This is a genomic window from Chryseobacterium sp. CBo1, from assembly GCF_001693475.1.
GTDB lineage: Bacteria > Bacteroidota > Bacteroidia > Flavobacteriales > Weeksellaceae > Chryseobacterium > Chryseobacterium formosense.
In genome coordinates this window covers 1-109,465 of sequence record NZ_MAUH01000011.1, presented here as the reverse complement: position 1 = coordinate 109,465, position 109,465 = coordinate 1, and the positions used below count along the sequence as shown (strand labels likewise).

The following is a 109,465-nucleotide window of genomic DNA, read 5'->3' as shown; positions in this document are numbered from 1 at the left end:
GATGTCTTTTACGAATTTTTCGGAACTTTTCTTTTTAGGTGTTTCCATAATTAAATGTAATTCTTTTTTTGAAAACACTCCTTAACTTTTATACTATATAATGTCTACTTTTTGCTGACGATTTACATTACGGTCGAACGACCGTAATATTTTAATGTCAAAATATTTCTTTTGTTATATGATTGACATAAACGAGAAAATCTGTTCGTATATAACTAAAAATTGGTTGATTCCTTGGCTTAAAGAAAATAAGTCACAGAACTCGTTTGCTAAAAATCACGATATTGAAGAAAGTACTGTACGGAAAATCAAAAGTGATAGTACGTATAGAATTCCTGTTGAAACACTTTATAGAATTTGTAAAGCAAGAAAACTTACTCTTGAACAATTTTTTAACCTCATTAATGAGTAATATACCGACGACAATTTGTGTTTTTTAATTTGGAAAAGATGTATTATTATTCTACCTGATTAATTTCCTATTTTAGATACTATGTATTGAATCGCTTGCTTCTTATTGAAAAACTAAAGAAGAAACTTCAAGGACGGAAGCGAAATTATAATTGAAGTTTTTCTATTTTTTTGGTGGTAAAGCGAATTTTAGACAAGATCTTTTTTTATAGAAAAATAAATAATGAAGAATTGTCACTTTTCGATAAAAAAGATATTTTTTAAATATCTTTGAGTACTTATTTGATAATATGAATACACTGAATTCAATTAATAATACATATAAAAGCTATCAGGATATTATTTCATTTTATGAAGACAATAAAAATGAAATTTTTGATGATATTCATCTAAACATAACATTTTTTTTTGCTGCAAATATGAGTGCCACATTAGGTGCAGTTTTGGATCTATTTATTGAAAACCTTAATGATATTCATTTTGATTATATTACTCCCCAAATAGAAGAAATCTTAAGTAAAAATGATTTTCTTACATATTTTGGCAAGGAAAGAATCTATGATAGTAATCATACCACTATTAAGTATCAAAAGCTAAAACCTTCTGATGGTAAGTATTTTAAAAAATATGTAATAGAGGAACTAATAGGTAGAACCGAACTTCCAACTATGTCTGATGCTTTGAAAGAAAAAATAGTTGAAGCTATTTATGAAATATTTGTCAATGCTCAAATTCATAGTGATACAAAATTTATTTATACTTGTGGACAGTTTTTTCCTAAGAAAAACAGAATTGAATTTACGATTGTAGACACTGGTATAGGTTTTAAAGAAAAGATAAACCAAAGATTTAACTCCAACCTTGAAGCATATCAGGCAATAGAGTGGGCGGTAAGGGATAAGAATACTACTAAAGAAGGTATTACAGGAGGAATTGGACTTGCAGTTTTAAAAGAGTTTATTGAAAAAAATAAAGGGAAAATGCAAATTGTCAGTGGGGACGGATTTTATCAGTTTGATAGTTTGGGTATTAAAACAAAAGTATTTGAAGGCTCATTTCCGGGGACAATTGTAAATTTGCAATTCTGTACAGATGATTTTAGTAATTATTCTTTGGTGGAAGAGATAGATATAAACGATATATTTTAAAAAATGGAAAGTACAACAGTTAGTATAGTTAATACAATTGGTGACGTCTATGGTGTGGAAGCGGAAGATGGTCAAAAAGTTTTTAATCTTATCAAGAAAGCGTTTGATAACAAGTATAAGGTTATTTTGTCTTTCTTGAATGTTGAAATGCTTACTACTGCTTTTCTTAATACTGCAGTCGGACAGTTGTATAAAGATTATCCCGAAGATGTTATCAAAAAATATTTATCGGTAAGTGATATTTCCGATTCAGGAAAAGTATCTCTCAAACGTGTGGTGGATACAGCTAAAATATATTACAAAGACCCTGGTGCTTTGCAAAGAAGCATTAATGACATATTAGAAGACTAATAATTATGGCTAATTATAAATTACAAGATGTCACACTTCTCCAAGGACGGAAAATCTTTATTGATGCCAATGTACTGATTTATCTTTTTTGGCCGACAGGTTCGCATCATTTTGAGCAAAATTATGCAAGAGTTTTCAGAACTTTATTAAGACAAGGAAACGTACTGTATATAGATTTTCTGGTTATTTCAGAGGTTATCAATAGGGTATTGAGAATTGAGCATTCAAAATTAAATTCCGGATTAAGCTTTAAAACTTTCCGGGATAGTCAGGATGGCAAAGATGCTTTGGATGATATACATACGATAATAAAAGGCAATATCCTTAATCGTTTCAATATCGAAGGAAAGATTTTTAGTAACCAAGAGATTGAGTACTTGATGGTAATAAACGATTTGGATTTTGTTGATAAGGCTACGGTATCTTTATGCTCAGAAAAGTCTATGGTTCTTCTCACTAATGACAGAGATTTCAAAAACTCAGGTTTGGATATTCTTACTGGTAATCCTCATATTTTCAATTAATTATTTCTACCAAAAAATATTCTTATAAAAATCCCTTTATGGGATTTTTTAGCTTGTAATTGGATTAAAAATGTTGCGAATTGAGTAATTTTATGGAGACTTTTTGCTATTTGAAAGTTTTTTACGGTTTTCCATAAATTAATATGATAAAATATTTTTAAATTTCCAAACTATGAAAATTCAATTTTTACAAGCGTTTAATGGTGATTCTATATGGATTTCCTTCACAGATGCTGGAGGTAATAAAAACATTCTGATAGACGGAGGTACATCTACAACTTATTCTTATACGGATAAAAATAAAAAACATAAGGACGGTGCATTAAAACTTTTGATAGAATCCTTAAAAGAAAAAAAAGAAATTCTGGATTTGGTGATTCTTACACATATTGATGATGACCATATTGATGGTTTTTTAAAATGGTTTGGTAAGGACAAAGATGCCATTCAACATATAAAAGAAGTTTGGTTCAATTCCGGTAGAGCAATTAAAAAATATCTCAATGATGTTAAATCTGAAGTTGATTCTTTAAAATTCAAAGAAACTACAGTGCTGACTAGTGTAAAACAGGGTGTTGATTTTGAAAATTATATCAGAGATAGAGGTGTTTGGAATGAAAGAGTAACTGCTCAAAAGGATATACTCAACTGGAATGATATTTCCTTTCAAATTTTGTCTCCAGGTAAAGAAAAGCTTGGTAAACTACTTAAGGAATGGCATAAAAAGAAACCTGAATCCTTGCTGGATACTTCCAAAAAAACTGACTATTCAAAAACATTGAAGCAACTAATAGAAGAAGATAGTTTTGAAGAAGATGATGACCCTTATAATGGGAGTTCGATAGCATTTATCCTAAAAAGAGATGAGGAAAATTTTCTGCTTTTAGGAGATTCTCATCCATCGGAAGTTCTGATAGAGTTGGATTGTTTAGGATATGACGAAAACAATAAGCTATCAGTAGATATGATAAAACTATCACATCACGGTAGTAAAAAAAATAATCCAATTGAAATCTTCAAAATAGTTGATGCCGATAAATATATAATAAGCACAAATGGAGATACTCACAACCATCCGGATAAAGCTACTATTGCGAGAATCGTAGCTGTAAATCCTGAAGCTAAAATATACTTTAATTATCCCAATCTTATTTCAAAAATAATCTTGGGACAAGATAGAATTGATTTTCCAAATGTTAAATATTTAGGTACAGATTCATTTTAGTTATGAGAGATAGTTTACAGTTTTTCACGGTAAAAGTAGCCGATGGAAGTGGTTGTCTGTTTCAGCCAATCGACACCGAATATAGTTATGTTTTGACAGCTAAACATGTTGTTGATGGTCATAATAATATTGAAATTGTAAGGCAATACATTAATGAAAATGGGCAAGTAGAAAACGAAAGTTTAGAAATTATTGGAAATCCTTTTTTACATATTGACCCTAACAAAGATGCATCCATTATAAAAGTTAAAAAAGTAGATAATATTGACGGCCTTTTAAGAGCGGATTTAGATTTAATAGAAAAAGAAAATTGGTATTTATGCGGACATCCCGAAACTCGTGTAATTGGGAACTTCTCGTATAGAAAAAATAGACTTAAGATTGAAAATCCTGTTGAACTTTACATTGAAGCTGAAATTGAGAAAGCGGTCACACATTCAGAAATTGTAGGACAGTCTGGTGGTGGAATTATCAAATCTGAGAATTCTTGTTTTCTTCTCGCAGGAATACAGAAGAAAATGGCGGTTGAAGATGATGTAGAGTCTATTTCCAGAATTCATTTTTCTCCCTTATCATTTTTTGATGAGATTGTAGAAGAAAATAAGGATGTATTATCTCCTCTTTTTCCTCCATATATAGGAGCATTTGGAACTCTCATTAAGGAAATTTTTCCTTTTCCGAATTTATTACTGAAGCAAGAGTTAATAAGAAATACATTGATTACTATTTCAGAGAATATCTGCAATGGAATAACACCGGAAGAAATAATTACTAAGTATGGAAGTAGATTTTTAATAGAAGGCACATCTTCTCACATTCTATATCATAAATCTTTGTGGAAATCCTTATTAGAATTTTTTACTATTCTTACATTATATGAAGAACCAATTGACTACAATGATTTGTCAAGTGTTCATAAAAAACGGAAAATGTTCATAGCAGATACTGATAATTGGACAAAAAAATTGGAAGAGATTTATAAATCAGATTTATCCGAAATAGAGAAAGGAGGAGCAATTGTAGTTTGTGCGACTAATGAATCACAAACAAATAAACTTGAAATATCATCGGCAGAACTTGCTATTATAGATATCTCTGTACCCATTGATAAGATGAATATCAGTAATACTGTAGAAAATCCTTTCAATGATTTGAGGCTTGTTAACATTTTTAAATTTCAAGATTGTATAATCAATAGTGGCGTTCAATTAGCAAGCATTACAGGAGTAAATTCTAAAACAAAGATTAAAGAATTAACAGATGGAATCATTTGATAAAATAGACTATAACCAAGATATTATAGCTCAGATTAAAAATAATTTTGATGTTCAAGAGGCTATTGTTAGAAATTTGACATTTGGAAGTAATATTCCAGTTATCTTGGTTCAATTCAAAAGCTTGGAGAATTTAGAAAAGCATTGGAAAGAGTTGAATAGTCTGGTAACTGCTGAATACCTTATTAAATTGGATAACGATTTTTCCAAATGGAATTCTTATATCTTTTTTGTTACAGAAGATATTCCGAAACCTCTAAAATATGAGATTGAAAATAATAAATTCAGCACGAGGAAAATTGTCATTGAAATGGAAACTCCGCTAATTAATGAGGATGTAATCAACAATATTATTTCAGAACACATTGTAAATGATGATATTCAGTTTGAAGTAGAATCCATAGATGTTGGTGAATTTTTTAAGAACGATTTGGTAGGTAATATTTTTGATGATTTCATAAAAGATAATCCCAAAAAAGCTGATGACAATACTTTGATAGAACTATTAACCAAAATTGAAACAGGATTAGACAATGAAAATTAAAAAAGTAGAGATTCAGGCTTTCAGAGCTTATGATAAAGCAGAGAACAGCACATTTGATTTTGGAATCAGCGGAGACAAATATGCTGATTTTGTATCATTGTATGCGCCCAATGGGTTTGGTAAAACATCCTTTTATGATGCTGTAGAATATAGCTATACAAATAATATAGATAGATTACTGAAAAATAAAAATAAGGATGTCGCAAAATCTGAAAAGAACATCAACAAAAGTGAAAAGCAATATATACTAAGAAATCGTCTTTCTGATGCAAATTTAGAAAGTTATGTTAAACTTACGACCACCTCTAATGTTTTTAATAAAAAAATACCCGCTCCAAGAAAGAATGCTGCTGATTATAAATTTGACGAAAATGAAACCGAACGTGGATATTTTAGAGAGGTCATTCTTTCTCAAGATTGGATAAGTAGCTTTCTCAGAGAAGACAGACCGGATGAGAGATTTACAAAATTCATAGACTTTTTTGGAGATAAGGTTTTAGATAATTATCGCAAGTCTTTGGATGAATTAATAACAAAAAATGAAAAACTTCTAAAATCTCTGCAGAATGATTTAAAAGGAATTTTACCTAAACTAAAATATGATTCAGATATTGAGATATTGTCCAAAATCAATGAAAAAATAAATCTATTAAATGAGTTGGGCAATCACTTCAGAATTGTGGATACTTATACCTCCGGTAAAGATATCTTAGAGTTGTCCAACACGATTTCTGAAAGGAAAAATGATTTAAACCATAATATCAGTAGGTTAAGAGAAGTATTTACTGAGCTTGAACTTCTTATTTCCGGGAATGAAAGAATTGTAAGTTTCAGGGTTTTTAGAGACTATATAAAAGAGCAAACGAATCTTACAGAAAGATTGTCGTCTTTAGCTATAATCAGAACAAAATTTATAAACCTTAAACAGAAGAAAGACCAGATAGAATCTATACAGAATAAGAATAAGGAACTTGATTCTGAAAAAAATCAAAAAGATGGTATAGTAAAAATCTTTCCGGATTATACAAAAATTATTATCCAGATACAGCAAAAGGAAAAAGAGATTTCAGATTTAAAAATAGCAAAAGAAAGTTCTTCGAAGGAAATATCAGAAACTGAGTCTACTTTGAATGAAAATACAGCAAAAACAGATAATTTTCAGAACCTATTGAATGAGGTTGAGAAAAAAATCGAGCAACTACCTGAAATAGTAAAAATTATAGAGAGTAGCCAGAATAATATCACCAAAGTCAATGATGATATAGAACAAAATAATGAAAAATTAGAAAAAGAGAAAAATAAGCTTAAAAGTATTTCCAATAGAATTGAAGAGCTAAAAAAAGCTATTTTAGAAATTAGTAACAAAAATTATCCGTCACAATTTGAAAATACATTTGAGAAATATAAACTTTATATCGAAAAGATATTAAATTCTGAAAAATCATTAGAGGAAAAAGGCAAACAGTTACAGTCTCTAAACTTTCAAATAGAAGATCAAAAAAGTTTTCAGAAAGATTTGGAATTATTTGTTTCAAAAGGATTATCTATCATCCATGAACAGAAAACAAGTTCGTGCCCGTTATGTAACCAAGACTATAAAACATATAACGATTTGGCCAATGCTGTGTCAAGTAATAAGCTTTTATCACAAAGGATGTCTGAACTTTTAAATGAAAAAAATGAAATTGAAAAATCTCATCAGGAACTGCTAGAAGAGCTGTCAAAAAATGTACAGGAGCTTGTTGTAATAATAGGCAAAGATATTTCAACAGATGAATTGGCTGAAAAGGATTCCCGAGAAAACATTTTGAATATTAATAAAACTCTTACTGAACTTCAGAATAAATTACTAAATGAAACGAGAATTTTGTCTTCTCAAAGATTATTATTGCAAAATAAATCGAAAGAAGAATATGAAACTTGGGCAAAAGAAATCATCAATTCTTATAGAGCTGAATTGGAAAAGTTAAAATCAATAATTCAGGCATTAAACGATAAACTTTTAAAAGGCAGAGAGCAACAGCAAATAATCAATAAGAAATTAGAAGCAGAAGAATCAGGGCTTCAAGTATTGGAAAACTCAGATATTTTAAAAGAAATAAGTGATTTTTTCTTGAAAAATTATCCGAATCAGAAAATAGATTCCAAGCAGTTGGTTACCGATTTGGAAAATATTAATGCTGATATTCAAAAGAACCTCAATAGCATAAAAGATTTATCAGATACAATAAAGATATTAGAGACTGAACTTCAGGAATTCAAAGAGGAAAACGTTACAAACGAAATGACTCAAATCAATGGAACCTTAATTCGGATTTCTGCCAGTATTGATATTTATAAACTGAATGCCGGAAAATATATTAATTATGATATTGATAAAATGGATGAAGATGTTTTTAATGACTCCATTGCGAAATCCAAAGAGGAAAACGAGAAAAAGATATCTGATTATAATGAGGAAATAAAACAATTAGAACTTTTATCAGAACTGAAGGATAATGTTCTTCCTTATTTGGAATTCGAAGAAAATAAGAAAATTGAGAACAATATCAAAAGTAATATTGAAAAAAAGAAAAAGGTTACTAAATTATTAAAGGGAGAAATAGAAAAAGTAAATTCCCATATCGAAAAGCAGATAAAATCTTTCTTCTATGAAGACCTTATCAATGATTTGTATAAAAGAATTGACCCTCATCCCGAATACACAAAAGTGAAATTTATTCCAGATTTTAAAGATGCCAAACCAAAGCTAAACGTATGTGTCTATGGAAAGAATAATTCTGACGATTTTATTATTCCTAATTTATACTTTAGTCAGGCTCAGCTCAATATTTTAAGTCTTTGTATTTTTCTAGCAAAAGCTCTTAATGCAAAAGATGATGACGGCAATTCTATAGACTGTATATTTGTAGACGACCCAATTCAGTCAATGGACAGTATAAATATTCTGTCTACGATTGATTTACTACGAAGTATTGTTGTTAACCACGAAAAGCAGATAATACTTTCTACTCACGACGAAAATTTTCATAATCTATTAAAGAAGAAAATACCATCTGCCTTGTTCAAATCAAAGTTTATGGAATTAGAAACTTTTGGAAAGGTCAGACCATCTTCAGTGGGATGATATATTCGTTAATTTGATTATTTTGTATAGAGCAGTATTGTAAGATATTAAAGTATATAATTATAGCACCTAAAGTAGCACCTTGAAATAAAAAACCCTGTAAATCAATAATTTACAGGGTTTTAAGTGGAGTTGGAGGGATTCGAACCCTCGTCCAAACAAGCAACACATAAGCTTTCTACATGCTTATTCTACTATTGATTTTCGACTGGAGGCAGAGAGCAGACGCCCAACTTCCAGCTTATCTTCTGAGGTTTTCGAGCTTTAGCCGAAGTGTCTAAAACCTTATTTCCGCATTCCTATATCCCATGATCAAACGCCGCAGAACAGAGCGATTGTGGAATATCTTGCTTCCCTACTGAAATCTTCGGGAAAACGCTTGATCTACTATACTTCGATATTAAGCTGCAAGAGCGAACTCTTCGTTGCCAGTTAAAATTTTGTAGCAAGGGATTATAGAGATCGCGCTACGGTTCTCTGCATGCTTACTTACCCATTGGTCTTGCTGTCGAAACCAGTCAACCCCATGAATAATGGTACAAAGATAGAGTTTTTTGTTTAAATTAAATTAATATTCTTGTCATATTCTGTGAAATATTGAAATTTAAATGCTGATAATTTTGTGGTTTAATAAAAAACGTTTACTTTTGCAATCCAAAATGAGATGTAATATATGTTAATAATTCCAGTAAAAGACGGAGAGTCTATCGACAGAGCATTAAAAAAATATAAAAGAAAATTTGACAAAACTGGTACAGTTCGTCAGCTAAGAGCTAGACAACAGTTTATCAAACCTTCTGTAACTCTTAGACAAGCTAGATTAAAAGCGGCTTATAAGCAAAGAGGATTAAGCAAGGAAGAGCAAGCTTAAGAAATTTTCTTAGACACATACTAAAATCACTTCTTGAATAGTTATATTTAAGAAGTGATTTTTTGTTTTATATTTACAGTATGGTAGACAAGTTTTTAGATTATTTACAATTCGAAAAGAGGTATTCGCCCCATACAATTACCAGTTATTGCCGGGATTTGGAAGATTTTCATTCATTCTATATAAAAACGGAGGGTTCTGAAGATTTGTTTAAAGCCAATAAAAAAGTAATCCGCAATTTTGTTGTTGAGCTTAGTGAGAACGGGATTTCTAAACGTACCGTCAACCGGAAGCTTTCTACACTCCGTAGTTTCTATTTGTTTCTTTTAAAACTTGGCGAAATTAAAGTTTCTCCTGTCGAAAGTATTTCTTCTTTAAAATTTTATCCGGAAAAGCAGATTCCTATCTCTCAGGATGAAATGGAAGTTTTACAGACCAAAATTTTTGATGAGGTGGAAGATGTTTTAGAAAAGTCTATTGTAGAAACTTTGTACCAAACCGGAATCCGAAAATCTGAACTTTGTGGCTTAATATTTGAAAGTGTAAACTTAGAAGGAAACGAGCTCAAGATTTTAGGGAAAGGAAATAAAGAAAGGTATATTCCGATCTCCGAAACTTTAAGCAATCTGCTTAAAGACTATCTTAAAGTACGTGTACCACAGGATGAATTTAAAAAGTATTTTTTTGTCAATAAAAAGGGAAAAAAACTCACAGAAAAATTTGTCTATGTAGTAGTTAATAAGTACCTTAGTCTTGTAACTTCTAAACAAAAAAGAAGTCCTCATATTTTAAGACACAGCTTCGCGACGCATGTTTTAGACAATGGGGCAGAGATATCAAAAGTTAAAAAAATATTGGGTCATTCAAGTCTTGCAAGCACACAGGTGTACACTAATGCCAATATAGAACAGTTGAAAAAAGTGTTTAATCAAGCTCATCCAAGAGCAATTAAAAAAGAAGAATTATGAAGATTTCAGTACAAGCAATCGGCTTAACTCCACACGAACCACTAGAGTCACATGTTGACAAAAAAGTAAGCAAACTAGACACGTTTTATGACAAAATTCAGGAATGCAAAGTGTTCTTGAAAGTTGAAAATAATTCAGACAAATCAAATAAAACCACCGAATTGATTTTGGTCGTGCCGGGAGATGATATCGTAGTAAAAAAAACAACCGCAAGTTTTGAAGAAAGTTTAGATCAATGTGTTGATACTGCTAAGAAACTGTTAATCAAGAAAAAAGAATTGGCTTAATAAAAAAAGCAAAAAAACTTCTCAAAAAGTTTTAGAATTCAAAAAATCCGTTCTATATTTGCACACGCAAAAAAGGAACAGTGATCTTTTGAATTCTTTTTGTTTAAATGCTTCCATAGCTCAGTTGGCCAGAGCACGTGATTTGTAATCTCGGGGTCGTGGGTTCGAATCCCTCTGGAAGCTCAATTTAATATAAAATATCTGGGGAGATTCCAGAGTGGCTAAATGGGACTGACTGTAACTCAGTTGCTTCGGCTTCGTAGGTTCGAATCCTGCTCTCCCCACATTTTATATTAAAAAAAGTCTTGCGAGTTTAAAAGAATTTTTTTAGATTTGCAGACCGTTACCAATGATTTTGGAAACAAAATTGCGGAAGTAGCTCAGTTGGTAGAGCGTCAGCCTTCCAAGCTGAATGTCGCGAGTTCGACCCTCGTCTTCCGCTCAAATTTCACACCTTCAAGGCGTGATTTTTTTTACTACTGATGTAGCAAAGAGTAGATTTTCTCTTACAGCTCTCAGTTGAAATGTTTAAATTGCTTCCATAGCTCAGTTGGCCAGAGCACGTGATTTGTAATCTCGGGGTCGTGGGTTCGAATCCCTCTGGAAGCTCAATTTAATATAAAATATCTGGGGAGATTCCAGAGTGGCTAAATGGGACTGACTGTAACTCAGTTGCTTCGGCTTCGTAGGTTCGAATCCTGCTCTCCCCACATTTTATATTAGAAAAAGTTGCATAAATAAAGGATTTTTCCTAAGTTTGCACAACGTTACCAATAGTTTTGGAAACAAAATTGCGGAAGTAGCTCAGTTGGTAGAGCGTCAGCCTTCCAAGCTGAATGTCGCGAGTTCGACCCTCGTCTTCCGCTCAACAGAAATCATGCTTTTTAGTGTGATTTTCTTGTTTAAGCCGACTTAGCTCAGCGGTAGAGTGCTTCCTTGGTAAGGAAGAGGTCACGGGTTCAAGTCCCGTAGTTGGCTCATAATTTTATACAAACTTACTGATTACAGTAAGTTTTTTTATTTCTACTAATTCTCCAAAATGCTTTCTTAAAGCTGGATTTACATTAATATAAATCGTGTTTTTGTTCAAACATTTTCGGACATTTACTCTTAAATATTAACCTAAACCTAAGCCTTTCAAAGTTTAATATTATTTTAATCAATCATAATATCGGCTTCAAATTACTTTAATGATAAGTCTTTAGAAATTCTTATGATTAAACGTGCCCACTTCTTCAAAATAATTCCGGCGAAGAATTTTGAAATTTTCATTAAATTCGTAATAAATAATTTCCCAAATGAATATTCTTTTATTGGAAGATGATTTAATTCTTTCTGCCGAACTGAGTAAATTTTTAGAATCAAATAATTTCAATTGTGACAAGATTTATGATGGTGAAACTTTTCTTCGCCAAATTAAAAACAGTTCTTATGATTTGTATCTTTTAGATATTAATGTTCCGAAGATTAATGGGCTTGATGTTTGCCAAACCATCCGTTCGTTTGATAAAAATACACCGATTATTATCATTTCGGCTTATGGCGATATTTCCGATAAGAAAGATGCATTCACAAGATTGGCAGATGATTATTTGGTGAAACCTTTCCAGTTCGAAGAATTGTTATTGAGAATGAATTCTCTTTTAAGAAGAAAAGCACCTTCTGAAAGCGTGGATCTGGATATTATCAGAATTGATGATTTAATTATCAATAAAACTGAACAGAAAGTTTTCCGTGCAGGAAACGAAATTGCTTTAACACTGAAAGAATTCCAGCTTTTGGTTTATTTGGCAGAAGCGCAGGGAAGAACGGTTTCTAAGCAACAGATTACCGAAAATGTTTGGGAACATAATTTTAATACCAATACCAATACAGTTGAGGTTTATATTAATTTCCTGAGAAAAAAGATCGATAAAGAATATAAAGTGAAGCTGATTCATACAAGATCAGGTTTCGGATATTATCTAAATCCTTTATAGATGTCTTTAAAAAGAAAGATTGCGCTTACTTTGAGTGTGTCGTTTTCCTTGCTGTTTGGTATTGTTCTCATCATCATTTATATTTCGTTTGATGATTTCCGGCGTGAAGAATTCAAAGACCGGTTTATAAGACGGTTAGGATTTACGACCAATTTTATTTCAAAATCTAAAAATTTTGAGGAAGAAGCACCTATTTTTTTCAATGAAAACTCAGATAATTTTCTTCTCAATGAAACCATTTTAATATTTAATGGTCAAAAAGAACTTATTTACAGCACCTTAAAAGACCAAAAAGTAACCTGGGACAAAAATTTATTGTCAGAATTAGACAAAAAAAAAGATGTTTATAAAGAAGAAGCAATTCCGGAAGTATATGCTTCATTGAAAAATATTAACGGTGACAATTATTATATCCTTACAAGCGCCTATGATACCAACGGAAGATCGAAACTCGCCTATCTGAAATATCTTTTAATTACTGCTTTTATTACCTGTACTTTATTGATTGGATTTTTCTCCTATTATTTTATGGGTAAATTTCTACGGCCTTTAGAAGATCTGAATAAAGAAATTTCTGAGGTTACGGCTCATAAACTCACGACACAAATTCCGGTGGAGCAGTCGAATGATGAAATCAGTATTTTAGCCAATTCGTTCAATACGATGATTTCAAGGTTAAATGACGTTTTCCAGTCACAAAAAGATTTTACGGCAAGTGCGTCACATGAAATCAGAACACCGATTACAAGGATGGCTTTTCAGCTTGAAAATTTAATTAAACTCGAGCAGCACTCTCCCGATACGCTTTCGGCATTACAACAGATGTTGAAAGATGTTTATCAGTTATCTGATCTTACAAATTCACTTCTGCTTCTCACAAAATTCGACAAAGAAAATATTCAGACTATTTACGAAGAAGTACGAATCGATGAAGTGATTTTTGAGTCTTTCGACAGGGTACAGAAAAGTTACCCTAATTTAAAAATGGATTTTGGCATTTCCGAAGAAACCCAGGAAAACGCTTTTCTTACAATCAATGGAGTTCAGTCGCTTTTAGATATTGTCTTTATTAATTTACTTAAAAATGCAGCAGTTTATTCAGACAATGCCGATGCAAAAATTTTAATCACAGAGACTGAAAAAAATCTTTTGGTTGACATTCTTTCAGAAGGTAAAACGATTTCCGAAGAAGAGCAACCCAAACTTTTCGAAGCTTTTATGCGTGGAAATAACTCTCAGAATATTTCCGGTTCCGGTTTAGGCTTGAGAATCGTCAAAAGAATCTTAGAATATCACGGTGCAGAAATTTCTTACGCTTCACTTTCAAAAAATTTAAATAAATTCAGCATTACTTTTGATAAGTGAATTTAATTTAATTTCTCGCAGATTACGCTGATTTTGCACATATTTAAAATCAGCGTAATCTCCAAAATCAGTGAGAGTTTTTCATCAGTATTATTTTGTTTTCAATTGACAAATCAAGAATTTAATTTTATTTTAAGCCCCATTTAAGTTCGTTTTAATCGAGCAAACGCACTTTTGTCATCAAAATTTGAGAGAATGAACAAAATTGCAGGACTGTTCGTTGTAATTTCTTCGGTAATTTCAGCGCAGCAGCAAATGTCGCTTTTGGAGTGCGAAAACGCCTTTCAGCAAAACAATCTTCAGCTTCTTGCCGAGCAATACAGCATCAATATGGCAGATGCAGATATTTTGCAGGCTAAAATCTGGGAGCTTCCGCAGATGAGCGGATATATCAACGGTTATAATCCCGAAGATAAAAGATTTCTGGATGCAGGAAGAGCAAAAGGTTTGGAAGTTACCCAACTTATTTACATGGGCGGTAAAAAGAAAAATGAAATCGCCTTTGCTAAATCAAATAAAGAACTGGCACAACTTCAGTTTTCGCAGCTTTTGGTTGAATTGAGAACGCAGCTTCACACCAATTACTACAATCTTTACTACGAAAAACTCAAGCTTGAAAATGTCAACAAACAATTGGGTTATATGAATGACCTTTTAAAGGCATATAAAGTACAGTCTGCAAAAGGAAATGTTTCATTGAAGGATGAAGTGAGACTTCAGAGTATTGTAATCCAACTGAATAATGATAAGGTTGAAATTAATAAGAATCTCTTGGAGTTTAAACAGGCTTTGAAAGTTTTGACAGGAATTTCAGAAGGAGTAGAACCTCAGATTTCAGAGGAAGAAGCGAAAGACATTTTGGCTGCGCAACCTTTCGGTGATGAAACCGAATTGAAAAGAAAAGCGCTTGAAAACAATGCCGATTATTTATTCATTCTAAAACTGATTGAAAATTCCAAATTATATTCGCAATGGCAAAAATCGTTGAATGTTCCCGATTTGAATGTGGGAATGGAATATGATCAGGCTTCAGGAACTTTTAATAATGAAATCAATTTAAAAGTGGGAATCCCGATTCCTTTGTGGAAAAACAATAGAGGAAATGTCGAGAAAGCCAATCATGCAATTAAGCAAAATCAGAAAAATGCAGAATTCCAGAAATTTGATTTGGAAACCAAAGTAGAATCGGCTTTTCAAATCTGGAAATCGCAATACGAACAATTAGCCGAAATAAAAGCGACCGATCTAAGCAATCTCGATTTGGTCTACAACGGAATGCTTAAAAACTTCAGAAACGGAAATATCAGTTTAATCGAATTTACCGATTTCATGGAAAGTTACCGTCAGACAGCACTTCAGATCTATGATATGAAAAACGAACTGATGCAGTCTGCCGAACGGCTTAATCAGTTGGTACAAACTAAAATCTTCTATTAAAGTAAAAAATGTTGCGGTCTTTGCTAAGTGAAACGCCTTTTCGAACTTAAAAACAGCATGTTATTTAAAAAATCTTTGTCCCGAAATTTCGGGATTAAAAAAATTCTAAAATGAAAAAAATAATTATACCCTTATTTTCAGCTTTCCTTTTATGGTCTTGTTCAAAGCCTGAAATTGCAAAAACTCCCGAACCAAAAGGTTTTGAATTGAGCAATACGATGCTTGAATCGATTTCCACGGCAAAAGTTGAAAACAGATTAATAGAAGATTCTTACAGCTTTTACGGCAAAATAGCTGCAGATGCCAATTCATACATTGACGTTTTCCCTTTGGTTGGCGGAAATGTGATGAGTGTAAATGTAGAGCTCGGAGATTACGTAAAAAAAGGACAGGTTTTAGCCACCATCCGCAGCACCGAATTGGCGGAAATTCAAAAAGATGTAAGTGATGCTAAAACAGATTTGCTGGTTGCCAAAAACAATCTTCGTGTTGCCAGAGAAATGTATGAAGGAAAACTGAACACAGAAAGAGATGTTCTCGAAGCAAAAAGTCAGCTCCAGAAAGCAGAAGACCAGCTCCAGAGAGCAAGTGCAGTAAGCACGGTTTATAATGTGAAAAATGGAAATATTTACAGTGTTTTGGCACCAATCAGCGGATATATTGTGCATAAAGACATTAATAAAGATATGCAGCTAAGAAGTGACCGAAGCGAAAATATTTTCGATGTCGCCAATACGACCAACGTTTGGGCAATTATGAATATCAACGAATCTGATATCAATAAAATAAGCCTTGGAATGCCTGCTCAGGTTTCCACATTGTCTTATCCGGATAAAGTTTTTGATGGTAAAATCGATAAGATATTTAAAATTATCGATCCTCAAACCAACGCAATGCAGGCAAGAGTAGTTTTGGATAATGCAAACGGATTGTTGATTCCGGACAGTAAAGCAACGATAAAAGTCTCAAAATCTGAGGGTAAATCTGCTCTGTCGATTCCTTCAAAAGCTGTGATTTTTGATGACAACAGAAGTTATGTGGTGGTTTTTAAATCGAGAACAGATGTGAAAATTAAAGAAATTCAGGTTTTAAAACAGCTTGGAGACGTGACTTACCTTTCGGAAGGTCTTAAAGAAGGAGAGAATGTGATTACCAATAACCAATTATTAATCTACCGTTCTCTGAACAACTAAATTTTTTCCAAACCATTAAGAGGATTGAGGTGAAATAGAAGTTTTGCTAATTGTTTTCTGGTTATTATCCTGTCGATATTGACTTCAAAAACAGAGAGCTTCAGACTCTTAATGGTTTTAGTTTCTTTAGATAAAATTAAACACTTAGATATTAACTATCTATAGTCTAACATCTGATTTCTATCATGAACAAATTCATAAAAAATATAATCTCATTTTCATTGAAAAACAAAGCTTTTACCTTTATTTGGGTGGCTGTTTTAGCAGTGGCGGGATTTATCAGCTTTAAAAATATGCCGATTGAGGCATTTCCCGATGTTACCAATACCCAAATCGTTATCATTACTCAGTGGGACGGAAGAAGTGCTGAAGAAGTAGAACGTTTTGTAACCACACCGATTGAATTGGCAATGAGCCCGGTTCAGAAAAAAACAAGTGTTAGAAGCACCACAATGTTTGGTCTTTCCATTGTCAAAATTCTTTTTGATGACGGCGTAGATGATATGTTTGCCCGAAATATGGTGAATAACCAGCTTCGAAACGTAAGTCTTCCCGAAGGAATTGATCCCGAAGTTCAGCCACCTTACGGACCAACCGGAGAAATTTTCAGATACACTTTAGAAAGCAAGAAAAAAGATTCGCGTGAACTTTTAACAATACAAAACTGGGTGATCGACAGAGCGCTTCGTGGAGTTCCCGGAGTTGCAGATATCAATGTTTTCGGAGGTCAGGATAAGGTTTTTGAGTTGAGTATTGATCCGAGAGCTTTAGATAAATATAATTTGACTCCGCTTCAGGTTTATGAAGCCGTGACGAAAAGCAACTTAAATGTCGGTGGAGATGTTATCGAAAAAAACGGACAAGCCTATGTCGTTCGGGGAATTGGTTTGGTACAGTCGACTGATGATATTGCCAATATTACCATTCACAATGACAATGGAAATCCGGTTTTAGTAAAAAATGTTGCTGAGGTTCACGAAAGTTCAAGACCGAGAGTGGGGCAGGCTGGATTAAACAATCAGGATGATACGGTGGAAGGAATTGTTGTGATGCGAAAAGGCGAAAATCCGCGTGAGGTTTTGGTGGGTGTAAAAGCTAAAATTGCAGAGCTTAACGAAAAAATTCTTCCCAAAGATGTCAAAATGGTCACTTTCTACGACCGTGATAACTTAATGGATTTTACGACAGAAACGGTAATGCACAATTTACTGGAAGGAATTATTCTAGTTACGGTTATTGTTTTAATATTCATGGCAGACTGGCGAACGACACTTACGGTTTCCATTATTATTCCGTTGTCGCTACTTTTTGCTTTTTTATGTCTAAAACTTTGCGGGATGAGTGCCAATTTGCTGTCACTCGGAGCAGTCGATTTCGGAATTATCATTGACGGAGCCGTCGTCATGGTCGAAGGGATTTTTGTAATGCTCGATCATAAAGCCAAGAAATATGGCGATGAAAGATTCAATAAAATGGCAAAAGCGGGCTGGATTAAACAAACAGGTACAGGTTTAGGAAAAGCGATTTTCTTTTCTAAATTAATCATCATTACTTCTCTGATTCCCATTTTTGCATTCCAAAAAGTAGAAGGAAAGATGTTTTCACCATTAGCATTTACTTTAGGCTTTGCCTTGTTAGGAGCTTTGATTTTCACATTAACTTTAGTTCCAGTCTTAACGCATTTGCTTTTAAATAAAAATGTAAGAGAAAAAAACAATCCGTTTGTGAATTTCTGGGACAGAATTGTTTTAAAAGGATTCAGATTTACTTTTAAAAATAAGAAGATAAGCTTAATTGTTTCTGTTTCAATTGTTGTCGTTACTTTATTCTCAGGGAAATTTTTAGGAACAGAATTTTTACCACAACTTAATGAAGGTTCACTCTGGATTACCGCCGAAATGCCAATGAGTTCTTCTTTAAAAGAATCTTTAAAAACTGCAGATATTTTAAAGAAAGATATTATGAGCGTTCCCGAAGTAACCGATGTTTTGGCGCAAACCGGACGAAGCAACGACGGAACCGACCCGAACGGATTCGGATTTGTGCAGTTCGCCGTCAATCTTAAAGCTAAAGATGAGTGGACCCGAAAAATAACTTACGAACAATTAACCGAAGAAATTGATAAAAAACTGAGCAAATATCAGGGAATTACGTTCAATTATTCTCAACCGATTTCTGATAACGTTGCCGAAGCTGTAGCGGGTTTTAAGGCTGAAAATGGTATTAAAATCTATGGCGACAATCTTCAGACTTTGGATGAATTGGCAGAAAAAGTTTTAAAATCAATCAAAGATGTAGACGGAGTTCGTGATGCCGGAATTATCAAAAATATTGGTCAGCCGGAAGTAAATGTGGTTTGGGACAGAAATAAAATGGCGGCTTACGGTGTAATGCCGGAAGATGCACAAACCGTTCTGGAAATGGCATTCGGAGGAAAAACGGCTTCCGAAATGTACGATGGCGAAAGAAAATTCCCGATTCGTCTTCGTTATTCTCATGAATTCAGAAAAGATGAGAATGATATGGCTTCACTGATGATTCCTACACAGGATGGAACAATGATTCCGTTGAAAGAAGTTGCTACTATTGAAAAAAATAACGGCGCTGCGTTTATTTACCGAGATGATATTAAACGTTACATCGGAATTAAATTTTCGATTCGTGACCGTGACTTGGGCGGAACGATTTCGGATGCGCAAAAAGAAGTAGCAAAAATTGATATTCCCGAAGGCTATAAAGTGGGGTGGACTGGTCAGTTTGAAAACCAGCAAAGAGCAACCGCAAGATTGACGGAAATTGTACCCATCAGTATTTTAGGAATATTCTTCCTGTTGTTTATTCTTTTTGGAAACATGAAAGATTCATTCTTGGTATTGGCAAACGTCCCTTTTGCGCTGATTGGCGGAATTATCGCACTGCATGTAACCAACATGAATTTCGGAATTTCTGCCGGAGTCGGAATGATTGCTTTGCTCGGAATCTGTATTCAGAATGGAGTAATTCTCATCACAGAGTTTCATCAAAACATAAAAGATGGGTTCAAACTGGATGAAGCTGTTCTTAACGGAGTAAAATCCAGGACAAGACCTGTAATTATGACGGCTTTGATGGCATCCATCGGACTTTTACCTGCTGCTCTATCTACAGGAATTGGTTCTGAATCTCAAAAACCTTTAGCAATCGTTATCATTGGAGGATTAATCACAGCGACGGTTTTAACCTTATTAATTTTCCCAATCATCTTCTGGATTTTCAATCGAACAAAGAAGACCGAAGAAATTATTTAAAATTCTCTTTCATTTATCATTATATAGTTGAAGCCCGGAATAGAAAATCTATTCCGGGCTTCTTTATATATGAAAATCAAGTCTGTTTTTAGAATCCTAAACCGACTGTAAATCCTTTTACAAGATTAGGATAAGTTCCTAATGAAGCAGCAGCTCCTGTAGTTGTATTTACGGTGTACAGTTTTGTTTCTGTACCTACAGTTGCCATCAGATATGCTTTTTGGCTTGTACTACCAATATCAAATCCGTTTGCCTGTGAAATATTGATTCCTAATGAACCTCTTTCTACCAAAATACCTCCGTTTGGCGGGTTTTGCAAGTAGAGTTTATCCGTATTGTGGTCGATTACAAAAAGTTCAGTCGCCGTTGTCCCTGCGAAGTTATTGGTATACGCTGCAGCACTTACCGCAACTGGAGTAGGGCTAAGATTAGTATCGGTCCCAGTAATTCCTCCCGTAACAGGATCTAGTCTTAAATTCTGTCCGGTGTTGCTCACCACTCTGATTTTATCCACAACCGGATTAAAGTCAAAACCAAATTCAGTTCCTGAAAGCAAAGTAGGAAGTTGAGTTCCTACAACCGTAGCTGCACCTGTCCCTAAATTGATTGTATAAATTCTGCTTGAGCTTCCCAGAGCATACAACTGTCCGTTTAATGGTCTGAAATCGATACCCAAAATATTTTCTCCGGTTTGAAGCCCGGTTATTGTCTTGGTTACAGGCTGTGGATTTTCAGGATTGAAAATTTGCAAGGCATTTGCATCGTTTACAGCATAAGCAACCGGATTTGTTGGAATGGCTAAATCTAAAATTTTTTGTGAAAGATTTCCAATGTTTGTTGCTTTTCCGTTTGATAAATCAACTTTATAAAGACTGTTTTGGCTTCCTGTTGTTGCTGCCATTAATGCAACAGAGTTATCAGGATTGATGTCGAATGCAGCTTGTCCTGTAAAGGTTATTCCTAAACTTCCGACTTCAACTAAAGTTCCGTTATTTGGAGGATCTTGTTTAAATAATTTCCCTGAAGTTGCATCAAGATCATATAAAATAGTTGAACTGGCTCCGGAAACACTGTTGGTATAGGCAATTCCTGTAATGGATGAGGAGGTTGCAATTCCTGTATCTGTAGCAGCCAGAGCACCGGTTTCAGGATGTAAACGAAGGTTTTGCCCGGTATTGGTTACCAATCTGATACGATCTACTGTTGGATTAAAATCGATTGACGCAATCGTTCCCGAAATTGCCGGTGTAAAAGAGGTTGTACTTACAGGTCTTGTATTTCCCGTTGAGGTATTGATAATATAAAATTTGCTTGCATTCGAAACTGCATAAAGCTCACCTGTAGCAGGTCTGAAGTCTATGCTTAATAATTTTTCCCCGGAAGGTACTCCCATGATTGTTTTTGTGGAAGAAAAAGAAGCCGAATTTTTGGAATTGAAAGCGACCAATTGATTATTGTCGGTCAAGCCGTAGACCATCATGTCGGGCGCAGGAATAACTTCTGGTGGCATTTCCATAGAGTCGTCGTCACAAGATAATACCGAGACGAATGCTAATGCAGCTAAACAGATGTAAGATAGTTTTTTCATAATAATTTATTTAATAGGATTTTATTAATCTATCTACGAGAAAAAATTATCTCCGGATTTTCACCAACACTTTTTTTTAATTCATTTTTTTGTTTAAATTTGCATCTCTGTTTACAGAAAATAATACGGTTTGTGACTTTCTGGGTTTGAAGATGAAACTTTTTTTCATAAAAAGATTTTGGTATATAAAAATTCATTATATTTGCACACCGAAAATTTGAATAAAACAATAAATAAATAATTTAAATCATGGCAAAGGAAACGTTTAATCGTAACAAACCACACTTGAACATTGGTACTATTGGTCACGTTGACCATGGTAAAACTACTCTTACAGCTGCTATTTCTGCTGTATTAGCTAGCAAAGGTCTTGCTGAGAAAAAAGACTTCTCTGCGATTGACTCTGCTCCAGAAGAAAAAGAAAGAGGTATTACTATCAATACTGCTCACATCGAATACGAAACTGAAAAAAGACACTATGCTCACGTTGACTGTCCAGGTCACGCGGATTACGTAAAGAACATGGTAACTGGTGCTGCTCAGATGGATGGAGCTATCGTTGTATGTGCTGCTACTGACGGACCTATGCCTCAGACTAGAGAGCACATTCTACTTTGCCGTCAGGTAAACGTACCTAGAATCGTTGTTTTCATGAACAAAGTTGACATGGTAGACGATGCTGAGTTATTAGAGCTTGTTGAAATGGAATTGAGAGACTTATTGTCTACTTACGATTTCGACGGTGATAACTCTCCAGTAATTCAAGGTTCTGCACTTGGTGCACTTACAGCTGCTACTTCTAGCCCGGTAAACACTGACGATCAGTGGTTTAAGAGTGTTGAAGCGTTAATGGATGCTGTTGATACTTGGATCGAAGAGCCAGTAAGAGATACTGAAAAGCCATTCTTGATGCCAATCGAAGACGTGTTCTCTATTACAGGTAGAGGTACTGTAGCAACTGGTAGAATCGAGGCTGGTATCATCAATACAGGTGATCCTGTTGATATCGTTGGTATGGGTGATGAAAAATTAACTTCTACAATTACAGGGGTTGAGATGTTCAGAAAAATCCTAGACAGAGGTGAAGCTGGTGATAACGTAGGTCTATTGTTGAGAGGTATTGAAAAAACTGACATCAAGAGAGGTATGGTAATCGCTAAGAAAGATTCTGTGAAGCCACACAAAAAATTCAAAGCATCTGTTTATATTCTTTCTAAAGAAGAAGGTGGACGTCACACTCCATTCCACAACAAGTACCGTCCTCAGTTCTACGTAAGAACTACTGACGTTACAGGTGAAATCTTCTTACCAGAAGGTGTAGAAATGGTAATGCCTGGTGATAACTTAGAGATCACTGTAGAATTGTTACAGCCAATCGCTCTTAACGTAGGTCTTAGATTTGCGATCAGAGAAGGTGGTAGAACAGTTGGTTCAGGTCAGGTTACTGAAATCTTAGACTAATCATCTTAATATAATTAAAGTTCCGTAAGGAAGCTTACGGAACTTTTTTAATCTACGGGCATCGTCCAATGGTAGGATACCGGTCTCCAAAACCGTTGATCAGGGTTCGAATCCTTGTGCCCGTGCAAATAAAAATTATGAGTTCATTTGTTGATTTTTTAAAAGGTTCTTATAACGAATTCAGACATAAAGTTGAATGGCCAAAATGGTCAGATCTACAGTCTTCTACAATTGTAGTAACTGTTGCAACTGTTATTTTAGCGTTATTCACTTTTGGTGTTGATGAATTGTTTTCTAAAGCAATCAGCAATATCTTAGGAATATTGATTAACAGCTTCAATTAACAAAAAGTAATTTCCCGTAATGAGCGAATTAAAATGGTATGTGCTGAAAGCAATCAGCGGACAGGAAAATAAAGTGAAAAACTATATTGAGACGGAAATCAAACGTTTAGGGTTTGAGCAGTACGTTACTCAGGTAGTTATTCCTATGGAAAAGGTGATTCAGCTTAGGAACGGAAAAAAAGTTCCGAAAGAAAGACCATACTATCCTGGTTACCTTATGGTAGAAGCTGATTTAATGGGAGAGATTCCTCACGTTATTAAAAACATTCCCGGGGTAATTTCTTTCTTAAGTTTAACTAAAGGCGGAGATCCTGTTCCAATGAGAAAATCAGAAGTGAACAGAATGTTAGGTAGAATGGATGAGCTTTCAGAATTTGCTACCGATGCAGAAATCCCGTTTATTGTTGGTGAAAACGTAAAAGTGATCGACGGTCCTTTCAACGGATTCAACGGAACTGTTGAGAAAATTCTTGAAGATAAAAAGAAAATCGAAGTTTCAGTTTTGATCTTCGGAAGAAAAACTCCAATGGAATTGAGCTACATGCAGGTAGAAAAAGTTTAAGATATTATTCTAAAATATATGAAGGTTACTTTTAATAGGTAACCTTTTTTTGTTCATAATAATAGATCGTATGATTCCATTTGCGAAAAAGAACAGCTTTTTTTTATTGTATTGCTTTTTTTTAACTGCAATCTTTTTATATGTCATCTTAAAATTATACGGAAAGGCAACGTTGCCTGTTCATGAATGGACGATGTCTGACTGGCTCGTCAACTACGAAGACGGTGGTTTCAAACGTAGAGGAATTAGTGGAACTGTTTTTTTTGCAATGCAGGATCTTTTCGGGATATCTTTGCCGATTCAGGTTTTTTTTATTCAGGTTGTTTTCTATGCTCTCGTTTTTTTTGCCTATTTTAAGCTCTTAATTTCAAAAAAAATTGACTGGAATATTTTAATACTACTGTGTTCGCCTCTTTGTTTTATGTACTTTCCAATCAATTTATCATATTCAGGAAAGAGAGAAATAATTTTATTCGCACTTGTCGCATATTTTGCATTAGGTAAAATGACTGTCTTTAAAGAAAGAATATTTTTAGTTTTATTTTCTATAAGTCTGTTTTTTCATGAAATGTTTTATTTCTTCTTGCCATTTTTCATATTCATCCATATTCTCAAAACCGGAAAAAACAAATATGCCTTTTGGCTGCTTTTTTTTGCAGTGTCCACAATTACCGTAGGAAGTATATATTTATTGGGTGCAGATATTAATTGTGGTAAAAGTTTAGAAATTATTAAAAATAGAGGAGTTGTTTTTGGCGAGAATAATATTTTCTTTTTTAAATATTGGAATAGCATAGAAATTATAAAAAATGAAATTAGCTCTTACCTGTTATTCATTTTAGAACTCATCATTGAGATCTCAATGTTTCTATATTATGCATATACCTTTTACAGAAATAAATTTTATACACTTCTTAAATTTGTTTTAATAAGTTTAATCTGGGCAAGTCCTCTATATGTTTTAGGAATTGATTGGTATCGATGGGATCATATTTATTCTATGCTTTTATTTATTATCGTAGTATGTATGTTGCAGAATAATGAAAACAATAAAATTTCATTTAATCAAAATCCGTTTTTAAAGAGGTTTCTTATTTTTAATATTTTGTTTTTCATCTTTTTTTTCATTCATATACAATATGATGGGCGAGGATTTTCATTGCAAAATGTAAAAGAATATTATTTCTCTCGATTCTTCTGATCTTAGATATAATATGTAATTTATACAGTATTCTTTTCTTAGTGTCAAAAATGATCTTATTGAAAATTTTAATTATCTGGTTAAAACTCAAATAATTAATTTGCTATTTAAAAAATATTTCATAATTTTGCAGTCCGAAAAGTAGGCTTATCTAATGTGAGAATGGATAACCTGCTGAATAATAATGCTTCCAAACTCATTAATTATTCAAATTTAAAAAATAAAAAATGGCTAAAAAAGTCTTTAAAATGGTAAAACTTCAGGTGAAAGGTGGCGCTGCTAACCCTTCTCCACCGGTAGGTCCAGCTTTGGGTTCTGCAGGTGTGAACATCATGGAGTTTTGTAAGCAATTTAACGGGAGAACCCAAGATAAGCCAGGACAAGTTTTACCTGTAGTAATTACAGTGTACGAAGACAAATCTTTTGAATTCGTAATCAAAACTCCTCCTGCAGCAATCCAGTTGATGGATGCGGCTAAAATCAAAGGTGGTTCCGGAGAACCAAACAGAAACAAAGTAGGTGCTGTATCTTGGGCTCAGGTTCAGAAGATCGCTGAAGACAAAATGACTGACCTTAACTGCTTTACAATGGATTCTGCTGTTTCTATGGTTGCAGGTACTGCAAGATCTATGGGATTAAGAGTAACAGGAACTAAACCAACTTTTAACGCTTAATACTATTAGAAATGGCAAAATTGACTAAAAAGCAAAAGGAAGCTGCTAGCAAAGTAGAAAAAGGAAGAATCTATAACCTTGAAGAAGGTTCAGCTCTTGTAAAAGAAGTGAACACTGCAAAGTTTGATGCTTCTGTAGATATCGCTGTAAGATTGGGTGTAGATCCAAGAAAAGCAAACCAAATGGTAAGAGGTGTTGTATCTCTTCCTCACGGAACTGGTAAAGATGTTAAAGTTTTGGCTTTAGTAACTCCGGATAAAGAAGCTGAAGCTAAAGAAGCTGGTGCTGATTATGTAGGTCTTGATGAATATTTACAAAAAATCAAAGAAGGTTGGACAGATGTTGACGTGATCGTTACAATGCCGGCTGTGATGGGTAAATTAGGACCATTGGGTAGAGTATTAGGACCAAGAGGTTTAATGCCAAACCCTAAATCAGGTACTGTAACTATGGAAATTGGTAAAGCAGTAACTGAAGTAAAAGCTGGTAAAATTGACTTCAAAGTAGACAAATACGGTATTATCCACGCTGGTATTGGTAAAGTATCTTTCGATGCTGCTAAGATCAAGGAAAATGCTCAGGAATTGATCTCTACTTTGATCAAAATGAAGCCAACTGCTGCTAAAGGAACTTACGTAAAGTCGATCTATTTATCTTCTACAATGAGTCCTGGTATTGCAATCGATACTAAATCTGTTAACTAATATTAAATCCTTAAGACAATGACAAAAGACCAAAAAGTTGTAGCGATACAAGAGATCAAAGACTTGCTTCAGGATGCTAAAGTAGTATATGTTGCAGATCTTGAAGGATTGAATGCTGGTAAAGCTTCAGACTTCAGAAGACAAGCTTTCAAGCAGAATATCAAAGTAAAAGTTGTAAAAAATACACTTTTACAAAAAGCAATGGAGCAGATTGACGGAGTAGATTTCTCTGAAATGTTCCAGACTTTCAAAGGTAACTCTGCATTAATGATTGCTGAAACAGCAAACGCTCCTGCAAAACTTATCAAAGATTTCAGAAAGAAAGATGAAAAGCCAGCTTTAAAATCGGCTTTCGTACAAGAAACTTTCTATGTTGGTGACAACAACCTTGATGCTTTAGTAAGCATTAAGTCTAGAGAAGAAATGATCGGTGAAATCATCGGATTACTTCAGTCTCCAATCCAAAGAGTTGTTTCTGCTCTTCAAAACAAATCTGAAGCATCAGAAGCTAGCGCTGAAGAAGCTGCACCTGCAGTAGAAGAAGCTCCGGTTGCTGAAACTCCAGAAACTCCGGCTGCTGAAGGAGAAGCTCCAGCTGCTGAATAATAGACTCTCAAAAAATTAAATAAAACAATCAACAAAAACATTACAACAATGTCAGATTTAAAAAATTTAGCTGAAACGCTAGTAAACTTAACAGTAAAAGACGTAAACGAATTAGCAACTATCCTTAAGGATGAGTACGGTATCGAGCCTGCTGCTGCTGCAGTAGTAATGGCTGGTCCTGGTGCTGGTGAAGCTGCTGAAGAAAAGACTGAATTCGACGTAATTCTTAAGTCTGCAGGTGCTTCTAAATTAGCTATCGTTAAATTGGTAAAAGATTTAACTGGTGCTGGTCTTAAAGAAGCTAAAGATATCGTAGACGGTGCTCCTGCTCCATTGAAGCAAGGTATCTCTAAAGACGAAGCTGAAGCTCTTAAGAAGCAATTAGAAGAAGCTGGTGCTGAAGTAGAATTGAAATAATTTTTCAATTTTTAAATATAAGAAGCAACTACATTTTGTAGTTGCTTTTTTTATGTAACATATAGTATTTCTTATCATAGATCAATGTGTAATCGATTACATTGTTGTATATTTGCATTCGAAAAATTCTTTTCACATTCCCTACTAATAATCTACAGAAAAATTATAACCTTTTAGTATTCTAAAGGGATGTATATTTTTGTGTTCATTTTAAAAATTACGTACAGGTAGGGATTGGAATTTGTTTTTTGAAACTCTGAACAACAAAAACACTTTAACTCTATGAAAGAGAAAACATTCAAAATGACTTTAAGAAGTATTACCCTATTTCTTTTTTGTCTTTTAAGTAAAAACCATCATGCACAAACAGTATTTTTTGAAGACTTTGGTGTAAGCCATACTCCAAATTCAACAAATGATTATGGAAGAAAAAAATCAGACTATGTTCCGACAGGAAATTTCAGCTACGGAACTTCTAAAGCCAACACAACTAATTTTGAACCCAGCAATATAGATAATTCTTATTATGCTGTTGTAGCTCCTGAATTTATCTACTCCGGAGTAATTCCGGGATTTTATTTCTGGACTTTAGCAGATCCTTCTACATCTCCATTTGAAGGGGCAAATCGATATGCAGAAGATCATACTCTGGGAGACAGTCATGTTGCAGTTCTGGCGATCAATGCACAAACTCCAAACACTGCTTTTTATGAAAGGAATTTTAGCTTTACGGCAGATTCATATTATGAAGTTTCTTTTTGGATATATGTCGTAAATCCTACAACACAGGTGAAATTATCAATGAAGGATCCTGTTTCAGGAGTTGAACTTGGTGGAGTTTCTACCGGAGCAATTGCTTCTCAGTCTGCTAATTGGCAAGAGTTTAAGCTTAATTTCAAAACTCCGGCGACACGTTGTGAGAATACTGTTGCTAAATTATCCTTACAAAATATTTTCCAGGGAGGCACAGGAAATGATTATTACATAGATGATATTGCTGTCAAAAAATTATCCGTGCAACCGATTACATCGGATTTCACATTTACTTGTCCGATAAATTCAGTTGTTGCTGACACAGATGGTGATGGCATTGCTGATGATTTAGATATGGATTCTGATAATGACGGGATATTAGATATCAATGAGTGTCCTGATCTTGTTGTTAATAAAGATTTTAATTCTACTAATGGGACTACCGTGACTTTCGATGCGCCCGCTGCAGATCTCGGGTTTGTATTTGATGTTTATACGCTCGATAATTCTTTTAATCTGAATATTAATGGAGTTAATTTAGCTTTGAATGAAATAGAATTTCAGCCCGATCAGACAGATAACATCAGATTCAAAGATGGTTCTCATTACGGAAGCGGGGGTATTCCACAGATTTACCAGATGACCGGAAATGCTTCTAATCCTCTGGTCAGAATAATTATTCATAAAAACGGAAGTGTCGAAATGTACGGAAGTAAGTCTACAAACGGACATTTATATCCTTTACAACTTTACAATGGAAATCATTTTAATACAATCAATTGGCATAGAACGGGTAGTAATACTGTTGTTTTAAAGCAACATGTTGTCAGTGTAACTTACATTACAGGAAACGGAAGAGGAGTTAAGAATGGTTTTTGTGATCCTGATGGTGACGGTATTTCCAATCAGTTTGATACAGACAATGATGGTGATGGATGTCCTGATGCCATCGAAGGGTCAGAACTTGTAAAATATGACCAGGTACATCCGCTAAATCTATTAGCTGATAATCCTGACTATAAATACAGAGGACAGATAAAGGTTTTAGCAGATGGTGTTACGAAAGGGAATCCGGGTCAGGTTATAAGTAAATCACCACTTGCCAACGGAGTTCCGGAATTGGTGAATCCAGCAGCAGATAATACTTCAGGAAATAACGGTATTGCAGATAATACGGATGAAATACCTACTTCAGAAGCAGGTCAAGGGATTGGATCAAGTCAGAATTTTACCGTAAACGCATGTATATGTTATAATCCTGCAAATACTTCGGGAACTCCTGTCCTAAAAACTCAGCATGGCATTACATCTTTAAACAGAGCAGATTCTACTTCAGAAAAGTGGCCAGGAGTAAGAAAAGGTGCATGGACAGCCTTAGAATCTAAAACTAAAGGATTCGTGCCTAACAGATTAACTGCAGCTCAAATCAGTTTGATTCCTGAAAGTGACCTGAGAGAGGGAATGATGGTATACAATATTACAGATGATTGCCTTCAGGTTAATACAACCGGAACAGCATCCGGTTGGAAATGCTTCACTACACAAACATGTACAACAATTAATTAATTTTAAAATGAAAAATTTAGCTATAATTATTTTCTCAGTATTCTCCATGACTGTTTTTTCGCAAGTTGCAATAGGAAAGTCATCAGTTTCAAGTAATGCGGTTTCTCTTGAGTTTGGAGATCAGCATCGTGGTCTTCTTCTACCTTGGGTAGACAAAACAGATGATGTTATAGGAGCGGTAAACGGAACCATGGTTTACACTCTTAATGATAAAAAAGTAAAAGTAAAATATGCAAGTGGGTGGAAGGATCTTTCAGTAAATACGGAAGGAACAACGATTGATCCTGTAACATTTGTGGATGGAACTGCAATTCAGAATACGACTGATGAAAATTCTACTGCAAAAGTCTCTATCGGTACGCCTTCATCTACACCTGGAATTCTGGTTTTGGAAGATACCGATAAAGCAATGATATTGCCAAAAGTTGCAGACCCTAATCGTAATATTGTGAATCCTTCACCCGGAATGATGGTGTACGATACTACAAAAAAACTTCTGGCTGTATTTAATGGAAGTGTTTGGTCGTACTGGCGTTCATAAATTCTTTAATATTCTAATAGCAGACCGGATGTGATAAATCCGGCTGCTTGTTTTATTTCAATAATATATTCAATCAACGGAATTGTTATTGACAGAAAGTAATTAAGACGAATTGTAATTTCTAAAAATTGTGAATTATATATGAATTTTTTTAATCTTTTTGTGTAATATTTTAATTATTATTTATGATTAACCTATTATTAATGAAAATTATTTATGATTGAACGCATAATATGCATATATTTGTAATCATTATTTGACTGTCTATTAAAATCAAATCAAATCAAATTGAGAAAACTATTTAAATCAAGAACATTTGCGGGTTATGCTGCTATATTACCAATCGTATTTTGTCTGTTTTGTTCGTTACTGAATGCTCAGTCTAAAGATTCTGCAAAAGTGAGTCCGAAGGCAAGTATTAGTCTGAAAGATGGTGCAACTCTTTTTTCTGCTGATGAATCTTTCAACCGTCAGATTTCAGGGAAAAAAATTATTCGCGATAAAGCGACTGTTGCTTATCAGAAAAATAAAGAAGAAGGCAAAAATTTAGAAATGACCACTCCAAAAACAGGGAGTTGTCATGTTACAAAAGATTCAGCGAAAGAAAAGAAAAAAGAAGAGCCTGCAAAAAAAGATAAAAAGAAAATATCTTATTTTTTCCTAAACAATAAATTTACGATGAATTACTGTTAATATTGTTTTGAAATTTAGTTGTGGCACAAACTTTGAAAGCTGTGTTCAACCATTAAATCATTTATTATATATCTTTCAGATTATAAAATTCCCCAACATATGTTGAGGAATTTTATTTTAAGATTATGTAAGATTATCGTTTTGTATATAATTTTAATTAAAACCTTATTTTAGGCATAGAAATTGTTTGCAAAATACACAACATACCTAAACCAAATCATCACTATATTAATTTTAAAATCCCCATAGTTTTATGATAAACTGGGGATTTTCTCTTTTGATCTTATATGATTTCATTGTTCTTTTTCAATTTTTCTGTTTTATTTCGAATAGAAATTTCATTATAGGCAAGTATTGATTAAAATCGTTGTGCTTTTGATTAATTATAAAACCATACAAAGTGAAATATATTTATCGCACATAAACAATTATGTCCTATTTTCAGGCAATTAAACTTAAATTTAATATTGATTTTCATTTTATAATCAAATATTATTGTTATTTTTGCAATTCCCTAACTGAACGTGATTGAAAAGAGATTTACTAAATCTGAATTTTGAATTTAAAAATTCAAGCTTTCGAAAAAGCCTGATATTTCTTTGTATTTGCAGCTTTTTGGTATTTATTTCTTTTAATCAGACTTTGCGTGCTCAAGTTGAGAATGGGAATAGCCATGATGCAACAATCGTTTTGAGTCAGGGAGCAGTGGTTTATAGTGCAGATGCGGAATTCAACAAGCAAATAAGCTCAGGCAAAATCACTTTAGACAATGGATCTGTTTCGTATGATGCTCAGAAAGATGTTTTAGTTGCTGGGGTTAAGCAATCGAAGAACTTTGATAATAAAGCTAAAATTGCGGAAAGTAAGAACCAAAAGGAGGAGCTAAAAAAAATTCGTAAAAAGATTCAGGATTTTGAAACTCGCCAAAAAAGTTTTCCAGTTAAACAACTTCAGGTATTTCCTTCTCAACAGGATATTATTTCTCTTTCAGGTGTAAATCTTGAATATTTATCGCCGGGTCAGCAACATCATGATCTGAATAAATTTTTTATCTCAGATAAGCTTTATCAAGACAAAGTTGCATTCAATCAGGAGCAAAGACAAAAAATTACAAATTACAGCGAGCAGGCTGTTAATTTCTTTTATGCAAATGCCTTTTCTGTAAGGCCTCCGCCTGTATTCTTTACAGTTTATTATATTTAGAGCTTCTAAAAGTTCATCAATCAAGTAATGGTAATTCTTTACAGCTATAAAGATCAAGTTTTTATAGTTGAGGATTTCTATTGCTCTTACGCAACAATATTAAAAACAATAATTATTCAAATGAAAAAATGTTACTCAAATTTGATAGTGAGTAAGCTGCAATTATTTGCATTGCTTTTTACTGCAGGTTTCGTTTTGGCACAACAAAGTGTTGAACAAGAAAAAGAAACGAAAGAAGATGTTGTAATTTCTTACAACACACCATTTTCCTATTCGCTTAATCCGAATGTAAGCTGGGAACTTAAAAACTCAACTGGAGATCTGATCAATCAAGGTAAAGGCGATTTTGTAAATAAAGCGTTTACTGTTCCCGGAAACTATGTTTTGTCTATCCAACAAAAACACGCACACAATGAAGAGTCGTGTGATCATGACCAATATCCTTCAAAATTAAACATTAAGGTAAGTAATACTAAAATGGATTTTGACTGGTCTACACTGAAATTTTCAAAAAATATTGCAGATGGACAGTCGTCAAAAGGAATAACTGTAACTGTAGATGTGCTTTATTCTTCTGCTGAAAATGAAAACGCAGTTTACGAGCATGGTTTTAAAACTGCAGGTGTAGGTACTTCTATTGTAGGAACGTTGAAGGACAAAAAAACAATTTTAAAACCGGGAGTCAATAAACTTGCTTTTTTGCTTGATGGGGTAGCAGAAAAAGGAAATTATATAATGCTGGACTTTAAAGATGTTAACGGACAAGTACAGTCATATACTTTAACTCAAAAAATTAAATAAAAATGATGAAAAATATATATGTCTTAACGGTATTTTCGCTTTTTATAACCGGGATTTTGTCCGGCGTAAAAGCGCAATATTGCGTCTCGGGTTGTAATTCAAATACGTTTGTGTACAGTACCGATCCTAATACTTTAGAATATGATAACCTGATAAGCACTTTTCACTCTTCTTTGGCAAAAGAAAAAGATGGGACCTTTAAAGTGTGGGGTGAAGGTACATCTGCTAGCGGCGGAAATTTATTTTCTCCAACCGTAATAGGTGCGGCTGCCAATTTTGTGTATACTGGAACTCCGCTAAAAGTAGCAGGAGGTAGTAATTCTACTACTGTAAAGCAGTTTGCTCTACTTACTACTGATGGCTTATATGTTTGGGGAAGTAATGGTACGGTTGGACAATCGTCTAATGGAGCCTTAATAGCTCCTGCCATAAAGGCTGATTCTAATTTTGGTAAGATTTCTGTCAATGGTAAAGCAGATGGTTTACCTGCAGGAGTTGTACCTAGCGATGTTAAGATGATGTTTGGTTCATACCGTACTTTGGCTATTGTAACTTGTACTGGTGCTGCTTGGGTTTTATCTTTTAATGGAAATAAGAATGGTGACGGTACGGCAGAAAATGCTACAAATAATGTGATATGGCATCGTGTTAAAACAGCCGATACAGGAAATCCTGATTTGGCTAATGTTGTAGTGATGAGAGGAACTCCTAATGCTTTATTTGCTTTAACCTCAACAGGGAAGCTTTATACTTGGGGAACGGGTACTTATGTGAATGGTAGTGCTGCTGCAAACAGAACTTTTGCAACTGAAGTTACGGTTCCTTCTGGAGTTACTCCTAAAATGATAGGAATGACTCAGAGTGGTACTGCTCAGACTTATTATCTTTTAGGAACTAATAATAAATTGTACGGAATGGGTGGTAATAACCAAAAACAGCTAGGAGACGGAAGTACAACGACAAGAACAACCTGGGTTCAGCCACAAAAAATTACAGATCAAGCGGGGCAAGGAACTGGTGTTTTAGAGAATATAGTTTGGTTTTCTGCAAATGAGCATGACAATTCTAGTGCTGCTGCTATAAATGTTTTAACAACTAATAATAAGCTGTGGGCGTGGGGATCTAATTCTGGAAATATGATTGGAGGAACATCGGGTACTGGAGCTTATGATCCCATCTATATGCCCGGACAAACGACTGCTGCTAACGGTTTAAATTTAACTGATGAAGTTGTTGCTGTTGAAACCGGAGGTCATACAACTGTTAATGTGAAAAAATGTTCTCAGTACTTTGGTTATGTAGGACATAAAACTAATGGAAGTATGGGGGACGGGTCAACAACTCCTCCTGCTGATCCAAATCCAAATACGTACAGTTATTCTACTGCTATTTTGATAGTTTGTGGTGCAGATGCAGGTCCGAGAATTCAGAATTTAAATATCTGTCAGGGTACAACGGCTAACTTAAATAATGCTGTTCAGGAAGCGAACCCTAGTGAAGTAGAATGGCATGCTACAAATGATGTAACCAGTCCTGTTATTACCAATGTTACAGCGGTTGGCCCGGGAACTTATTATGGCTTTTTCACGGTAGCCTCAGGAAAGTGTAGAGTTGTAGGATCTGTAATTACTGTTGCTTACTATGATGCCGCAGGTGCTTATGCCAACAATTGTACATGTACGAAAGATGGGTCTACAATAACCGGTGGTGCGCCAACAAAATTTGGAATTACGACGCTAAATAAATTGTCGATATGGCCGGAAGCTGTACCGAACGGTTTCGTCGCTTTGGAATCAAAAGATAAAGGGTTTGTTATTACTCGTGTTGCAAATTCAGGAGTAATTACTGAACCTAAAAAAGGAATGCTGATATATGATATAGCGGATCAGTGTGTGAAATTATACAACGGATCATTCTGGAGATGTCTGAAAAAAAGCTGTAATGATTATTAATTTAAACTTAAAAAAATGAAACTAAATAATATACTTGTAGGTTTTTTAATTTTTGGTGGATGTCTTTTCAATGCACAAATTGCTATTGGTAAACAGTCGGTTAACGGAGTTAATACGATTTTAGATTTTACCGGAGCAACTGCTACGGAAGCTTCCACAGATCCTGCAACAACCAATGAAAATGGGATCATTCTTCCTGCAGTAACTGCTTCACCTTCATATGCCGTAACTGCGCCAACGACAAACAATCCTAACAATGGGACATTTGTTTTTGATCGTGCATTAAGAATGGTCAGAATGTTTACAAACGGGGCTTGGGTAAATTTATCTGATGCTGCTGGGAATGATATTCCTGCTGATCTTAATAACCCGAGTACAGGTTTGAATGGAGGTGTGATCATCGGTTCAAGTACGACGGCTGCTTCCGGGGTACTGGTTTTAGAATCTGCTGATAAAGCAATGGTTTTGCCACACGTAAGAAATCCTCATACAACAGTGAAAAGTCCTTATCCGGGGATGATGTGCTATGATACACAAAGCAACTCACTTGCAGTGTATGATGGTGTAAAATGGAACTACTGGAAATAATTCCTGAGTATTGCTTTGATCCTGACTGGATTTTAAAGCAGATTTAAAAATAAATTCATAACCACTTCAAAATGAAGTGGTTTTTTATTGCATATAAAATTAAAATTATGTAAATTTGCATTCTCTTTTGGCGCTAAAATTAAACATAATACAGTAATCTATTGAAAATCAACTCTTTCATAAATTTGAAAGGGTGTTTCTTGTTTTTGTTGTATTATCGTCTTTTTAACTCCATTAGATAAAAATAAAAATATTTTGCACTACACTGTGAAAAGATATACCAGTGTTGCAGTTAGATATCGAAAGACAAAAGAAACAAGGTAAAAGAAACATACATAACGGCGCCAAAGTTATATATTCCTTTAATCTTTTTACTTTTTTCTTGGCTCTTGATTATCTGATATTTTTGAATAAAAACAAAATATTTTTTAACCCTTTCTTAAAAGTTTTATGAGTAAAACAACATCAACAACTAGGGGAGTGGAGAGAATTAATTTCTCTTCGGCTAAAGGAAAAATCATTACTCCGGATTTCTTGGATATCCAGTTGGAGTCATTTAAAGATTTTTTCCAGTTAGATACACTTCCTGAAGACAGAAAGAAAGAAGGTTTGCACAAAACCTTCCAGGAAAACTTTCCAATTACCGATTCTAGAAACCAGTTTGTACTTGAGTTTTTAGATTATTTGGTAGATTCTCCACGTTATTCGATCGACGAGTGTGTGGAAAGAGGTTTAACGTATTCAGTTCCTCTAAAAGCGAGACTTAAATTGTATTGTACGGATCCTGAACATGAAGATTTTCAGACGGTTGTACAGGATGTTTATTTAGGTCCGGTTCCTTATATGACTCCTTCTGGTTCATTCATTATCAATGGAGCAGAGCGTGTTATCGTAACTCAGTTACACAGATCTCCGGGTGTATTCTTCGGACAGACTTACCACGCCAACGGAACTAAACTTTATTATTCAAGAATTATTCCTTTCAAAGGATCTTGGATGGAATTTACAACCGATATCAACAGCGTAATGTACGCGTATATCGACCGTAAGAAAAAATTACCATTAACAACTCTATTAAGAGCAATCGGTTTTGAATCTGATAAGGATATCCTTCAGATCTTCGATCTTGCTGAAGAAGTGAAAGTTTCTAAAGCTGCCCTTAAAAAAGTAGAAGGAAGAGTATTGGCTGCGAGAGTATTGAACACTTGGTTCGAAGATTTCGTAGACGAAGATACCGGTGAAGTAGTTTCTATCGAAAGAAACGAAATCATCTTAGATAGAGAAACAGTTCTTGAAAAAGAACATTTGGATCTAATTCTTGATGCTGGTGTGAAATCTATCCTGATTCACAAAGAAAACAGCAACGAGTTCTCTATCATTCAGAATACATTACAGAAAGACCCTACAAACTCTGAAAAAGAAGCTGTAGAATATATCTATCGTCAGTTAAGAAATGCAGATCCACCCGATGAGGAAACTGCAAGAGGAATCATTGAAAAATTATTCTTCTCTGAGCAAAGATATTCATTAGGTGAAGTTGGACGTTACAGACTAAACAAAAAGTTAAATCTTAAGATTCCTACAACTACCGAAGTTCTTACAAAAGAAGATATTATTGCTATCGTAAGACATTTGATTGAGTTGGTAAACTCAAAAACAGATGTTGATGATATCGATCACTTATCAAACAGAAGAATTAAAACTGTTGGTGAGCAATTGGCAGGACAGTTCGGTGTAGGTCTTTCAAGAATTGCAAGAACAATTAAGGAAAGAATGAACGTTAGAGATAACGAAATCTTTACTCCGCTTGATCTTGTTAATGCTAAAACGTTAACATCAGTAATCAACTCGTTCTTCGGTACCAACCAGCTTTCTCAGTTCATGGACCAAACCAACCCGCTATCAGAAATCACGCACAAGCGTAGACTTTCTGCACTAGGACCTGGTGGTTTATCAAGAGAAAGAGCAGGTTTCGAGGTTCGTGACGTTCACCATACGCACTACGGAAGAATTTGTCCGATTGAAACTCCGGAAGGACCAAATATCGGTTTGATTTCATCTTTAGGAATTTATGCTAAAATCAATACTTTAGGTTTCATCGAAACTCCTTACAGACAAGTAAATGAAGGTAAAGTTGATTTAAATGCTGATCCGATTTACTTAAATGCAGAAGACGAAGAAGATAAAGTAATTGCTCAGGCAAACGTTGAATTGAGCGATAGCGGTGACTTCGAAACAGACAGAATTATTGCAAGACTTGATGGTGATTATCCTGTAGTAGAGCCTACTCAGGTAAACCTTATTGATGTTGCTCCGAATCAGATTTCCGGTATTTCAGCTTCGTTGATTCCTTTCTTGGAACATGATGATGCGAACCGTGCGTTGATGGGATCAAACATGATGCGTCAGGCTGTACCATTGTTGAAGCCACAGGCTCCGATTGTAGGTACTGGTCTGGAACAGCAGGTTGCAAAAGATTCTAGAATTTTGATCAATGCTGAAGGTACAGGTATTGTAGAATATGTAGATGCTGATAAAATTGTTATCAAATATGAAAGAAGCGAAGACGAAGATTTAGTATCATTCGAATCTGCTACGAAAACATATAACCTTACTAAGTTCAGAAAAACCAATCAAAGTACAACCATTACCCTAAGACCAAACGTAAGAGTAGGGGATACAGTGGAAAAAGGACAGGTGCTTTGCGACGGTTATGCTACAGAAAACGGAGAATTGGCTCTTGGTAGAAACTTAGTGGTTGCGTTCATGCCTTGGAAAGGTTATAACTTCGAGGATGCGATCGTAATCAACGAAAAAGTTGTACGTGAAGACTGGTTTACTTCAATCCACGTAGATGAATATTCTCTAGAAGTTCGTGATACCAAATTGGGTATGGAAGAACTGACGGCAGATATTCCGAACGTTTCTGAAGAAGCTACGAAAGATCTTGACGAGAACGGTATGATCAGAATCGGTGCTGAAGTGAAGCCAGGAGATATTATGATTGGTAAAATCACTCCAAAAGGTGAATCTGACCCGACTCCTGAAGAAAAACTTCTTAGAGCAATCTTTGGTGACAAAGCTGGTGATGTAAAAGACGCTTCATTGAAAGCCGATTCTTCATTAAGAGGTGTTGTGATCAACAAAAAATTGTTCTCTAGAAACATTAAAGACAAAAAGAAAAGAACTGAAGAAAAACTTAAACTTGAAGAAATTGAAAACACTTATAAGGCTAAGTTTGACGAGTTGAGAAATAGTTTAATTGAAAAATTAAATACTTTGGTTAGCGGTAAAACTTCTCAGGGAGTTACCAACGACTTAGATGAAGAAATCATCGGTAAGGGTATGAAATTTACTCATAAATTATTGACTTCAGTTGAAGACTATGTAAACGTAAGCGGTGCAGATTGGACTGTTGACAATGATAAGAATGAATTGATCAAACAATTGATTCACAACTATAAAATCAAATTCAACGATATTCAAGGAGTTAAAAACCGTGAGAAATTTGCAATTTCAATCGGAGATGAGCTTCCTGCTGGTATCATGAAGTTGGCTAAAGTGTATATCGCTAAAAAACGTAAACTTAATGTAGGAGATAAAATGGCAGGTCGTCACGGTAACAAAGGTATCGTTTCGAGAATCGTTCGTGAAGAAGATATGCCATTCCTTGAAGACGGAACACCGGTAGATATCGTATTGAATCCACTTGGGGTACCTTCGCGTATGAACATCGGTCAGATCTATGAAACTGTTCTTGGATGGGCAGGTAGAAAATTAGGATTGAAGTTCGCTACGCCAATCTTTGACGGAGCAAGTCTTGATCAGATTACAGAGTACACTGAGAAAGCAGGTCTTCCTAAATTCGGTCACACTCACCTTTATGATGGTGGTACCGGAGAAAGATTTACACAGGCTGCAACAGTTGGTATCATTTATATGCTGAAACTTGGTCACATGGTTGATGACAAAATGCACGCACGTTCTATCGGTCCTTACTCATTGATTACTCAGCAGCCATTAGGAGGTAAAGCTCAGTTTGGAGGTCAGAGATTCGGAGAGATGGAGGTTTGGGCTCTTGAAGCATTCGGAGCATCGAATATCCTTAGAGAAATCCTGACTGTGAAGTCAGATGACGTGATTGGTAGAGCAAAAACTTATGAAGCGATTGCGAAAGGTGAAGCAATGCCTGAACCAGGTATTCCTGAATCTTTCAACGTATTACTTCACGAGTTACAAGGTCTTGGATTAGACGTAAGATTGGAAGAATAATTAATTTGAAATTCGAAATTTGATATTGAAATTGATGCGCAGAGCGTATAGCTGATTTTAAATATTTAAATTTTACAAATTCAGATTTATAAATAAGGAGAGGCATTGAGTAATAGAGTAAATCTCAAAATCTCAAACCTCAAATCTCAAATTAATTTAAAAATTATGTCATCAAATAAAAATAAAACAAGTCGTTTTAATAAAATAACCATCGGTTTAGCTTCTCCGGAGTCTATTTTACAGGACTCAAGAGGGGAGGTTCTTAAGCCGGAAACTATTAACTACAGAACGCACAAACCTGAAAGAGACGGTTTGTTCTGTGAAAAGATCTTCGGTCCTATTAAGGATTACGAATGTGCTTGTGGTAAATACAAGAGAATTCGTTACAAGGGGATCGTTTGTGACCGTTGTGGTGTAGAGGTTACGGAGAAAAAAGTACGTAGAGAGAGAATTGGGCATATCAATTTGGTTGTTCCTATTGCTCACATCTGGTATTTCCGTTCTTTACCAAACAAAATCGGTTACCTTTTAGGAATTCCTTCTAAGAAATTAGATATGATCATCTACTACGAAAGATATGTAGTGATTCAGCAGGGTATTGCTAAAAAATTAGACGGTTCTGATTTCGAAAACATGGAATTCTTAACAGAAGAAGAGTATCTTGATATCATGGAAACTCTTCCTGTAGAAAACCAATATCTTGACGATTCTGATCCAAACAAATTCATCGCTAAAATGGGTGCTGAAGCTGTTGAGGAATTATTAAAAAGAATCGATCTTGATGCATTGTCTTTCGACTTGAGACACAAAGCGCATAATGAAGGTTCAAAACAAAGAAGAACTGAAGCTCTGAAAAGATTGAACGTAGTAGAAGCATTAAGAGGTGCGAATACAAGAATGATCAACAGACCGGAGTGGATGATTATGCGTGTACTTCCAGTTATCCCGCCAGAATTAAGACCATTAGTTCCATTGGATGGTGGACGTTTCGCTACTTCCGATTTGAATGACCTTTACAGAAGAGTTATTATCAGAAACAACCGTTTGAAGAGATTATTGGAGATCAAAGCTCCGGAAGTAATCTTGAGAAACGAAAAGCGTATGCTTCAGGAATCAGTAGATTCGTTATTCGATAATACAAGAAAATCTTCTGCAGTAAAATCTGAATCAAACAGACCATTGAAATCACTTTCAGATTCATTGAAAGGTAAGCAGGGTCGTTTCCGTCAGAACTTATTGGGGAAAAGGGTAGATTACTCTGCGCGTTCGGTAATTGTTGTAGGTCCAAACTTGCAGCTTCACGAATGTGGTATTCCTAAAGATATGGCAGCTGAACTTTACAAACCGTTTATCATCAGAAAACTGATTGAAAGAGGAATTGTAAAAACAGTAAAATCTGCAAAGAGAATTATTGATAGAAAAGAACCTGTAGTTTATGATATCCTAGAAAACGTGATGAAAGGTCACCCTGTTCTATTGAACAGAGCACCTACACTTCACAGACTGGGTATTCAGGCTTTCCAACCTAAGATGATCGAAGGTAAGGCAATACAGCTGCACCCGTTGGTAACAACAGCATTCAACGCCGATTTCGACGGTGACCAGATGGCGGTACATTTACCATTAGGTCCTGAAGCAATCCTTGAAGCTCAGTTATTGATGTTGGGTTCTCAGAACATCTTGAACCCTGCAAACGGTTCTCCAATTACGGTACCTTCTCAGGACATGGTTCTTGGTCTTTATTTCATGACCAAAGAATTGTCTTCTACAGAAGATATGAAAGTAAAAGGGGAAGGTCTTGCATTCTATTCTCCTGAAGAAGCGGAAATCGCTTATGCTGAAGGCAGAGTATCATTAAATGCTAAAGTAAGATGTAGACTTCCTGTAAAAGAAGACGGTGAAATCGTTACAAGATTAATCGAAACTTCTGTTGGTAGAATTTTGTTCAACCAGATTGTACCTAAGCAGTCAGGATATATTAATGAGCTTTTAACTAAGAAATCATTAAGAAACGTTATCGGTAAGATCCTTGCTGATACAGATTTCCCTACAACGGTGAAGTTCTTGGATGCAATGAAAGACTTAGGGTATTCAAATGCATTCAAAGGAGGTCTTTCTTTCTCATTAGGTGACATTGTAGTTCCTGTTGAGAAAAAGCAGATGATTGCTTCATCTATTGAAACGGTAGACGAAATTAGAGCTAACTATAACATGGGTCTAATTACCGATACAGAACGTTATAACCAGGTAATCGACGTTTGGACAAACACCAACGCCGGATTAACTGAAATGATCATGAGCAGAATGAAAGTTGACCAAGGTGGATTCAATTCTGTGTATATGATGCTTGATTCCGGAGCGAGGGGTTCTAAGGAACAGATCCGTCAGTTATCAGGGATGAGAGGTTTGATGGCAAAACCGCAGAAAGCTGGTTCTACCGGTGCGGAGATCATCGAAAACCCGATCCTTGCAAACTTTAAGGAAGGTCTTTCCATCTTAGAATACTTTATCTCTACTCACGGTGCTCGTAAAGGTCTTGCGGATACCGCTCTTAAGACTGCCGATGCGGGTTACTTAACGAGAAGATTGGTAGACGTTGCACAGGATGTTATCGTTACAGAAGACGACTGTGGAACTTTAAGAGGTACAGAAGTTACTGCCCTTAAGAAAAATGATGAGATCGTTGAAAAAATCTCTGAAAGAATCTTAGGTAGAGTTTCTTTACATAATATCTACGATCCTGAAAGTGATGAATTAATCGCTGAAGCTGATCAGGTAATTACTGAACAATTAGCGAAGAGAATTGAAGAAGCAGGATTAGAAGCTGTTGAAGTACGTTCACCACTTACTTGTGAAACTAAAAAAGGTATCTGTGCTAAATGTTACGGTAGAAACTTAGCGACAGGTAAAATGATTCACATGGGTGAAGCAGTAGGTGTAATTGCAGCACAGTCAATTGGGGAACCGGGAACTCAGCTTACGTTGAGAACCTTCCACCAAGGGGGTACTGCAGGTAACGTTTCAGAAAACCCATCTATTGTTGCGAGAAGAGACGGTATCGTTGAAATGGATGAAGTAAGAACTATTACTTCTGAAGATGAAAACGGTAATACAGCTGAGGTTGTAGTTTCTCGTTCAACAGAATTCAGATTGGTTGCTGATAACGAAGCAAGAACTCCATTGATGGTTGCCAACGTTCCTTACGGTTCAATATTATCTGTAAAACCAGGTGATAAAGTGAAGAAAGGAGATACAATCTGTAGATGGGATGCTTATAACGCGGTAATCATTGCTGAAACTTCTGGTAAAGTAGAATACGAAGATATTATCCAAGGGGTTTCATTCCAGTTGGAAATTGACGAAGCTACAGGTTTCGAAGAAAAAGTAATCTCTGAATCTAGAAATAAGAAAGCGGTACCTACCCTGAAAGTAGTAGATTCTAAAGGTGTTGAACAAAAAGGTTACAACTTACCTGTAGGAGCCCACTTAATGGTTAATGACGGTGAAAAAATTAAGGCTGGTAAAGTCTTGATCAAAATCCCAAGAAAATCTGCAAAAGCAGGGGATATCACCGGAGGTCTTCCGAGAGTTACCGAATTATTCGAAGCAAGAAACCCTTCAAACCCGGCGGTTGTTACAGAAATCGATGGGGTAGTTTCTTACGGAAAAATCAAGAGAGGTAACAGAGAACTTATCGTTGAGGCTAAAACTGGTGAGAGAAAAATTTATTTAGTTAAATTATCAAACCAGATCTTGGTACAGGAGAATGACTTCGTAAGAGCTGGTTCGCCACTTTCTGACGGATCAATCACTCCGGAAGATATCTTGAGAATTAAAGGCCCAACTGCCGTTCAGGAATATTTAGTAAATGAAATTCAGGAAGTTTACCGTTTGCAAGGGGTAAAAATCGATGACAAACACTTCGAAATCATCGTAAGACAGATGATGACTAAGGTATCGATCGTTGATGGAGGTGATACTCAGTTCCTTGAAGGTGCTCTTGAACATAAATATGATTTCCTAGAAGAAAACAACAGAGTATTCGGTCTTAAAGTAGTTACTGAAGCTGGTGATTCGAAAGAATTCAAGCCAGGTCAGATGATCACTGCAAGAGAATTAAGAGACGAAAATTCTAAATTAAAGCGTGAAGATCAGGCTTTAGTTGAAGTAAGAGAAGCTTTACCTGCTACAGCAACACCTGTATTGCAAGGTATTACGAGAGCAGCTCTTCAGACCAAGTCGTTCATGTCTGCAGCATCGTTCCAGGAAACTACAAAAGTTCTGAACGAAGCAGCAGTTGCAGGTAAAATTGATGCATTGAATGGTCTTAAAGAAAATGTAATTGTAGGACACAGAATTCCTGCAGGTACAGGTCTTAAAGAGTATCAGAATGTAATCGTAGGTTCTAAGAAAGAATTCGAAGACTTAAACTAATATGAGTTTCGTGTTTCGGGATGCACATTTTGTATCCCGAATCACGCATCTCGAAGTAAAATAAATAAAAAATAATGTTCAGGCTTCAAAGTTTTTTTTATTTTTGAAACTTGAACTTTTTAAAACATTAAATAAGAAAAATGGACAATCAAAATCAAAACAACGATCCTAACAACATCAACATCCAACTTAACGAAATGGTAGCTTCTGGAGTTTACTGTAACCTAGCTTTGGTAAACCATTCTCCATCTGAGTTTGTTGTAGATTTCATCCAGTTAATGCCGGGTGTACAGCAAGCTAACGTAAGATCAAGAGTAATCTTGGCTCCGCTTCACGCTAAAAGAGTTTTAGAAGCTCTTAAGCAAAATGTTGCTAACTATGAGCAGCAGTTCGGAGAAATCAAAGAAGTTGAGCCTTTCGTATTAGGTGGGAACAACGTTAACGCATAAGATTTTCTTAAACATACAAAGGATGCCTCAGCGAAAGCTGGGGCATTTTCTTTTTTTAGTTTTTATTTAATAATATTATTATCAATCAATCATCCTATAAATGTAATTTTTTTAAAATAAAATGTAATACAGATTATTCAATTCTATATCTTTGTTTTTGGATATGATTCAACGATATGATAAGTAATCAGTTTATTTCAAATAAATTTGGTTTTCTTGGTGAAGATTTTTCAATTGAGCTTAAAAAACACGCAGTTTTAACGGATATTAAAGCGAAAACAGAAATCATCAGGGAAGGACAGAAAAATAAATTTGTCCCTTTTTTAATAAAGGGTTCCATAAGAGTCTTCTCTCTCAATGACGGAAGAGAGCTTATATATTATTACATCAGACCGAATGACAGCTGTCTGATGACATTCTCTTCTATTTTTTCTGATTATACAAGCAGAATCTACGCAGTGGCAGAAGAAGATTCTGAAGTTATTCTGATTCCTGTTTCTGTGGTACATGAATGGTTGATAAAATTTCCGCAGATCAACAGACTTTTTTATGGAGAATACGAAAAGCGTTTCGTTGATGTCATGAATATGGTGAACGATGCTGTTTTTCATAAGCTTGATAAAAGGGTATTGAACTATATTAGACAGCAAATTTCTGCTACCGGCAACAATCCGATTAAGCTTACTCACAGAGAAATTGCTAACCATTTGGGAACTTCAAGAGAGGTGGTGAGCCGAGTTTTGAAAAAAGTTGAAAATGAAGGAGAAATTTTTCAGACAAAAGAAGGGATAAAATTACCTGTAAATGAAAATGTTAGATTAAGCTAATAAATATTATTTAATACTTTTAACATCCCGATTGATAAAAACAATTCACTCGGTGACTTTTATCACCAAGTTTTAGAACGATAAGTCTATAAGTTTGTCATACGAATATTTAAAAAATTTGTGTATGACAAAAACTCTCCTTTTTTTGTCAGTATTTGCCTCAGGTTTTGCCTTTGCACAGGAAGACCTTTTGAAAGATATTGACACCATTCAAACAAAAAACACCGAAATTTCACCGCCCGCTTTTAAAGCACTTCAGATTGTCACGGGACAGTCTACAAAGCTTTCTGCCAAAAACGAATGGTACGTTGTAATAGCGCACCGTTTTGGGGATGTAAGCAAAGGATTCAAAGATTTCTTCGGATTAGATGATGCTTCTACCAAGTTGGGAGTAATTTATGGGATTACAGACGGCCTTTCTTTAAGTCTTTCCCGGGAAACCAATCTCAAAACTTTTGAAGGTGCTGCAAAGTATAAAATAGTAAAGCAAAGTGAAAACTTTCCTGTTGATGTTGTAGGATATAATGTCATGGCGATAAATACAGATCTCAGTACAGACAATTATCCGCACCTGAAGTTCGGGGATCGTCTTTCGTATCTTACTCAGGCTTTAATTTCGAGACGGTTTAATGAAAACTTTTCTCTGCAGTTAACGCCTTCTTATGTTCACAAAAATCTTTACGAACCCATGATTGAGGATAAAGATCAGTTCTTGGCAGGTTTGGGTGGCCGTTATAAGATTTCGAAAAGAATATCGATTAATGCAGAATATTTTGTGAATTTCGACAATCACAGTTTTTATAAAAATCCTCTGTCAATCGGGATGGATATAGAAACCGGGGGACACGTGTTCCAGCTTTTATTTACAAATTCCCAGCTGAATTCAGATATTGGTTATCTCACCAACGCTTCCGGAAAATGGGAGAAAGGGCAGATTTTCTTTGGGTTTAATCTTTATAGAGTTTTTTAATTATGAAAAAATTAATGTACATCATTTCATCGGCAACAGTATTCATTGCCTGTGAAAGCAGAACCTATGAAGAGATTTCAGACAAAACTCCGGTTGCGGAAGTGGTAACTTATAATAAAGATGTAAAGCCGATTATCGAAGCCAATTGTATCAGTTGTCATTCACCGGGAGGTCCGGCTTCTTTTCAGCCTTGGACAAGTTATAATCAGGTGAAAAATAATATTGATAAAATTATCGACAGAATAAACCGACCAACCGGAGATCCTCAGAAAATGCCTCAAGGCGGAAGTTTATCTCCATCACAAATATCAATCTTCACAAAATGGAAAGTCGATGGGCTCTCTGAAAATTAAAAGAATTAATATGAAAAATCTGATATTATTAATCGCCGCATTAGGTTTTGCAAATATTGTTTCGGCTCAGAAATATTCTACGAAAACAGGTAAAGTAACTTTTGAAGCTTCCGTACCTTTATTTGAAGATGTTTTTGCACAGGATGATAACAATGTTGCCATTATTAATGCAGACAATGGAGAATTTGCTTCTGTTTCTACAGTAAAGAATTTCCATTTTAAAGTGAAATTAATGGAAGAGCATTTTAACGAAAGCTATGCTGAAACTGCAAAATATCCGAAGACAACTTTCAAAGGGAAGATTGTCAATTTTGATAAAACCAAATTGACGGCATCTCCTCAGAAATATACGGTTCAGGGAACATTAAACTTTCATGGGGTAGATAAAGCAATGACTTCTACGGCTTCAATGTATACTAAAGATGGCAAAATTTATATGCAGGGAACATTCGTAGCAAGACCTGCAGATTTCAAAGTGACCATTCCTAAAATGGTTATGAAAAAAGTAGCTGAGAATGTAAATGTTGAGTATAATTATGTAATGTCGAAATCATGAAAAAAATATTATTTATTTTAAGTTTTATGCTGAGTTTTACCATGTTGACAGCTCAGGAAAAAACAAAATCTATTTTTGATGTTGCAAGAAACGGAACGGTGGCTGAAGTGAAAGATCTGATGAAGCAAAATCCGGATATTATCAATCAGACCAATGAAAACGGTTTTTCACCTTTGATTTTAGCTTGTTATAAAGGCAATGTTGAGGTGGGCGAATTCTTAATTGATCATGTAAAAGATGTGAATTATAAAAGTCAGGAAGGAACTGCTTTGGCAGGTCTCTCTGTGAAATATAATAAGAATCTGACGGAACGATTATTAGAGAAAAATGCCGATCCGAATATTGCAGATTCTACAGGATCTACACCACTATTCTGGGCGGTAAAATTTGGCAATAAAGAATTAGTGGAATTGCTGCTGAAATACAAAGCCGACAAATCTGTAAAAGATTTACAGGGAATGACACCTTTTGAATATGCACTACAAACAAACAATAAAGAAATCATCAATTTATTAAAAAATTAAAATGAAAAAAATTCTACTTACATTATCAATGGCTCTTGCAATTTCGTTGGGAGCTCAGTCTTTTTCCTCAGGAACAGTAAGCTTAGGTTCTACAGGAATGAGTGTGAAATTGGATACATCCTCTACTTTGGTAACGATTACCTTAACAGGTCCTGATACAACATTTTTAGGAATTGGTTTCGGAACGACGGGAATGGGTGCAGGATCAGACGGATTTGTTTATAATACAAATTCTACTACATCTGCCGGTTTAGATTATACATTTGGTGGCATCGGATCAATCTCTCCGGATCCGGTACAAAACTGGACGATGACTTCCAATACAACTTCTGCTGGTACAAGAACGGTTGTTGCGACAAGATCTCTTTCAGGAGGTACAGGCGACTTTGCTATTGCAAATGCAGCCGGAGTTATCAATATTTTTTATGCAAAAGGACCGGATTTGAATCTACAATATCACGGATCAAACAGAGGATATGCAACTTTAAATATGGCAGGGGTTTTAGGAACTAATGATTTGGCTTCAGAAAGCAAAAAAGTTTCTTTATATCCGAATCCTGCAAAAGAAGCTGTTTATTTCAAAAATTCCGATAAAATTAAATCGGTTGATATTTACGAATCTACCGGCAGAAAAGTAAGAACGGTTAAGGTTGACGGAGCAGATATTAATGTTTCAGATTTGCAATCAGGAAACTATTATCTCGAAATCACCTTGAAAGACGGTAGTTTATCTTATGAAAAACTTATCAAAGAATAATTTTTAGAAAGATTAATTTTATAATCCTGAGAACCTTGAGTTTTCAGGATTTTTAATTTTAAATATGAGTGAAAATATTTGAATAAATTTACAATCTGAAATTGCTGTTTTTATTCAGTTTAAAAAAAAGAATTGAGTAAAATGATCTTATTATGATAATTGACCACAAACAATACGACCTGTTCGGAAAACCTTTGGTACATAAGTTGGTTTTAAAATCACCTTTCAAATTTGATTTCCCGATCACAGACAATGCCTGCTTTCTGTATATGTTGGAAGGCGAAATGCAATACCGATTAGACGACGAAAAAATAAATCTTCCAGGCAAACATTCGTTGTTTCAGAATTGTATTAACTCTGATAAACAGATCAGTAATGATAGTACTGATCACAGCAATGAGATTGTAATTATCAATTTTCATCCTGATATACTCAAAAAGATTTACAACAGGGAACTTCCTTTGCTGCTTAAATCTCAAAAGAATATAATTTCTAATCAGTCTTTAGAACAAATTAACAATGATTTTTTAATTCAAAAATATATTGAAGGATTATTGTTTTACTTCGAAAACCCTTCTTTGGTAAATGAAGATATTTTGGTTCTGAAACTAAAGGAAATTATATTATTGCTCTCCCAGACACAAAATGTTAAGGCTATTCAGATTATTTTGTCGCAGCTTTTTTCTCCAACTACTTATACATTTAGACAAATTATCGAGGCTCATTTGTTTTCGTCAATTACCATTGAAGAACTTGCCAAGTATAACAATCTGAGTGTTTCTTCATTCAAAAGAGAATTTGCAAAACTGTACAATGATACTCCCGCCAATTATATAAAAACCAAAAAGCTTGAAAAAGCTGCCGAACTGCTCTCGGTTTCTCATGAACGTATTTCTGATATTGCTTTTGAATGCGGCTTTAATGATCTTGCCAACTTTACAAGAAGTTTCACCGAAAAGTATACGATCTCACCAACAAAATTTCGTTTGAACCAAAATGATAAATAATTGAGCTGATCTGCAAAAGTTTTTTTCTGAATCTGTTACAATTTTGTACTGTCAATAAAGACATTCAATTTTAAAACAAACATTCAAAAAAAAAATAAAAATGGGATTATCAGTTTTAGGAATTTTTCATACCATCATTGGCGTTGTTGCCATTGTATCAGCTTTAATATCATTCGTCAGATTCGGGAAAGTTAATTTAAATCACATTACAGGCAAATTATATTTTTATTTTACCATCATCACGTCAGTTACAGCTTTGGGAATTTCCAAACATGGCGGTTTCAATGTGGGTCACGCTCTTTCGTTAGTCATTTTAATTCTTATTTGCATTGCATTTTATCTTCATAGCAAAAAAGAAAGAAATAATAAAGCCCGTTATTTCGAAAACTTTCTGATGTCTTTCAGTTTTCTTTTGTCGATGCTTCCCACGGTAAATGAAACCCTTACAAGAGTTCCGGTAGGTCATCCTTTGGCTAAAGATATTAATGACCCTTTGATCGGGAAGACATTATTAGTAATTTTTATACTTTTTATCGCGGGTTCTGTTTATCAGATCGTTAAACAAATAAAAATCAATAAAACAGAAACGGAATCATTACATTTGGACGAGCTTTAAGCATCATATTTAAAATTATTTTAATCTTTTAAACTTTTGTGTGAAAACTGCACACAGTACCTTTGCAGAAAATTTTATCATGAAGCAAGGATTGCAATTTCTGCTGCTGATTTTATCATTAAATATTTTTGCTCAGAATAGTCATGTAGATACAGCTCAGGTGGTGGTTTCTGAGCGTTACAACAGTGTAGAGGCGCGGAATAAACCTTATGTGATTATGATTTCGACAGATGGTTTTCGGTATGATTATGCTAAAAAATATAATGCGAAAAATCTTCTGAAGTTGTCTAAAGATGGAGTTCAGGCGAAAGCAATGATTCCCAGTTATCCGAGTATTACGTTTCCGAATCACTGGACTTTAATTACCGGATTGTATCCTTCTCATCATGGTTTGGTCGATAATTTTTTCTACGATTATAAAAGAAATGAAGCATATGCAATGAGCAATCGCAAAAATGCAGAAGACGGCAGTTGGTACGGCGGAATCCCGTTATGGAGTCTTGCTGAAAAACAAAATATGATTAGCGCTTCTCTCCAGTGGGTGGGTTCCGCAAGTAATGCCGGAGGAATCAGACCGACTTATTACTATCCTTATCATGAAAAATTTACGCCTTCAGAAAAAGTGAGCAAAGTAATCAACTGGCTGAAACTTCCAGAAGATAAAAGACCACATTTCATTTCATTATATTTCCCAGAAGTTGACCGAGCCGGTCATCACTTCGGTCCTGAAGCTGGTGAAACGGAGGTTGCCGTTCAATTAATAGACAATGCGATCGGTGAATTGGTTCAGAAGGTAAAAGATTTAGGCTTAAAAAATGTAAATTTTATCTTCGTATCAGACCATGGAATGATAAAAGTCGATGGCGGAAATCCTCTTGAGATTCCTGAAATTCTTTTAGATAAAAACCGGTTCGATTTTTATAATTCCCAGACTTTATTGAGAGTGTATGTGAAAAATACTGATGAGGTAAAAAAGGTTTACAAAGAATTGAAAGCTTCCAAAACAGATGATTACGAAGTTTATTTAGATAAAAAGTTGCCGAAATATCTTCACTTTGCAACGAAAGATGATAAATACAACAGGATCGGACAGATTTTACTAATCCCGAAAGCTCCGAAAATATTTCTGGAAAAAGGAAAGAAAACATCTGTAGGAAAACATGGCTACAACCCAAGAATGGTTCCTGAAATGAAAACAACATTTTTGGCATGGGGATCGGAATTCAAAAATAATCTTGTGATTGACGAATTTGAAAATATTAATATTTATCCTTTAGTTGCTGAAATTTTAGGCTTAAAAATCACAGAGCCTGTTGATGGAAAATTAAAAATTTTAAAAGAAACGTTAAAGAAATAATTTAAAGAGTCACAAAGTGACGACTTACTGAAGGATAGGATAAAATTCTATCAACAAAATTGATATTGCAGTAAACAGTTTCGGCGAGCCAAAGGCTCGCCGAAAATTTTAAATTAAGCAAAACATATTAAGCATTAAATTTTTCCGCAAATTCTTTCGCAAAATCCTCCAACTTTACCTTACCATTCACGACAGAACCGTGCTCAATAAAATCTTTCTGCACAACACCCTTTCTTATTCCCAATCCCATTTCGGTATATAATTCTGCCATTTCCTTTGGTACTCCAGCCTGAAGCATTCCGTTTAAAGAGTCTTCATCTTTAAATTCTACCCATAGAAGCTGAGGTTTTCCAATCGCATTGCCAAAGGCTTTTGCAAAATCAGAAGCAGTGCGAACATCACTTACTATATATCTCACCTTTTTTCCTTCAGAATGCTTAACCAGTTCTTCAGCTGCAGCTTTTGCGATATCAATCGGATGAACTACTGGAATTGTGGCCGTTTCAGGAAAATTACTTCCGATAATTCCAGCATTTTTAATTAATGGAATATCATTAAAGAAATTGATGTAAAAATATCCTGCTCTCAAAAATGTTACAGAGCTATTTTCTAGTTCGTTATAAAATTTCTCGATGAAATGAAGCCCTCTGATAGGTCCGTTTTCAATAGGTGATTCTACACCGATGCTGCTCAGCATGACGATTCTTTTAACGCCGGTTTGTTTAATGGCCTCAGCGTAATTTTTTCCTGCATTAATAGTGTTTTCGACAATATTTGTTCCGCCCATGTTGGGAGGTGTCATTAGAAATACGGCATCTGCACCTTCAAAAGTTTTAACTAAAAAATCTAAGTCTGTGATAGAACCAATGGCAGCTTTTGCCCCTAAGTTTTCAATTTCATTTTTTTTAGAGTTGTTACTGCTGATTACAGTAATATCATGACCTTCTGCAATTAATTGTTGAGCAAGAGGTTTTGCTACGTTTCCTACTGAACCTGTGATTATAATTTTCATGTGTAAATATTTTTTATTTCCGAGAACAAAGGTATATTTGTACTTACTTTTATACAAGTACTTACCCTAAAGTATGTATTATGACAGCAATTAAAGAAAGCTCTACGATTCAGCAGAACAAAAAATATGCGCTCGACCTTTGTCCTGTAACTTATGTTATGGAGAAAATCGGTGGATACTGGAAGCCTATTATTTTGTACCATCTTTCGACGAACGATAAAAGATACAGTGAATTGAAACGTGCAATTCCTGCAATTACAGAAAAAATGCTTATTCAGCATCTGAAGCAATTAGAAAATGATGGCTTGGTGATCAGAACTGCAAAACCTGTTGTTCCGCCTCATGTTACCTACAATTTAAGCGAATCCGGAAAAGGGTTAATTCCTGTTATTCATGCAATGGCAGAATGGGCATTTAAAGAAATGGAGGGAAATTTTAAGTAACTGTTTTCAATTAAACACAGAATAAAAAAGGCTCTCCAAAAAATGAAGAGTCTTTCTTATAATTAAATTTGAGATTACAAAGATTTCATATCAATTACAAAACGATATCTCACATCGCTTTTCAGCATTCTTTCATACGCATCGTTGATGTCCTGCATTTTAATCATTTCAATTTCCGAAACAATATTATGTTCACCACAGAAATCAAGCATTTCCTGAGTTTCGGCAATCCCGCCAATCACTGATCCTGCAACCGATTTTCTTCCCATAATCATGGGTGGAGTAAATAAAGAATCTTCCATTTTACCGATAAATCCTACCAAAACGTGAGTTCCGTTGATATTTAAAGTCGAAATGTAAGGATTTACATCATGATCGTAAGGAACTGTGTCGATAATCAGATCGAACTTACCTTTTACAGAGTCCATTTGCGAATGATCTGTAGAAATAACAACATGATCTGCTCCCAATTTTTTAGCATCTTCAGTTTTACCGGGAGTTCTTGAGAATAAAGTTACTTCAGCACCCAAACCTTTTGCAAGTTTGATTGCCATATGTCCCAATCCACCTAAACCAACAACTGCCACTTTGGAACCTGGCCCAACTTTCCAGTGTCTTAAAGGTGACCAGGTCGTAATTCCTGCACAAAGAAGAGGTGCAACTGCTGCCAAGTCTAGATTTGCCGGAATTTTTAAAACGTGACCTGCATCTACAACCACCTTCTGAGAATAGCCACCAAAAGTATGACCACCTAAATGTTTATCCTGTCCGTTATAAGTTCCTGTAAATCCGTTTAGGCAATATTGCTCAAGATCCTGCTTACAGCTGTCACAAGTTCCGCAAGAATCGACAATACATCCGACTCCCGCAAGATCACCAACTTTGAATTTTGAAACTTCGCTTCCTATTTTTGTAATTTTTCCGATAATTTCGTGTCCCGGAACTGCAGGATATTTGGTTCCGCCCCAATCATTTCTTGCCGTATGAAGATCAGAGTGGCAAACTCCGCAATACAGGATTTCGATTTCAACATCGTTTGATGTTACTTCTCTTCTGTCAATATTCATTTCTGCTAAATCGGCAGTTGTAGATTCTGCTCCGAAAGCTTTTACTGTGAATGTGTCCATATTTTTTAATTTAGTTTGATATTATAATATTTCCATTTTTCAAAAATAGTTATCTGTAATCAGTCATCATTTGAAAAGTTCGTGTTCTTTGCTGAGTGAAATCGAGGATTCGACGAAGTCAAACGGCTTCGCGAACGAAAAATATTTTCAAACATTGAAAAAAACTTGCGTTCTTTGCCTTAATAGCAAATGTTATAACTAAAGAACAGATCATCAATTTTCTGATACAAAAGTCGATAGTTTAAATGTAAAAATACTTATATAAATTACAGAATCATTTACCAATTTTACTTACACCGAAGAATTGTAGATAGGAAATCGGTAATTTTGAATTAAAATTAAAAAATTTACTTCATGAAAAATCAGGAAGTTGAAATATTCAACAGCGTTTCGGAATACAATAAAATGCTGAAGCACGAAACATTGCACCCGATGGTAAGTGTGGTAGATTTTTCTAAATCTGATCCTATTTGTCAGCATATAAGACAGTTCGGTTTTTATACTGTTTTTCTGAAAGATGTAATGTGTGGCGATATGCAGTACGGAAAGCACAGCTATGATTATCAGGAAGGAACTTTGGTTTTCATTGCTCCAGGACAGACTTACGGAATTTATAATGCAGATACTTACATTCAGCCTGCAGGTTTTGCTCTGATCTTTCATCCAGATTTATTGAAAGGAACTAATTTGGGCAAAAACATCAGAAACTACAATTTCTTTTCTTACGATGTTCATGAAGCATTGCACCTCTCAGAAAAAGAAAGAGAAATTATTCTGGAATGTTTTAAAAATATAAAGCTTGAGCTCGAACAGGCTATTGATAAACATAGTAAATCATTAATTGTTAACAATATTGAGTTATTTCTGAATTACTGCATGCGTTTCTACGACCGTCAGTTTATCACAAGAGATCACATTAATCAGAATTTTATAGGAAAGTTTGAAAAATCACTGGATGATTATCTGAAATCTGACAAACCTAAAAGCCTGGGCTTTCCGATGGTCAATTATTTTGCGGAACAGCTTAATCTGTCTGCGAATTATTTTGGTGATCTGATCAAAAAAGAGCTTGGAATTTCTGCTCAGGAATATATTCATAACAAGCTTATCGATGTGGCAAAAGATCAGATTTTTGATGCATCAAAATCCATCAGTGAAATTTCTTATGATCTGGGTTTTAAATATCCACAGCATTTTACAAGATTATTCAAAAGTAAAGTAGGGGTTTCGCCAAGTGAATTTAAATCATTGAATTAATTTTAAATACAAAAACAAAATTTGTAAATTGTATTCATAAATCATCTTCAAGCTTATGCTTCAAGCCAATGACTGCAAATCAAAATAATAATACCCATATTTTTCATACCGCTTTCGGGAAAATTTTAGCAGTAAAAGAAAACGGAATTTTAAAAGCTAAAAACATTCGTTATGCCTATTCTGAAAGATTCAAAAAACCGATTGCTGTTAAGCCATCAGATTCGGAAATCATCTTTCCTGAAAAAACGCCGGTTTGTCCCCAAAATATAAGTCCGCTCTTAGAAAAGATGATTGGAAAAACCAATTTGGATAATTTTGAAATTGATGAGTCTCCACAATATATTTCAATTTTCAGGCCTCAAAATTTTAATGAAAACCAGAAACTTTCTGTTATTGTCTGGATTCATGGTGGTTCATATGAAATTGGCTGTGGCGATCTTTCTACGGCCGATCCCACAGATTGGGTAAAAGAACAGAATATTATTATAGTTACAGTCTCTTATCGTTTAGGGATTTTCGGTTTTTTGGGCGGAACTGAAGAAAGACCAGCTAATTTAGGTTTGTTTGATCTGATTGAAGCTTTAAAGTGGATTAAAAATAATATTTCTGCTTTCGCTGGAGACTCAGAGAATATTACACTTTTTGGGCAGTCTTCGGGTGGTGATGCCATTGCCCATCTCATGATTTCGGATGATACACAGGGATTATTCAAAAGAGTTATTATTCACAGCGCGCCTTTAGGTTTAAGAAAAAACCGCCAGAAAATGGCTGCTGAATTTTTGAATAGTACCAAAATGTATAATGGAAAATCGGATATTTTAGAAATCATAGAAACTTACAAGAATTTTGTTCCGTCGTTTTTTAAATATGGCTTAAAAGCTGCAATGCCTTTCGGAACTCAATATGGTTTCCCTCCTTTATGCAATGAAAATGAAGTTGAAGAAAAATGGAGAGAAAACGCAGGAAATGTTGATGTACTGATAGGTCTAAATGATGAAGAAACTTCTTTTTACCTGAAAGCATCCGAAACTTTAAATAAATATATTCCGAAAAAAATTCTCAACAAAGCCATTCGAGCAACAACTGAAATAATCTACGGAAAACCGGCAAAAGATTTCGCTGAAAATTATGCTGAAGCAGGGGGAAATGTTTACTTATTCAGAATTCATCCTCGTCTTAAAGCAATGAATCATTTTTTAGGAGCTCATGCTATAGATCTACCTTTTATTTTTGGTAATGAATCTGCCTGGAAAAATGCCGGAATTTTAAAAAATATTCCATGGAAATATATTGAAGAAAATGGCAAAAAGCTAAGAAAAATTTGGACAGAATTCGCAATAAATGGAAGCATTTCCGATGTATCTGAAAGACCTGAAATTCTCGAAGTTTCTAAAGTCTAATTCTCTATGAAGAAAATAAAAATCGGCTCAATCTCCTAAATCTGCGAGAGAAACATTAATCAATTTTATTTGATTATTTGTCATTACGTAGGAATCTCGATTGTTATTGTAAAGCTATGCTTAGATTCCACGCTCCACTGAGTTTCGCTCTGAAAGACAAACTTTGTGGATACTTTTTAAACAGTCTCTTTGTCATTTCGACGAAGGAGAAATCTATAATTTAAAATCGAAAAGAGATTCTTCACTCCGCTTCACTCCTTCAGAATGACAAACTAAACGCAAAGATTGTCTCAATCTAAACCTCAACCTTACCCTCAAAACTATTTAGAACCATTCAAAATATGACGAAAGTCATAAAAATTTTGCCACTTCCCAAATTCTTTTTAAATTTACACCTAACAAATGTTAGTTAGTTATGGGTGTGGATTTTTCAGTTGAATACTTACAGCTCGACCAATTGAGAAAACTCCAGTCGGAAAGATTGGTGAATTTGGTCAGTTATCTTGAGGAGAAGTCGGATTTTTATAAAGGAAAATTTGATGAATTAGAAATATCAACTGGGGAAATAAGGACAATTGAAGATATTTCAAAGCTACCGATCACATACAAACAGGATTTAAGAGACAATTATCCGTTCGGATTATTCACGGTTCCAAAAAATGAACTACAGAGAATTCATTGTTCAAGCGGAACAACGGGAAAACCAACGGTTGTAGGATATACAAAAGAAGATGTTGATCTATTCAGCGAAGTTGTTGCAAGATCTTTGAATGCGGCCGGAGCAAAACCGGGAATGCAGTTGCATAACGCGTACGGTTACGGAATTTTCACAGGCGGACTTGGACTTCATTATGGAGCTGAAAAATTAGGAATGAGCGTTCTTCCGATTTCGGGAGGAATGACTTCAAGACAGGTTGACCTGATTATGGATTTTAAACCGGAAGTTATTTGTTGTTCGCCTTCTTATGCTTTAACAATCGCTGATGAATTTGCTAAAAGAGGAATCTCGGCAGACGAAATCAGTTTAAAATATGCCGTTTTAGGTTCTGAACCTTGGACGGAGATTATCAGACATCATATTGAAGAAAAATTGGGCGTTCATGCTACCAATATTTATGGTTTAAGTGAAATTATCGGTCCCGGAGTTTCGATGGAGGATTTTGAGGAAAAAGGTGGTTCTTACATTTGGGAAGATCATTTTTATCCTGAAATTTTAGATCCGGTTACAAAACAGCCGGTTCCTTTCGGGGAAGAAGGCGTTTTGGTGATTACGACTTTAACGAAAAAAGCAATGCCGCTTTTACGTTATTGGACCAACGATATCACAAGTCTTTACTATGAACAAAACTCAAAAAGAACAATGGTTAAAATGAAACCAATTCTTGGAAGAGCCGATGATATGCTGATTGTAAGAGGTGTCAATGTTTATCCAAGCCAGATTGAAGAAGCATTTTCTCATGTGGAAGGTGTGGTACCGAATTATTATTTAACCCCGATTGAGAAAGAACAAATGTGTGTTGCCCTTGATATTGATCTGGAAATTGATGATGAATTTGTGAAAGCCAAACAAATTGAAATTAATACCGATGATTATGCTATTTTTGTCGGAAACTTTGGAAAAAGTATAGAAAACGAAATAAAAAAACGAGTAGGAATCACCACGAAAGTGAAAATTCATGCTCAGGACAGTTTGCCTAAGTGCGAAGGTGGAAAAATTAATAGAATACTAAAAACAAAATGAATTCATTTTATAAATTAAAAACGGTAAGAGTTCAGAAAGATACCAACGATGCTGTGAATGTAGCCGTTGAAATTCCTGAGGAGCTGAAGGATAAATTCAGGTTCAAGCAGGGACAGTATCTTAACTTCCGAATGATGATCGACGGAAACGAAGAGAGACGTTCTTATTCTATCTGCAATGCTCCGAGTGAAAAAAGCAACACGCTGGAAGTATTGGTTAAGCTTTTAGAAAACGGAAAAGTTTCAGGTTATTTCAATGAGCATCTTCACATGGACGAAATCCTTGAAGTGATGCCTCCAATGGGCGGTTTCAATACGTCTTATCATCCGACAAACGTGAAAACTTACGTTGGTTTGGCTGCAGGAAGCGGAATTTCTCCCGTTTTATCAAATATTAAAGAAAGTCTTTATCAGGAACCTAATTCTAATGCCTATTTATTCTACAGCAACAGAAGCATGAATCATGTGATGAAAAAGGCTGAGATTGATAAATTGGTTGAAACTTTTAACGGAAGACTGAAAGTTGTTTATTTAGTAAGCCGTGAGCAGCATGAAGATCCGATTTTCGAAGGAAGAATTTCTCCTGAAAAATTAAATCAGCTGTTTGAAAGATATACAGATATTGATGTTAAAGAATCTACATTCTTTATTTGTGGACCTGCAGAGATGATAAAAGGGATCGCAGATTATTTAAAGAAAGAGAAAAAAGTACCTGCCATTCAGGTTTTATTTGAATATTTCACTGCTCCTGACGAAGAAAATTCTGAAGAAATGAGCGATGAATTCAAGGCAATTGCTAATTTGGAAAGTATGGTAACGGTAATCATTGATGATGATGAATATTCGTTCCACTTGAATTCAAAAAAAGAGAGTATCTTAGATAAAGCATTGAAAGACAATCTTCCTGTACCTTTTGCGTGCAAAGGAGGAGTTTGTTGTACGTGTAAAGCCGAAGTTTTAGAAGGTGAAGTTTTCATGGAGAAAAACTACGCGCTTACCGAAGACGAAGTAGCCAGAGGTTACGTTCTGACGTGTCAATGTCATCCGACAACGAATGTGGTGATGCTTAATTATGATGTATAATTAAATTAATGTAACAATATATCAATTTACCAGTGTAATAATCATTGGTACATTGTTAGACTGATACATTGCTAAATTGGAAAAATTATGGATTTAGAAAAATTTGTACAATACGTACACGACGAAAATAAAGTGGAACCAAAAGATGTAATGCCAGATGATTACAGAAAATTACTGGTTCGTCAGATTTCACAGCACGCCCATTCTGAGATTGTCGGAATGTTGCCGGAAGCCAACTGGATTTCCAGAGCTCCTTCTTTGAGAAGAAAAATGGCTCTTTTGGCTAAAGTTCAGGATGAAGCAGGTCACGGTTTATACTTGTATTCTGCGACTGAAACCTTAGGAAACGGAACTATCAGAGCGGATAGAGATGCGACTTACGATGACATGTTGGAAGGAAAAGCAAAATATTCAAGTATTTTCAATTATCCGACGTTAAGTTGGGCAGATATCGGAGCGATCGGTTGGTTGGTTGACGGAGCTGCGATTATGAACCAGGTAATGTTGATGGGAAATTCTTATGGTCCTTATTCAAGAGCGATGGTGAAAATCTGTAAAGAAGAATCTTTCCACCAAAGACAGGGCTATGAGATTTTAATGGCGCTTTGCCGTGGTACAAAACAGCAGAAAGAAATGGCTCAAGCTTCGCTAAACCGTTTTTGGTGGCCTGCTTTAATGATGTTTGGCCCCAATGACGACAGTTCGCCAAACTCTAAAATCTCTATGAATTACAGAGTAAAAAGAGAAAGTAACGACAGTCTTCGTCAGAGATTTATTGATGTTACGGTTTCTCAGGCTGAATTTTTAGGATTAACCATTCCAGATAAAGATTTAAAATGGAATGAGGAAAGACAGCATTACGATTTCGGAGAACTTCCTTGGGATGAATTCATGGAAATCTTAAAAGGAAACGGACCTTGCAACAAGAAAAGATTACAGACAAAAGTAAAAGCACAACAGGAAAACCTTTGGGTAAAAGAAGCGGCGATTGCTTTTGCGGAGAAACAACAAAAAGAAGTAATATAATATTTAATTTAAACCATTAAGATTTTGTTTAGGAGTTTAGTTTAATTAAGATAAATCATTCTGATTTTAGATCTAAAAGCGAAGCTAAACTTAATATTCTTAACAACTTAATTGTCCTTAATGGTTCAAAAATTAAAGTTTAAAAAATAATTCAAAATCTAAAATTTAGAATTTAAAAATTAAAATTTGACTATGGCAAATTTAGATATGTGGGAAGTGTTTATTCAGACTAAACCGGGATTATCTCACAAACACGTTGGAATTGTACAGGCACCAACAGCAGAAATGGCTTTGCAGAACGCAAGAGACGTTTATACTAGAAGAAAAGAAGGAACTTCTGTTTGGGTGGTTCCAAGTAAATATATCGTGACTTCGGAAGGAATTGATAAAGAAGCATTCTTCGATCCGGCTGATGACAAATTGTACCGTCACCCGACCTTCTACGATATTCCAAACGATGTAAAAAATATGTAAAACAGCTCTTGGCTGTTAGTTTCTCGCAATTTGCAAAAAAGCTAAACGCCAAAAGCCAAAAGCTAAAGTAATGAACCCATTATATAATTATTTATTAAAACTAGCGGACGATAGTTTCATCATGGGACAGCGTTTGTCTGCGTGGTGCGGAGAAGGCCCTTATTTAGAGGAGGATATTGCATTGACAAACATCGCGTTGGATGAACTTGGTCAGGCGAATAACTTTTACGTTTACGCTTCAAGAGTGATTGATAACGGTAAAAGCGAAGATGATTTAGCATTTTTAAGATATGAACACGAATACGTAAACGCACATTGGGTTGAGCTTCCGAATGAAGATTATGCGCAGACGATTCTTAAAGTGTATGTTTTCGCCGTATACCAGAAATTAATGTACGAAGCATTATCCAATTCTGCTAATGAAGAACTTTCTGCTCTTGCTCAAAAATCTTTGAAAGAAGTAAGGTATCACTATACTCACGCTTCTTCTTGGATGAAAATCTTTGCTCAAGGAACAGAAGAAAGTAAATCTCGTCTGGTAAAAGCAATTGAAAATATCTGGGAATATTCAAAAGGATTATTCGCAATAGTGGAAGGAGAAGATGATTTAATTGCTTTAAACATCGCTCCAAATGTTGACGCTCTTTATGAAGATTTTCTTTCTATTACACAAAAAGATTTTGAAGATTTCGGTTTAGAATATCCTGCGAATCCTTTCATGCAACCAAAATCAAGAACAGGATATCACACAGAATATTTCGGATTTATGCTTTGTGAATTACAGTATATGCAGAGAGCATATCCGGGTTGTACTTGGTAATTTTTTTGGATTTTGCTTAGTGAAACGCCTTTGCGAACTTAAAAACAGTTAGTAGTCAAAAAAATCTTAGTGCACTTTGCGTTAAAAAAAATCAGATTAAAAAAGATTGAAAAATCCTTTAGAAATATTAGAATTAGTTCCCGACCCGGAAATTCCGGTAATCAATATCGTGGAATTAGGCATTGTAAGAGAAGCAAAAGTTACCAGCGAGAATTCTTGTGAAGTAACGATTACGCCGACTTATTCTGCCTGTCCCGCTATGTTTACTATTGAGGAAGACATCATGAAAATCATGAAAGAAAACGGTTGGGATGCGAAAGTAGTCACCAAAATGTTTCCGATTTGGACAACAGACTGGCTGACGGATGAAGCGAGAGAAAAACTTCGTGTTTACGGAATTTCACCTCCCGAAAAAGGAGCCGACGAACATCACATCGGGAAACCGAAAAAATGTCCGCGTTGTGGTTCTATGAATTCAAAACAGATCAGCAGATTCGGGTCTACATTATGTAAGGCTTCTTATCAGTGTTTAGACTGTTTAGAGCCTTTTGACTATTTTAAGTGCCATTAAAAAATTTGAAAATGTGCTAATTTGAAAATGAGTAAATTAGTAGTGAAATCAGAATTTTCAAATTGACTATTTTTTCAAATTAAAAAATTAATACTATGTACACACAACTCGATATTGAATCGCATTTTGACGGAAAGCTGAAAATTGCTTATCTGAATCAGCCGGACACAATGAACGCGCTTACCAAGCCATCTTTATCAGATTTAAAAGACTTTGTTAAAGAATGCAGTGAAGATCCTACTATAAGATGCGTGGCAATTTCTGGAAGAGGAAGAGCCTTTTGTTCCGGTCAGAATTTAGATGATGCTTTCGTTCAGGGTAACGATCATCATGACGATGACATTATCAGAAGAATTGTAACCGATTATTACAATCCTTTGGTGCTTGAAATTACCCGTTGCAAAAAACCTGTTGTTGCATTGGTAAATGGTCCTGCAGTGGGAGCGGGTGCGATGTTGGCATTGATTTGTGACTTTGTTTTGGCTTCAAATAAAGCATATTTCGCTCAGGCATTTTCAAATATCGGATTAATTCCGGATACAGGAGGAACCTATTTCTTGCCTAAATTATTGGGAAGACAATTGGCGAATTATTTAGCATTTACAGGAAAAAAATTATCTGCTGAAGAATCAAAATCATACGGCTTAGTTGCTGAGGTTTTCTCTGAAGAAGAATTTAATTCTAAATCAATGGAAATTTTAGAAAAGACATCAAATATGCCAACTGTTGGTTTAAAATTAACCAAAAAAGCATTCGCCGCTTCATACAACAATACACTGAAAGAGCAATTGGAATTGGAAGGAGACCTACAGCAGGAAGCTGCTGAAACGGAAGATTTCAAAGAAGGGGTAAGTGCCTTTTTAGGAAAAAGAAAACCTGATTATAAAGGAAAATAATATTATAGAATTTAGAAATTAGAGGTTAGAAATTAGTTTACAAAATCTAACTTCTAACTTCTGGCTTCTAACATCTATAAATAATGAAAAACGTAGGAATTATCGGTGCCGGAACTATGGGAATCGGCATCGCACAAGTAGCCGCAACGAACGGATGCAAAGTTTGGGTCTATGATGCCAATGCAAAACAAGTAGAAACGGCAACCGTAGGTTTGGAAAAAACATTAACCAGATTGGTTGACAAACAGAAGATTTCGTCAGAGAAAATGGTCGAAATTTTATCTAATATTTCCATCGCTACAGAATTGAAGGACTTCAAAGATTGCGAATTGGTCATCGAAGCCATCATCGAAAATAAAGAAATCAAAACCAAAGTTTTCACAGAATTAGAGAAATACGTTTCAGAAAGCTGTGTCATTGGTTCCAATACGTCATCTATTTCCATTACCTCTCTCGGTGCGGAATTACAAAAACCGGAGCGATTCATTGGAATTCATTTCTTCAATCCGGCTCTTCTGATGCCTTTGGTTGAGGTTATTCCATCTCTATTAACAGAAAAATTTTTAGCGGAAAAAATCTACAACCTCATGAAAGATTGGGGTAAAACACCTGTAATTGCCAAAGATATTCCCGGATTTATCGTGAACAGAATTGCCCGTCCTTACTACGGTGAAGGGTTAAGAATCGTTGAAGAAAACATAGCAACTCTAGAACAGGTTGACGATGCCATGAAAACAATCGGAAACTTCAAAATGGGTCCTTTTGAATTGATGGATTTAATTGGTGTTGACGTTAATTTCTCTGTAACAACAACAGTTTACAAAGATTATTTCTACGACACAAAATACAAACCCTCTCTTCTACAACAAAGAATGTCCGAAGCAAAACTTCACGGTAGAAAAACAGGAAAAGGTTTCTACGATTATTCAGAAAATGCTCAAAATCCTGTTGCAGAAAAAGAAGATACGCTTTATCAACAAATATTTTTAAGAATTATTTCAATGCTGATTAACGAAGCCGTTGAAGCAAAAAGATTAGGCGTTGCCAACGATGAAGATCTTGAATTAGCAATGCAGAAAGGAGTAAACTATCCAAAAGGATTATTGGCTTGGGGAAAAGAAATCGGATATGCAAAAATCTCCGAAACACTACAGAATCTTTACGAAGAATATCAGGAAGAAAGATACAGACAAAGCCCGTTGCTGCGTAAACTGAATTAGACAATTTGAAAGTATGCTAATTTGAAAATTAATCACAGCAGTTTTTTCATTTTCAAATTCTCAAATTGATTTAATTCTCAAATTAATATTATGGATATACACGAATTCAGAGCTGAGCTAGAAACAAGGCTCATCATTGAAAAAGAATACATCATTGAGGAAATTTCTTCGATGGATGATGATCAGGAAAGACTTGAGTTATTAGGAAAATTTAATGATAAATATAAAGAGCTGGTAAAACGATTAGCGAATGAAAATGGTATTGATCTACATGCTCCTTATCAATCTGAACATCCGTCAAATTCCGAAAATCTTTCAAACGAGCAGATAATTCTTGGTAAAACCATGAGCATTTATGACAAATTGGTTGATGAATTATATGAAGAAATAACAAGTATATAGTAAAAATGAATCCAAGACAGCTTGCAGAATATATGTTTGATCAGGATTATTTTTCCCAATGGATGAATATCAAAATGATCGAAGTCAAAGAAAATTATTGTTTACTGGAAATGCCCATCAAAAAAGAGATGATCAATGGGCTTAAAACGGTTCACGGAGGCGTTACGTTTGCTTTTGCAGATTCTGCATTGGCATTTTCGTCCAACAACACCGGAGATGCGGCTGTTGCGTTGAACTGTATCATCAATTTTACCAAAGCCGGAAAAGAAGGTGACACTTTCAGAGCTGAAAGTATCTTGGTCAATGATACTAGAAAAACCGCTGTTTACGACATTAAAATTACCAATCAAAATGAAGAATTGGTCGCAAAATTTGTGGGAACAGTTTATAAGATTGGAAAAAAAGTAACGGATTTGTAAAACACTAACCAGATAATAAATTATACAAAATGAGGAAAATATTTTTACTCCTTTTCATGCTTTCAACATTTCTGATCAATGCTCAGCAGAAAGTAAATGAAACTTTGAAAAAAGAACTTGATGAGATTATGACTGTTGATCAAGGTTACAGAATGCTTTTTGACTCCGAAATAACTCAGGAAAAGAAAGAGAAGTTACTGAAAGATCTGAATATCGATAAAGAAGAGTTTGAAAAGAAAAGCTGGCAATTGGTTGCAGAACACGATAGCCTGAACATGCAGAAAATTGAAAATATTATTGCTCAATATGGTTATCCGGGGAAAACGCTTGTAGGAGAACCAACGAATCAGGCAGCATGGTATGTGATCCAACATTCAACTAAAATTGGAAAATATTTGCCTCTTATTAAAGAAGCTGGAAAAAAGAAAGAAATTCCTTTTACATGGGTTGCGATGATGGAAGATCGATATCTGATGAATGAAAATAAAGAACAGATCTATGGAACACAAGGGAAAGGGGAAATGACAAAAGATAAAGATGGGAAACAAATCTTTATCAATTTTGTATGGCCTGTTAAAGATCTTAAAAATGTGAATAAGAGAAGAAAAGAAGCCGGATTTGATTCTACTATTGAAGAGAATGCTCAAAGGATGTTCGGAAAGGATTTCAAATTCGAACCTTACACTTTACAACAGGCTTTAGAATTACGAAATAGAAAATAAATCAATAGAAGTGAATGTGGTAATTTCAAGTTATCCCACTATTATATTTTTAAAGTGAAATTATGAACAACGTATACATCATAGATTACATCAGAACTCCCATTTCAAAACTAAGTGGAGGATTGTCAGAAGTCAGAGCCGATGATTTGGCGGCAATTGTTTTAAAAGAAATTGTTGCAAGAAACCCTGAAGTTCCTGTTGAGGAAATTGAAGATGTTATTTTCGGATGCGCTAACCAAGCGGGTGAAGATAACAGAAACGTAGCGAGAATGGGACTTTTATTGGCTGGACTTCCTTATAAAATCGGAGGTGAAACGGTAAATAGATTATGTGCTTCTGGAATGTCGGCGGTGGCAAATGCTTTCCGTTCAATCGCTTCAGGAGAAGGTGAAATTTACATTGCAGGTGGGGTAGAACACATGACACGTTCACCTTATGTCATGTCAAAACCAAGCACAGCTTTCGGAAGAGATAGCCAGATGTTTGATACGACTTTCGGATGGAGATTTGTTAATCCCAAAATGAAAGAAATGTACGGCGTCGATACCATGGGTGACACCGCTGAAAACTTAGCAGAAATGCACAATATCAGCCGTGAAGATCAGGATAAATTTGCGCTGTGGTCTCAACAAAAAGCGACTAAAGCTCAGCAAAGTGGAAGATTGGCAGAAGAAATTGTAAAAGTTGAAATCCCACAAAAGAAAGGTGAACCAAAAATTTTCGATACAGACGAATTTATCAAACCTACTTCTTCAATGGAAGGATTAGGAAAACTTCGTCCGGCTTTCAGAAAAGAAGGCGGAACAGTTACCGCTGGAAATGCTTCGGGAATGAACGATGGTGCTGCAGCTTTAATTTTAGCAAGCGAAAAAGCTGTCAAAAAATATGGTTTAAAACCTAAAGCTAAGATCTTAGGATCATCCGTTGCCGGTGTTGAACCAAGAATCATGGGGATCGGACCTGTTGAAGCGACTCAAAAACTATTGAAAAGACTGAATCTTTCATTAGAAAATATGGATGTTATCGAATTGAACGAAGCGTTTGCAGCTCAATCTTTAGCCGTAACAAGAAGTTTAGGTTTACAAGATGACGATTCAAGAGTAAACCCAAACGGAGGAGCGATTGCGATTGGTCACCCACTTGGAGTTTCCGGAGCAAGAATTATTGGTTCTGCAGCCATAGAACTTCAAAAACAAAATAAAAAATATGCTTTGTGTACGCTTTGTATCGGCGTCGGACAAGGTTATGCAATGGTCATTGAAAAAGTTTAAATCAATTTGAAAAATGAGCTAATTTGATCATTTGAAAGTATTCTCATCATTCAAAATAGCTTGTTGTATTAACGTTTAGCCTTTGCTGAGTATAAACTGAAGGTTTACGAACATAGTTCTGCCTTTGCGAACGAAAAATATGCATGAAAATTTTCAAAAAACTTTGCTGACTTTGCGTTAAAAATAATTTCCAAATTAGCTCATTCTCAAATTTCAAATTAAAATTATGAATATTTACTCATATCACGGAATTCGTCCCATCATCAAATCATCCGCCTATGTTCATCCCCAAGCGGTGATTATCGGAAATGTAGAAATTGGTGAAGAAGTATATATCGGTCCAAACGCGGTGATTCGTGGCGACTGGGGTAAAATTATCATCAAAGACGGTGCAAATGTTCAGGAAAACTGTACACTTCACGTTTTTCCGGGGATTGAAACTATTTTGGAAGAATCTGCGCACATCGGTCACGGTGCGATTATTCATTCCGGACATATCGGAAAAAATTGTCTGGTTGGAATGAATGCTGTAGTGATGGACAAAGCCGTAATCGGTGATGAATGTATCATCGGCGCATTGGCTTTTGTTCCTGCAAATTTCAGATGTGAAGCACGAAAATTAATTGTGGGAAGTCCTGCAAAAATCATCCGCGATGTTTCTAATGAAATGATCAAATGGAAAACGGAAGGAACAAAGCTCTATCAGGAGTTGGCAAGAGAAGGAAAAGAAGCGATTTTACCCTGCGAACCGTTTACAGAATATGTTCAGCAGATTCCTACGAAAGTTGTTGATTACGGCATTTGGGACGATGTGAAATAACCCAACCCTACAAAATTTAATATGATTAAAAAAATTCTCGCTTTCTGTAGTATTTTGCTTGCATTTCAAAGTATGCTTTTAGCACAAAACGGAAATGTAAAACCATTAACTATTGGAGAAATCAGAACCATAAAATCTAAGATTTTAAATGAAGAAAGAAGGTTAAACATTTATCTTCCGCAAAATTTCGATAAAACAAAAACCTATCCGATTATTTATCTTTTGGATGGAAGCATGAATGAAGATTTTATTCACGTAACAGGATTGGTTCAGTTTTTTAATCAAATGTATTCCATGCCGGAAACGATTGTAGTAGGAATTGCGAATATTGACAGAAAAAGAGATTTCACGTTTCATACCGATTTAAAAGATTTACAAAAAGATTATCCTACAACAGGACATTCTGATAAGTTCATCAATTTCCTGGAAAAAGAATTAAAACCTTATATCGAAAGTCAGTTTAAAACTACCGATACATATTTATTCGGGCAATCGCTGGGTGGACTTTTAGCAACAGAAATTCTGTTGAAAGAGTCTGAAATGTTCGATAACTATTTTATCATCAGCCCGAGTTTGTGGTGGGATGATGAAAGTCTTTTAAAACAGGCTAATCAATTATTAACTAAAATACCGGATACTAAGAAATTTATTTATGTTTCTGTAGGAAAAGGTGAGCATCCGGTGATGATAAAAGATGCAGAAAATTTATTCGATATTCTAAAAAAATCAAATAAGAAAAACTGGACGGTAGAATACAAAATGATGGAAACTGACAATCACGCAACTATTCTTCACAGAAGCCTGTATGAAGGGTTGGTGAAATTGTTTCCTTATCAAGAACCGAAAAATTAAAAATATAACAATCTAAAAATGTATCAGTGTAACAATTTTTGCAATTTGTCATTCTGAACGAAGTGAAGAATCTCATTGTTAAACTATTACATTACTACATTGTTAAATTTTAAAATATAAAAACTATATGGAAAAATTAAAAAACTATATTCACGGAGAATGGGTAGAAGGTACCGGAAACGGAATTCCTTTGTACAATGCCGTGACTGGAGAGCAGGTTGCTGTTTCGGATACCGAAGGACTGAATTTTGAACAGGCTCTTGATTTCGGAAGAACAGTAGGCTACAAAAATCTTTCTTCAATGACATTCTATGATCGTGGGGAAATGTTGAAAAAAGTAGCACTTTACCTTTTAGAAAGAAAGAAAAAATATTACGAATTATCATATAAAACAGGTGCGACTCACGCAGATTCTTGGGTAGATATCGAAGGAGGTTTTGGTACGTTTTTTACGTATTCAGGACTGGCAAAGAGAATGCTTCCGAATACTCCGTTTTGGGTAGATGGGGAAACTCAGAAAATTTCTGCGAACGGAACTTTCTTAGGAACTCACATTTTAACACCGAGTGAAGGTGTTTCTGTGCAAATCAATGCATATAATTTTCCTGTTTGGGGAATGTTGGAAAAACTATCTACTTCATTGTTGGCAGGCGTTCCAAGTATTGTGAAACCGTCTCCTTATGGTTCTTATTTGACGAACGCGGTTTTCCAGGATATGATTGAAAGCGGCGTTCTTCCTGAAGGTGCGCTTCAATTGGTTTGTGGTGAACCGGGAAATATTCTGGATTATGTTAAAGACGGAGATTCTGTTTTGTTCACGGGTTCTGCAACGACGGGTAGAAAATTGAAATCTTTGCCTTCTGTTGCTGGAAATGCTGTTCGTTTCAATATGGAAGCAGACTCTTTGAACTGTTCAATTCTTGGATTAGACGCAAAGCCTGGAACTCCTGAATTTGATTTATTCATCAAAGAAGTTCGTAACGAAATGACAACGAAAGCCGGACAAAAATGTACCGCGATCAGAAGAATTATCGTTCCTGAAAACTTAATTGGTGATGTTCAGAATGCTTTGTCTAAAGCTTTAGATCAAACCAAAATCGGAAGTCCTTTAAGCAGAGAAACTAGAATGGGATCTTTAGTTGGAAAACAACAGTACGACGAAGTTGTAAGAAAAATAAATATTTTAAAAACTGAAAATGAGCTTGTTTATGACGGACAGCACGAATTAGTAGATGCCAACTATGAAAATGGTGCATTTATGAGTCCGAAATTGTTCTTAAATGATTCTCCTTTCACGAAAAATATCTCTCATGATGTCGAAGCTTTCGGTCCGGTTTCTACTTTAATGCCTTACAAAGATGCAGAAGAAGCTGCAGCGTTGGCAAAAAGAGGAAAAGGAAGTTTGGTAGGTTCTATTGTTTCTCACGATGAGAAATTCGTTGCAGAAACTTCCTGGAAAATGGCTTCTCAACACGGAAGAATTTTCGTTTTAAACAGAGACAACGCGAAAGAAAGTACAGGTCACGGTTCGCCACTTCCGACTTTGATGCACGGAGGTCCTGGTAGAGCAGGAGGCGGCGAGGAAATGGGTGGATTGAATGGTCTTCATTTCTTCCTTCAAAAAACGGCGATTCAAGGTTCTCCGGATACTTTGACAGCAATTACTAAAATTTATCAGCAAGGCGCTGAGAAAAAATATTCAGACAAACATCCTTTCCAGAAATATTTTGAAGATGTTGAGGTTGGAGATTCTCTGGAAACAGCTGGAAGAACGGTTACAGATGCAGATATCGTTAATTTCTCGAATGTTTCGTGGGATCATTTCTATGCACATACAGACGCAACGAGTTTGACCGGAACCATTTTCGATAAAACCGTTGCTCACGGATATTTCATCCTTTCTGCAGCGGCTGGATTGTTTGTTTCTGGTAAAAAAGGACCGGTTATTGCCAATTATGGGTTGGAAAACTGTTCATTCTTCAAACCTGTTTATGCAGGAGATACGATCACGGTTTATTTAACGGCAAAAGAAAAAATCAATCGTGGAGTAAAAGGAAGAAATATTCCTTCTGGAGTTGTAAAATGGTTGGTTGAAGTAATCAATCAAAGAGATGAGGTGGTTTGCGTGGCGACAATTTTAACGTTGGTGGCTAAACACTCTCCGTTTATCGATTTTAAAGTTCAGAATATTCAGAAAAAATTGAATGGTTTAACTGAAAATACCAAACCTGTTTTTGGAGATTTTACGCCGCAATTGATGGTTGAGCATTTGGAAGAAGTTCTCAGAAACGGTTTCGGTAATTTGAAGCCGGAAGATTTTGATGAAATTCCTGCTGAGAAATTAGAAAAACTTCAGGATTGGCTATATACCGATCAAAAGATTCGTCCGGGAGCACAATATCCTTTGTGGAAAGAAGGCGAAGTTCCTCAGAATAAAAATAAAAATCTGGATGCGGCTAAAACTCAGTTAATAGAAACACTGAAAGAATTTATAGTTTATTTCAAAGAAAATCCTTTTGCGGAACATTACAATCCAAGATTCGGACATTTGAATAAAGAGATGATGGAGCTTTTCCAGAGAAAGCATTTTACGCATCATTTTGAGCAGTTTGGATTGATTTAATTCAGAATAAAATATATATTTACAATCCCTTTTGGTTTTTACTGAAAGGGATTTTTTGCTGCGAATAAAGATTTACCCCATTTTTAGTTTAAATGATTACATTTATCCCATGAAAACCTTCGCCGATCAAGTGGTTGAATTCAATCGGAATTTACACTATTCCGGAAAGCTTCCCAAAGATTTTCAGGTATTAAATCCTTATCTTGATAATCCTGAAACTATGGAAGTCATGCAAAAGTTTTATCATAAATATTACAAAGATTCCAGTCAAAGAAAATTTATTGTTGGAATCAATCCGAGTCGTCACGGAGCAGGAGTTACCGGCGTTCCTTTTACTGATACAAAACGATTAGAAAGTGTTTGCGGAATAAAAATGGAATCAGCTTATACTCATGAAATTTCTTCCGTTTTTATGTATGATATGATCGCAGAATATGGAGGAGTAGAGGAATTCTACAAAGATATTTATATCAATTCACCTTTTCCTTTGGCGATTGTTAGGAAATCAAAAGGAAGCTGGATTAATGCCAATTATTACGATGATAAGACACTTTTCAATGATGTGAAAGATTTTATGATTGATTCTTTGAAAAAACACATCAGCTTAAATCTTGATACTTCAGAAGTGTTTATTTTAGGGAAGAAAAACGCAGATTTCATTTCAAAATTGAATGAGGAAGCTCATCTTTTCGACAAAATGACGGTTTTGGAACATCCCAGATATATTCAGCAGTATAAATCTAAAGAAAAAGATTTGTTTATTGATAAGTATATTTTAGTGTTGAAAAATAAATGAAACCTAAATAAATTTGTTTTAGAGTCAGATAATGCTAAAACTGTTTTGTTATAGGGCGTTTCGTAGAAACGCAATCTGTGTAGAAAAATAGTTAAATCTAATAGCGCGTTCCGTAGGAACGCTATCCAAAAAACACAATGATGCCAAACACATATACCCAAATTTACATTCAATTGGTTTTTGCTACAAAAGGCAGAGAAAACAAGATAACGAGTTTAATTCGTGATGAAATAGAAAAATATATTTGCGGAATTTTTAATAACAAAGGACAAAAAGTTTTAGCGATTTATGCCAATCCTGACCATATTCACATATTTTTTAGTTATAAAAATTTACAGATTACTATCTCAGATTTGGTGAAGATTGTAAAGATAGAGTCGACAAATTTTATTAATGAAAAGAAATTGACCTTAAATCATTTTGCATGGCAACAAGGTTATGGAGCATTTTCTTACGGAAAAAGTCAAAAAGAAAAGGTTGTTCATTATATTTTGAATCAGGAAACTCATCATAAAAAGAAAAGTTTTAAACAAGAATATATCGAATTTTTGAATGCATTTGAAATCGAATTTAAAGACGAATATTTATTTGAATTTTATGATTGAAAAAAGATAGCGTTCCTACGGAACGCAAATTGCACCGGTCATTAACAATTCTACACAGATAGGATTCCTCCGGAATCCGCGAAAAAGTTTAATCTAAAAAATATAAAATAGTTATGCCCTGGAATCCCGAAGTTTACAATCAGTTTAAAAATATTCGTTATCAGCCATTTTTTGATTTAGCAGAAAATATTTCATCAGATGGCTTAAAAAAAGCAATTGACATCGGTTGCGGAACAGGCGAACAAACCCATATTCTGTCAGAAAAATTTAAAGATGCTCATTTTTTAGGAATTGATTCTTCGTCAGAAATGCTTCAGAAATCTTCCAATCTTGAAAATGAAAGACTACGCTTTAAGCAACAAACCATTGAAGAACTGTACAATTCGGATGAAAAATGGGATTTGATTTTCAGCAACGCGGCGCTTCAATGGTCGGATGACCACCAAAAGCTGTTTCCAAGATTGCTTTCTTTATTAAGTGAAAACGGACAGTTTGCAGTACAAATGCCGGTTCAGCCTGAAAATTTGCTTAATCAGATTTTGTTTCAGCTCGCTTCTGAAGAACCTTACAAAACTCAGCTTAATAACTGGAACAGAGTTTCTCCGGTTTTAAGTTTGGATGAATATGCTAAAATGATGTTTGATGCAGGTTTAAAAGACTTCAATATCTCCGTAAAAGTCTATCCAATTATAGCAGATGATGCCGAAAAATTATTTCAGTTCATCTCTGGTTCGGCTTTGATTCCGTATTTGGAAATTTTAGATCAAGATCATCAGGAGAAGTTTATAACTGAATATAAAAAGAGAATTTCCGAAAAATTTGAAAACTTCCCTGCAATTTATGCGTTCAAAAGGATATTATTGTACGGTAGAAAATAGAATGGTTTTACTGAAAAAATAAATTCCCCAGTAAAAGGGGAATTTTCATTTATGCTTAGAATCGTTTTTTGAAAACATTTAGGTTTTCATGGGAATTAGTTTCTTTTTACTGTTCCAAAATAACGGATTTCCGGTAGACTGCGGTAGCGTACAAATACCCAATTTTAAAATACGTATTTATACTGATTGTGATTTTAATGAAGAAATTTTAAGCATTAAATTTTTTAACCGAACAATTGTTAGTATTTTTGTTTGAATCCAATATCAGATAAGAAATGAGTGATTTTGTAACATCAGAAATTAAAAATAATATTGCCGAAATTACCTTCGGAACCGCAAAAAGCAATGCTCTTCCCGGAGCAATTCTTGAGAAATTAGCACAAACTATTCTTGACGAAAGCGCAAGAAATGAAGTCAAAGCTATTCTTGTAAAAAGTGAAGGTGAAAAAGCTTTCTGTGCAGGTGCAAGTTTCGATGAGCTTCTGGCTATCGAAGAATTGGAAGCTTCTACAAGATTTTTCGGAGGTTTTGCCAAAGTTCTCAATGCAATGAGAAATTGCGGTAAAATTGTTGTGGTAAGAGTTCAGGGAAAAACTACCGGTGGTGGAGTAGGTTTGGCTTGTGGTGCAGATTACTGTTTTGCAACCAAAGATTCTGCTTTAGCTTTAACTGAAATTAATTTGGGGATCGGACCTTTCGTAATCGGACCTTACGTTGAAAGAAAAATAGGTAAATCTCAGTTTTCGGCAATGGCGATTGATGCAGATTTCAGATCGGCAGATTGGGCAGAACAGCACAATATTTACCATTCTGTTTCTGATACGGTTGCAGAAATGGATTCTAAGCTTGAAAAATTTTTAACGACACTTTCTACAAGAAGTGAAGATGCTTTAGCTTTAATCAAAAAAGTATCTTGGGAAGGAACGGAGCATTTCAACGAATTGATGCCTGCAAGAATTCATATGAGCGCAAGCTTGATTTTAGAAGATTCTGCGAAGAAAAGTATAGAAGCAATCAAAGAAAGATTGAGAGTAAAATAAAAATAAAGCGTTGATTTTTCAGCGCTTTATTTTTTGTATTCTGATTTTAACAAAGAATATAGAACCGAATCTTCGAAAGTTCCGCCAACATGATAATGTTCTCGAATAATACCTTCTTTCGTAAAACCAAAATACTCCAGTAACTTTTTGGATGGGGTATTATTTTCGTCGATCAAAGCTTCAATACGATTAAGTTCTATTTGATGAAAACCATATTCAATAACTTTTCCGAGAGCTTCTTTCATATATCCTTTATTTTTAAACTCGTCAGAATTTAAAGCATATCCTACTTCAGCACGATGATGTTGCGGATTCCAGGAATGAAAACCACAATTGCCGATAATGGTATTGCTTTGCTTTTCTACGATTTGAAAATTCAGCATTTTCTGATTATAAGATTCGTATCCTTTTTCATGAATTCTTTTCTGTCGGGCAAACTCTTCTTCGTTGGTAATTCCTAATATTTTTTTGATTTCGTGCTCATCAATTGATTTAAAAATGGTGTTCATCGTTTTAGAATCCAGTTTTTGAATGAATAAACGTTCTGTTTCTATGGTTTCAAATTTCATTGTTTTTCGTTTAAATTAATGTAATTGATGTTAAGATTTGATTCTCGCTGATGGTGCAGATTTCGTAGATATAAAAAATTAAAAAATCTGCTTAATTAAAAAAAACTGCGTGAAACTTACTAATCTTTCACTAGCTTTTTAATAGATTAATGGAAACCGTTGCCAATTCAGAATTAGGGAATTTTCTGAACAAATCTTTATCTGTTTTTAAGCCGGCTTCAATGCAGATCTTTTTAAAAACTTCTACCTCCAGTATATACTGGTCAGAAAAACCATGCGTTGCTTCATAAGCTGTTGCCGGAGTTTTCCCTAGATTTTTAGCTGTAAGTTTAGAATCTAAAGCATGAAGTTCAATGATTAAGAGTCCGTTTTTCTGAATATAAGGAAGCCAAAGCTCAAGATGTTCTTTTAAGCTTTCTTCAACAAGATCATTGGATAGTCTTTTTCCACGATAAGCAAATGCTCCTGTTGAGGTGCTTATTCTTTGGGGATGATTGTTTTCAGGCGTTTTCCATACTCTGTTGTGATCGAGAAAAGTTCTAATGTTTAGTAAATCCGAAAGATCAATTTCATAGTTTTCCTTTAAATCTTCAGCCAATTGTTGAGGATTTCCGATATCTCCCCAGATTACTTTTGCCCAAATATCATTATTAATGAGATTGGCTCGTGTTACCTTTAATGCAGCCTGATTATAATCTGCGCCTACCAGAAAAAGCGGATACTCTTCCAACATTTTTCCACGGAGCGTATGTCTTTCGATGGTTTCAAAAATGTGTTGGATGAAAGCGCCGTTTCCACAACCCATATCAAGAACACCTTTTGGTTGCAGAAGAATCGGCTGATTGAAAATCTGAATAATAAAATCATTGGCAACTTTAAAATAATTCGCATGAGAACCGCCACTTCCCCAAACATTCATGGCTCGGTCAACGTGAATTTCGTCTTCGCCTTCTGCAATTTCTCTGATTTTTGAAGCATTTCCGAACAATAGCTCATCCATTTTATTCAGTAATGGAAGATACGAAACTGTAACTCCATAAGAAGCGGCTCGTTTTGCAAAATAAATTCCGGTTTCGGTAAATTTATAATTGTCATTTGATTTTTTAAACCAGCCTAAATGCGTCATAAAATCTAAAATCACTTCAAAATTCTCTGAGTTTTTATGAAACTCTGCAGCCTGAAAAGATGTTTCCATAAAATATTTATGAAACATTCCCGTCATTCCTAGATAGACAATTACCGGACTGATGATGGAGCCTTCAATATGCTTTAAAATCTGTATCTGAACATCTTTTTCGTCAGCAGAATCTGAAAGATGAATTCCAAAATTATCTTTAAGTGTACTACTCAATTGCTTAAACTCTTCAACAAAAGTAGCTTCATTGATTTGATTTTTAATGTCTGTAGAAAGTTTTAGAAAAGAAATGACTTTCAGATAGAGTAAGCCATATTTTTGTAGAAACTGCGTTTTTTCATTGGCTGAAATGGTAATAACATCATTCTCATTATCGACTTCATAATTCAGAAAACCCTGAGAAGCCAAAGCACGAATTGCCACATTCAGATAACCTTCATTTGCTTTAAAATTTTCTGAAAGTTCACTTAAAATCACTTCTTCTCTTTGTATGATGAATGTAATGATTTCCTTTTTAAGCAAAGAAGCAACGATTGGCGCAGTAACTACACCATCCAGATGTCTGAAAATTTCTGACCGCAGAATCTCTTTATCCATAAATATGTTTTTTCTAAAGTTAAGAATTTACATAAATTATTTGCAGAAAAATTTTGGAGTTTCAAAATTAATTATAACTTTGTAATTCAAAGTTCTTTTATATGGATTCGAAAAACTATCACGAAGACTTATCGCACATACGTTCCATGATGGAGCGTTCTTCAAGGTTTATTTCATTAAGCGGATTATCCGGAGTGGTTGCTGGTTTGGCTGCAATCATTGGAATGGGATATGTCTGTTTTGTATTTAAGAGAGAAGGACTGAATTATTTTGAAGGTGAGAGAATCACATTCAGTAAGAGTATGGTTAATGAACTGGTCATTACCGGAATTGTAATTTTAGTAGTTGCCATTTTAAGCGGATATTTTTTCACTGCCAATAAAAGCAAAAAGAAAGGCCTGAAAATTTGGGATGCGACAACCAAAAGACTTTTGTTTACCTTTGCAATCCCTTTGGTAACGGGCGGATTGGTTTGTCTTGGGCTGTTGTATCATCATTTGTTTTCATTGGTTGCTCCGGCTACATTGATTTTCTATGGTTTAGCATTGGTAAATGCAGAAAGATATACTCTCACAGATGTAAAATATCTGGGATTTTGCCAGATTGGTTTAGGATTGATTTCGTTATTCTTTTTAGGATGGGGATTAATTGCCTGGACTTTTGGCTTTGGCGTTTTGCATATCGTGTATGGTTTGATTATGCATAAGAAGTATAAATAATGATGTTAATTTGGTTTATATTTTTTATTATAATACTTGGGATTTCTCTTATTTTCCTGTTATTATATGATAGAACTAAAAATAAAATTTTTAAAAAATTATTTATTGGATATTGGCTGTTTTTTATTTTATCATATTTGAGCTTGTTTGTAGTGAGTTTTATTAAAAGTCCAACTACTGTAGATAAAGAAGATATTTATGGAAAATATGAAATAGATAAGAATATGTTTAAAGGAAATGATGCTAATTGGCAATTTCAACGTTTCAGTTTTGAAATAAATAAAGATAAAGAGTTCATTTTCTTTGAATACTATGACAATCAAAAGATTAAAAGCAAGCATAAAGGAGATGTAAAATTTGTTGAAGGTTATGCTAGCCCGCATTTAAAAATTACTCACATCGAACCTGAGCATCAAATAGTAGAAAGTGAACCTTTATTAGTAAGGAATAAATGGGATTTTTATTACGTTTTTAAATCGAAAAAATTTGAAAACGTATTTTTTAAGAAGAAAAAAAAGAAGAAAGAATTTTTTAGCAAATTTTAATAATGTACAACATCAGTCAACTCAATAAAGAATTCGAAAGCCGTGTAAGATTGGGCATCATGTCCGTTCTTATGGTTAACGACTGGGTTGATTTTTCTGAAATGAAAAGCTTATTGGAAATTACTGACGGAAATCTGGCAAGTCACAGCAATGCCCTTGAGAAGTCAAATTATATTGAAGTAAAAAAAGAATTTGTGGGTAAAAAGCCGAAGACTTCTTATCGTGTAACTCAAAATGGAAGAACTGCTTTTACAGAGCATTTAAATGCTTTGGAAAAACTGATCGGAAAATAAAAGCTATATTTTTTTGAAAATAAACTTTGAAATACAAAGTACTTTATAAATTAAAATTAAATAAAATGATGACACACAAACAAACAACTTTAGCAATTTTTGCTGTTCCTGTACTTTTATTGGCAACAGCATTTTTAGGAAACATCTTTGTAGAAGGATGGAACTGGTCGAAATTCGATTTTCTCGTAGCCGGAATTCTGCTTTTCGGAACGGCAGGCTTAATAAGCTTGGTAAGAATGGTGGTTAAAAACAGAAATTATAAGATTATCATTAGTCTTGTGATCGTAGCCATTCTTGTTTTAGTCTGGATGGAACTGGCTGTAGGAATTTTCGGAACTCCGTTCGCTGGAAGCTAATTTTTTACAATTGACACATTTGTCATTCTGAGCGAAAGGAAGAGTAGCGAATAATCTTATTAAATGAGATTCCTCCTTTGTCGGAATGACATCAAAATTAATTAAATCAAAAAATACAAAAGTAATGACCCGAAAAAAATTTCTCAAGAGACTTTTGCAGCTTTCAGCAGCCGGAGCTCTACCTTTTCTTTATTCATGGCAAATCGAACCGTTTTGGGTGGAATTTGTTGAGAGAAAACTTCCCATTAAAAATTTACCGGAACATTTAGAAGGAAAAATTTTAATGCAGATTTCAGATTTACACGTCGGAAACAGGTTCGACTGGAATTTTCTCATAGAATCTTTCGAAAAAGCAAAAGAATTCAATCCGGATTTTGTGGTGTACACAGGCGATTACGTCAATCATGGAACACCTGAAGATCACAAAAGTTTAGAAAAAGTGATGCAGAACGCTGTTTTCGGAACATTGGGAACTTTTGGAATTATGGGAAATCACGACTATGGAAAAAACTGGAAAGATCTGGGTTCTTCGGAAGAGATCAGTCGAATTCTGGAAAATAATGGGGTGACAATGCTTAAGAATCAGCAAATAGAATCTCACGGTTTGAATATTATTGGTTTTGATGATCTATGGTCGCCCAATTTTGATCCGATGAAAGTGATGAAAGATTACAATCCTGAAAAAGGAAATCTTGTACTGTGCCACAATCCTGATGTTTGCGATAGAGATGTCTGGAACGGTTATCAAGGCTGGATTTTAAGTGGTCATACTCACGGCGGACAATGCAGAATTCCGGGAGTCATTACTCCAATTCTTCCAGTGGAAAACAAAAAATATGTTTCCGGAGAAATTGATTTGGAAGATGGAAGAATGCTCTACATCAATCGTGCTTTAGGACATTCCTATCAGGTAAGATTTATGGTTCGTCCCGAAATAACGGTTTTTACTTTAACTCAAGCTTAAAAATTTAAAGATGAAAAATAAAGATATTATTACTGTAGGAAAGATCTCCTTTTGGCTCTTCTTTATATTAGGAAATATTTGTCTTTTTGGATATTTAGTTACTAAAATTGAGGCTTTTGCTTCCTATGGATTTTTACTGCTGTTTTTTGCAGCTCCAGTTAATTTAGTTGTGATTGCTATACTAATTATTTATGGATTATTTAATAAACATTACTTAAAAGAATGTATAAAAGCAGCATTAATCATTTGTATAAATATTCCAATCGCAATTCTGTATTTCTATCTAGGAATTTTTCTAATGGGTTTTAGTTCTAATTAATTTTCAAAATAAAATACATAAACTATGAAAAAACTACGCACAAAATTTATCATTTTCATGTACGAAAATTCCCAAAAACAGTACAGGAAATATTTTAAAAAGAAAAAAAGACAATGGCAGTTCAATGAAGAGCAACTGTTGAGTTTCAAACAAGATTCTTTGGGACGAACTTTAGGTGAATTTTACAAAAATCATGGTTTCAGAATGATTCCGAAGATGGAAAATCACGATGTTTATCACCTGATTACCGATTGTAGCACCAATATTCAGGATGAAATTGCAATGCAGTATCTTCTTTTCGGAAACGGAAAACGCAGCGCTTACCTTCTTGGTGTTCTTGCTTTGGGAACAATCGTTTTCCCTGAATATTTTAAAAATTATTTACAAGCTTTTAAAAAAGGTCAACAAATGAAAACTTTCCATCATTGGAATTTCGAAGAACTTTTATGGCAAAATTTCGACAGTCTAAAAGATTTTATCAAACAAAAAGAAACTCCGGTTTTCTATTAATCTCAACCTCAATCTTAACCTCATGAAAACACATCACTATATATTCCTCAGCACCATCGCATTTATCATTTTGTTTTATAACGAAAATGTTGGCTTAAATCTTAGTATTTTAGGTATTCTATATGCGATCCTGACACTTTTGAAAACCCCGGAAAGAAACCGCAGTAAAGTATTTCTTCTGCTATTCGCAACGAGTATTTTGTCGGGCATTGCATTTGCCTGGTTCGGCGATATCAGTTCGTTTCTGGCTTTAATCATTTCACTTTTGCTGCTTTCTTTCCGGTCAAAGAACAGAAGATTGAAAAGTCTTTTTCTCGTTCCGGTTTTTGTGATCAATTTTTTCACGTTCTTTTGCCGGGTTTTAAGTTTCGAAGACTGGCTTCCTAAAAAAAATATGCCGAATCTGTTTCAGAAAATATTTGCTTTCGCAGTTGTTCCTTTAGTTCTTGTATTTGTGTTCTTTGGTATTTATGCCGGAGTTAGCGACCATTTTGCGAATCTTTTCAATGATTATGAATTTGAATTTGATTTTTGGCAGATCATCAGGCTTGTTGTTTTTGGTTTTTTTATCGCTTTTAATTTTTGGAATTTCAAGGTTGAAAAGTTTCTGTATAAGCAAAATCACTTCTTAGATAATAATTTTCAAAACAATGATCCCGCTTTAAAATCTACTTTTTCTTTTATGGATCTTAATATAGAAAGAATCAGTGGAGTAATTTCTTTGCTTTTGTTAAATATTTTGCTTGTTTTCTTTATCATTGCATACAATTACGAGCAGTTTTATGAAGTGGTAAAAAGCCCGGTGCAACTCTCTGAAGAAACTCATGAAAGGGTAAATTCAATTATACTTTCTATTATTCTGGTAATTTTAGTGATGATGTTTTATTTTAAATCAACTTTTAATTTCGATTCTAAAGCCGGTTTATTGAAAACACTTGCCAAAGTATGGTTATTTCTAAATGCAATCCTGATTTTTTCAGCGATGTTAAAAAATACAGAATACATTAATAGTTATGGCTTTACCTACAAAAGACTCGGAGTTTACGCTTTTCTGCTTTTATCTTTGATTGGTTTGGCGCTTACATTTATTAAAATTCAGTACAAAAAGAGAAATGCCTTTCTTTTCAACTCGATGAGCTGGTTTTTTTATGGAATGGTTTTAGTATGCAGTTACATTAACTGGGGTGGTATCATTACCTGTCAAAACATGAAACGTTCTGATTTTGGGGTTGATTATCATCTGAATTCAATCTGGTTCAGCGAAAAGCCTCTTTTGAAATATGCAGAAGAAAAGAAAGATACTGAACTTAAAAAAGAGGTTTTAGAACAAATAAAAACCAAAAAATCAACAACCGTTTTATCTAAAATTCTTTATTATGAAACCATTCAAATCAAATAATATGAAAAAGTCAGCTCTTATATTGCTCCCGTTGATAGTTTTTTCCTGCAAAAAAGCAGTTCCTATGTCAGAGAAAAAAACGGATTCGGTTATTGTTTCCGAGCAATCTGCCAATACTTTGCCGTCAGATTCACAAGATTTGAAAATCAATAATGATAGCCTTAAAACCATTCAGAAAATTGATAATGACACTGATGAAATAAAGAACGGACAAATCATTAAAGTAGTCGACGGTGAAAAGCTTCCATTGTTAATTGATGAAAAATTTACCGATAAAAACCAAAAGCTTGTTCTGAAGATCAGGAATTACAAGAAATCAAGTTTGAAAGCTTCTATTTTATCTCAGAATAACAAGATGAACATCCGTTTTAACCAAATCAAAACACCCGATGGGAAATTCGACGGGCCTTTCGGCAGAGATCTTTCTTACAAAATTCCCAAAAATGGTGAAGTGTGGCTAATTATAGGGAAAAACCTGATGGCAGAAGGAGATATTGTCGGTGATTTCTCTGTAAGGATAGAATAAATTTGGTACACTTTGTGCAAGGGTACATTTAAATTTTAATCCTATGAAAAATATATTTTCATTAGCAATATTCTCTTCAATGGCTTTAGCAAGCTGTGGAGCAGTACAGTCGATCGTACAGAATACTTTTCCTTACACTGCCAATGTTTTGGTTTCTACGGGAGTTCCTGCAAATAAAGAAGTTTCTTCCACTGCCACTGCATCGAACGTGCAGACTTGGGTAGGAGGAAACAATAATGCGCAGATAAAAGATGTAAGAATTTCTGATGCTAAAATTTCTGTGGTTTCACCGACAGGAGGTTCTTTAAATGCTCTGAAATCTGTAAAGGTTTATATTTCATCAAACGGTACGAACGAAAAACTCGTAGCTTCAAGATCTGATATTTCGACGAATTCTTCAAGCTTAAATTTAGACCTTAACAATGATGGCGGTTTTCTGGATAGTATCGTGAAGAGTACGGGTTTAACGGTAAGAACGGTTTATGAACTGAAAAACCAGACGACCTCCGATATGAATTTGAAAGTATCGCTTAATTTCAGCAGCGTACCTGTAAGATAGTTTATTATTAAACAAAAAAATAAAGCTTTCCGTCATTGGAAAGCTTTTCTTGTATATGAGTATGGTGAATTTGTGTTATCTGATTTTGTAAATAGCAAGTTCGGCAGATTTATCTGAAATAGCTCCTAAGTTAAGACCACCTTGTACCAGACCAAATCGAAGTCTGTCTCCTGCGTTAAGTTGATAAATATGGCTTATTTGTCCTTGTGTAAGAGTTATATTAATGACAACAAGATTAAGCAGAGCTACTGCTGATAAATCAAGCAGATTAACGCCTCCAAAACCTCTATAATCTAATAGCGTATTTACGGCAGTTCCTCCTGTTCCTACAGATTTTACAATAGCAATTCCCGGCGGATTGTTTGCTAGAAGTTGTGCTGAAATACCTTGTCCTGTCCTGAAGCTGTAATCAATATGATAAAGACCTGTAGACGGTACTATATATTCATTGTTTACAATCTGTGGAGAAGCGATTTCGGTTGTAACAGTTCCGCTTGTAGTGCTTAATGGAAGGTAGTTAAAAGTACTTGTGAATAAGCCAAGACTTATATTGACAAGAGAAAGGTTTCCTGCAAATTTTGCAGCATAAGTTCCGTTAGACATTCCTATGTCACTTGCAGGTATTTTATTCCAAAGTCCGGTTCCTATACCGTTTGATGCAGCCGCATCATAGATAAACAGACCGGTACTGTTAACTCCTGATGTCTTCGGTCCAGTTGTAACCGCGGGAGAAGTGACATATACAATGGCACCATTTTGCGCTGCAGCATAAGCGCCTTCTTTCAGTCGCAGTGAATCTCCAGAAATTCTTGGAGGAATAACTCCGTCAGCAAAAGTGAGTTCTGTTCTTTTCTGAACGTGTAAGGTCGACTTGGGATTATCGGTGTTAATTCCCACTTGAGCGTTTATGCTATAACCTAGCATAAAAAATAGCATGATAAAATAGCATTTTTTCATATTAAAGAGTTTTAGGTTTCGGTTCCTAAAGGTAATAAAAAAATACTATATCGTTAACGTAAATTGTGTTTTTTTATGAATTATTTCGTTTTTCCGTATAAATACGGATGTCCAGGTATGAATATGTGGTATTTTTTGCGAATTTTATAGATTGTCTCTATTGTGTGTTCATAATTCATTAGATAATGATAATTATTGTATAGATTGAGATGTCTACGATTTTGTAAATGAATCGATTACAATCGTTACTGGTCCGTCATTGATCAATGAGACTTTCATGTCTGCACCAAAAATTCCGCTTTCAACTTTAAGATCAGATTTTGAGAGTTCGGTTTTGAAATATTCAAATAGAGGAATAGCTTTTTCTGGTTTTGCAGCTTTAATGAAGGAAGGTCTGTTGCCTCTTTTGTAATCTACAATTAAAGTGAATTGGCTGATGCACAGAATTTCTCCTTCAATATCTTTTATAGATAAATTGAGTTTGCCATTTTCATCGCCAAAAATACGAAGGTTCAGAATCTTCTGAACGATCCAGTCTGCATCTGTTCTTTCATCATTTTCGTCAATTCCTATTAAAAGCATAAAGCCTTTTCCTGTTTTCCCTACTATTTCTTCATCTACTTTTACGTGAGCTTCAGAAACTCTCTGTACTACAACCTTCATTAATTATATAAGCTTAAATTTTTTGTCGCTGCATCGTAATTCCAGAAATACGTTTTAGGTGGTAGAGAAGATCCTGTAGTTGGTTGTCCGCTTAATAAGATCCATGTTGCGTTGTCTTTTGGGCAAATAATGCTGATGCCATCTTTTACTTCTAAGGTTGTATTGTTTTCCGGACAAATATGAGGTGCATTTCTGTCGTACACTTTAAATGATGCAGGGTTGTCTGCCGTTCTTACGACGATAAGGCCTCTTGTTCCTGATTGTTGTTCATCCACATAAATCCATCCTCCAACGAAGTTGAGGTTGTTATATGCTGCAAGATTTAGGTTTAAATTGACACTGATCGGCGTTAAAGGAAAGCAGCTTACCGTATCATCACGGTTACTGCAGGAATTTATATTTAAAATGCTGAATGTCAGTAAGATGAAAATTGATGTGATTGAGAAAGTTTTTTTCATTTGAATATAAATTTTTATATATTTGTAGAACAATAACGATTAACACGCAAAAACATTGTCCGGCAAATGTCGGATAATTTTTTTATACTAAAACAAAATTTTAAGATTATGGCAAGCTATGTAACCAAGGAAGGTTTGGACAAAATGAAAGCCGAGCTGGAGCAGCTGGAAACGATTGAAAGACCAAAAATTACTCAACAGATTGCAGAAGCAAGAGATAAAGGAGACTTGTCTGAAAATGCAGAGTATGATGCCGCTAAAGAAGCACAAGGAATGCTTGAAATGAGAATTTCTAAACTGAAAGATGTGATTTCAGTCTCAAAAATTATAGATGAAAGCCAGCTAGATACCTCAAAGGTTTCTATTCTTACAACGGTAAGACTTCTAAATAAAGATACTAAAAAAGAACAGGTTTTCACTTTGGTACCTGATAATGAAAGCGATCTGAAAAGCGGGAAAATATCAGTAAATACCCCTATTGCTAAAGGTTTATTAGGTAAGGCTGTTGGTGAGGCAGCAGAAATTGTACTTCCAAACGGAAATAAATTGTCGTTTGAAGTTTTAGAAATAACTTTGTAGATAAATTTAATGAAGATAATATGAGTACGATTTTCACTAAAATTATCAATGGCGAAATTCCTGCATACAAAATTGCAGAGGACGAAAACTTCGTGGCATTTCTTGATGCGATGCCTTTGGTAAAAGGTCATACATTGGTTGTTCCTAAAAAAGAAGTAGACCTTATTTTCGATATGGAAACAGAGGAATACAAAGGTCTTTGGGTATTTGCTCAGGAAGTTGCCAAAAAAGTGAAAAATGCAGTTCCTTGCATAAGAGTAGGAGTGGCAGTAGTGGGATTAGAAGTTCCACATACTCATATTCATTTAATTCCTTTAAACAAAATGGAAGATATGAATTTCAGAAACGAAAGGCTGAAACTCAGCCCGGAAGAATATTCAGAAATTCAAAATTCAATTATTAATTCTTAACAAATATCAGAGAATCGTAAAAAAGTAATTTTTTACGATTTTCTTTAAAATATCTATATTTAAAATGAATCCAAACCAATGTTCTTTCTGTGGTAAGAAAAGAAATGAAGTGCAGATGCTGATTTCGGGACAAAATGGCTTTATTTGTGAAAACTGTATCGAGCAGGCTCATTCCATTGTAAAAGATACAGTTTCTTCTGCCGGTTTTTCACCTGCAGAAAGTATTGATGAGCTTAAAAAACCTAAAGAAATTAAAGAATTTCTGAATCAATACGTTATCGGGCAGGATCAGGCTAAAAAACAACTTGCAATTGCGGTCTACAACCATTATAAAAGGCTTCTTCATGCAAAAGATGAGAATAGAGAGGTAGAGTTGGAGAAATCCAACATCATTATGATTGGTGAGACAGGAACAGGAAAAACACTTTTGGCTAAAACAATTGCTAAAGAATTAAATGTCCCTTTCTGTATTGTTGATGCAACGATTCTTACGGAAGCGGGATACGTCGGTGAAGATGTGGAAAGTATTCTTTCAAGACTTTTAATGGTTGCTGACTATGATGTCGAAAAAGCAGAAAAAGGAATTGTCTTTATTGATGAGATTGATAAAATTGCTAGAAAATCAGATAATCCGAGTATCACGAGAGATGTTTCTGGTGAAGGTGTTCAGCAGGGTTTACTGAAGCTTCTTGAAGGAAGTATCGTAAATGTTCCGCCACAGGGTGGAAGAAAGCATCCGGATCAGAAATACATTCAGGTGAATACACAAAATATTTTATTTATTGCTGGCGGAGCTTTTGATGGTATTAAAGAAATCATTGAAAGAAGAATGAATAAGCAGGCAATTGGTTTCAGTGCAGAAAAAATCAATAAAGCAGAAGAGGATGAATATGTATTAACAAATATTAATGCCATCGATCTTCGTTCTTTCGGATTAATTCCCGAACTTTTGGGAAGATTTCCAATCATCACATATCTCGAAAAACTTACAAAAGAAACGATGATTAGGATTATGAAAGAGCCTAAAAACTCAATCGTCAATCAGTTCGTGGAACTTTTTAAGATGGATGGGACAAAATTAGTCTTCACTGATGAAGCAATAGAAAGTATCGTCGATGAAACTATGGAAAAGGGTTTAGGAGCAAGAGGACTTCGCGGAACCACCGAAAAGGTGCTTGAAGACTACATGTTTACGGTAGGTGATCACGATGAAATAATATTAACAAATGATAATATTTTGATTAATAAATAATTTTAACTTTTTTTTTAGAAAAAAATTATATCTTTGCATAGAATATTGTACTAACACAAAAACTGAGATACAATGAAAAAAAATTTATTAACTATAGGGCTTTTAGCGATTGGGTTATCTGTTCAGGCGCAGGTACTACTTCATGTAGACAATACTGCTAAGATGTATGTGAGTAACGGAACTCTTGTTTATAACGGAGGCGGTCTTCAGACAAGAGGTTCTGGAAATATTGATCTTTACGGAAATATGATGGTCGTGGGTAACGGTTCATCAGATGTTCTTAGAACCATTACCACTACTGCAACAAATCCAAAGACAGACGGTACAAATATTGTTCTTCGTCTGAATCCTGGTGCACCTGTAAGTGCAACATACGGTCAGCTTTACATTACAGGAATTCCTCAGGAAAATATTACTGGTATTGTTGATAAAGAGTATGCTGCTACAAAGCACGGTGCATATCAACAGTTTGGTATTCCTTTCATCGGAAAATCTTTCTCTGATTTAGGTACTGAACTAGGTGGCGGAGCAAATGCATTCAATAATACAAGATGGGGTGGAAGAGAAATCCTGAAATGGAATAATGCTAGTCTTAGATGGGACGGATCAACACCAGCAACTGCTCCAATCACTAGTTTCACTCAGCCGGGTATTACCATTGATGCTCTATCTCCTACAAGTGTAACTGCCGCTGCAGACAGAACAGCGTATTTTACAGCAGGAACTACAAACTGGACTACGGAAACTCTTCACACAGTTAAAGGTTCTCCTTTTGCTGATGGAATTAAGGGAGCAAACAGAATTCCATTAACATCAGCTCCGCAAACAGCCGTTTCTTTCGGTTTAGGAACGGGGAACAATCAGAATTTCTATTACGAGCAATATAAAACTTATATATTCGACAGCTTTAGTACAGCAACGGCTTGGACAGGAGATTGGGGGAAATTTACCTATCAATTCTCAAATCCATATTTAACGAATATTGACCTGTCATTGATAGCTTATGACGAAGGAACTGCAGTTACGGATAACAATGATTTTGGAAACAATGTTTGGGGTATAAGTGTAGATCCCCAGAATGTAGTTTATAATTCAACTACAGGTACAACATCATCGTATGCGACAACTCAAAATCTTACTTTTTCGGCAAGTGGAGTGCCAAACGGTAATTATGATGCGCTTGTTATAAAACCTTTGGGTACTTTCAAAATTAAATTAAGAAATGGAACAGATCAACTGCTAGATTTTGATAATTTAAGAAGATTCAGTGCTACTCCAAGAGCTGCCACCACTTCATATGGTGTAACAGCTGCTAAAAATACAAACTACGGAACGATTAAACAGTTAGGAGTTTTAGCTTTAGACGCTAATGGTAATCAGATTGGTGAAACTTATTATGTGGTTTCTCCTGATTATGCTACCGGTCATATCCAAAACTCTAATACAAGTTCTGTTCAGGCAGTTACTACTCCGTCTGCAATTATTCAGACTTTTGAAGAAAGTGCTACAGGAGGAATTGATCCTAATTACTCTTCTACTTATAGATTATACATTAACGAAGCAAACGAAACCAATTATCTTGGTAAGAGAATTGACATGAGTGTTTTCGGTAATAATGTAGCTTCATTAAAGTTTGAGATCAGAGATAATGCAAATTTGGTTGCAAATAATACTCATGTTCTTTCAGGCGGAACAGGATTCTATTATTCAGTAGCAAATGGTCAGGCTGTACAGATTAAACAAGGAGATGTAATTCCTGTTTCAAATACCAATTATGGTCTATACTACGGTGCTCCTCAGAGTGTTTTGGGTACTGGTGAAGCTAAACCTCAATCTAGAACTTTGATTACGTATCATCCTGCTATCGATAATTATATCGTTCGATTTGATCCGGAATGGAAATCTGCTTCTATTGAAGTATTTGATGCAAGCGGAAAACTAGTTGTTTCAGAGAAATCTGTTAAAACGAATACTGACTATGTTATAAAGCTAGATTCTCAACTTAAAGCTGTATATGTGGTTAAAGTTGTAGGTAATGACGGAACTATTGTAAACTCCAAAATATTAATTAAATAAAACATGATGATGAGATTTTTCGACAAAAAAATACTTTTAGCACTATTTGTTGTGTCTTTTAGTTTAGTGAATGCTCAATCAAATGGTCCAGGTGTGCCGTGTGGGGCTCCAATTGCAGGGTCACCTCCTTGTAGTCCGACTTCTCCGATTGACATGTATGTTTATATTTTGGCTGCAGTTGCAATTCTTGGAATTGGTTTCTTCGCTACAAAATACAGGACTCAAAAAATATAAAAATTATATTAAAATATGTAAAGCTCTCTGATTAGTCGGAGAGTTTTTTTATTTTTACATATTAAATCACTACGAATACCGAAGTAGGTATTTGAATAATGTGATTATTACTATAAAATAATTAATATCTACTTATGAAAAAGATATTTATGCTGTCAGGAACTGTATTTGCATTTTCAATGAATGCACAATTTTCTGTTAATATACAGACTCAGCCAGATTTTAATGAACAGGATGCTGTATTGTATACTCTGAATGGTTCTAAAGACATCATTTTTACCAAAGAAAAAAATAAGAATAATTCATGGACTTTTAAATATCCAAAAAATTATTCCGGGATGATGAAAATATATTTTCCCAATACCAATAATTCTGTAAGCTTTATTTCGGAAAATAAAAATGTAAACATTAAGCTGGAAACAAAAGCGAATAAAATCCAGAATATCACTTATCTTGACGAAGCAAATGAGCTGATGAATAATATACAGGAATATTCTCAAAAAAAAGAAATCATACTTCCTGCTTTAGCTCAGATTAAAGAATATTATAAAGATAATACCGAGTTTGGAAAAGCTTTAATCAGTGAAATGGGAAAATTGTCTGGTACAAATTCAGTTGACCAGACTAAAAACCCTTTCGTATATTATTATAATAAAAATTACAACAAATTTCTTTCTAACGATTCTTCTAAAAAGGCAACTCAGGAAGAAATTGTAAACTTTATTGATAAATCGAATGATATGTTGGAGAGCTCCTCGCTTTTAAGACCTCTTTTGGTTTCATATCTGAATGTAGGAGGAAATACAAATGTCAGCACATCTGTGGATACACTGATCAATAGATTGAATGTAGAAACTCCGAGAGGACAGACTGTTCTTTCTGAATTGATCGATATTTTTGATGTCTATGACATGAACGAATTCAAGACCAAATATCTTACTCTTGCTAAAAATTTAAAGTGTACGATAAATGATCGTCTTGCATCAACTTTAAAATCTAATGCTGCAACCGATTTGGGAGCTGTTTTTCCGGCTTATAAATTCCATTCACCTGTCAATACTACAGCAAAGACTATTGCGGATGTAAAAGCTGATAAAAAGGTAATTGTGTTTTGGTCTTCCACTTGTTCTCATTGTGAAAATGAATTACCAAAACTGTTGACAAAATATAAAGATCTTCAGGATAAAAATATCCAGGTAATAGGCCTGTCTTTAGACACAGATAAAAATTCGTATACCACAAAAATTGCTGCTTTTCCATGGATCAATGATTCGGAATTGAGGGGATGGAACAGTTCTTTTGCGGAAACTTACAATATTCATGCAACACCTACTTATTTTATTTTGGATGCTAACAATAAGATAATCAGCAAGCCAAATCATGTTGGAGATGTTTTGGAATATTTAAAGCTAAAATAATTTTGGAGGTTAGTAAATATTTTCTATATTTGCACCACCAAAACGGCGAGGTAGCTCAGTTGGTTAGAGCGCAGGATTCATAACCCTGAGGTCACGGGTTCAATTCCCGTCTTCGCTACATATTTTAAACCATAGATTTTTATCTATGGTTTTTTTTTTGATCTATCGTATGAAAAAACTTTGCTTTAAATTTTTGCGAAGTAACAAATGCCCATCGAAAATTTCATTTTCTTCTTGAAAATTATATTTTATGCTTCTTACTGAAGCAATTTGTACTTATTTTTCTTTTAAAACTACAATTTCAAGTTTGCTTAGCTTCATAAAATTGCATTTTTATATTAAAATTGGTTAATTTTTTTTATTCGTATGCTATTTTTATTTTTTTTAAAAAATATTATTGTTTAAAGTAAATTTTATTAATTTTATTCGCAAAATTAATATTTTAGCGTTAACTGTAAATCTATATTTAGAGATAAATATAAAATCTTAAACTTTCAAATCATAAATTTTTCATAAAATTGTAAGAAAAAGTATTGTAGCATTTTGAAATTAAAAATAATATTGTAATTTTACAAAGCCTTGAATGAGGGAACAAGTCAAGGTAATAAATTTTTTTTCATCATTTGTGTTTTTAGAATCGTATCGCCTGATACGATTCTTTTTTTATTTTTTGCTGATACTTTTATAACGAACTAAGAGATCGATGAAATAAGAATAAGTAACAGATCCTTCTTGCTGATTGCTTTTTAGGAAAAGATTATTGGTGAAACCGAAAAAGTCATTAAGCAATCCTTGATGCTCCGAAATAAACTTCTTTTCATTAAGTCTGTCGCGTTTCATTTCATCAGAATAACGATCCAAAATATTTTTCACAAATTTTTCATCTTCATAGATGATCGAGTTTAGAAGGCTTTTTAACGTAAAATATTCTGTGCTGTATTTCAATTCCGTATTTGTGGAGTTTGTCCCAATCAGATACCCGATAAAGTTAGCTTCCTGCTCTCTTGCGAAACCCAATTGATGAGAACTTTCATGAGCTAATGTAAAAGGCAGATAAGAAGACGGTAATTCGGTATTATATTGTGCTTCTGCGGTAAAAGGGTTGTAGTATCCCAGAATCCCTGTAAAACTCATTACATTCTCAAATAAACTAGGTTTAAATGAATTTATATTATCAGTTTGTTTGTTTGTTATAAAATTTGGAATTTTTTTTTGCTGCTGTAAAATTTCTTTCTCTATCGATTTTAGATCTTTAATCATAAAAACCCCATCCTTGTCTTCCTGAACTAATTTTCTTGTTGCTTTCGCTTTTTCTAAATAATCAAGAGCTAAAGCTTTTCTTTTTTCAAGGGTAATGGCTGCTTTTGGGAGTTTTGAAATAATCGGAGTCTGGAAATAGAGCATTCCCCAAAAAATCTGGTAAATGAAATAGGTGATGTTTAAAACAATTAAAATGTTTAATAAAGCATTGTTTCTTGTTTTCTTTCGGAATAATTTAATGATTAAATACACCAAAAAAATTCCGAACAATACATAGATTACATCTCCAATCGAAAAAGGAATCCAGGCAAACAAAAGCTGATGAATTTTTTTCTGAATCTCAAATAAGTTTTCAAAAAAAGAAACTGCAAATTTTAATTTTGAAAAAATAAAAAACAAAAGAAATTGGGCAAGTAAAATACCCGCCCAAAATCTTTTTTTATGATATGATTTTACCATAATTAATGTCCTGCTGATGATGTTTCACCCATTACAATTCCCTGCTTTCTAAGAAGTCTCGGTGTTAAGAAGCCGTAAAAAGCTAAGTATGCAAAGCAAATGATAGGGATAACGTAAGAGAAGTGCGTCCATGTGATTCCCATGATACCTTCCGGGCTTGTTTTATCAAAATCGCAAATCCAGCCTTGGATAAGCGGAATAATTCCTCCTCCTAATATCATCATGACAAGGAAGGAAGAAGCTTTTCCTGTGTTTTTGCCAAGTCCCGCAATCGCAAGGTCAAAAATTGACGGCCACATGATGGAACAAAAAAGACCTCCTGAAATAAAGAAATATTTTGCAATTTCTTTATCCGGATACACCAGTCCCAAGATCATCATGATCACGCCTGCAATTCCGAAAATCATAAGTGTTTTTCCTGCCATTTTCCCTCCGATAAAACTCATGATAATAAATGCCAGAATCCAGAAAGCGTACACGTAAAAACTTGAAACATCTTTACCGCTGAGTTCATTTGCGAAAATGATAATCGCAAAGGCAATAAAAGGAACTATGAATTTCATTACCGTATTCGTGGTTTTAGACATCTTAAAAACGTTGATACTTCCGCTCCATCTTCCAATCATCAGACTTCCCCAGTATAATGATACAAATGGGGCAATATTGTGTTCAAGTATACCTCCAAATTCTTTTGTATGCAACAATGCAGGAAGGTTACTGATAATAGAAACCTCGACACCAACATAGATAAAAATGGCAAGCATCCCTAAATAAAGCTGCGGATATTTTAAAATGCTGAATTTTGTGGATCCGGTTTCAATTGCTGCCTCTTCTTCTTTAGCAGGGTCTTCAATTTTTGAAAACAACATAAAGATAGCTACCAGAATGAAAGCAATACCCAATCCAATAAAAGGCATTTTAACCTGCTTAAGATGTTCTTTTACAAAGCCAACCGGATATTGAATGCTGGTGGATTTTTCTTTTATTTCACCCAGTTTTTTTGTGTATGCATCAACCTGAGAATCATTAGCAGAAAGATTTTGATCAATAGACTGTATCTCTATATCTAAAGACGAAATGTTTTTTTCAACTTTAGCTATAACTTCCTGTACTTTTGCAGGATCATCCTGCTTATCTTTCTGAAGCTCAGTAATGTTCTGAGATAACTCATTTTTATGAGTGAGGTACTCAGTTTTTACAATTTCAATTTTTGATAAATGATCGGTTTTTGGCTGAGAATCTTCTTTATTTCCCATTCCAAATAAAATAATTCCTAAAAGAATGGGTCCGATGGTGGTTCCCAAAGAATTGATACCTCCTGCAAGCGTAAGTCTGTGTGCTCCCGTTTCTGGACTTCCCATTTTAATGGCAAGTGGGTTGGCAACAATCTGCTGTACAGAAAATCCTAATCCTACAATAAATAATGCCGACAGGAAAAACCAGAAATTGGCAGCCAGTGCAGCCGGTACAAAAAGAAATGCGCCTACTGCAGAAAGACACAAACCTACCGCCAAAGTTTTTTTGTAACCAAACTTCTGGAGAATATCACTTTTTAAGGAAATGATAAAGAAGATAACAGATCCTACAAAATAGGCAACATAGAAAGCCCATGCCACAAGCTGGCTCTGAACCTGCGAAAGAACAAACCATTTTTTGAAAACAGGGATCAGTATATCATTATTTGCCGCAACAAACCCCCAGAAAAAAAATACGACAATTAACGATAGAAATTGTGACCATTTGGTCTGTTGATTAGAATCCATAGATTATTAATAATTTATTATCAACAAATATATATTTTTTCTTCGATTAACGATGTTCTATCAAGGTTTTTTTTATTGTCTCAAAAGCAGACAATTTTAAATTTTTCGGAGAATCGGCAGGTTCGAGAATATCATTGAAGTATACTTTTACTTTTCCGGGATAGCCTTTAGAATGATCAAACGGAAACATTTCTTTTAAACCGATAAAAGTAAACACCGCAATAGGTGAGTGGTGTTTTGATGAAAGAGTGAAAGCTCCGTCTTTAAATTCATCCAACATAATCGAAGTGTCATCGGGAACTCCACCTTCCGGAAAAATGACGATGCTGTTGCCTTCTTCCATTTTTTCGGCACATCTTCTGTACACGTCAGCTCGACTTCTCGCGCTGCTTCGGTCTACCATCACACAGATTCTTTTATAAATCGTTCCGAAAATAGGGATTTTTACCAGTTCCTTTTTTCCAACATAGCAAAGCTGGTGATTCGGAAATAAAATACAGGGAAGCATAATGTCCATGATCGAAGTATGATTCGAGATGACAACGTATTGTCTGTTTTTATCAATTTTTTTATCAGTGAGATTAATGAGTTCGTATCGTAAACCCATTCCGAAAAACATTCCGAAACACCAAAGTCTGATGAGTTTATAGGCGTATTTGTAATTTTTTTTATTGAAAGATAAAATGTAGACAGGTATTCCTAAAGCAATTGTCAAAACAAATGCAATGATGATCAGCCAGATTCTCCAGAGGTAATTTAAAATTGTAGTCACAAATCAACCGTTAAATATTACTTTTTTCTTTACCGAATAATTAAGAATGGAAACCAGTAAGATTGCCGCAATTTTACTGATGATTTCCGGACTCAAGGTATAAAAAATTAAATTGATATTGTCTTTGAATACAAAGCTGTAAAAAACTTGGAAGAAAGATAAACTTAAAATTGTCGAAATGAAAGACACTACCATGAAGTAGAAAAACTCTTTTTTCTTTGAGTGCTTTCCTCTTTCGAAAACAAACCAGATGCTCAGAAAATAATTGAATAAAATTCCGCAGCTAGTCGATAAAATATTACTTAAAGGATAGTGTATCCCGTGAAAATTCTGCTCCTGAGCAATCACTTGTGGAAGGTAGGTGCTGAAGAATTTAAAGCTTCCGATTTCCACCACCGCACTGAGTCCGCCTGCAATAATAAATAATAATACCTGTTTCTGGCGTAGTAATAATGCTCTCATTTATTTTAATAATACGCAAATTTATAACTATATGTTAAACAGTGAAAAAAGTTGTTAAATTTTTTTTCACATTAAAAATAATTTCTAAATTTAATTTTCAGAACGAAAGAAATTGTACCTGATAAAAAATTCATTTTCAACTTTTTCTGTTGATGGTCTTTCTATCTTGTAGTGCATGATGAGAAGTATCTGCGCAAGTTTTTTAAACCACATTAATCTAAATATTTGTATGAAATCTCAAAACAAATACAGAAAATTTCAGCTTCAGCAAAAAAATATTGAAGTTTTGGAAAAAGAAAACTCTCGTTTCAAGAGAGTATATTCAGAGTACGAAAATATGTCTAACGATCTTTGGGATCTAGAGAACTCAGACGGAGATCCTATTCCTGACGATTTTATCATTGCTATTCAATTACAGACCTCGTATCTGGAAGAAGAAATAGAAGACTGGCTTGTACAATTCAATCAGAACAAAAACGAAATCAAAAGCTAATTTTAATCATAAAAAAGGGTTTCCATATTTGTTTTTAAAGGCTATGTAAAGATAAATTTATAATTTAGCACTCTTAAATTTAAGAAATATGGTTGCTATTGTTGATAGTGGTTCTACGAAATCGGATTGGGTAATTCTGGATGACTTTAAAAATGTTTTCCTGAAGACCGAAACCATTGGTTTCAACCCGAATTTTATCAACAGAGAGCTTATTGTACCCGAAATTGAAAAAAATGCAAGCTTAACATCGGTAAAAAACTCAATCACCAGAATTTTTTTCTATGGTTCCGGCTGTGGAGTGAAGCAAAATTGTGACACTATTGAAGAAGAAGTTGGGAAGGTTTTTACCAATGCAAAAATCGTTGTAAAAGAAGATCTTTATGCTGCTGCATATGCTGCTTATGCCGGAAAACCTACAATTGTCTGCATTTTAGGCACAGGTTCAAACTCATGTTATTTCGACGGAGAAAATTTAACGATAAAACTTCCCTCTTTGGGTTATCTCATGGGTGATGAAGGAAGCGGAAGTGCTATAGGAAAACAACTCGTGCGCAGATTTTTTATGCAGAAACTTCCTCAGGATTTACATCTTGAGTTCGAAAAAACATACGGCTTAACAATCGATGAAGCATTGAAAAATATGTATCATACAACAAGACCGAATGCTTATTTAGCCAATTTCAATAAATTTGTGGTTGAAAGAAAAGATCATCCCTATTTCCAGAATATGGTTTTGGAAGAGATGAAGAATTTCTTCGATTATCAGGTTCTTCCTTATGAAGAATCTCAGAATGCTGAGATCAACTTTATAGGATCCATTGCTTATTATTACGAAAATATTTTACGTTCTGCGGCGTCAGAACTCAATTTGAATGTGGGACATATTGTACAGAAGCCAATCGAGAGTTTGGTTAACTACCACATTAAATATATACTTTAAAAAAACAAAAAATCTTATGTCAAGTAAAAACCACCGCGACGAAAAAACTTTTAGTCAGGCAGCGTTAGATTATCATAAAGCAGAACCGAAAGGTAAAATTGAAGTAATCCCTTCAAAGCCACACTCATCTCAGAGAGATCTTTCTTTGGCGTATTCTCCGGGAGTTGCGGTTCCGTGCATGGAAATCCACGATAAACCTGAAACAGTTTACGATTATACAGGAAAAGGAAATTTGGTGGCGGTAATTTCAAACGGAACAGCGGTTCTTGGTTTGGGAGATATTGGTGCGGAAGCTTCAAAGCCGGTAATGGAAGGTAAAGGTCTTTTGTTTAAAATCTTTGCGGATATCAATGTTTTCGATATTGAAATTGATGAAAAAGATCCTGATAAATTCATCGAAATTGTAAAAGGTATCGCTCCGACTTTTGGAGGAATCAACCTTGAGGATATTAAAGCTCCCGAAGCTTTTTATATAGAACAAAGATTAAAGGAAGAATTGGATATTCCTTTGATGCACGATGATCAGCACGGAACGGCAATCATTTCTGCTGCGGCATTAATCAACTCTTTGCAAATTGCCAATAAAAATATCGGAGATGTAAAAATGGTCGTGAATGGGGCAGGAGCTGCTGCCATTGCCTGTACCAATCTTTATATTTCTCTTGGTTTGAAAAGAGAAAATGTATTAATGTGCGACAGCAAAGGTGTAATCAATCATAGAAGAGAAAATCTTACTCCTGAGAAATTAGATTTCATTGTTGAAACAGATATTGATACTTTAGAAGATGCCGTAAAAGGTTCAGACGTTTTCATTGGTTTGTCTAAAGGAAATGTAATGAGCCCTGAAATGCTTTTGAGCATGAATGAAAATCCGATTGTGTTTGCATTGTCAAACCCTGATCCGGAAATCGCTTATGACTTAGCTTTAGAAACCCGTAAAGACGTGATCATGGCTACCGGAAGAAGTGATTATCCTAATCAGGTAAACAATGTTCTTGGTTTCCCGTATATTTTCCGTGGTGCATTGGATGTTCAGGCAAAAGGAATTAATGAAGAAATGAAATTGGCTGCAGTTCACGCCATCGCCGATTTGGCTAAAGAACCGGTTCCCGAAGCCGTAATTTTAGCGTATAATGTTCAGAATTTACAGTTCGGAAGAGAATATTTTATTCCAAAACCGTTTGATAACAGATTGATTACCAAAGTTTCTAGTGCTGTTGCAAAAGCTGCAATTGAAAGTGGAGTAGCAAGAAAAACCATCACTGATTTTGAAGAATATGAAAATCAGCTTCTCGACAGAATGGGAAGAGACGAGAAGTTGGTAAGAATGATGCAGAACCGTGCAAAAGCAAATCCGAAGAGAATCACTTTAGGAAATGCTGAAGAATATAACGTTCTTAAAGCTGCACAAATTTTATATGAAGAAGGAATTGCTCATCCTATTCTTTTGGGAGACAAAAAATATGTGAAAGAGCAGATGGAGCGTTTCGGAATCAATCTTGATGTTCCGATTATCGATCCGAGTGATGATGATCAGAAAGAAAACAGAAAAAAATACAGAGAAACACTTTGGAAACTTCGTCAGAGAAAAGGGATGAACGAGTATAAAGCAAAAAGATATGTTCGCCAAAGAGATTATTTTGGCCCTTTAATGTTGAAACATGGTGATACGGACGGATTAATCATCGGTTTTTCTAAAAATTATGTATCAACCTTAAGACCTGTTTTAGAAGTAATCGAAAAAGATAAAGGCGTTGACAAAGTTGCTGCCATGATGATGATCTTATCTGAAAAGAAACCTATTTTCTTTGCAGATACATCGATCAACCAGAATCCTTCTGCTGAAGATCTGGTAAATATTGCTAAAATGGCAGAACATACGGTAAAATCTTTTGCGATCGAACCAAGAATTGCGATGTTGGGCTTTGAAAACTTTGCAGCGATTTCTGAAACTTCAAAGAAAGTGGCAAAAGCGGTAAATATTCTTCATGAGAAATTCCCTAAAATGATTGTGGATGGAGAAATTCAGCCTGATTTTGCCATGAATTCTGATCATTTGAGTGATTATCCGTTTTCAAAATTAGGAACTACTCCTGCGAACACATTTATTTTCCCGAATCTTGAATCTGCTAATCTATCTTACAAAATCATCAGAGGAATGAAGGTTGCTCAGGTAATCGGACCTATTTTGATGGGATTAAAACAGCCTGTTCACGTTTTACAGATGCGTTCAAGTGTCGATGAGATTGTAAATTTGGCAACGGTTGCCGTTTTGGATGCTCAGAGAAGAGAAGGTAAAAAATAAAAAAAAGAGTCCCGAAGGGACGAATTTCTACAGAATAGGATAAAATCCTATTAAAAATATTAAAACGGTCTGAAATCAGGCCGTTTTTTTGTGAATTTTTTTAATTTTTAAAATAAAATTTTCATCCAAGCAAACGAATAAAAAGCTTTTTCGAGTTGATACTTTTACCTTCATTTTCTTGTCGGTGCTGTTTAAAAATAAGTTAAAAACTATTCTTCTCTGAAATGAAAACATTACTTAGTTTAAATTACTATATTTGGAAGTTATAAAAATTAATAATGATATTTTCCCTACAGGGCATCGTTCAGGAGCTTACGCCAACTTACGCTGTGATCAACGTAAACGGAGTGGGCTATTATACCGGGATCAGCCTCATGACTTCTCAAAAACTTACTCTAAATAAAGAAACATTTCTTTTTATCCAGCAGATTATTCGTGAGGATGCACATCTGCTTTTCGGGTTTCATACGCGTGCGGAAAAGGAAATGTTCAACCTCTTGATAAGTGTTAACGGTGTAGGTGCTGTTTCAGCGCTTATTTTACTTTCCACTTTAAGTCTTGATGAAATTGCTTCAGCCATACTTTCTGGCAACAGTGCGCTGATTCAAAAAGCTAAAGGAATCGGAGCAAAAACTGCTGAAAGAATCATTGTTGATCTGAAATACAAAGTACAGAAATTCAGTAATCCGGAAGAGAATATTTCTTCTTTTGCAAATAATAAAATCAAGGATGAGGCGTTATCTGCATTAGAAGTTTTAGGAATTCCTAAAAGATCAAGCGAAAAAATTGCAGACCGCATTTTAAAGCAAATACCTGAAATATCGGTAGAAGAATTAGTAAAACAAATCTTAAAAAATATTTAACATTTGGTGAAAAATAATAAGTTTCTCAGTATTTATATATTCTTGTCATTTTTATTTGGCTCAGTAAATATTTTTGCACAGGAACAAAACCAGCAGAATTCTTCGATAAGGAAGAATTATGAGGTTACCGACCCAACCTATTATGAAGCGTATTACGATATCAAAACCGGGATGTATTATGTATATCCTAAAATAGGTAATACAATAACGGGGCCAGGTGTGGCTATGTCGCCGGATGATTATAAAGAATTTATGTTGGCAGAGCAATCTAAAGCTTTTTACAGAGATAAAGCTGATCGCTACAACTTAATGTTCAGAAAAGATAAATCTGAAGCGGCTAAAAAAGGACTTATTCCTTCATTAACAATCAATAACCGACTTTTTGAATCGATCTTTGGAAGCAATAAGATTGAAATAATTCCTTCCGGTTACGCTTCATTTGATTTTGCAGGATTGTACCAGAAAATAGACAATCCGTTGATTTTACCACAAAACAGAACGAGTTTTACTTTTGATATCGATCAGAGAATTCAGCTTGGTTTGATAGGTAAAGTTGGGGAGAACTTACAGCTAAAAGCCAATTACGATACCCAAAGCGGATTCGCATTCGAGAACAGAATGAACCTGGTTTGGCAGTCAAAAGGTACCTGGAAAGATCTTCAGACTAAAGGTCTGAACGAAGTGAATAAACCGAATGCAGGAGGCGAAGATAAGATCATCAAAAGAGTAGAATTCGGTAATGTGAATATGCCGTTATCTACAAGCTTAATTCGTGGTTCTGAGTCTTTATTCGGGGTAAAAACAGAATTCCAGTTGGGAAAAACATTCGGTACAGTGGTGCTTTCTCAACAGCAGGGTGAAGCCAGAAATATTGTTGTGCAGGGTGGTGGAACAATGAACAATTTTAAAATTAATGCAATCGACTATGAAGAAAACCAGCATTATTTTATTGGGCAATATTTCCTGAATAATTACGACAATGCATTAGTAAATTATCCTCAGATCAATTCCAGAATCAGTATTTCCAGAATGGAAGTATGGGTTATGGATCAGGGGAATTCAAATTTATCTTACCAAAAAAGTATCATCGGGATCAGAGATTTGGGTGAAGGTGCTTCAGGTTTACCCGATAATTCTCAAAATGGGCTTTATCAGCAGGTTAATTCGGCAATCGGCACGCCCAGAGAACAAGGGAAAAATTATCTTCCGACTTTTCAGGGACAAACTTTTCCGGGAAGTACAGAACCTTATGATACCGGAGAACATTTTGTATTAAGTACCAAAGCAAGAAGGCTAAATGCTAACGAATATACCTATCATCCACAGTTAGGATACATTTCTTTAAACCAGAAACTAAACGATCAGCAACTTTTGGCAGTTTCATTTTCATATACGGTGAATGGAACCAATCAGGTTTATAAAGTTGGGGAATTTTCTGAAGAAAGTCCTGTACTGGTTACAAAACTTTTAAGATCAAATACAAAAATAAATGTTCAGTCCCCGATGTGGAACTTGATGATGAAGAACTTCTATTCTTTGGATGCTGCACAAATCGATCAGGACGGATTTATTTTGAATGTCTATTACCGTGATGCTCAAACCGGAGGTAAAGTAAACTACCTTCCCAATACGAGTGTTGCAGATACCAATCTACTAAAATTATTAAACTGGGATCGTCTTAACGTAAACGGAGATTTACAAAATAATGGTAGCGTTGCCGGTGATGGGGTTTTTGATTTTGTGGAAGGAATTACCATTAGAAAAGATCTCGGTAGAGTCATGTTTACCAAAGTGCAGCCTTTCGGAAGCTATATGGCTCAGGTATTGGGAAGCAGTAATCCTCAGTATGTGTACTCAGACTTGTATAGCCAGCAAAAACAGGTGGCAAGTCAAAGTAATCTTTCTCAGCGTTACACGATGGAAGGTCGTTACAAAGGTGCACAGGGACAAGGAATTTCTTTGGGAGCTGTAAATGTACCACAAGGTTCGGTAAAAGTTTCTGCAAATGGAGTTCAGCTTACCGAAGGAATAGACTACACCGTTGATTATATGCTGGGAACAGTGACCATCATCAACGAAACAGTGAAACAATCAGGTCAGGCAATTAATATTTCTCTGGAAAATCAATTGACTTTCAATACGCAAAGAAAAAGATTTTTAGGTTTAAATTTAGAAAGAAGAGTCAGCGAAAACTTTATTTTCGGTGGAACAGTCGTTAATTATTCCGAATCTCCGCTTACCCAAAAAGTTAATTACGGTCAGGAAGCCGTAAACAATACTATGGCGGGAGTGAATATGATGTACAACAATCAGCTTCCGTTCCTGACAAGACTTACCGATAAAATTCCGGGGATTAATACAGAAGCTCCTTCCAACTTAAACTTTAAAATGGAGGCTGCCTATCTGATTCCGGGAATCAATAAAGGAACAAATGATCAGTCATACATCGACGATTTCGAACAAACTACATCAAAAATATCATTAAAGGAACCAACAGCGTGGAGTTTGGCTTCTAAGCCGGAAAAAAACCAAAGTAATCCGATTTTTGCCGGAGCAGGTGTTAATGATGATCTTACCAATGGATATGGCAGAGGTTTGCTTACGTGGTATAATATTGATCCTAGATTTTGGGGTGTAGGAGGAAGAGCTCCACAAGGAATTACTGCAGAATCGGTATCGAACCACGCATCAAGACGTGTACAGTTTTCAGAGATTTTCAACAACAGAGATTTTGTAGCGGGAGAGCAGACCTTTACCAATACTTTTGATATTTCTTATTTCCCTCAGGAAAAAGGACCATATAATGCCAATCCTGCAACGGAAACAACTGCACAGAGATGGGCGGGAATCATGCGTCCGATAAGTGTTTCCAATTTTGTGAATTCAAATATTGAATATGTTGAATTCTGGATGATGGATCCTTATGCAGACGGAAACAATCTAGGAGCAGAGCCTAAACTTCTTTTACAATTAGGAAATGTTTCTGAAGACATTCTTAAAGACGGTTTGATGCAGTATGAAAACGGTTTGCCAACAGGTGGAATTCCATCAACAACGACCACATCAAACTGGGGTATTCAGCCGAAGCAGCCACCAATTTTATATGCGTTTTCAAGTGAAGGAGGAGACAGAACAGCACAGGATTTAGGTTATGATGGTTTGAATTCTGATCAGGAAGCAATGCGATTCGGAAATACTTTTGTAAACCCGGTAACCAATCTTTCCGATCCTGCAGTAGATGATTTCATATTTTATATGTCTGATAAATTTACAGGAAGCCAGGCTTCTTCAATTATTCAGCGATACAAATATTTCAGAGGCCCTGAAGGGAACTCGCAGAGTAATTCATTAGAAGTTTCTTCACAAACTCCGGATGCAGAAGATATTAATAAAGATTATAACTTAGACCAAACAGAAAGTTATAACGAATATGTTGTTAAACTTGATCAGGCTAGTTTATCTGCTGGGACGAGTAATTATATTGTTGATCAGAAAACGGTACAGGCTACGTTTCAAAATGGCAAGACTGATGATGTGAAATGGTATCTTTTCAGAATTCCTGTTTCAGATTATAATCAAGCAGATGCAGGTGGAGAGAAAAATCCATCCATCCTTAATAATGTAAGATTCGCAAGAATGCTTTTAACAGGTTTCGACCAGACTTCAACCTTAAGATTCGGAACGATGGATCTGATCAGATCTGATTGGAGAAGATATTCTAATCTTATTTATAGTGAGACTGTCAGTTCTGCAAACGAGGGAACAGCAGGACCTGTGACTTTGAATGATAACTTCGAAGTAGGAAGTGTGAATATTGAAGAAAACGCACTAAACCAGCCTCCATATGTACTTCCTCCGGGAATAGACAGACAGGTTCTTAGTGGAAATGCAGGAGCACAAAGACAAAATGAGTCTTCACTTTATATGAAAGTGAAAAATATGACCAATGAGGCAAGAGGAGTATTCAAAAATACACAGCTTGATATGAGAAGGTACAAAAAGTTAAGACTTTTTGTACATGGACAAAACTTAGACAATCCAATCTCTTCAGATTATGATAATACTACAAAATTCTTCATCAGATTTGGTAGTGATGCTACCGATAACTACTACGAATATGAAGCATCTTTAAAATATACTCCTAGTACTGCAACCGCTCCAATGGAGATTTGGCCGATAGAGAATGAGGTGGATTTCAATATTCAGGATTTTGTAGACGCAAAAATCAGAAGAGATAGAGCTTTTCCAAATAATATCATTGAAAGAAGAAAGGATTCTCAGTTTGGTGATGACAACAAAGGAATTTACATAAAAGGTCGTCCTTCCTTAGGAAGCATTACAACCATTATGATTGGTGTAAGAACGAAAAACAGAATAGGAACGAGCGGAAGAATTCTTTGGGTAAACGAAATCCGTCTTTCTGAAATTGAAAACGATGGCGGTTATGCAGGAAATGCGAGCTTAAATTTCAATTTAGGAGATTTCGCCACCGTTAATACAAGTGCATCCTATTCTTCAGTAGGTTTTGGAAATATTGACTCTAAACCAGCTGAAAGAAGCCAGTCTACCCAGTCAGCATTCAGTATTAATACAGCAGTGAATGTCGATAAGTTCTTACCGGAAAAAACCGGGATGAAAATTCCTGTGAACTACTCTTATTCACAAACGATCGAGGATCCGAAATATAATCCTTTAGATACCGATGTTGAATTCAGCAAGGCGGCAAACAGAGAAGAGCTTAAAAAAGTTGCAAGAACGTACACTCAGCAAAGAAGCTTAGGAGTCGTAAATATGCATAAAGAAAGAGTGAAGCCGAACAGCAAGCCGAAGTTTTATGACGTAGAAAACCTTTCTCTTACGGCGGTGTACAATGATGATCATTACCGTGATATTTACACCAAGAAAAATTACAGACAATATCTGAGAGGATATTTAGATTACAATTATACATTCAAGCCATGGGTAATCAGACCGTTCAATAAAATGATCAGCGATACAGCCAAGTCTACGAAATATCTGAGATGGGTGAAAGAATTTAATTTTAATCCGATCCCGACCAGATTATCTTTCAGAACTGAGCTCGACAGAAATTACAATGAGCTTGAATTTAGAAATATCGATGCTATTCTGAGTGGAAATCTTAATGATGATTTTGCTGCTTTGAAGAACAGAAATTTCTATTTCGGATGGCAATATGGTTTAGGATTTAATTTTACAAAATCTTTAAAACTCGAAATCAATTCCGCAACAAGAACGTTGAACGATAATGTAGATGTAAATACAATGGATACTTCCTCGATCTTCGGAAATATGTTCAGAGCGGGAAGACCGGTCTTGTATAACCACAGAGTTCAGCTGAATTACAAATTGCCGTTCCAGTATTTACCTTATCTTGATTTTATCGAGGCTGAAGTGGGGTACGGATTTACCTATAACTGGAATGCAAGATCAACAGCGCTTCTTGCGAGTCCTGATGGAAGTTTAGGATCAATAGGGCAGAACACCAATGTTATTTCTGCAAATGCTTCTGCGGATATACCAAAATTCCTTGGGCAGTTCAGTTATTTTAAAAGAATGTCTACGACGCTTCAGAAACGTAAACAGGAGCAGGATTCATTGAATAATGCTTACACTCAGGCTTGGGAGAAAAACAGATATACGTATAAAAAATATAAGTTTAAAAATAAACTGTCTGTAATGCAAAGTGCAGCATTCTTACTGACATCTTTCAAACAGTTAAATGTTAATTATTCCGAAAATAACGGAAGTGTTATTCCGGGATTGTTATCTGCACCGAACGGATATGGTTACGGTCAGACATTGGGTGGTCCTACGCTTGGTTTCCTTTTCGGTTCGCAGGCCGACATCAGACGTACTGTTATGGAAAGAGGTTGGGTAAGTGATTCCGAATTCATGATCGATCCTTACATCAAAATGTCAACGCGGGAATTACGAGCCGATTTGCAGGTGTCTCCGGTCAATGATTTCAGGATAGATTTTAATGTATTGAGTACATATAACAGAAACTTCTCGCATACAGGGTTTAATTATGTTGATCCGCAAACCGGCTTTGCAAACCCGAATCTAACCTTTGCAAGTGATATGGTTTCGTATTCGAATACGGTCGTGCTTCTTAATACTTCATTTAAAGAAAGCTCATATATATATGATGCGATCAGGGCAAATGCACAGTCTATTTCCCGACAAATGGGAGGATTGTTAAACTCGGACGGATATACGGATGGTCATAGTCTTTCAAATGCGTATGTTTTGATCCCTGCATTCCGTGCTGCAATGGAAGGTAAAAATCCGGAAAGATTAGGAAATCCTAAAAAAGCAGGTCTTCCGATTCCAAACTGGAGAATTATTTACTCAGGATTAAGAAATATACCGATCATCAATGGTCAGTTTACCAAGTTTGATATTTTACACAGCTACAGTGCTACTTATACGGCAACTGGGGTTCAGTCGAATATTGATTATTTTAATATTGCAAATGATGTTGAAAGTTCTCAGCGTGATGTCAATAATAATTTTATTAATCCTTACACTTTCTCTCAGGTAGGTTATACCGAATCTTTCTCACCACTGATTGGTGTGGATGTAACGATGAGAAACAATATGCAGTTTGGTATTCAGTATAATAAAATAAGAACCATGATTCTTGGTCTGGTAAACCATACACTTACTGAAGACTCAAATACGGAATATGTAGTAAGATTAGGATACATTGTAAGAAACTTCAGACTCGGAACTAATAACCAGAGAGGTGCGAAAGCTAAAGGTTCAGACCTGAATATCCGTGGTGATATTTCACTTCGTGATAGCCAGACAAGTATTATGAATATACTATTAAATGATTCTCAGATTACGGGTGGACAAAGATTAATGAATATTAAACTTTCTGCAGATTATAACGTTTCGGAAAACCTGAATCTGCGTTTATTCTATGAGCAGATGACTTCTAAGTATAAAATTTCCACAGCCTTCCCGCTGTCGACCATCAGAGCCGGAATTTCCGCAACATTCACTTTTGGTGACTCCGGAGGTTTCTAAATCTAAAACTAAATCCCTTTCGAAAAAGAAAGGGATTTTTTATTTCACAACTATTGGAAGATAGAGTTCCAATCACTATATTTGGTAAGTAATAATAATTAATTTAAATCGGAATAAAAGATGCGCAGTTTTGTGTGTCTTTTGTTTTTTTAATACCTATATAAAAATCCCAAATAAAAAGGAAAAAATTACTTTTTGAACTTATGCGAAATTTTCTTTGAGCATATCTCTATTTTGAATAAATTTGTCAACATTAAAAAAGAAAGAAAAATGAATACACCGTCAGAATTAAAGTACACTAAAGATCACGAATGGATCAAGATCGAAGGCAATGTTGCTACAATTGGTATTACAGACTTTGCACAGGGAGAGTTGGGCGATATCGTTTATGTAGATGTAGATACTGTGGATGAAGAAATCAACGGTGGAGATGTTTTCGGAAGTGTTGAGGCAGTAAAAACAGTTTCAGACCTGTTCTTACCTATTTCAGGAAAAGTAATCGAGTTTAATGCTTCTCTTGAAGATCAGCCGGAATTACTAAATTCAGATCCTTACGGGAATGGGTGGATCATCAAACTTGAGATTGCAGAAGGTGCAGATCATTCAGAATTGCTTTCAGCTGAAGATTATCAGGCGATCATTGGATAAAATTTCGAACATATTTATAAAGATATTGCCCATTTATTGGGCATTTCTTACTTATATGCTTTTGCGTCCCGGAGTTGAGAACCACGAGTATTTCTTTATGTTCGATGGGATCGACAAGGTTTTGCACTTAAGCATATTTGCGGCATTAGGATTTTGCTTTATCGCTGCCTTTCCCAAAATCAAATTTTCATATTACTTTCAGATCATACTTATTTACGCCTTCCTCACCGAAATTTTTCAGGAAGAAATGAACTTAGGCAGATCCATGGAAACTTTGGATATTGTTGCAGACACGATCGGCTGCCTGATCGGTTACTATATATATAAGATATTGATCAGGAAATTTTCTAATTAAAGCCTTCTGAAGAAAATTACTATTACTCTTAGCTTTACTTTTATTCTCCCGCGTTCCAATTCTCCGACTTTTCACATTCATATTTTTCTTAGGAGCTATTTCCCGCTCTCCTCTATATCTTTTGCTCTTCGTTGCTCATCACAAAAGGATGCCGTTACGATGGTAAGTTTGCATTAAGTGAAATTGATTAATAACTTAGTTAAAAAAATTAACCAAAAGAGTAAAAGCAGCAGGATAAAGGCAGACGCTTCATTGATACTTCGATATCGCCCCCGATTTTATTCCCC

General features: G+C 34.9%; 99 protein-coding genes, 9 tRNA genes and 1 other RNA gene. 96 read left to right on the top strand and 13 right to left on the bottom strand.

What is annotated here, in order from left to right; translation table 11 throughout:
* The first annotated feature begins 178 nt into the window (after positions 1–178).
* The 8 genes from BA768_RS08685 (at position 179) to BA768_RS08650 (ending at position 8,604) form a co-directional block, all read left to right on the top strand.
* Positions 179–412 (top strand): helix-turn-helix domain-containing protein, encoded by a 234-nt coding sequence (locus tag BA768_RS08685; RefSeq protein ID WP_065720411.1) that lies wholly within the window; start codon positions 179–181, stop codon positions 410–412.
* Between the two features lie 289 nt (positions 413–701).
* Positions 702–1,559, top strand: a complete 858-nt coding sequence (locus BA768_RS08680) for an ATP-binding protein (protein ID WP_065720410.1) — start codon at positions 702–704, stop codon at positions 1,557–1,559.
* 3 nt (positions 1,560–1,562) lie between these two features.
* Positions 1,563–1,910, top strand: a complete 348-nt coding sequence (locus tag BA768_RS08675) for an STAS-like domain-containing protein (RefSeq protein ID WP_065720409.1) — start codon at positions 1,563–1,565, stop codon at positions 1,908–1,910.
* Positions 1,911–1,915: 5 nt separating this feature from the next.
* The gene (locus BA768_RS08670) at positions 1,916–2,434 is read left to right on the top strand and encodes a type II toxin-antitoxin system VapC family toxin (RefSeq protein WP_228388348.1); all 519 of its coding nucleotides are present in this window, start codon (positions 1,916–1,918) and stop codon (positions 2,432–2,434) included.
* 172 nt (positions 2,435–2,606) lie between these two features.
* Positions 2,607–3,659: a ComEC/Rec2 family competence protein gene (locus BA768_RS08665; RefSeq protein WP_065720407.1), complete on the top strand. Its 1,053-nt coding sequence runs from the start codon at positions 2,607–2,609 to the stop codon at positions 3,657–3,659.
* Positions 3,660–3,661: 2 nt separating this feature from the next.
* Positions 3,662–4,933: an ABC-three component system protein gene (locus BA768_RS08660; RefSeq protein ID WP_065720406.1), complete on the top strand. Its 1,272-nt coding sequence runs from the start codon at positions 3,662–3,664 to the stop codon at positions 4,931–4,933.
* Positions 4,920–5,477: an ABC-three component system middle component 1 gene (locus tag BA768_RS08655; protein ID WP_065720405.1), complete on the top strand. Its 558-nt coding sequence runs from the start codon at positions 4,920–4,922 to the stop codon at positions 5,475–5,477. Before BA768_RS08660 ends, BA768_RS08655 begins: the two co-directional genes overlap by 14 nt.
* Positions 5,467–8,604, top strand: a complete 3,138-nt coding sequence (locus tag BA768_RS08650) for an AAA family ATPase (RefSeq protein WP_065720404.1) — start codon at positions 5,467–5,469, stop codon at positions 8,602–8,604. The genes BA768_RS08655 and BA768_RS08650 overlap by 11 nt, the downstream gene beginning before the upstream one ends.
* Positions 8,605–8,728: 124 nt before the next feature.
* On the opposite strand, the gene ssrA is transcribed toward BA768_RS08650, so the two are convergent.
* Positions 8,729–9,130, bottom strand: a transfer-messenger RNA (tmRNA) gene (gene ssrA, locus BA768_RS08645).
* 147 nt (positions 9,131–9,277) lie between these two features.
* Between ssrA and rpsU the strand changes: the two genes are divergently transcribed.
* The 15 genes from rpsU to BA768_RS08570 all read left to right on the top strand — a co-directional run bounded on the left by rpsU (position 9,278) and on the right by BA768_RS08570 (position 19,991).
* Positions 9,278–9,475: a 30S ribosomal protein S21 gene (rpsU, locus tag BA768_RS08640; protein ID WP_034679125.1), complete on the top strand. Its 198-nt coding sequence runs from the start codon at positions 9,278–9,280 to the stop codon at positions 9,473–9,475.
* A gap of 80 nt (positions 9,476–9,555) precedes the next feature.
* Complete coding sequence (locus BA768_RS08635; protein ID WP_065720403.1) at positions 9,556–10,443, top strand: tyrosine-type recombinase/integrase; 888 nt, start codon at positions 9,556–9,558, stop codon at positions 10,441–10,443.
* Positions 10,440–10,730 (top strand): HPF/RaiA family ribosome-associated protein, encoded by a 291-nt coding sequence (locus BA768_RS08630; protein ID WP_034679130.1) that lies wholly within the window; start codon positions 10,440–10,442, stop codon positions 10,728–10,730. The genes BA768_RS08635 and BA768_RS08630 overlap by 4 nt, the downstream gene beginning before the upstream one ends.
* A 109-nt stretch (positions 10,731–10,839) precedes the next feature.
* Positions 10,840–10,913 (top strand) — tRNA-Thr (locus BA768_RS08625).
* Positions 10,914–10,933: 20 nt separating this feature from the next.
* A tRNA-Tyr gene (locus BA768_RS08620) sits at positions 10,934–11,014 on the top strand.
* 85 nt (positions 11,015–11,099) lie between these two features.
* Positions 11,100–11,172: transfer RNA gene (locus tag BA768_RS08615), tRNA-Gly, on the top strand.
* A gap of 93 nt (positions 11,173–11,265) precedes the next feature.
* Positions 11,266–11,339 (top strand) — tRNA-Thr (locus BA768_RS08610).
* Between the two features lie 20 nt (positions 11,340–11,359).
* A tRNA-Tyr gene (locus BA768_RS08605) sits at positions 11,360–11,440 on the top strand.
* Positions 11,441–11,523: 83 nt separating this feature from the next.
* Positions 11,524–11,596: transfer RNA gene (locus BA768_RS08600), tRNA-Gly, on the top strand.
* A gap of 40 nt (positions 11,597–11,636) precedes the next feature.
* Positions 11,637–11,708, top strand: a tRNA-Thr gene (locus BA768_RS08595).
* Between the two features lie 320 nt (positions 11,709–12,028).
* On the top strand, positions 12,029–12,709 hold the full coding sequence (locus BA768_RS08590; protein WP_065720402.1) for a response regulator transcription factor: 681 nt from the start codon (positions 12,029–12,031) through the stop codon (positions 12,707–12,709).
* A complete protein-coding gene (locus BA768_RS08585; protein ID WP_034679133.1) occupies positions 12,710–14,074 on the top strand; it encodes an ATP-binding protein in 1,365 nt (454 codons plus the stop codon).
* A gap of 195 nt (positions 14,075–14,269) precedes the next feature.
* Complete coding sequence (locus BA768_RS08580; RefSeq protein ID WP_081874591.1) at positions 14,270–15,511, top strand: TolC family protein; 1,242 nt, start codon at positions 14,270–14,272, stop codon at positions 15,509–15,511.
* Positions 15,512–15,621: 110 nt separating this feature from the next.
* Positions 15,622–16,704: an efflux RND transporter periplasmic adaptor subunit gene (locus tag BA768_RS08575; RefSeq protein WP_034679136.1), complete on the top strand. Its 1,083-nt coding sequence runs from the start codon at positions 15,622–15,624 to the stop codon at positions 16,702–16,704.
* Positions 16,705–16,889: 185 nt separating this feature from the next.
* On the top strand, positions 16,890–19,991 hold the full coding sequence (locus tag BA768_RS08570; RefSeq protein ID WP_065720401.1) for an efflux RND transporter permease subunit: 3,102 nt from the start codon (positions 16,890–16,892) through the stop codon (positions 19,989–19,991).
* 88 nt (positions 19,992–20,079) lie between these two features.
* Here BA768_RS08570 and BA768_RS08565 read toward each other — a convergent pair whose 3' ends face one another.
* Positions 20,080–21,579: a DUF4394 domain-containing protein gene (locus tag BA768_RS08565; protein WP_034679139.1), complete on the bottom strand. Its 1,500-nt coding sequence runs from the start codon at positions 21,577–21,579 to the stop codon at positions 20,080–20,082.
* Positions 21,580–21,828: 249 nt separating this feature from the next.
* Between BA768_RS08565 and tuf the strand changes: the two genes are divergently transcribed.
* The 28 genes from tuf (at position 21,829) to BA768_RS08425 (ending at position 51,767) form a co-directional block, all read left to right on the top strand.
* Positions 21,829–23,040 carry an elongation factor Tu gene (gene tuf / locus BA768_RS08560; RefSeq protein WP_034679141.1) on the top strand — a complete coding sequence of 404 codons (1,212 nt, stop codon included), beginning with the start codon at positions 21,829–21,831 and terminating at the stop codon, positions 23,038–23,040.
* Between the two features lie 54 nt (positions 23,041–23,094).
* A tRNA-Trp gene (locus BA768_RS08555) sits at positions 23,095–23,165 on the top strand.
* 12 nt (positions 23,166–23,177) lie between these two features.
* Complete coding sequence (gene secE, locus BA768_RS08550; protein ID WP_034679301.1) at positions 23,178–23,384, top strand: preprotein translocase subunit SecE; 207 nt, start codon at positions 23,178–23,180, stop codon at positions 23,382–23,384.
* A gap of 19 nt (positions 23,385–23,403) precedes the next feature.
* Positions 23,404–23,946, top strand: a complete 543-nt coding sequence (nusG, locus tag BA768_RS08545; protein ID WP_034679142.1) for a transcription termination/antitermination protein NusG — start codon at positions 23,404–23,406, stop codon at positions 23,944–23,946.
* A gap of 70 nt (positions 23,947–24,016) precedes the next feature.
* Positions 24,017–25,147: a hypothetical protein gene (locus tag BA768_RS08540; protein ID WP_065720400.1), complete on the top strand. Its 1,131-nt coding sequence runs from the start codon at positions 24,017–24,019 to the stop codon at positions 25,145–25,147.
* Positions 25,148–25,374: 227 nt separating this feature from the next.
* Positions 25,375–25,821, top strand: a complete 447-nt coding sequence (rplK, locus tag BA768_RS08535; RefSeq protein ID WP_034679146.1) for a 50S ribosomal protein L11 — start codon at positions 25,375–25,377, stop codon at positions 25,819–25,821.
* Between the two features lie 11 nt (positions 25,822–25,832).
* Positions 25,833–26,525 (top strand): 50S ribosomal protein L1, encoded by a 693-nt coding sequence (gene rplA, locus BA768_RS08530; protein ID WP_034679149.1) that lies wholly within the window; start codon positions 25,833–25,835, stop codon positions 26,523–26,525.
* A gap of 18 nt (positions 26,526–26,543) precedes the next feature.
* Positions 26,544–27,131 (top strand): 50S ribosomal protein L10, encoded by a 588-nt coding sequence (gene rplJ, locus BA768_RS08525; RefSeq protein ID WP_034679151.1) that lies wholly within the window; start codon positions 26,544–26,546, stop codon positions 27,129–27,131.
* Positions 27,132–27,179: 48 nt separating this feature from the next.
* On the top strand, positions 27,180–27,548 hold the full coding sequence (gene rplL, locus BA768_RS08520; RefSeq protein WP_034679154.1) for a 50S ribosomal protein L7/L12: 369 nt from the start codon (positions 27,180–27,182) through the stop codon (positions 27,546–27,548).
* A 282-nt stretch (positions 27,549–27,830) separates the two neighbouring features.
* Entirely contained in the window at positions 27,831–29,867 is a 2,037-nt protein-coding gene (locus BA768_RS08515) for a hypothetical protein (RefSeq protein ID WP_065720399.1), read from the top strand.
* A 7-nt stretch (positions 29,868–29,874) separates the two neighbouring features.
* The gene (locus BA768_RS08510) at positions 29,875–30,408 is read left to right on the top strand and encodes a hypothetical protein (protein WP_065720398.1); all 534 of its coding nucleotides are present in this window, start codon (positions 29,875–29,877) and stop codon (positions 30,406–30,408) included.
* Positions 30,409–30,696: 288 nt separating this feature from the next.
* Positions 30,697–31,101 carry a hypothetical protein gene (locus BA768_RS08505; RefSeq protein WP_065720397.1) on the top strand — a complete coding sequence of 135 codons (405 nt, stop codon included), beginning with the start codon at positions 30,697–30,699 and terminating at the stop codon, positions 31,099–31,101.
* A 642-nt stretch (positions 31,102–31,743) separates the two neighbouring features.
* A complete protein-coding gene (locus tag BA768_RS08500; protein ID WP_123947086.1) occupies positions 31,744–32,304 on the top strand; it encodes a hypothetical protein in 561 nt (186 codons plus the stop codon).
* A 147-nt stretch (positions 32,305–32,451) separates the two neighbouring features.
* Positions 32,452–33,105 (top strand): hypothetical protein, encoded by a 654-nt coding sequence (locus tag BA768_RS08495; protein WP_123947085.1) that lies wholly within the window; start codon positions 32,452–32,454, stop codon positions 33,103–33,105.
* 2 nt (positions 33,106–33,107) lie between these two features.
* Positions 33,108–35,057 (top strand): hypothetical protein, encoded by a 1,950-nt coding sequence (locus tag BA768_RS08490; RefSeq protein ID WP_065720395.1) that lies wholly within the window; start codon positions 33,108–33,110, stop codon positions 35,055–35,057.
* Between the two features lie 15 nt (positions 35,058–35,072).
* Positions 35,073–35,645 carry a hypothetical protein gene (locus tag BA768_RS08485; protein WP_065720394.1) on the top strand — a complete coding sequence of 191 codons (573 nt, stop codon included), beginning with the start codon at positions 35,073–35,075 and terminating at the stop codon, positions 35,643–35,645.
* A gap of 450 nt (positions 35,646–36,095) precedes the next feature.
* On the top strand, positions 36,096–39,917 hold the full coding sequence (rpoB, locus tag BA768_RS08480; protein ID WP_065720393.1) for a DNA-directed RNA polymerase subunit beta: 3,822 nt from the start codon (positions 36,096–36,098) through the stop codon (positions 39,915–39,917).
* Between the two features lie 165 nt (positions 39,918–40,082).
* Positions 40,083–44,351, top strand: a complete 4,269-nt coding sequence (gene rpoC / locus BA768_RS08475) for a DNA-directed RNA polymerase subunit beta' (RefSeq protein ID WP_034679167.1) — start codon at positions 40,083–40,085, stop codon at positions 44,349–44,351.
* 140 nt (positions 44,352–44,491) lie between these two features.
* Entirely contained in the window at positions 44,492–44,800 is a 309-nt protein-coding gene (locus BA768_RS08470) for a DUF3467 domain-containing protein (protein WP_034679169.1), read from the top strand.
* A 176-nt stretch (positions 44,801–44,976) separates the two neighbouring features.
* A complete protein-coding gene (locus BA768_RS08465; RefSeq protein WP_065720392.1) occupies positions 44,977–45,627 on the top strand; it encodes a Crp/Fnr family transcriptional regulator in 651 nt (216 codons plus the stop codon).
* Between the two features lie 124 nt (positions 45,628–45,751).
* A complete protein-coding gene (locus BA768_RS08460; protein ID WP_065720391.1) occupies positions 45,752–46,597 on the top strand; it encodes a DUF5777 family beta-barrel protein in 846 nt (281 codons plus the stop codon).
* Between the two features lie 2 nt (positions 46,598–46,599).
* On the top strand, positions 46,600–46,950 hold the full coding sequence (locus tag BA768_RS08455; RefSeq protein WP_065720390.1) for a hypothetical protein: 351 nt from the start codon (positions 46,600–46,602) through the stop codon (positions 46,948–46,950).
* 10 nt (positions 46,951–46,960) lie between these two features.
* A complete protein-coding gene (locus tag BA768_RS08450; protein ID WP_065720415.1) occupies positions 46,961–47,506 on the top strand; it encodes a YceI family protein in 546 nt (181 codons plus the stop codon).
* Positions 47,503–48,030, top strand: a complete 528-nt coding sequence (locus tag BA768_RS08445; protein WP_065720389.1) for an ankyrin repeat domain-containing protein — start codon at positions 47,503–47,505, stop codon at positions 48,028–48,030. Before BA768_RS08450 ends, BA768_RS08445 begins: the two co-directional genes overlap by 4 nt.
* 1 nt (position 48,031) lies before the next feature.
* A complete protein-coding gene (locus BA768_RS08440; protein WP_065720388.1) occupies positions 48,032–48,787 on the top strand; it encodes a T9SS type A sorting domain-containing protein in 756 nt (251 codons plus the stop codon).
* 152 nt (positions 48,788–48,939) lie between these two features.
* On the top strand, positions 48,940–49,794 hold the full coding sequence (locus BA768_RS08435) for a helix-turn-helix domain-containing protein (RefSeq protein WP_065720387.1): 855 nt from the start codon (positions 48,940–48,942) through the stop codon (positions 49,792–49,794).
* 100 nt (positions 49,795–49,894) lie between these two features.
* Positions 49,895–50,410: a hypothetical protein gene (locus BA768_RS08430; RefSeq protein ID WP_065720386.1), complete on the top strand. Its 516-nt coding sequence runs from the start codon at positions 49,895–49,897 to the stop codon at positions 50,408–50,410.
* Between the two features lie 40 nt (positions 50,411–50,450).
* Entirely contained in the window at positions 50,451–51,767 is a 1,317-nt protein-coding gene (locus BA768_RS08425) for an ectonucleotide pyrophosphatase/phosphodiesterase (protein ID WP_228388347.1), read from the top strand.
* Between the two features lie 127 nt (positions 51,768–51,894).
* Here the strand turns inward: BA768_RS08425 and BA768_RS08420 are convergent, their stop codons facing one another.
* Entirely contained in the window at positions 51,895–52,779 is an 885-nt protein-coding gene (locus BA768_RS08420) for an NAD(P)H-binding protein (protein ID WP_065720384.1), read from the bottom strand.
* Between the two features lie 80 nt (positions 52,780–52,859).
* On the opposite strand from BA768_RS08420, the gene BA768_RS08415 reads away from it, so the two are divergent.
* Positions 52,860–53,222 (top strand): winged helix-turn-helix transcriptional regulator, encoded by a 363-nt coding sequence (locus BA768_RS08415; RefSeq protein WP_065720383.1) that lies wholly within the window; start codon positions 52,860–52,862, stop codon positions 53,220–53,222.
* 74 nt (positions 53,223–53,296) lie between these two features.
* Here BA768_RS08415 and BA768_RS08410 read toward each other — a convergent pair whose 3' ends face one another.
* On the bottom strand, positions 53,297–54,349 hold the full coding sequence (locus tag BA768_RS08410; RefSeq protein WP_065720382.1) for an NAD(P)-dependent alcohol dehydrogenase: 1,053 nt from the start codon (positions 54,347–54,349) through the stop codon (positions 53,297–53,299).
* Positions 54,350–54,703: 354 nt separating this feature from the next.
* Here BA768_RS08410 and BA768_RS08405 point away from each other — a divergent pair, with 354 nt between their 5' ends.
* The 21 genes from BA768_RS08405 to BA768_RS08305 all read left to right on the top strand — a co-directional run bounded on the left by BA768_RS08405 (position 54,704) and on the right by BA768_RS08305 (position 75,264).
* Entirely contained in the window at positions 54,704–55,606 is a 903-nt protein-coding gene (locus BA768_RS08405; RefSeq protein ID WP_065720381.1) for a helix-turn-helix domain-containing protein, read from the top strand.
* Between the two features lie 68 nt (positions 55,607–55,674).
* Positions 55,675–57,006 (top strand): carboxylesterase family protein, encoded by a 1,332-nt coding sequence (locus tag BA768_RS08400; RefSeq protein ID WP_065720380.1) that lies wholly within the window; start codon positions 55,675–55,677, stop codon positions 57,004–57,006.
* 421 nt (positions 57,007–57,427) lie between these two features.
* Positions 57,428–58,747, top strand: coding sequence for a phenylacetate--CoA ligase family protein (locus BA768_RS08395; RefSeq protein WP_083206613.1), 1,320 nt, complete (start codon positions 57,428–57,430; stop codon positions 58,745–58,747).
* Entirely contained in the window at positions 58,744–59,829 is a 1,086-nt protein-coding gene (locus BA768_RS08390) for a 2Fe-2S iron-sulfur cluster-binding protein (RefSeq protein ID WP_065720378.1), read from the top strand. The genes BA768_RS08395 and BA768_RS08390 overlap by 4 nt, the downstream gene beginning before the upstream one ends.
* A gap of 87 nt (positions 59,830–59,916) precedes the next feature.
* Complete coding sequence (gene paaA, locus BA768_RS08385) at positions 59,917–60,855, top strand: 1,2-phenylacetyl-CoA epoxidase subunit PaaA (protein ID WP_034679304.1); 939 nt, start codon at positions 59,917–59,919, stop codon at positions 60,853–60,855.
* 192 nt (positions 60,856–61,047) lie between these two features.
* Positions 61,048–61,329 carry a 1,2-phenylacetyl-CoA epoxidase subunit PaaB gene (gene paaB / locus BA768_RS08380; RefSeq protein WP_034679196.1) on the top strand — a complete coding sequence of 94 codons (282 nt, stop codon included), beginning with the start codon at positions 61,048–61,050 and terminating at the stop codon, positions 61,327–61,329.
* Positions 61,330–61,357: 28 nt separating this feature from the next.
* Positions 61,358–62,149 carry a 1,2-phenylacetyl-CoA epoxidase subunit PaaC gene (gene paaC / locus BA768_RS08375; RefSeq protein WP_228388350.1) on the top strand — a complete coding sequence of 264 codons (792 nt, stop codon included), beginning with the start codon at positions 61,358–61,360 and terminating at the stop codon, positions 62,147–62,149.
* Positions 62,150–62,255: 106 nt separating this feature from the next.
* The gene (gene paaD / locus BA768_RS08370; RefSeq protein WP_034679200.1) at positions 62,256–62,720 is read left to right on the top strand and encodes a 1,2-phenylacetyl-CoA epoxidase subunit PaaD; all 465 of its coding nucleotides are present in this window, start codon (positions 62,256–62,258) and stop codon (positions 62,718–62,720) included.
* A gap of 95 nt (positions 62,721–62,815) precedes the next feature.
* On the top strand, positions 62,816–63,616 hold the full coding sequence (locus tag BA768_RS08365; RefSeq protein ID WP_065720376.1) for an enoyl-CoA hydratase-related protein: 801 nt from the start codon (positions 62,816–62,818) through the stop codon (positions 63,614–63,616).
* An 83-nt stretch (positions 63,617–63,699) separates the two neighbouring features.
* Positions 63,700–64,836 carry a 3-hydroxyacyl-CoA dehydrogenase NAD-binding domain-containing protein gene (locus BA768_RS08360; protein ID WP_065720375.1) on the top strand — a complete coding sequence of 379 codons (1,137 nt, stop codon included), beginning with the start codon at positions 63,700–63,702 and terminating at the stop codon, positions 64,834–64,836.
* A 90-nt stretch (positions 64,837–64,926) separates the two neighbouring features.
* Positions 64,927–65,238 carry a hypothetical protein gene (locus tag BA768_RS08355; RefSeq protein ID WP_065720374.1) on the top strand — a complete coding sequence of 104 codons (312 nt, stop codon included), beginning with the start codon at positions 64,927–64,929 and terminating at the stop codon, positions 65,236–65,238.
* Positions 65,239–65,243: 5 nt separating this feature from the next.
* The gene (locus tag BA768_RS08350; RefSeq protein ID WP_065720373.1) at positions 65,244–65,657 is read left to right on the top strand and encodes a PaaI family thioesterase; all 414 of its coding nucleotides are present in this window, start codon (positions 65,244–65,246) and stop codon (positions 65,655–65,657) included.
* 29 nt (positions 65,658–65,686) lie between these two features.
* The gene (locus BA768_RS08345) at positions 65,687–66,379 is read left to right on the top strand and encodes a DUF6624 domain-containing protein (protein WP_065720372.1); all 693 of its coding nucleotides are present in this window, start codon (positions 65,687–65,689) and stop codon (positions 66,377–66,379) included.
* Between the two features lie 62 nt (positions 66,380–66,441).
* Positions 66,442–67,650, top strand: a complete 1,209-nt coding sequence (gene pcaF, locus BA768_RS08340; protein WP_065720371.1) for a 3-oxoadipyl-CoA thiolase — start codon at positions 66,442–66,444, stop codon at positions 67,648–67,650.
* Between the two features lie 226 nt (positions 67,651–67,876).
* Positions 67,877–68,470, top strand: coding sequence for a transferase hexapeptide repeat family protein (locus BA768_RS08335; RefSeq protein ID WP_034679215.1), 594 nt, complete (start codon positions 67,877–67,879; stop codon positions 68,468–68,470).
* Positions 68,471–68,491: 21 nt separating this feature from the next.
* On the top strand, positions 68,492–69,322 hold the full coding sequence (locus tag BA768_RS08330; RefSeq protein ID WP_065720370.1) for an alpha/beta hydrolase: 831 nt from the start codon (positions 68,492–68,494) through the stop codon (positions 69,320–69,322).
* Between the two features lie 127 nt (positions 69,323–69,449).
* Complete coding sequence (paaZ, locus tag BA768_RS08325) at positions 69,450–71,945, top strand: phenylacetic acid degradation bifunctional protein PaaZ (RefSeq protein ID WP_065720369.1); 2,496 nt, start codon at positions 69,450–69,452, stop codon at positions 71,943–71,945.
* A gap of 109 nt (positions 71,946–72,054) precedes the next feature.
* Positions 72,055–72,741, top strand: a complete 687-nt coding sequence (locus BA768_RS08320; protein WP_065720368.1) for an SMUG2 DNA glycosylase family protein — start codon at positions 72,055–72,057, stop codon at positions 72,739–72,741.
* Positions 72,742–72,878: 137 nt separating this feature from the next.
* Positions 72,879–73,346, top strand: a complete 468-nt coding sequence (gene tnpA / locus BA768_RS08315; RefSeq protein ID WP_317039946.1) for an IS200/IS605 family transposase — start codon at positions 72,879–72,881, stop codon at positions 73,344–73,346.
* Positions 73,347–73,459: 113 nt separating this feature from the next.
* A complete protein-coding gene (locus BA768_RS08310; protein ID WP_065720366.1) occupies positions 73,460–74,224 on the top strand; it encodes a methyltransferase domain-containing protein in 765 nt (254 codons plus the stop codon).
* A 275-nt stretch (positions 74,225–74,499) separates the two neighbouring features.
* Entirely contained in the window at positions 74,500–75,264 is a 765-nt protein-coding gene (locus BA768_RS08305; RefSeq protein WP_065720365.1) for an enoyl-CoA hydratase/isomerase family protein, read from the top strand.
* A 26-nt stretch (positions 75,265–75,290) separates the two neighbouring features.
* Here the strand turns inward: BA768_RS08305 and BA768_RS08300 are convergent, their stop codons facing one another.
* Positions 75,291–75,833 carry a GNAT family N-acetyltransferase gene (locus tag BA768_RS08300; RefSeq protein WP_065720364.1) on the bottom strand — a complete coding sequence of 181 codons (543 nt, stop codon included), beginning with the start codon at positions 75,831–75,833 and terminating at the stop codon, positions 75,291–75,293.
* Between the two features lie 130 nt (positions 75,834–75,963).
* Positions 75,964–77,565 carry a class I SAM-dependent methyltransferase gene (locus BA768_RS08295; RefSeq protein ID WP_065720363.1) on the bottom strand — a complete coding sequence of 534 codons (1,602 nt, stop codon included), beginning with the start codon at positions 77,563–77,565 and terminating at the stop codon, positions 75,964–75,966.
* Between the two features lie 101 nt (positions 77,566–77,666).
* Between BA768_RS08295 and BA768_RS08290 the strand changes: the two genes are divergently transcribed.
* The 10 genes from BA768_RS08290 to BA768_RS08245 all read left to right on the top strand — a co-directional run bounded on the left by BA768_RS08290 (position 77,667) and on the right by BA768_RS08245 (position 83,755).
* On the top strand, positions 77,667–78,284 hold the full coding sequence (locus BA768_RS08290) for a hypothetical protein (RefSeq protein WP_034679224.1): 618 nt from the start codon (positions 77,667–77,669) through the stop codon (positions 78,282–78,284).
* Positions 78,284–78,829: a hypothetical protein gene (locus tag BA768_RS08285; protein ID WP_065720362.1), complete on the top strand. Its 546-nt coding sequence runs from the start codon at positions 78,284–78,286 to the stop codon at positions 78,827–78,829. Before BA768_RS08290 ends, BA768_RS08285 begins: the two co-directional genes overlap by 1 nt.
* Before the next feature lie 2 nt (positions 78,830–78,831).
* Positions 78,832–79,122: a winged helix-turn-helix domain-containing protein gene (locus BA768_RS08280; RefSeq protein ID WP_065720361.1), complete on the top strand. Its 291-nt coding sequence runs from the start codon at positions 78,832–78,834 to the stop codon at positions 79,120–79,122.
* A 65-nt stretch (positions 79,123–79,187) separates the two neighbouring features.
* Complete coding sequence (locus BA768_RS08275) at positions 79,188–79,478, top strand: hypothetical protein (protein ID WP_051883039.1); 291 nt, start codon at positions 79,188–79,190, stop codon at positions 79,476–79,478.
* Positions 79,479–79,602: 124 nt separating this feature from the next.
* Positions 79,603–80,442 (top strand): metallophosphoesterase, encoded by an 840-nt coding sequence (locus tag BA768_RS08270; RefSeq protein WP_065720414.1) that lies wholly within the window; start codon positions 79,603–79,605, stop codon positions 80,440–80,442.
* A gap of 10 nt (positions 80,443–80,452) precedes the next feature.
* Entirely contained in the window at positions 80,453–80,761 is a 309-nt protein-coding gene (locus BA768_RS08265; protein ID WP_034679233.1) for a hypothetical protein, read from the top strand.
* Positions 80,762–80,785: 24 nt separating this feature from the next.
* Positions 80,786–81,271 (top strand): Coq4 family protein, encoded by a 486-nt coding sequence (locus BA768_RS08260; RefSeq protein ID WP_034679235.1) that lies wholly within the window; start codon positions 80,786–80,788, stop codon positions 81,269–81,271.
* Between the two features lie 22 nt (positions 81,272–81,293).
* On the top strand, positions 81,294–82,670 hold the full coding sequence (locus tag BA768_RS08255; RefSeq protein WP_065720360.1) for a DUF4153 domain-containing protein: 1,377 nt from the start codon (positions 81,294–81,296) through the stop codon (positions 82,668–82,670).
* A 64-nt stretch (positions 82,671–82,734) separates the two neighbouring features.
* Positions 82,735–83,196, top strand: coding sequence for a hypothetical protein (locus tag BA768_RS08250; RefSeq protein WP_123947084.1), 462 nt, complete (start codon positions 82,735–82,737; stop codon positions 83,194–83,196).
* A gap of 43 nt (positions 83,197–83,239) precedes the next feature.
* Entirely contained in the window at positions 83,240–83,755 is a 516-nt protein-coding gene (locus tag BA768_RS08245) for a hypothetical protein (protein ID WP_065720359.1), read from the top strand.
* A gap of 75 nt (positions 83,756–83,830) precedes the next feature.
* Here the strand turns inward: BA768_RS08245 and BA768_RS08240 are convergent, their stop codons facing one another.
* The 3 genes from BA768_RS08240 to BA768_RS08230 all read right to left on the bottom strand — a co-directional run bounded on the left by BA768_RS08240 (position 83,831) and on the right by BA768_RS08230 (position 85,833).
* Complete coding sequence (locus BA768_RS08240; RefSeq protein WP_123947083.1) at positions 83,831–84,712, bottom strand: hypothetical protein; 882 nt, start codon at positions 84,710–84,712, stop codon at positions 83,831–83,833.
* Between the two features lie 213 nt (positions 84,713–84,925).
* A complete protein-coding gene (dtd, locus tag BA768_RS08235) occupies positions 84,926–85,375 on the bottom strand; it encodes a D-aminoacyl-tRNA deacylase (protein ID WP_065720357.1) in 450 nt (149 codons plus the stop codon).
* Positions 85,375–85,833, bottom strand: coding sequence for a hypothetical protein (locus tag BA768_RS08230; RefSeq protein ID WP_034679308.1), 459 nt, complete (start codon positions 85,831–85,833; stop codon positions 85,375–85,377). The genes dtd and BA768_RS08230 overlap by 1 nt, the downstream gene beginning before the upstream one ends.
* A gap of 108 nt (positions 85,834–85,941) precedes the next feature.
* Here BA768_RS08230 and greA point away from each other — a divergent pair, with 108 nt between their 5' ends.
* The 6 genes from greA to BA768_RS08195 all read left to right on the top strand — a co-directional run bounded on the left by greA (position 85,942) and on the right by BA768_RS08195 (position 91,920).
* On the top strand, positions 85,942–86,412 hold the full coding sequence (gene greA, locus BA768_RS08225; RefSeq protein ID WP_034679246.1) for a transcription elongation factor GreA: 471 nt from the start codon (positions 85,942–85,944) through the stop codon (positions 86,410–86,412).
* A gap of 20 nt (positions 86,413–86,432) precedes the next feature.
* A complete protein-coding gene (locus BA768_RS08220) occupies positions 86,433–86,822 on the top strand; it encodes an HIT family protein (protein WP_065720356.1) in 390 nt (129 codons plus the stop codon).
* Between the two features lie 64 nt (positions 86,823–86,886).
* Entirely contained in the window at positions 86,887–88,074 is a 1,188-nt protein-coding gene (clpX, locus tag BA768_RS08215; RefSeq protein WP_065720355.1) for an ATP-dependent Clp protease ATP-binding subunit ClpX, read from the top strand.
* A 72-nt stretch (positions 88,075–88,146) separates the two neighbouring features.
* Complete coding sequence (locus BA768_RS08210; protein ID WP_065720354.1) at positions 88,147–90,150, top strand: T9SS type A sorting domain-containing protein; 2,004 nt, start codon at positions 88,147–88,149, stop codon at positions 90,148–90,150.
* A gap of 368 nt (positions 90,151–90,518) precedes the next feature.
* Complete coding sequence (locus BA768_RS08200) at positions 90,519–91,802, top strand: peroxiredoxin family protein (RefSeq protein ID WP_065720353.1); 1,284 nt, start codon at positions 90,519–90,521, stop codon at positions 91,800–91,802.
* Positions 91,803–91,846: 44 nt separating this feature from the next.
* Positions 91,847–91,920 (top strand) — tRNA-Met (locus BA768_RS08195).
* 545 nt (positions 91,921–92,465) lie between these two features.
* Here the strand turns inward: BA768_RS08195 and BA768_RS08190 are convergent.
* From BA768_RS08190 to BA768_RS08175, 4 genes are read right to left on the bottom strand one after another with little or no spacing between them, the layout of a single operon-like run.
* On the bottom strand, positions 92,466–93,521 hold the full coding sequence (locus BA768_RS08190; protein ID WP_065720352.1) for a DUF3810 domain-containing protein: 1,056 nt from the start codon (positions 93,519–93,521) through the stop codon (positions 92,466–92,468).
* A 2-nt stretch (positions 93,522–93,523) separates the two neighbouring features.
* The gene (locus BA768_RS21450) at positions 93,524–95,284 is read right to left on the bottom strand and encodes an MFS transporter (protein WP_065720351.1); all 1,761 of its coding nucleotides are present in this window, start codon (positions 95,282–95,284) and stop codon (positions 93,524–93,526) included.
* A 46-nt stretch (positions 95,285–95,330) separates the two neighbouring features.
* Positions 95,331–96,056, bottom strand: a complete 726-nt coding sequence (locus tag BA768_RS08180) for a lysophospholipid acyltransferase family protein (protein WP_081874592.1) — start codon at positions 96,054–96,056, stop codon at positions 95,331–95,333.
* Between the two features lie 3 nt (positions 96,057–96,059).
* Positions 96,060–96,518: a GtrA family protein gene (locus BA768_RS08175; RefSeq protein WP_065720350.1), complete on the bottom strand. Its 459-nt coding sequence runs from the start codon at positions 96,516–96,518 to the stop codon at positions 96,060–96,062.
* A gap of 229 nt (positions 96,519–96,747) precedes the next feature.
* Between BA768_RS08175 and BA768_RS08170 the strand changes: the two genes are divergently transcribed.
* The 7 genes from BA768_RS08170 to BA768_RS08140 all read left to right on the top strand — a co-directional run bounded on the left by BA768_RS08170 (position 96,748) and on the right by BA768_RS08140 (position 109,178).
* The gene (locus BA768_RS08170; protein WP_065720349.1) at positions 96,748–97,011 is read left to right on the top strand and encodes a hypothetical protein; all 264 of its coding nucleotides are present in this window, start codon (positions 96,748–96,750) and stop codon (positions 97,009–97,011) included.
* Positions 97,012–97,099: 88 nt separating this feature from the next.
* Complete coding sequence (locus tag BA768_RS08165; RefSeq protein ID WP_034679260.1) at positions 97,100–97,951, top strand: ATPase; 852 nt, start codon at positions 97,100–97,102, stop codon at positions 97,949–97,951.
* Between the two features lie 16 nt (positions 97,952–97,967).
* Entirely contained in the window at positions 97,968–100,256 is a 2,289-nt protein-coding gene (locus BA768_RS08160) for an NADP-dependent malic enzyme (RefSeq protein WP_065720348.1), read from the top strand.
* 278 nt (positions 100,257–100,534) lie between these two features.
* The gene (gene ruvA, locus BA768_RS08155) at positions 100,535–101,119 is read left to right on the top strand and encodes a Holliday junction branch migration protein RuvA (protein ID WP_065720347.1); all 585 of its coding nucleotides are present in this window, start codon (positions 100,535–100,537) and stop codon (positions 101,117–101,119) included.
* A gap of 6 nt (positions 101,120–101,125) precedes the next feature.
* Entirely contained in the window at positions 101,126–108,175 is a 7,050-nt protein-coding gene (gene sprA, locus BA768_RS08150) for a cell surface protein SprA (protein WP_065720412.1), read from the top strand.
* Between the two features lie 270 nt (positions 108,176–108,445).
* Positions 108,446–108,823 (top strand): glycine cleavage system protein GcvH, encoded by a 378-nt coding sequence (gene gcvH / locus BA768_RS08145; RefSeq protein ID WP_034679315.1) that lies wholly within the window; start codon positions 108,446–108,448, stop codon positions 108,821–108,823.
* Between the two features lie 25 nt (positions 108,824–108,848).
* Positions 108,849–109,178 (top strand): VanZ family protein, encoded by a 330-nt coding sequence (locus BA768_RS08140; RefSeq protein WP_065720346.1) that lies wholly within the window; start codon positions 108,849–108,851, stop codon positions 109,176–109,178.
* The last annotated feature ends 287 nt before the right edge of the window (positions 109,179–109,465 follow it).

Excerpts from the sequence above, each read along its gene's own strand:
- BA768_RS08685 (WP_065720411.1), top strand. The coding sequence starts at position 179 with ATGATTGACATAAACGAGAAAATCTGTTCGTATATAACTAAAAATTGG.
- BA768_RS08680 (WP_065720410.1), top strand. The coding sequence starts at position 702 with ATGAATACACTGAATTCAATTAATAATACATATAAAAGCTATCAGGAT.
- BA768_RS08675 (WP_065720409.1), top strand. The coding sequence starts at position 1,563 with ATGGAAAGTACAACAGTTAGTATAGTTAATACAATTGGTGACGTCTAT.
- BA768_RS08670 (WP_228388348.1), top strand. The coding sequence starts at position 1,916 with ATGGCTAATTATAAATTACAAGATGTCACACTTCTCCAAGGACGGAAA.
- BA768_RS08665 (WP_065720407.1), top strand. The coding sequence starts at position 2,607 with ATGAAAATTCAATTTTTACAAGCGTTTAATGGTGATTCTATATGGATT.
- BA768_RS08660 (WP_065720406.1), top strand. The coding sequence starts at position 3,662 with ATGAGAGATAGTTTACAGTTTTTCACGGTAAAAGTAGCCGATGGAAGT.
- BA768_RS08655 (WP_065720405.1), top strand. The coding sequence starts at position 4,920 with ATGGAATCATTTGATAAAATAGACTATAACCAAGATATTATAGCTCAG.
- BA768_RS08650 (WP_065720404.1), top strand. The coding sequence starts at position 5,467 with ATGAAAATTAAAAAAGTAGAGATTCAGGCTTTCAGAGCTTATGATAAA.
- rpsU (WP_034679125.1), top strand. The coding sequence starts at position 9,278 with ATGTTAATAATTCCAGTAAAAGACGGAGAGTCTATCGACAGAGCATTA.
- BA768_RS08635 (WP_065720403.1), top strand. The coding sequence starts at position 9,556 with ATGGTAGACAAGTTTTTAGATTATTTACAATTCGAAAAGAGGTATTCG.
- BA768_RS08630 (WP_034679130.1), top strand. The coding sequence starts at position 10,440 with ATGAAGATTTCAGTACAAGCAATCGGCTTAACTCCACACGAACCACTA.
- BA768_RS08590 (WP_065720402.1), top strand. The coding sequence starts at position 12,029 with ATGAATATTCTTTTATTGGAAGATGATTTAATTCTTTCTGCCGAACTG.
- BA768_RS08585 (WP_034679133.1), top strand. The coding sequence starts at position 12,710 with ATGTCTTTAAAAAGAAAGATTGCGCTTACTTTGAGTGTGTCGTTTTCC.
- BA768_RS08580 (WP_081874591.1), top strand. The coding sequence starts at position 14,270 with ATGAACAAAATTGCAGGACTGTTCGTTGTAATTTCTTCGGTAATTTCA.
- BA768_RS08575 (WP_034679136.1), top strand. The coding sequence starts at position 15,622 with ATGAAAAAAATAATTATACCCTTATTTTCAGCTTTCCTTTTATGGTCT.
- BA768_RS08570 (WP_065720401.1), top strand. The coding sequence starts at position 16,890 with ATGAACAAATTCATAAAAAATATAATCTCATTTTCATTGAAAAACAAA.
- BA768_RS08565 (WP_034679139.1), bottom strand. The coding sequence starts at position 21,579 with ATGAAAAAACTATCTTACATCTGTTTAGCTGCATTAGCATTCGTCTCG.
- tuf (WP_034679141.1), top strand. The coding sequence starts at position 21,829 with ATGGCAAAGGAAACGTTTAATCGTAACAAACCACACTTGAACATTGGT.
- secE (WP_034679301.1), top strand. The coding sequence starts at position 23,178 with ATGAGTTCATTTGTTGATTTTTTAAAAGGTTCTTATAACGAATTCAGA.
- nusG (WP_034679142.1), top strand. The coding sequence starts at position 23,404 with ATGAGCGAATTAAAATGGTATGTGCTGAAAGCAATCAGCGGACAGGAA.
- BA768_RS08540 (WP_065720400.1), top strand. The coding sequence starts at position 24,017 with ATGATTCCATTTGCGAAAAAGAACAGCTTTTTTTTATTGTATTGCTTT.
- rplK (WP_034679146.1), top strand. The coding sequence starts at position 25,375 with ATGGCTAAAAAAGTCTTTAAAATGGTAAAACTTCAGGTGAAAGGTGGC.
- rplA (WP_034679149.1), top strand. The coding sequence starts at position 25,833 with ATGGCAAAATTGACTAAAAAGCAAAAGGAAGCTGCTAGCAAAGTAGAA.
- rplJ (WP_034679151.1), top strand. The coding sequence starts at position 26,544 with ATGACAAAAGACCAAAAAGTTGTAGCGATACAAGAGATCAAAGACTTG.
- rplL (WP_034679154.1), top strand. The coding sequence starts at position 27,180 with ATGTCAGATTTAAAAAATTTAGCTGAAACGCTAGTAAACTTAACAGTA.
- BA768_RS08515 (WP_065720399.1), top strand. The coding sequence starts at position 27,831 with ATGAAAGAGAAAACATTCAAAATGACTTTAAGAAGTATTACCCTATTT.
- BA768_RS08510 (WP_065720398.1), top strand. The coding sequence starts at position 29,875 with ATGAAAAATTTAGCTATAATTATTTTCTCAGTATTCTCCATGACTGTT.
- BA768_RS08490 (WP_065720395.1), top strand. The coding sequence starts at position 33,108 with ATGATGAAAAATATATATGTCTTAACGGTATTTTCGCTTTTTATAACC.
- BA768_RS08485 (WP_065720394.1), top strand. The coding sequence starts at position 35,073 with ATGAAACTAAATAATATACTTGTAGGTTTTTTAATTTTTGGTGGATGT.
- rpoB (WP_065720393.1), top strand. The coding sequence starts at position 36,096 with ATGAGTAAAACAACATCAACAACTAGGGGAGTGGAGAGAATTAATTTC.
- rpoC (WP_034679167.1), top strand. The coding sequence starts at position 40,083 with ATGTCATCAAATAAAAATAAAACAAGTCGTTTTAATAAAATAACCATC.
- BA768_RS08470 (WP_034679169.1), top strand. The coding sequence starts at position 44,492 with ATGGACAATCAAAATCAAAACAACGATCCTAACAACATCAACATCCAA.
- BA768_RS08465 (WP_065720392.1), top strand. The coding sequence starts at position 44,977 with ATGATAAGTAATCAGTTTATTTCAAATAAATTTGGTTTTCTTGGTGAA.
- BA768_RS08460 (WP_065720391.1), top strand. The coding sequence starts at position 45,752 with ATGACAAAAACTCTCCTTTTTTTGTCAGTATTTGCCTCAGGTTTTGCC.
- BA768_RS08455 (WP_065720390.1), top strand. The coding sequence starts at position 46,600 with ATGAAAAAATTAATGTACATCATTTCATCGGCAACAGTATTCATTGCC.
- BA768_RS08450 (WP_065720415.1), top strand. The coding sequence starts at position 46,961 with ATGAAAAATCTGATATTATTAATCGCCGCATTAGGTTTTGCAAATATT.
- BA768_RS08445 (WP_065720389.1), top strand. The coding sequence starts at position 47,503 with ATGAAAAAAATATTATTTATTTTAAGTTTTATGCTGAGTTTTACCATG.
- BA768_RS08440 (WP_065720388.1), top strand. The coding sequence starts at position 48,032 with ATGAAAAAAATTCTACTTACATTATCAATGGCTCTTGCAATTTCGTTG.
- BA768_RS08435 (WP_065720387.1), top strand. The coding sequence starts at position 48,940 with ATGATAATTGACCACAAACAATACGACCTGTTCGGAAAACCTTTGGTA.
- BA768_RS08430 (WP_065720386.1), top strand. The coding sequence starts at position 49,895 with ATGGGATTATCAGTTTTAGGAATTTTTCATACCATCATTGGCGTTGTT.
- BA768_RS08420 (WP_065720384.1), bottom strand. The coding sequence starts at position 52,779 with ATGAAAATTATAATCACAGGTTCAGTAGGAAACGTAGCAAAACCTCTT.
- BA768_RS08415 (WP_065720383.1), top strand. The coding sequence starts at position 52,860 with ATGACAGCAATTAAAGAAAGCTCTACGATTCAGCAGAACAAAAAATAT.
- BA768_RS08410 (WP_065720382.1), bottom strand. The coding sequence starts at position 54,349 with ATGGACACATTCACAGTAAAAGCTTTCGGAGCAGAATCTACAACTGCC.
- BA768_RS08405 (WP_065720381.1), top strand. The coding sequence starts at position 54,704 with ATGAAAAATCAGGAAGTTGAAATATTCAACAGCGTTTCGGAATACAAT.
- BA768_RS08400 (WP_065720380.1), top strand. The coding sequence starts at position 55,675 with ATGACTGCAAATCAAAATAATAATACCCATATTTTTCATACCGCTTTC.
- BA768_RS08390 (WP_065720378.1), top strand. The coding sequence starts at position 58,744 with ATGAATTCATTTTATAAATTAAAAACGGTAAGAGTTCAGAAAGATACC.
- paaA (WP_034679304.1), top strand. The coding sequence starts at position 59,917 with ATGGATTTAGAAAAATTTGTACAATACGTACACGACGAAAATAAAGTG.
- paaB (WP_034679196.1), top strand. The coding sequence starts at position 61,048 with ATGGCAAATTTAGATATGTGGGAAGTGTTTATTCAGACTAAACCGGGA.
- BA768_RS08365 (WP_065720376.1), top strand. The coding sequence starts at position 62,816 with ATGTACACACAACTCGATATTGAATCGCATTTTGACGGAAAGCTGAAA.
- BA768_RS08360 (WP_065720375.1), top strand. The coding sequence starts at position 63,700 with ATGAAAAACGTAGGAATTATCGGTGCCGGAACTATGGGAATCGGCATC.
- BA768_RS08355 (WP_065720374.1), top strand. The coding sequence starts at position 64,927 with ATGGATATACACGAATTCAGAGCTGAGCTAGAAACAAGGCTCATCATT.
- BA768_RS08350 (WP_065720373.1), top strand. The coding sequence starts at position 65,244 with ATGAATCCAAGACAGCTTGCAGAATATATGTTTGATCAGGATTATTTT.
- BA768_RS08345 (WP_065720372.1), top strand. The coding sequence starts at position 65,687 with ATGAGGAAAATATTTTTACTCCTTTTCATGCTTTCAACATTTCTGATC.
- pcaF (WP_065720371.1), top strand. The coding sequence starts at position 66,442 with ATGAACAACGTATACATCATAGATTACATCAGAACTCCCATTTCAAAA.
- BA768_RS08335 (WP_034679215.1), top strand. The coding sequence starts at position 67,877 with ATGAATATTTACTCATATCACGGAATTCGTCCCATCATCAAATCATCC.
- BA768_RS08330 (WP_065720370.1), top strand. The coding sequence starts at position 68,492 with ATGATTAAAAAAATTCTCGCTTTCTGTAGTATTTTGCTTGCATTTCAA.
- paaZ (WP_065720369.1), top strand. The coding sequence starts at position 69,450 with ATGGAAAAATTAAAAAACTATATTCACGGAGAATGGGTAGAAGGTACC.
- BA768_RS08320 (WP_065720368.1), top strand. The coding sequence starts at position 72,055 with ATGAAAACCTTCGCCGATCAAGTGGTTGAATTCAATCGGAATTTACAC.
- tnpA (WP_317039946.1), top strand. The coding sequence starts at position 72,879 with ATGATGCCAAACACATATACCCAAATTTACATTCAATTGGTTTTTGCT.
- BA768_RS08310 (WP_065720366.1), top strand. The coding sequence starts at position 73,460 with ATGCCCTGGAATCCCGAAGTTTACAATCAGTTTAAAAATATTCGTTAT.
- BA768_RS08305 (WP_065720365.1), top strand. The coding sequence starts at position 74,500 with ATGAGTGATTTTGTAACATCAGAAATTAAAAATAATATTGCCGAAATT.
- BA768_RS08300 (WP_065720364.1), bottom strand. The coding sequence starts at position 75,833 with ATGAAATTTGAAACCATAGAAACAGAACGTTTATTCATTCAAAAACTG.
- BA768_RS08295 (WP_065720363.1), bottom strand. The coding sequence starts at position 77,565 with ATGGATAAAGAGATTCTGCGGTCAGAAATTTTCAGACATCTGGATGGT.
- BA768_RS08290 (WP_034679224.1), top strand. The coding sequence starts at position 77,667 with ATGGATTCGAAAAACTATCACGAAGACTTATCGCACATACGTTCCATG.
- BA768_RS08285 (WP_065720362.1), top strand. The coding sequence starts at position 78,284 with ATGATGTTAATTTGGTTTATATTTTTTATTATAATACTTGGGATTTCT.
- BA768_RS08280 (WP_065720361.1), top strand. The coding sequence starts at position 78,832 with ATGTACAACATCAGTCAACTCAATAAAGAATTCGAAAGCCGTGTAAGA.
- BA768_RS08275 (WP_051883039.1), top strand. The coding sequence starts at position 79,188 with ATGATGACACACAAACAAACAACTTTAGCAATTTTTGCTGTTCCTGTA.
- BA768_RS08270 (WP_065720414.1), top strand. The coding sequence starts at position 79,603 with ATGACCCGAAAAAAATTTCTCAAGAGACTTTTGCAGCTTTCAGCAGCC.
- BA768_RS08265 (WP_034679233.1), top strand. The coding sequence starts at position 80,453 with ATGAAAAATAAAGATATTATTACTGTAGGAAAGATCTCCTTTTGGCTC.
- BA768_RS08260 (WP_034679235.1), top strand. The coding sequence starts at position 80,786 with ATGAAAAAACTACGCACAAAATTTATCATTTTCATGTACGAAAATTCC.
- BA768_RS08255 (WP_065720360.1), top strand. The coding sequence starts at position 81,294 with ATGAAAACACATCACTATATATTCCTCAGCACCATCGCATTTATCATT.
- BA768_RS08250 (WP_123947084.1), top strand. The coding sequence starts at position 82,735 with ATGTCAGAGAAAAAAACGGATTCGGTTATTGTTTCCGAGCAATCTGCC.
- BA768_RS08245 (WP_065720359.1), top strand. The coding sequence starts at position 83,240 with ATGAAAAATATATTTTCATTAGCAATATTCTCTTCAATGGCTTTAGCA.
- BA768_RS08240 (WP_123947083.1), bottom strand. The coding sequence starts at position 84,712 with ATGAAAAAATGCTATTTTATCATGCTATTTTTTATGCTAGGTTATAGC.
- dtd (WP_065720357.1), bottom strand. The coding sequence starts at position 85,375 with ATGAAGGTTGTAGTACAGAGAGTTTCTGAAGCTCACGTAAAAGTAGAT.
- BA768_RS08230 (WP_034679308.1), bottom strand. The coding sequence starts at position 85,833 with ATGAAAAAAACTTTCTCAATCACATCAATTTTCATCTTACTGACATTC.
- greA (WP_034679246.1), top strand. The coding sequence starts at position 85,942 with ATGGCAAGCTATGTAACCAAGGAAGGTTTGGACAAAATGAAAGCCGAG.
- BA768_RS08220 (WP_065720356.1), top strand. The coding sequence starts at position 86,433 with ATGAGTACGATTTTCACTAAAATTATCAATGGCGAAATTCCTGCATAC.
- clpX (WP_065720355.1), top strand. The coding sequence starts at position 86,887 with ATGAATCCAAACCAATGTTCTTTCTGTGGTAAGAAAAGAAATGAAGTG.
- BA768_RS08210 (WP_065720354.1), top strand. The coding sequence starts at position 88,147 with ATGAAAAAAAATTTATTAACTATAGGGCTTTTAGCGATTGGGTTATCT.
- BA768_RS08200 (WP_065720353.1), top strand. The coding sequence starts at position 90,519 with ATGAAAAAGATATTTATGCTGTCAGGAACTGTATTTGCATTTTCAATG.
- BA768_RS08190 (WP_065720352.1), bottom strand. The coding sequence starts at position 93,521 with ATGGTAAAATCATATCATAAAAAAAGATTTTGGGCGGGTATTTTACTT.
- BA768_RS21450 (WP_065720351.1), bottom strand. The coding sequence starts at position 95,284 with ATGGATTCTAATCAACAGACCAAATGGTCACAATTTCTATCGTTAATT.
- BA768_RS08175 (WP_065720350.1), bottom strand. The coding sequence starts at position 96,518 with ATGAGAGCATTATTACTACGCCAGAAACAGGTATTATTATTTATTATT.
- BA768_RS08170 (WP_065720349.1), top strand. The coding sequence starts at position 96,748 with ATGAAATCTCAAAACAAATACAGAAAATTTCAGCTTCAGCAAAAAAAT.
- BA768_RS08165 (WP_034679260.1), top strand. The coding sequence starts at position 97,100 with ATGGTTGCTATTGTTGATAGTGGTTCTACGAAATCGGATTGGGTAATT.
- BA768_RS08160 (WP_065720348.1), top strand. The coding sequence starts at position 97,968 with ATGTCAAGTAAAAACCACCGCGACGAAAAAACTTTTAGTCAGGCAGCG.
- ruvA (WP_065720347.1), top strand. The coding sequence starts at position 100,535 with ATGATATTTTCCCTACAGGGCATCGTTCAGGAGCTTACGCCAACTTAC.
- gcvH (WP_034679315.1), top strand. The coding sequence starts at position 108,446 with ATGAATACACCGTCAGAATTAAAGTACACTAAAGATCACGAATGGATC.